At 59.6% G+C, this 90,531-nt stretch carries 85 protein-coding genes, 2 tRNA genes and 1 pseudogene (1 of these 88 cut by a window edge); 50 read left to right on the top strand and 38 right to left on the bottom strand.

Annotated elements, in window-relative coordinates; all coding sequences use genetic code 11:
- Window positions 1-138: 138 nt before the first annotated feature.
- Both ACVWZU_RS00925 and ACVWZU_RS00920 read left to right on the top strand, forming a co-directional pair.
- The gene (locus ACVWZU_RS00925) at window positions 139-1,323 is read left to right on the top strand and encodes an NAD(P)/FAD-dependent oxidoreductase (protein ID WP_457442872.1); all 1,185 of its coding nucleotides are present in this window, start codon (window positions 139-141) and stop codon (window positions 1,321-1,323) included.
- 97 nt (window positions 1,324-1,420) lie between these two features.
- Window positions 1,421-2,392 carry a GDP-L-fucose synthase family protein gene (locus ACVWZU_RS00920; protein WP_041436472.1) on the top strand — a complete coding sequence of 324 codons (972 nt, stop codon included), beginning with the start codon at window positions 1,421-1,423 and terminating at the stop codon, window positions 2,390-2,392.
- Here the strand turns inward: ACVWZU_RS00920 and ACVWZU_RS00915 are convergent.
- From ACVWZU_RS00915 to ACVWZU_RS00905, 3 genes are all read right to left on the bottom strand, one after another.
- Complete coding sequence (locus tag ACVWZU_RS00915) at window positions 2,389-3,126, bottom strand: DevA family ABC transporter ATP-binding protein (RefSeq protein WP_414383324.1); 738 nt, start codon at window positions 3,124-3,126, stop codon at window positions 2,389-2,391. The genes ACVWZU_RS00920 and ACVWZU_RS00915 overlap by 4 nt on opposite strands.
- A gap of 225 nt (window positions 3,127-3,351) precedes the next feature.
- Entirely contained in the window at window positions 3,352-4,536 is a 1,185-nt protein-coding gene (gene devC, locus ACVWZU_RS00910; protein ID WP_414342672.1) for an ABC transporter permease DevC, read from the bottom strand.
- 9 nt (window positions 4,537-4,545) lie between these two features.
- Entirely contained in the window at window positions 4,546-5,697 is a 1,152-nt protein-coding gene (locus ACVWZU_RS00905; protein ID WP_457442869.1) for an ABC exporter membrane fusion protein, read from the bottom strand.
- 295 nt (window positions 5,698-5,992) lie between these two features.
- Here ACVWZU_RS00905 and murC point away from each other — a divergent pair, with 295 nt between their 5' ends.
- The 5 genes from murC (at window position 5,993) to ACVWZU_RS00880 (ending at window position 11,225) form a co-directional block, all read left to right on the top strand.
- Window positions 5,993-7,468: a UDP-N-acetylmuramate--L-alanine ligase gene (gene murC, locus ACVWZU_RS00900; protein WP_457442867.1), complete on the top strand. Its 1,476-nt coding sequence runs from the start codon at window positions 5,993-5,995 to the stop codon at window positions 7,466-7,468.
- A gap of 29 nt (window positions 7,469-7,497) precedes the next feature.
- Window positions 7,498-8,484: a UDP-N-acetylmuramate dehydrogenase gene (gene murB, locus ACVWZU_RS00895; protein WP_457442865.1), complete on the top strand. Its 987-nt coding sequence runs from the start codon at window positions 7,498-7,500 to the stop codon at window positions 8,482-8,484.
- A gap of 119 nt (window positions 8,485-8,603) precedes the next feature.
- The gene (locus ACVWZU_RS00890) at window positions 8,604-8,870 is read left to right on the top strand and encodes a hypothetical protein (protein WP_457442863.1); all 267 of its coding nucleotides are present in this window, start codon (window positions 8,604-8,606) and stop codon (window positions 8,868-8,870) included.
- 294 nt (window positions 8,871-9,164) lie between these two features.
- A complete protein-coding gene (locus tag ACVWZU_RS00885) occupies window positions 9,165-10,358 on the top strand; it encodes an RNA-guided endonuclease InsQ/TnpB family protein (RefSeq protein WP_457442861.1) in 1,194 nt (397 codons plus the stop codon).
- 87 nt (window positions 10,359-10,445) lie between these two features.
- The gene (locus tag ACVWZU_RS00880) at window positions 10,446-11,225 is read left to right on the top strand and encodes a DUF3598 family protein (RefSeq protein WP_457442859.1); all 780 of its coding nucleotides are present in this window, start codon (window positions 10,446-10,448) and stop codon (window positions 11,223-11,225) included.
- Here the strand turns inward: ACVWZU_RS00880 and ACVWZU_RS00875 are convergent.
- Window positions 11,191-11,997, bottom strand: coding sequence for an alpha/beta hydrolase (locus tag ACVWZU_RS00875; RefSeq protein WP_457442857.1), 807 nt, complete (start codon window positions 11,995-11,997; stop codon window positions 11,191-11,193). The two genes, ACVWZU_RS00880 and ACVWZU_RS00875, sit on opposite strands and share 35 nt — an antisense overlap.
- Before the next feature lie 42 nt (window positions 11,998-12,039).
- Complete coding sequence (locus ACVWZU_RS00870; protein WP_457442855.1) at window positions 12,040-12,813, bottom strand: ZIP family metal transporter; 774 nt, start codon at window positions 12,811-12,813, stop codon at window positions 12,040-12,042.
- Between the two features lie 364 nt (window positions 12,814-13,177).
- On the opposite strand from ACVWZU_RS00870, the gene ACVWZU_RS00865 reads away from it, so the two are divergent.
- The gene (locus tag ACVWZU_RS00865) at window positions 13,178-14,164 is read left to right on the top strand and encodes a DUF7933 domain-containing protein (protein WP_457442853.1); all 987 of its coding nucleotides are present in this window, start codon (window positions 13,178-13,180) and stop codon (window positions 14,162-14,164) included.
- Here ACVWZU_RS00865 and ACVWZU_RS00860 read toward each other — a convergent pair.
- The 4 genes from ACVWZU_RS00860 to ACVWZU_RS00845 form a co-directional block, all read right to left on the bottom strand.
- The gene (locus ACVWZU_RS00860; protein ID WP_457442851.1) at window positions 14,161-15,168 is read right to left on the bottom strand and encodes an aspartate-semialdehyde dehydrogenase; all 1,008 of its coding nucleotides are present in this window, start codon (window positions 15,166-15,168) and stop codon (window positions 14,161-14,163) included. The genes ACVWZU_RS00865 and ACVWZU_RS00860 overlap by 4 nt on opposite strands.
- Window positions 15,147-16,328 carry a 3-dehydroquinate synthase gene (gene aroB, locus ACVWZU_RS00855; protein WP_457442849.1) on the bottom strand — a complete coding sequence of 394 codons (1,182 nt, stop codon included), beginning with the start codon at window positions 16,326-16,328 and terminating at the stop codon, window positions 15,147-15,149. Before aroB ends, ACVWZU_RS00860 begins: the two co-directional genes overlap by 22 nt.
- A gap of 101 nt (window positions 16,329-16,429) precedes the next feature.
- Window positions 16,430-18,532: a tetratricopeptide repeat protein gene (locus tag ACVWZU_RS00850; RefSeq protein ID WP_457442847.1), complete on the bottom strand. Its 2,103-nt coding sequence runs from the start codon at window positions 18,530-18,532 to the stop codon at window positions 16,430-16,432.
- 132 nt (window positions 18,533-18,664) lie between these two features.
- Entirely contained in the window at window positions 18,665-19,858 is a 1,194-nt protein-coding gene (locus ACVWZU_RS00845; RefSeq protein WP_457442879.1) for an RNA-guided endonuclease InsQ/TnpB family protein, read from the bottom strand.
- A gap of 147 nt (window positions 19,859-20,005) precedes the next feature.
- Here ACVWZU_RS00845 and ACVWZU_RS00840 point away from each other — a divergent pair, with 147 nt between their 5' ends.
- The 4 genes from ACVWZU_RS00840 (at window position 20,006) to ACVWZU_RS00825 (ending at window position 24,187) form a co-directional block, all read left to right on the top strand.
- Entirely contained in the window at window positions 20,006-21,559 is a 1,554-nt protein-coding gene (locus ACVWZU_RS00840; protein ID WP_457442845.1) for a hypothetical protein, read from the top strand.
- Window positions 21,559-21,981, top strand: a complete 423-nt coding sequence (locus ACVWZU_RS00835; protein ID WP_457440910.1) for a thioesterase family protein — start codon at window positions 21,559-21,561, stop codon at window positions 21,979-21,981. Before ACVWZU_RS00840 ends, ACVWZU_RS00835 begins: the two co-directional genes overlap by 1 nt.
- Window positions 21,960-22,568, top strand: a complete 609-nt coding sequence (locus ACVWZU_RS00830; RefSeq protein ID WP_457402607.1) for a hypothetical protein — start codon at window positions 21,960-21,962, stop codon at window positions 22,566-22,568. Before ACVWZU_RS00835 ends, ACVWZU_RS00830 begins: the two co-directional genes overlap by 22 nt.
- A 383-nt stretch (window positions 22,569-22,951) precedes the next feature.
- Window positions 22,952-24,187: an RNA-guided endonuclease InsQ/TnpB family protein gene (locus ACVWZU_RS00825; RefSeq protein WP_457402606.1), complete on the top strand. Its 1,236-nt coding sequence runs from the start codon at window positions 22,952-22,954 to the stop codon at window positions 24,185-24,187.
- 60 nt (window positions 24,188-24,247) lie between these two features.
- Here ACVWZU_RS00825 and ACVWZU_RS00820 read toward each other — a convergent pair whose 3' ends face one another.
- On the bottom strand, window positions 24,248-25,309 hold the full coding sequence (locus ACVWZU_RS00820; RefSeq protein WP_457402604.1) for a carboxypeptidase-like regulatory domain-containing protein: 1,062 nt from the start codon (window positions 25,307-25,309) through the stop codon (window positions 24,248-24,250).
- Window positions 25,310-25,397: 88 nt separating this feature from the next.
- The gene (locus ACVWZU_RS00815; RefSeq protein WP_457442844.1) at window positions 25,398-27,386 is read right to left on the bottom strand and encodes a carboxypeptidase regulatory-like domain-containing protein; all 1,989 of its coding nucleotides are present in this window, start codon (window positions 27,384-27,386) and stop codon (window positions 25,398-25,400) included.
- A 457-nt stretch (window positions 27,387-27,843) separates the two neighbouring features.
- Here ACVWZU_RS00815 and rpmJ point away from each other — a divergent pair, with 457 nt between their 5' ends.
- From rpmJ to ACVWZU_RS00740, 15 genes are all read left to right on the top strand, one after another.
- Window positions 27,844-27,960, top strand: coding sequence for a 50S ribosomal protein L36 (gene rpmJ, locus ACVWZU_RS00810; RefSeq protein WP_011433187.1), 117 nt, complete (start codon window positions 27,844-27,846; stop codon window positions 27,958-27,960).
- A 223-nt stretch (window positions 27,961-28,183) separates the two neighbouring features.
- Window positions 28,184-28,567: a 30S ribosomal protein S13 gene (rpsM, locus tag ACVWZU_RS00805; RefSeq protein WP_011433188.1), complete on the top strand. Its 384-nt coding sequence runs from the start codon at window positions 28,184-28,186 to the stop codon at window positions 28,565-28,567.
- 84 nt (window positions 28,568-28,651) lie between these two features.
- Complete coding sequence (gene rpsK / locus ACVWZU_RS00800) at window positions 28,652-29,038, top strand: 30S ribosomal protein S11 (protein WP_011433189.1); 387 nt, start codon at window positions 28,652-28,654, stop codon at window positions 29,036-29,038.
- Between the two features lie 150 nt (window positions 29,039-29,188).
- Window positions 29,189-30,196 (top strand): DNA-directed RNA polymerase subunit alpha, encoded by a 1,008-nt coding sequence (locus ACVWZU_RS00795; RefSeq protein ID WP_457442877.1) that lies wholly within the window; start codon window positions 29,189-29,191, stop codon window positions 30,194-30,196.
- 95 nt (window positions 30,197-30,291) lie between these two features.
- Complete coding sequence (gene rplQ, locus ACVWZU_RS00790; protein ID WP_011433191.1) at window positions 30,292-30,642, top strand: 50S ribosomal protein L17; 351 nt, start codon at window positions 30,292-30,294, stop codon at window positions 30,640-30,642.
- Between the two features lie 13 nt (window positions 30,643-30,655).
- Complete coding sequence (gene truA, locus ACVWZU_RS00785; protein WP_414331177.1) at window positions 30,656-31,513, top strand: tRNA pseudouridine(38-40) synthase TruA; 858 nt, start codon at window positions 30,656-30,658, stop codon at window positions 31,511-31,513.
- A 45-nt stretch (window positions 31,514-31,558) separates the two neighbouring features.
- Window positions 31,559-32,014 (top strand): 50S ribosomal protein L13, encoded by a 456-nt coding sequence (gene rplM / locus ACVWZU_RS00780; protein ID WP_011433193.1) that lies wholly within the window; start codon window positions 31,559-31,561, stop codon window positions 32,012-32,014.
- Window positions 32,011-32,421, top strand: a complete 411-nt coding sequence (gene rpsI / locus ACVWZU_RS00775) for a 30S ribosomal protein S9 (protein WP_011433194.1) — start codon at window positions 32,011-32,013, stop codon at window positions 32,419-32,421. The genes rplM and rpsI overlap by 4 nt, the downstream gene beginning before the upstream one ends.
- A gap of 76 nt (window positions 32,422-32,497) precedes the next feature.
- The gene (gene rpmE, locus ACVWZU_RS00770; protein WP_011433195.1) at window positions 32,498-32,722 is read left to right on the top strand and encodes a 50S ribosomal protein L31; all 225 of its coding nucleotides are present in this window, start codon (window positions 32,498-32,500) and stop codon (window positions 32,720-32,722) included.
- A gap of 54 nt (window positions 32,723-32,776) precedes the next feature.
- The gene (gene prfA, locus ACVWZU_RS00765; RefSeq protein ID WP_011433196.1) at window positions 32,777-33,859 is read left to right on the top strand and encodes a peptide chain release factor 1; all 1,083 of its coding nucleotides are present in this window, start codon (window positions 32,777-32,779) and stop codon (window positions 33,857-33,859) included.
- A gap of 102 nt (window positions 33,860-33,961) precedes the next feature.
- Window positions 33,962-36,595: a bifunctional aconitate hydratase 2/2-methylisocitrate dehydratase gene (acnB, locus tag ACVWZU_RS00760; RefSeq protein ID WP_457441769.1), complete on the top strand. Its 2,634-nt coding sequence runs from the start codon at window positions 33,962-33,964 to the stop codon at window positions 36,593-36,595.
- A gap of 84 nt (window positions 36,596-36,679) precedes the next feature.
- Window positions 36,680-36,991 carry a PepSY domain-containing protein gene (locus ACVWZU_RS00755; RefSeq protein ID WP_457441767.1) on the top strand — a complete coding sequence of 104 codons (312 nt, stop codon included), beginning with the start codon at window positions 36,680-36,682 and terminating at the stop codon, window positions 36,989-36,991.
- Window positions 36,992-37,169: 178 nt separating this feature from the next.
- Window positions 37,170-37,610 carry an Hsp20/alpha crystallin family protein gene (locus ACVWZU_RS00750; protein ID WP_414351140.1) on the top strand — a complete coding sequence of 147 codons (441 nt, stop codon included), beginning with the start codon at window positions 37,170-37,172 and terminating at the stop codon, window positions 37,608-37,610.
- Between the two features lie 279 nt (window positions 37,611-37,889).
- The gene (locus tag ACVWZU_RS00745) at window positions 37,890-39,011 is read left to right on the top strand and encodes an ABC transporter ATP-binding protein (protein WP_457442842.1); all 1,122 of its coding nucleotides are present in this window, start codon (window positions 37,890-37,892) and stop codon (window positions 39,009-39,011) included.
- A gap of 52 nt (window positions 39,012-39,063) precedes the next feature.
- On the top strand, window positions 39,064-40,335 hold the full coding sequence (locus ACVWZU_RS00740; protein ID WP_457442840.1) for a class I SAM-dependent methyltransferase: 1,272 nt from the start codon (window positions 39,064-39,066) through the stop codon (window positions 40,333-40,335).
- A 54-nt stretch (window positions 40,336-40,389) separates the two neighbouring features.
- On the opposite strand, the gene ACVWZU_RS00735 is transcribed toward ACVWZU_RS00740, so the two are convergent.
- On the bottom strand, window positions 40,390-41,271 hold the full coding sequence (locus tag ACVWZU_RS00735; RefSeq protein WP_457442838.1) for a hypothetical protein: 882 nt from the start codon (window positions 41,269-41,271) through the stop codon (window positions 40,390-40,392).
- Between the two features lie 31 nt (window positions 41,272-41,302).
- Window positions 41,303-41,899 (bottom strand): hypothetical protein, encoded by a 597-nt coding sequence (locus ACVWZU_RS00730; protein ID WP_414351149.1) that lies wholly within the window; start codon window positions 41,897-41,899, stop codon window positions 41,303-41,305.
- A gap of 136 nt (window positions 41,900-42,035) precedes the next feature.
- Between ACVWZU_RS00730 and ACVWZU_RS00725 the strand changes: the two genes are divergently transcribed.
- Genes ACVWZU_RS00725 through ACVWZU_RS00715 form a run of 3 tightly spaced genes read left to right on the top strand, consistent with a single transcriptional unit; the run spans window position 42,036 to window position 45,659 of the window.
- A complete protein-coding gene (locus tag ACVWZU_RS00725) occupies window positions 42,036-43,550 on the top strand; it encodes an FkbM family methyltransferase (RefSeq protein WP_457442836.1) in 1,515 nt (504 codons plus the stop codon).
- A 21-nt stretch (window positions 43,551-43,571) separates the two neighbouring features.
- Complete coding sequence (locus tag ACVWZU_RS00720) at window positions 43,572-44,441, top strand: FkbM family methyltransferase (RefSeq protein ID WP_457442834.1); 870 nt, start codon at window positions 43,572-43,574, stop codon at window positions 44,439-44,441.
- A gap of 21 nt (window positions 44,442-44,462) precedes the next feature.
- Window positions 44,463-45,659 (top strand): hypothetical protein, encoded by a 1,197-nt coding sequence (locus ACVWZU_RS00715; protein WP_457442832.1) that lies wholly within the window; start codon window positions 44,463-44,465, stop codon window positions 45,657-45,659.
- Here ACVWZU_RS00715 and ACVWZU_RS00710 read toward each other — a convergent pair.
- Together ACVWZU_RS00710 and ACVWZU_RS00705 are read right to left on the bottom strand one after the other, a co-directional pair.
- A complete protein-coding gene (locus ACVWZU_RS00710; RefSeq protein WP_457442830.1) occupies window positions 45,646-48,465 on the bottom strand; it encodes a tetratricopeptide repeat protein in 2,820 nt (939 codons plus the stop codon). The genes ACVWZU_RS00715 and ACVWZU_RS00710 overlap by 14 nt on opposite strands.
- 116 nt (window positions 48,466-48,581) lie before the next feature.
- Entirely contained in the window at window positions 48,582-50,021 is a 1,440-nt protein-coding gene (locus tag ACVWZU_RS00705; RefSeq protein ID WP_457442828.1) for a hypothetical protein, read from the bottom strand.
- Window positions 50,022-50,475: 454 nt separating this feature from the next.
- Between ACVWZU_RS00705 and ACVWZU_RS00700 the strand changes: the two genes are divergently transcribed.
- The 10 genes from ACVWZU_RS00700 to gatA all read left to right on the top strand — a co-directional run bounded on the left by ACVWZU_RS00700 (window position 50,476) and on the right by gatA (window position 56,881).
- The gene (locus ACVWZU_RS00700; RefSeq protein WP_011433206.1) at window positions 50,476-50,775 is read left to right on the top strand and encodes a ferredoxin; all 300 of its coding nucleotides are present in this window, start codon (window positions 50,476-50,478) and stop codon (window positions 50,773-50,775) included.
- A gap of 199 nt (window positions 50,776-50,974) precedes the next feature.
- Complete coding sequence (locus tag ACVWZU_RS00695) at window positions 50,975-51,568, top strand: IS607 family transposase (RefSeq protein WP_457441741.1); 594 nt, start codon at window positions 50,975-50,977, stop codon at window positions 51,566-51,568.
- Window positions 51,456-52,655 carry an RNA-guided endonuclease InsQ/TnpB family protein gene (locus ACVWZU_RS00690; RefSeq protein WP_457440227.1) on the top strand — a complete coding sequence of 400 codons (1,200 nt, stop codon included), beginning with the start codon at window positions 51,456-51,458 and terminating at the stop codon, window positions 52,653-52,655. The genes ACVWZU_RS00695 and ACVWZU_RS00690 overlap by 113 nt, the downstream gene beginning before the upstream one ends.
- A gap of 55 nt (window positions 52,656-52,710) precedes the next feature.
- Window positions 52,711-53,091 carry a hypothetical protein gene (locus tag ACVWZU_RS00685; protein WP_457440225.1) on the top strand — a complete coding sequence of 127 codons (381 nt, stop codon included), beginning with the start codon at window positions 52,711-52,713 and terminating at the stop codon, window positions 53,089-53,091.
- Window positions 53,092-53,188: 97 nt separating this feature from the next.
- A complete protein-coding gene (locus tag ACVWZU_RS00680) occupies window positions 53,189-53,506 on the top strand; it encodes a hypothetical protein (protein ID WP_011433208.1) in 318 nt (105 codons plus the stop codon).
- Between the two features lie 59 nt (window positions 53,507-53,565).
- On the top strand, window positions 53,566-54,252 hold the full coding sequence (locus ACVWZU_RS00675; protein ID WP_457442826.1) for a Uma2 family endonuclease: 687 nt from the start codon (window positions 53,566-53,568) through the stop codon (window positions 54,250-54,252).
- A tRNA-Ala gene (locus ACVWZU_RS00670) sits at window positions 54,243-54,315 on the top strand. Before ACVWZU_RS00675 ends, ACVWZU_RS00670 begins: the two co-directional genes overlap by 10 nt.
- Window positions 54,316-54,417: 102 nt before the next feature.
- Window positions 54,418-54,777: a hypothetical protein gene (locus ACVWZU_RS00665; protein WP_414508500.1), complete on the top strand. Its 360-nt coding sequence runs from the start codon at window positions 54,418-54,420 to the stop codon at window positions 54,775-54,777.
- Window positions 54,778-54,885: 108 nt separating this feature from the next.
- A complete protein-coding gene (locus ACVWZU_RS00660; RefSeq protein WP_414342514.1) occupies window positions 54,886-55,182 on the top strand; it encodes a hypothetical protein in 297 nt (98 codons plus the stop codon).
- 166 nt (window positions 55,183-55,348) lie between these two features.
- Entirely contained in the window at window positions 55,349-56,881 is a 1,533-nt protein-coding gene (gene gatA, locus ACVWZU_RS00655; protein WP_457442824.1) for an Asp-tRNA(Asn)/Glu-tRNA(Gln) amidotransferase subunit GatA, read from the top strand.
- 17 nt (window positions 56,882-56,898) lie between these two features.
- Here gatA and psb28 read toward each other — a convergent pair whose 3' ends face one another.
- The 4 genes from psb28 to gyrA all read right to left on the bottom strand — a co-directional run bounded on the left by psb28 (window position 56,899) and on the right by gyrA (window position 61,579).
- A complete protein-coding gene (gene psb28 / locus ACVWZU_RS00650) occupies window positions 56,899-57,213 on the bottom strand; it encodes a photosystem II reaction center protein Psb28 (RefSeq protein WP_457442822.1) in 315 nt (104 codons plus the stop codon).
- Window positions 57,214-57,244: 31 nt separating this feature from the next.
- On the bottom strand, window positions 57,245-58,420 hold the full coding sequence (locus tag ACVWZU_RS00645) for a glycerate kinase family protein (protein ID WP_457442820.1): 1,176 nt from the start codon (window positions 58,418-58,420) through the stop codon (window positions 57,245-57,247).
- 78 nt (window positions 58,421-58,498) lie between these two features.
- Entirely contained in the window at window positions 58,499-58,864 is a 366-nt protein-coding gene (locus ACVWZU_RS00640; protein WP_457394414.1) for a DUF760 domain-containing protein, read from the bottom strand.
- Between the two features lie 186 nt (window positions 58,865-59,050).
- Entirely contained in the window at window positions 59,051-61,579 is a 2,529-nt protein-coding gene (gene gyrA, locus ACVWZU_RS00635; protein ID WP_457442818.1) for a DNA gyrase subunit A, read from the bottom strand.
- A 409-nt stretch (window positions 61,580-61,988) separates the two neighbouring features.
- On the opposite strand from gyrA, the gene ACVWZU_RS00630 reads away from it, so the two are divergent.
- The 3 genes from ACVWZU_RS00630 to ACVWZU_RS00620 all read left to right on the top strand — a co-directional run bounded on the left by ACVWZU_RS00630 (window position 61,989) and on the right by ACVWZU_RS00620 (window position 64,961).
- On the top strand, window positions 61,989-62,255 hold the full coding sequence (locus ACVWZU_RS00630; RefSeq protein WP_255344550.1) for a hypothetical protein: 267 nt from the start codon (window positions 61,989-61,991) through the stop codon (window positions 62,253-62,255).
- Between the two features lie 90 nt (window positions 62,256-62,345).
- On the top strand, window positions 62,346-64,052 hold the full coding sequence (locus tag ACVWZU_RS00625) for a SulP family inorganic anion transporter (protein ID WP_457442817.1): 1,707 nt from the start codon (window positions 62,346-62,348) through the stop codon (window positions 64,050-64,052).
- Between the two features lie 69 nt (window positions 64,053-64,121).
- Window positions 64,122-64,961 (top strand): DUF6671 family protein, encoded by an 840-nt coding sequence (locus ACVWZU_RS00620; RefSeq protein WP_011433219.1) that lies wholly within the window; start codon window positions 64,122-64,124, stop codon window positions 64,959-64,961.
- A 258-nt stretch (window positions 64,962-65,219) separates the two neighbouring features.
- Here ACVWZU_RS00620 and ACVWZU_RS00615 read toward each other — a convergent pair whose 3' ends face one another.
- The 6 genes from ACVWZU_RS00615 to groES all read right to left on the bottom strand — a co-directional run bounded on the left by ACVWZU_RS00615 (window position 65,220) and on the right by groES (window position 71,653).
- On the bottom strand, window positions 65,220-66,794 hold the full coding sequence (locus ACVWZU_RS00615; RefSeq protein WP_457442814.1) for an iron uptake porin: 1,575 nt from the start codon (window positions 66,792-66,794) through the stop codon (window positions 65,220-65,222).
- Between the two features lie 299 nt (window positions 66,795-67,093).
- Window positions 67,094-67,165, bottom strand: a tRNA-Val gene (locus ACVWZU_RS00610).
- A 41-nt stretch (window positions 67,166-67,206) separates the two neighbouring features.
- A complete protein-coding gene (locus ACVWZU_RS00605; RefSeq protein WP_457442812.1) occupies window positions 67,207-68,370 on the bottom strand; it encodes a GuaB3 family IMP dehydrogenase-related protein in 1,164 nt (387 codons plus the stop codon).
- Between the two features lie 115 nt (window positions 68,371-68,485).
- Window positions 68,486-69,280 (bottom strand): DUF429 domain-containing protein, encoded by a 795-nt coding sequence (locus ACVWZU_RS00600; RefSeq protein ID WP_457442810.1) that lies wholly within the window; start codon window positions 69,278-69,280, stop codon window positions 68,486-68,488.
- Between the two features lie 336 nt (window positions 69,281-69,616).
- Complete coding sequence (gene groL / locus ACVWZU_RS00595; protein WP_011433224.1) at window positions 69,617-71,251, bottom strand: chaperonin GroEL; 1,635 nt, start codon at window positions 71,249-71,251, stop codon at window positions 69,617-69,619.
- A gap of 90 nt (window positions 71,252-71,341) precedes the next feature.
- Window positions 71,342-71,653 carry a co-chaperone GroES gene (gene groES / locus ACVWZU_RS00590; RefSeq protein WP_011433225.1) on the bottom strand — a complete coding sequence of 104 codons (312 nt, stop codon included), beginning with the start codon at window positions 71,651-71,653 and terminating at the stop codon, window positions 71,342-71,344.
- Between the two features lie 244 nt (window positions 71,654-71,897).
- Between groES and ACVWZU_RS00585 the strand changes: the two genes are divergently transcribed.
- Window positions 71,898-72,710, top strand: coding sequence for a PhzF family phenazine biosynthesis protein (locus ACVWZU_RS00585; protein ID WP_457442875.1), 813 nt, complete (start codon window positions 71,898-71,900; stop codon window positions 72,708-72,710).
- A 161-nt stretch (window positions 72,711-72,871) separates the two neighbouring features.
- Here the strand turns inward: ACVWZU_RS00585 and ACVWZU_RS00580 are convergent, their stop codons facing one another.
- Together ACVWZU_RS00580 and ACVWZU_RS00575 are read right to left on the bottom strand one after the other, a co-directional pair.
- Entirely contained in the window at window positions 72,872-73,855 is a 984-nt protein-coding gene (locus ACVWZU_RS00580; protein WP_414423627.1) for an apocytochrome f, read from the bottom strand.
- A gap of 122 nt (window positions 73,856-73,977) precedes the next feature.
- On the bottom strand, window positions 73,978-74,496 hold the full coding sequence (locus ACVWZU_RS00575; protein ID WP_011433228.1) for a cytochrome b6-f complex iron-sulfur subunit: 519 nt from the start codon (window positions 74,494-74,496) through the stop codon (window positions 73,978-73,980).
- Window positions 74,497-74,679: 183 nt separating this feature from the next.
- Between ACVWZU_RS00575 and ACVWZU_RS00570 the strand changes: the two genes are divergently transcribed.
- A complete protein-coding gene (locus tag ACVWZU_RS00570) occupies window positions 74,680-74,997 on the top strand; it encodes a DUF3067 family protein (protein ID WP_457442807.1) in 318 nt (105 codons plus the stop codon).
- Window positions 74,998-75,120: 123 nt separating this feature from the next.
- On the opposite strand, the gene ACVWZU_RS00565 is transcribed toward ACVWZU_RS00570, so the two are convergent.
- The 4 genes from ACVWZU_RS00565 to ACVWZU_RS00550 all read right to left on the bottom strand — a co-directional run bounded on the left by ACVWZU_RS00565 (window position 75,121) and on the right by ACVWZU_RS00550 (window position 79,508).
- The gene (locus tag ACVWZU_RS00565; RefSeq protein WP_457442806.1) at window positions 75,121-76,461 is read right to left on the bottom strand and encodes a hypothetical protein; all 1,341 of its coding nucleotides are present in this window, start codon (window positions 76,459-76,461) and stop codon (window positions 75,121-75,123) included.
- A 437-nt stretch (window positions 76,462-76,898) separates the two neighbouring features.
- A complete protein-coding gene (locus tag ACVWZU_RS00560) occupies window positions 76,899-77,423 on the bottom strand; it encodes a hypothetical protein (RefSeq protein WP_414389191.1) in 525 nt (174 codons plus the stop codon).
- A 98-nt stretch (window positions 77,424-77,521) separates the two neighbouring features.
- The gene (locus ACVWZU_RS00555; protein ID WP_414356093.1) at window positions 77,522-78,076 is read right to left on the bottom strand and encodes a phycobiliprotein lyase; all 555 of its coding nucleotides are present in this window, start codon (window positions 78,074-78,076) and stop codon (window positions 77,522-77,524) included.
- Window positions 78,077-78,230: 154 nt separating this feature from the next.
- On the bottom strand, window positions 78,231-79,508 hold the full coding sequence (locus ACVWZU_RS00550) for a S41 family peptidase (protein WP_457442803.1): 1,278 nt from the start codon (window positions 79,506-79,508) through the stop codon (window positions 78,231-78,233).
- 188 nt (window positions 79,509-79,696) lie between these two features.
- On the opposite strand from ACVWZU_RS00550, the gene petB reads away from it, so the two are divergent.
- The 4 genes and pseudogenes from petB to ACVWZU_RS00530 form a co-directional block, all read left to right on the top strand.
- Window positions 79,697-80,344 (top strand): cytochrome b6, encoded by a 648-nt coding sequence (petB, locus tag ACVWZU_RS00545; RefSeq protein ID WP_041436518.1) that lies wholly within the window; start codon window positions 79,697-79,699, stop codon window positions 80,342-80,344.
- Window positions 80,345-80,442: 98 nt separating this feature from the next.
- Complete coding sequence (gene petD / locus ACVWZU_RS00540; RefSeq protein ID WP_457442801.1) at window positions 80,443-80,955, top strand: cytochrome b6-f complex subunit IV; 513 nt, start codon at window positions 80,443-80,445, stop codon at window positions 80,953-80,955.
- A 207-nt stretch (window positions 80,956-81,162) separates the two neighbouring features.
- Window positions 81,163-82,278 carry a 3-isopropylmalate dehydrogenase gene (leuB, locus tag ACVWZU_RS00535; protein WP_457441739.1) on the top strand — a complete coding sequence of 372 codons (1,116 nt, stop codon included), beginning with the start codon at window positions 81,163-81,165 and terminating at the stop codon, window positions 82,276-82,278.
- Window positions 82,279-82,412: 134 nt separating this feature from the next.
- Window positions 82,413-82,596, top strand: a pseudogene (locus tag ACVWZU_RS00530) (hypothetical protein); the annotation flags it as partial.
- A 42-nt stretch (window positions 82,597-82,638) separates the two neighbouring features.
- Here ACVWZU_RS00530 and dusB read toward each other — a convergent pair.
- From dusB to ACVWZU_RS00505, 5 genes are all read right to left on the bottom strand, one after another.
- The gene (gene dusB / locus ACVWZU_RS00525) at window positions 82,639-83,724 is read right to left on the bottom strand and encodes a tRNA dihydrouridine synthase DusB (RefSeq protein WP_414375158.1); all 1,086 of its coding nucleotides are present in this window, start codon (window positions 83,722-83,724) and stop codon (window positions 82,639-82,641) included.
- A gap of 16 nt (window positions 83,725-83,740) precedes the next feature.
- Window positions 83,741-83,956, bottom strand: a complete 216-nt coding sequence (gene rpsR / locus ACVWZU_RS00520; protein ID WP_011433239.1) for a 30S ribosomal protein S18 — start codon at window positions 83,954-83,956, stop codon at window positions 83,741-83,743.
- 29 nt (window positions 83,957-83,985) lie between these two features.
- Window positions 83,986-84,180 carry a 50S ribosomal protein L33 gene (gene rpmG, locus ACVWZU_RS00515; RefSeq protein ID WP_457387255.1) on the bottom strand — a complete coding sequence of 65 codons (195 nt, stop codon included), beginning with the start codon at window positions 84,178-84,180 and terminating at the stop codon, window positions 83,986-83,988.
- A 91-nt stretch (window positions 84,181-84,271) separates the two neighbouring features.
- The gene (locus ACVWZU_RS00510) at window positions 84,272-85,135 is read right to left on the bottom strand and encodes an RDD family protein (protein WP_457442799.1); all 864 of its coding nucleotides are present in this window, start codon (window positions 85,133-85,135) and stop codon (window positions 84,272-84,274) included.
- A 29-nt stretch (window positions 85,136-85,164) separates the two neighbouring features.
- Window positions 85,165-86,151 carry a ribonuclease Z gene (locus ACVWZU_RS00505; protein WP_011433242.1) on the bottom strand — a complete coding sequence of 329 codons (987 nt, stop codon included), beginning with the start codon at window positions 86,149-86,151 and terminating at the stop codon, window positions 85,165-85,167.
- A 110-nt stretch (window positions 86,152-86,261) separates the two neighbouring features.
- Here ACVWZU_RS00505 and ACVWZU_RS00500 point away from each other — a divergent pair, with 110 nt between their 5' ends.
- A complete protein-coding gene (locus ACVWZU_RS00500; protein WP_457385211.1) occupies window positions 86,262-86,618 on the top strand; it encodes a HesB/IscA family protein in 357 nt (118 codons plus the stop codon).
- A 35-nt stretch (window positions 86,619-86,653) separates the two neighbouring features.
- Here ACVWZU_RS00500 and ACVWZU_RS00495 read toward each other — a convergent pair whose 3' ends face one another.
- Together ACVWZU_RS00495 and ACVWZU_RS00490 are read right to left on the bottom strand one after the other, a co-directional pair.
- Window positions 86,654-87,886 carry a hybrid sensor histidine kinase/response regulator gene (locus ACVWZU_RS00495; RefSeq protein ID WP_457442797.1) on the bottom strand — a complete coding sequence of 411 codons (1,233 nt, stop codon included), beginning with the start codon at window positions 87,884-87,886 and terminating at the stop codon, window positions 86,654-86,656.
- Between the two features lie 313 nt (window positions 87,887-88,199).
- On the bottom strand, window positions 88,200-90,531 hold the 3' portion of the coding sequence (locus ACVWZU_RS00490; protein ID WP_457442795.1) for a PAS domain S-box protein. 1,991 nt of this gene lie beyond the right edge of the window; only the last 2,332 of its 4,323 coding nucleotides appear in the window; the start codon falls outside the window, past its right edge — the gene reads right to left on this strand; the stop codon is at window positions 88,200-88,202.

The raw sequence follows: 90,531 nt of genomic DNA, 5'->3' as shown, positions 1-90,531 counted from the left end.
GTCAGGACTTGGGTCATGGTTCTATCGTAACTTCCGCATTCCTCCCGACACTGACCCTACGGGTACAGTGCGGGGCTCCTGCGATTTCTAGCTGAGCCTCTTTGCCGCAAGATGAGGTTCAGGGCAAAGAGGGAAGTGATGGCCAACTACGACTGGATTCTGATCGGCGGTGGGATTACCGGGGCAGCCCTAAGCTATGAACTGGCCCGCCAGGGGGGATCCGTTCTGCTGATGGAGAAAGATGGAGTGCTGAACGGAGCAACCCGCTACAGCTACGGGGGCTTGGCCCATTGGGCGGGCAAAACGCCGCTGCTCAAAGCTCTGGGGGAAGAAGGGATCCAACGCTACCGCACCCTGTCAGAAGAGCTGGAGGCAGATATTCAATTTCGCGAGCTGGATCTGCTCATGCCCATTGCCCCCGGCTACGATGCAGAGGCCGTTGAGGCGGATCTGGCCGACTGTCGCATCCCACCCCGGCGGATTTCGGTGGCGGCAGCCTGCGAGCTGGAGCCGCTGCTGGATCCGGCCGCTCTGGAAGTAGTCCTCTGGGCTCGGCATGGCCACATCAACCCCTTGTTGACGGCGCTGGCCTTTCAAACAGCCTTGCAACGATTGGGGGGATCCCTCTTGATCGCAACAGCAACGGCCCTGCGGCGGCAGGGAGCGCGCATCACGGGCGTAGAGTCCGGAGCCGACTGCTACGGAGCAGGCCAGGTGGTGGTGTGCGCCGGCGGCTGGACACGGGCTCTGTTGCGCCAAGCGGGAATCCGGGTGCCCATCTACTACACCCATGCCGAATCCCTGGAGCTGGAGCCCTCGGATTTGCAATTGAAAGCGTTGGTGATGAGCGTGCCCGTGCAACGCTTGGAACTGGAACGACAAGCCGCCCATCCCGATCGGGATCCCCTTTGGGACGAGCCAGGGCACGAGCTTTGCCCGCCGATTCTGGATGCCGGGATCCTGCAATTTGTAGATGGCAGCATTCGCATGGGCCAGATCAGCCGGGTATTGACGGATCCCCATGCCGAGGTGGATGCAGCCGCCAGCGAAGCCCAGATCCGGGCACAAGCCGGTCGCTACCTGCCCAAGTTGGCCCACCTGCCCGGACGGTGGTATCACTGCTTGGTGGCCTTCAGCGCTGATCACCAGCCTCTGGTGGGATCCCTGCCCGGTTGTGAAGGCTTGCAACTGTTTTCCGGCTTCAGCAACCCCCTGCCCATCGTGCCCGCTTTGGCCCGTCGCTTCGCCCAACAAGCCTATGGACAAGCGGATGAATGGATCCCTGCTCTGTCGCCGGCGCGGTTTGCCCAGGTTTTGAGTTGATGCCTTGCCTATTCTCGATGACCATCGCCAACAAGTCTGGAATACGGCTATCCCGTCTGCAGCATAATGAAAGCCGGAAGTTCTCTGCGTCGGATCTATGCCCAACAGCTTGCCCAGCTCCGTCGATCTCAGCCAGAAGCGCATTTTGCTCACAGGGGGCAGCGGCTTTTTGGGCAAACATGTGCTGCAACAGTTGCAGGTGCTGGGGGTAAAGCCGGAGCAGGTGCGCATCCCGCGCTCCCGCACCCAGGATCTGCGCCGTTGGGAAGTCTGCCAAGAGGTGGTGCAAGGGCAAGATATCGTCATCCATTTGGCCGCCCACGTGGGTGGCATCGGCCTCAACCAAGCCAAGCCGGCAGAACTCTTCTACGACAACCTCATCATGGGATCCCAGCTCATCCACGCCGCCTACCTGGCCGGGGTGGAGAAGTTTGTCTGCGTGGGCACCATCTGCGCCTATCCCAAGTTCACCCCCGTTCCCTTCAAGGAAGAGGATCTCTGGAACGGCTACCCAGAGGAGACCAACGCCCCCTACGGCATCGCCAAGAAAGCCCTGCTGGTGCAGCTGCAGGCCTACCGGCAGCAGTACGGCTTCAACGGCATCTACCTCCTGCCGGTGAACCTCTACGGCCCCATGGACAACTTCGACCCCGAAAGCTCCCACGTCATCCCAGCCTTGATCCGCAAAGTGCACGAAGCGCAGCAACGGGGCCAAAACTACGTCGAAGTGTGGGGGGATGGCAGCCCCACCCGCGAGTTTTTCTACGCTGAAGATGCGGCCCGCGGCATTGTCATGGCCACCCAGCTTTACGACGGGGCGGATCCCTTGAACCTGGGCACCGGTGAAGAGATCTCCATCCGGGATCTGATTGCCCTCATCTGCGAGCTGATGGAGTTCCGGGGAGAGATCCGCTGGCAAACGGACAAGCCCAATGGCCAACCCCGCCGCTGTCTGGATGTCTCCAAAGCCCGAGAGAGGATGGGTTTTGTGGCCAAAGTCGGCCTGCGAGAAGGTCTGCAGCGCACCATCGACTGGTACCGCCGCCACGCCTGCTCTGGGCAAAGCTAGGCAACCCCTTGGCTCTCCAGCCGGCCATCCTCCATGTGCAGCACCCGATCCGCGATGTCCAGGATGCGGTTGTCGTGGGTCACCATGAGGATGGTGCAGCCCTGCTCCCGCGCCAGCTTCTCCATCAGGGTCACCACCTCGCGGCCCGACTTACTATCTAGGGCTGCCGTGGGCTCGTCCGCCAGCACCAGCTTGGGATGGCTAACCAAGGCGCGGGCAATGGCCACCCGCTGCTTTTGTCCGCCGGAAAGCTGTTCCGGGTAGTAGTGGACGCGATCCCCCAGGCCCACCGCCGCCAGCATTGCTTCCGCTCGCTGCTGGGCTTCCTGAGGAGAGAGGCCGTTGTGCAGCTCCAGGGCCATGCGCACGTTTTGGGCTGCCGTCAGGGATCGCAGCAGGTTATGGGCCTGGAAAATGTACCCGACCTGGCGGCGGATTTGAATGAGAGTACTGGGCTGAGCTCCCCGCAGCTCCTGTCCCAACACCCGCAAGCTGCCCTCCTGCACCGAGCGCAAGGCCCCCAGCAGCGTCAGCAGGGTGGTTTTGCCGGAGCCGGAAGGGCCAGTCAGCAGCACGATCTCCCCTGGCTGCAGGGCAAAGCTAATGTCGAAGAGAATCTGCTTGCGCAGGGATCCCTCGCCGAAATAGTGGTTTACACCTTCGGCTTTTACCACTGGCTCAACGGCATTCTGGGCAGAAGCAAGGGCAGCTTGATCGAGAAGAGGAGTCAGCATAGGAAACTCAAAATCTCAAAACTTTGCGTTGACAACTCATTGACCACTTAGGCCGTCATTTGGAGCGTTGAGATGAGACCATTTAGAAACCTTTGGCCGGAGAGCGTTGATGAGGATCCCAGAAGTTTTTAGACAGCCTAGCTCAAACCCTTCACCATCCATCCGATCCCCTTTGGCAGACTATTGACTTACCAACGCCCCGGCGCCCTGCCCACAGCCAAAACTCTAGAAAATGTCGGCAGGATCGGCTGCCCGCAGCCGTCGCACGGCAATCGCTCCTGAGATGAAACACATGCTCACCGCCAGCCCCAGCACCAGCACTGCCCGGTTGAAGGTCATGGCAATAGGCAGCAACGTGGCATTGGCCGTCAAATCGTAGAGCAGAACCGACAGGGCAAAGGCAGGAATGTACCCCAAGCCGGCCAGCAGGATCGCCTCTTGAAATACCACCCCCAGCAGGTAGGTATCGGTGTAGCCCATGGCCTTGAGGGTGGCATATTCTGCCAGGTGATCCGACACATCGGTGTAGAGAATTTGATAGACAATCACAATGCCGACAATAAAGCCCATGCCCACCCCCAGGCCGAAAATAAAGCCGATGGCTGTGCCCTCTTCCCAGTAGGTTTGCTCCATATCGATAAACTCCGCCCGTGAGAGCACCCGCACATCTTCCGGCAGCAAAGCCCGCATCTGCCGCACCAAGGGATCCGGATCCACACCCGGCTGGAGTTGCACCACGCCGATATCCACCAGGCCGCGCCCCCGCTGCGGAAAAATGCGCAGGAAATTGAGATCGCTGGTGAGGATGGTGCCGTCGGCTCCAAAGGTGGCCCCCATCTCGAACAGGCCCCCCACCTGGACGCGGCGGTTTCCCACCTCAGTAACCACCTCTCGCCCGGACTCAAACCACTCTGGGATGGGGCCAAACTCGCTGCGGGAGCGGCGGTCAAACAGCACCACGTCCGCCTTTTTGATCTCTTCCAGCTTGTCCGGCGTCAGTTCCGGCAAGTCCAACAGATCAGCCGAGGGATCCACTCCCACCACAAAAATGCTGCGGGTACGGCGGGTCTCTGGGTTTTTCCAGAGGGCAAAGCCCACATAGACAGGCGAGATGGCCCGCACCCCCTCAAAGCCCAAAGCCTGATAGAGTCGCCGCTGGGAGAAGGTGTTCATGGCAATCAGGGCGTTGGACTGAGGGCTGACCAGGAAGATCTCTCCCTTCAGGGCCACGTGGAAGCGGATGGCACTTTCCAGCAGGCTGTCTTGGAAGCCCAACTGCATGAACATCAAGATGCAAGCAAAGGCAATGCCCGCCAGGGCCACCAGCAGGCGGATCTTCTCCCGCGTCAACTGCAGCCAGGCCAACGGGATCCGATGGGCGATAAAAGCCACACTGAACAGGCTGTACATGGGCTGAGCCTACCCCTCGACATCGATGGCCACATTCACCTGCAGGTTGGTCAGGCCAGCCACGCGGGCGCTGCTCTCCGGATCCAGGCGGATATACACTTCCACCACGCGGGCATCCACATCGGCAGCAGGATCGGTGTTGAGCACATCTTTCTTGCCAATTTGCAGGCCAACCCGTTCCACCTGCCCCTGCAACGCTTCCGCCAGCGCGCGGTTGCTGATGGTTGCTCGTTGCCCTGGCCGAACCCGCAAGATGTCTGTTTCGTAGACCTCGGCCACCACCATCATTTGGTCAGTGTTGCCCAGCTCGAGAATGCCCTCGCCGGCGGGGATGACCTCTCCAGGGCGGGTGTGGATCTTGAGCACCTGTCCAGCACGGGGAGCGCGGATGAGGGTGCGCTCTAGGCGAGCTTCTGCCAGTTCCAGATTGCGGGCCAGGGATCCCAGTTGGACTTGGGCTTGGGCCAGACTCAGTCCCGCCTCGGCAGCTTGGACTTGGGCTTGGGCATTGAGCAGATCCCGCTCACGGGCCAGGCGCAGTTGGCTCAGGGTGGCTTCGGCAGCCCGCAAGTCCTCCTGTCGTTGCCGCACCAGCAGCCGGCGTTGATCCAGCTCTTGTTGCGAGATTGCTCCTTCCTGCCAGAGCTCCTGAAAGCGGGCCAGATTGGCCTCGGCATCGGCCAGCTCTGCCCGGATACGCTCCACCACCGCTTCCTGGGAGCGGATTTGCATCTGTTGCGGCTCATCCAGACGGCTGAGGCGGGTGCGTGCCTCTTGGATTTGGGCCTGACTGAAACGGGTCTCGGCCTGCAACCGGGCGCGGGCCTCTTGAAGTTGGGCGGCAGCGTACTCTCGCTCCGCCAACCGCTCGGCGTAGCTTTCCAAGCGGGCCAGCACTTGGCCTGCCACCACGCGATCCCCCTCGGCCACCAGCAGCTCTCCCAGCCGTTCTCCGGGGGAACCGGCAATGCGCAGCACTTCCCCCTCCGGCTCCAGGCGACCCAAAGCACCAACTTGCGGAGGCAGCCGCATTTCCACCGTTGCCTCTGCACTTCCCGATACCGACTGTGTGGCTCCCTGTTGGCTCAATCCCAGCCATGCCAGACCGGCACAACCAAGCAGCCCGACTCCTGCCAGCGACCAAAGCTCTCGTGGGTTCATGGCCTTTTACCCGCTGTAGCTTTGCAGACGACAAACGCCGCCTCTTTTTCTTAAATAAGTGTAAAGTTTTTGGGATGAAAATGTCCAGCTGTATTCTGTGTTGCTTGTGCTCACCGTATTTTCACCCCCTGTGGGTTCCCCAAGGTGCCGGAAGATCATTGGCAGCCGGTGAGGCGCGGCCTACCTAACCCTGGGGATTCCTGATATGATGTGGCCTGTTTGAACCTGTTTGTAGTCAGCAGAACGCAGTCCTTTTTTTGGAGTGTGGCGGTTTTAGGAGTGGGGTGGAGTTGCGATGGTGGAAACAGTTGGAGGAGGGGATCCCATCCCGCCGTTGCCGGTTCGGTCTCAGCCTCCGCCCCTGCATTTGGATCCCCTAGATCCCTTGCTTTCCACCTATCACTTTGTGGGCATTGGTGGAGTGGGGATGTCGGCCCTGGCCTATATCCTGGCTAAACAAGGGTTTCGCGTTTCGGGATCCGACATTGTCGCCAATGGCCGTACCCGCCGCCTGGAAGCTTTGGGGGTGCGCTTCTTTCAGGGCCACAGCTTGGAGGGGTTGGTCGGGGATCCCCAGGTGGTCTATTCCAGCGCCATTCGCCCCACCAATCCGGAATTGGCCGCTGCCCTGGGCAAGGGATTGACGGTTTGGCATCGGGCGGACTTGTTGGCGGCTCTGTTTAACCATCGCTCCGGCATTGGGGTGGCCGGCACCCACGGCAAAACCACCACCAGCAGCATGATCGGCTATGTGTTGCTCTCGGCGGGCTGGGATCCCACCTTGATTATCGGCGGGGAAGTGGATGCCTGGGATGGCAATGCCCGTCTGGGCCAGGGGGAGTATTGGGTGGCCGAGGTGGATGAGTCGGATGGATCCCTGGTGCGGCTCTATCCCAAGATTGGGGTGATCACCAACATTGAGCTGGATCACCCCGATCACTACGCCGATTTGGGGCAGGTGATCCGGGCTTTTCAACAGTATGGGCAGCAAAGCCAAACCCTGGTGGCCTGTCTGGACTGTCCCAACGTGGCGGCTCACCTGAGGGTGGATGTGGGCTACAGCCTGACCGGTCATCCCCAAGCCCAGTACCAAGCTCGCCAAATCCTCTACACTGCCAGTTTCACCTGCGCCGAGATTTGGGAAAGGGGATCCCTCCTCGGACAGCTTCGCCTACAGGTGTTGGGATCCCACAACCTCAGCAATGCCCTGGCGGCGGTTGCCGTTGGGCGACAGTTGGGCTTGGAGTTTGCGGTGATTGCCTCAGCTTTGGCGCAATTTCGGGGGGCGCATCGCCGCTTTGAGCACAAGGGGGAAGTGGGTGGAGTCACCTTTATCGACGACTATGCCCACCATCCCAGCGAGATTCGGGCCACTCTGCAGGCAGCCCGTCTGCAACAGCGGCGGGTGGTGGCCGTGTTTCAGCCCCATCGCCACAGCCGCTTGGCTGCCCTGTTCCAAGATTTTGCCCGCTGCTTTGGGGAGGCGGACGTGGTGGTGATCGTGCCTACGTATGGAGCGGGAGAGCCGGCGCCTGAGGGTTCCGACAGCTTGCGCTTGGCCGTGGCGGTGGCGGAGCACCATCCCCATGTGCGCTATGTGTCGTCTTTGCCGCAATTGCCGGAGGTGTTGCCGTCCGTCCTGCAGCCTGGAGATCTCGCCGTTTTTTTGGGCGCAGGGGACTTAAATCAGCAGATAATCGCTACGATGCGGGCATATGCGGCTCAGGTGAGGGAACAGCCTGGGCAAGCCAAAAATCCAAACTTCAGCTGAAAAGATAGCTGCTTCTGAGGTATTGAATCATGACGACGGCTCCGGTGGTGCCTCAGCGGGACGGTTCCTGTGAGTCTGAGGCGGCAAGTCTTACCGCTGAAGACAGGCTTCTCCCCCGCGGGCCGGCGGCTCTGCTATCTGGACGAATTCAATCGGGGATCCCGTTGGCTCCTCTGACCACCTTTCGCGTGGGCGGCAAAGCGGAGTGGTATTGTGAGCCCCGTAGCCACCTGGAGCTGCAGCAGTGTTTGGCTTGGGCGCGAGCAGAAGGGATCCCCACGACGCTGCTGGGGGCAGGTAGCAATCTGCTCATCAGCGATGCGGGGTTGAAGGGGCTGGTGATCGGTACCCGCCGTTTGCGGGGGATCCAACTGCTGGAAGGGGGGAGAATTTGGGCCGCTGCCGGAGAGCCTTTGGTCAATCTGTCGCGGGCCGCCGCCAAGCAAGGCTGGAGCGGTTTGGAGTGGGCCATCGGGATCCCGGGCACCCTGGGGGGAGCCGTGGTGATGAATGCGGGTGCCCACGGACGCGCCATGGCGGATGTGCTGGTGGAAGTGCAGATTTTGGACGAGGAACAAGAGCCCTGCCGCCTAGAACCTGCCGATCTGCAATTTGGCTATCGCCGCTCTCGCCTACAGGACTCCCCCTGGACGGTGACAGGGGCCACGTTGCAATTGATCCCAGACAGGGATCCGGCCCAGGTGCAGTGGGAAACCCAGCGCTACCTCAACCAACGCCTAAGCTCTCAGCCCTATCATTTGCCCAGTTGTGGCAGCGTCTTTCGCAACCCAGAGTCTCACCCTGCCGGCTGGCTAATCGAGCAGGTCGGCTTGAAGGGGTACCGCATCGGTGGGGCCCAAATTTCAGAGCGCCATGCCAACTTCATCCTCAATTGCCATCAGGCGAGTGCCAAGGACATTTACCGCTTGATTCGCTTGGCCCAGGAAAAGGTCTATCAACAATGGTCGGTGCTTTTGGAGCCGGAAGTGCGCATTCTGGGATCCTTTGAGGATTAGAAGAGCATCGGCTGGGCAATTTGGCCTGCTTTCTTTTGATGACTTTGATAATTTCGATGATTCTGCTCTTAAACTGTTCTTACCAGCTTAGATGCTCGTCGATTCTTTCCTATCGGCTTATGAGTCAAGATGAAGCCACCTTACGTCGTTTAATTCAACGGCTCAATCAGTCCCACACCACTGCGGAAGAACGCCGCTATTTGGTGGAGATCGGCAGCCTGGCTGCTTTGCTCACCCCAGAAGAGGCTGCCGCTTTGGCCCAAGATCCCAAGCAACTCACCGCCGAGCAGCACTATCGCATTTGGGACTGGGTGCATCGCTGGGAACGGGAGCACCGCCACGAAGATCTGGACTGGGATCCCTCCCTAGACCGACACAACGACTAGAACTCGAAAGAATCCCGTCCCGCTATCACGAACAAATCCCGGCCAGAGTCTAAGACAAAAGCCATCTCCAAGTCTCATTTTTGAACAGGATCCACACCCCCAAACCCACCAGAATCCAGGGCACCCAGTGTTCTGTCCGTTCCGTTAAAACCTTCGCCACTGCAGGCTGCATCGTCAGTTTTTGAGCCATTGCAAACCACAATCCCTTCATCAGCTAGAAATCGCAGGAGCCCCGCACTGTACCCGTAGGGTCGGTGTCGGGAGGAATGCGCTTTGATGAAGTGCAATGAACTTATGAGCCAAGTCCTGAACATATCCTGTAAGCTCAAGGTGTCCCCGTCGCAAGCCGCCAAATTGGACGCGACTTTGGAGGCTTTTGGCCAAGCCTTGAATTGGGTCAACCAGAACACGCCGGAGAAGATCGTCAACGCGGTCAAGCTGCAATCCCTTTGCTACTACGAGATTCGAGCCCGGTTTGGCTTGTCCAGTAACTTGGCTCAACAGGTGTGCAGACGGGTAGCGGGTTCCCGCAAAGTGGCTAAGCAGAAAAAGCGTCCCGTCAAGGAGTTTAAGAGCGGCTTTGTTACCTACGACGCTCGCATCTTTTCGTTCCGTCAAAAAGACTGGACGGTGTCGCTGACCACGGTTGAAGGGAGAGAACGCTTTGAGCTAGCCATTGGTAACTACCAGAGGGGAATGCTGGCTGGCTCTAACCCCAAATCGGCCACCCTAGTCCAGCGGAAGGATGGCTCCTACTACATCCAGATTTGCGTAGAGAAAAAACCACCCAAGCAACAAGATACCGACAAGGTGATCGGGGTGGATTTGGGAAGGATAGATATCGCTCATACCTCAGAGGGGAAGAACTGGAATGGACAGCAGTTAAACAAGGTACGAGACCACTACTCCCGGTTGAGGGCGGTACTCCAACGCAAAGCCAGTAAGGGCACACGCAGTTCGCGGCGCAGATGCAGAGAACTGTTGCAACGGCTGTCTGGCAAGGAGAGACGCTTTCAAGTGTGGGTCAATCATCGCATCTCCAAAGCTATTGTCTCTAGGGCAAAAGCTACCAACAGCGCTATCGCTCTGGAAGACCTGACAGGGATCCGGGAAAGGGTCAATCAACAGCCACGCAGCAAAACCGAACGGCGCAGGGCCAACAGTTGGGCGTTCTACCAGCTACGCCAGTTTCTGGAATACAAGGCGAGGGTTGCAGGGGTTTCTCTGATTCTTGTGCCGCCTGCCTACACGTCGCAGACCTGCCACCGGTGTTTGCACATTCATCCCGACCCTGCGCAATCCTACCGCAGTGGAAAGCAGTTCAAGTGTGGGCACTGTGGATGGGAAGGGGATGCGGACTGGAATGGGGCCAACATGATTGCCAAACTTGGGGCTGCCGTAAACCAGCCTAGAGGTCCGTGGTTGGCTTGCCAACTGCAGGGCTACCGAAAGCCCGCCCTGTACTGCGAAGTAGTCAGGGTCGGGTAGTTTACTAAAATGCCACCTCGGAGCTTCTTCCCCATAGGTCTTGCTCTCCAGCGTTACGTCCTCACAATCTTAGCTTCACATTGCTTCATGAAAACCCAAAAACAATGTCTGGCTCTCCACCTGGGAGTGTGGCACGGCCTCTTCTCCAACTATCGACCCACCGCCGGCGGCTGGGAGCTGGCGGGCCAAAAGCGCAGCCTCATTACCTTTGAGGCTTTGGAGTTGGGCGCGATCCGCCAAACCAACGCCTACTACCCCCTACAGGGATCCCCCACTCCCGAAAGCTCCCAGAGCTGGGTCTACCAGGATTTCTCGCCGGGATTGCGCTTTTTCCCCGATGGATCTTTTTCCAATGGGCGGCTGCAGCTGGCGCCGTTTAGTGATTTTGCCGTCGAGCAGGGCTTTCTCTGGGGGGATCGCAAGGCGCGGCTGGTGCAACAGTGGGATGCCCAAGGTCGTCTGGTAGAGGTAACCGCGATCCTGGAGCGGCGCGGCCAAGCTTTGGATCCCGTTGCAGACTGTGCACCCCTGAGCAGAGAGCGACTGAGAGCCTGCCTCCAGGGGAGATGGCGGGGGATCGCCCAGAGCTTTGCGGTTGCCGAGGGCCGGTTTGCCGAAACCGAGGTGGACTGCTCGGGGGCAGAGTGGTTGAGCAACTGGGATCCCTTGCCTGGGGGGCTGTGGATTGGCGGGCCGGATCCCTTGCCCATCCCTACCGCCCACCGGGATCGCAGCTTTTCGGTAAGCCTGAGCTGGTTTCCGCAGCCGGAAGACTGCCACTGTCTCTTGCGTTTGAGCCGAGACTACGATGCCCGCGGTGCTTGGCAAGGGGTTACGCTGATCCGGGCGCAGAGGGATCCCGTTTGAGAAAGGCGCAAACCTGGTCAAACACCGTTTCCCGCTCGCAGTCCAAAGTGAGGATGTGGTCGGAGTGCTCCAGCCAAGACAAGATCTTCTCCTCGGATCCCAGCTCTTGATAGAGCCACATTGCCTGGTCGGGGTCCACCACCATATCTTGGCGGGATTGCAGGATCAGGGTGGGAACCCGGATGCTGGCCACTTCCCCCTTGACCCGCTCGATGAGCTCGAGGGCGCTGCGCACTGCCGACAGATTGAAGCTGCGAAAATAGGCTACCTTTTCCGCCAAAGCGCGGACATCTCCGTCCCGAATGGGCAGATGGAAGCGGGGGACATCCTCCAACAACCACCCCAGGCTGTTCAGGTACTGCTCTGGGCGAAAAAGATAGTACCAGCGGTGGCGAATGGCGAAAAATGGCGCCAGCAGCACCAATTTGTAAACAGGATGGGCAAAAGCCAGGTGCAAAGCCAGCAGACAGCCGGTGGAAAAGCCCACCAAGGAAACGCGGGGATACTCCTGCTGCAAAGCCAGATAATGCTCCAAAGCCCGCCCGTACCACTCCGTCCAGCGGGAAGGGGGCATGTGGGCAGACCGGCGGTCGTGTAAGCGATGCGGAGCACTGTCATGGCCGGGATAGTTAAATCCCTGCACCGTCAGGCCAGCCGCCAACAGCCGCTCTGCCAGCCATTGCAACTCGTAAACACCGCCCCCCAATCCATGTAGCAGCAGACAGGCGTGTTCCCCTGCTCCTCGCCACAAAAAGGGTTCGTTACTCAACATAAAAAAATAAAACTCCGTTCCACTTCGCGACGGGATCCCTTGCTAGCCCAAGGTGATATCCAGCAACATCATCACCACAAACCCACTGATGACCCCAAAGGTGCCCTCCCGCTCCAACCCCTGCCGGTGCGACTCAGGGATGATCTCATCGGAAATGACAAACAACATCGCCCCCGCCGCAAAAGCCATGCCCCAGGGCAACAAGGGCTGCGCCAGAGAAACCACCGTTGCTCCCAGGATGCCGCCGATGGGCTCCACCAGCCCGGTCAGCAGGGCGATGCCAAAAGCGAACAGCCGCGAGTACCCCTGGCCCACCAGTGACAAAGCCACCACCAGCCCTTCTGGCATGTTCTGCAAGCCGATCCCCAACGCCAACGCCAACCCATCGCCGACTTGGCCGGTAGCGAAACCCACTCCCACCGCCAGTCCTTCCGGGAAATTGTGCAGGGCAATGGCAATGATGAACAGCCAAATCCGTTTCAAATGGGCGCGGTTCTCCCCTTCCACCCCTTTGAAAAAGTGCTCGTGGGGAAAAAAGCGGTGGGCACTCTCCAGGAAGATCGCCCCTAGCAGCAGGCCTGCCACCATCACCACAGCCGCCCCAAATGGGGAATACCCCAGCGCCATGGCTGCCTCGGTGCCCGGCACCACCAGCGAAAACGAGGTGGCCGCCAGCATCACCCCACCCCCAAATCCCAGCAGGATCCCTTGTACCCTTTCGGAGAGCGAGGGGAGAAACAGAGCGGGCAAGGCCCCTAACCCGGTTGCCAACCCGGCGATCAAGCTGGCCAGGGATCCCATCCCAATTGGATGCACAAGCCCCTCTCCACAAAGGCCGAATGCTTCTCAATTCTCCTCCCTTTCCAACGTTGTGTGAACATTGCTGGCTCGAGCGGCATAGGCGAGGTTCTGAAAGTTGGCTTGGAGCGCCAGATTTTGTGTTTATGAGCAAGGTACACAAGAGCAAGTCTGAAGGCTCTATTCCCCAGTTGGAGCTTGCCATCTGAGGCAAGGTTTATTCCCAACAGTGGTAGATTGCGTGGGCGCAGAAGCATCCTAAGCAGCAATTTGACCAGGCTATACTTTAGTAAGGCGGGTCGACAAAAACTAAAGAAAACTAAAGTCAAGTCTGATGATGAGGAGTGAAAAAGCGATGCAGAAAAAAGCAGTTACAAACCTTTTGGCTTTGAGTCTAGGGGCGGCCTGTCTGGGGCTGACCGGCTGCGGTGGCGGCGGAAGCGGTGGGACGATAGTGCCTACACCGACACCTACACCGACCCCAACTCCAACACCCACCCCAACCCCGACGCCCACCCCCACCCCAACCCCGACACCTACGCCCACACCGGGTGCCCCGACTTTTACCAAGGCATTTAGCCCCACCTCGGTAGCTGCTGGCCCCACTGCCAAAACAACCCTGACCTACACGATCACCAACACAGCCGCTCTGCCGCTGACGGGTCTAGCCTTTTCCGATCCCCTGCCTGCCGGCTTGATCGTTGCCACTCCCAACAACCTCAACAACGGCTGTGGCGGGACGCTGGCAGCTGCACCAGGAGCAACTTCCATCTTGCTGGTCAACGGCTCATTGGCAGCCAACGCTAGCTGCACCATCAGCCTGGATCTTCAGGTTACAGCCACGACAGCGGGATCCCTGACCAGCCCCGCGGTAACCCTGAGCAGCAACCAAGCGCCTAATGCCACCGCTGCGGCTATCAACCTAACGGTAACGGTGCCAGCTCCCACCTTTACCATGGCCTTTTCTCCCAACCCGCTTGGCCCAATCGGCCCAGCTCCCGTTACCGGGAATGGAACTCTGACGTTTACAATAACCAACAACGCAGCCATTCCATTGACGGGCTTGGCCTTTAACCACACCTTGCCGGGAGCGCCGTCTTCTGGTTTGCAAGTTGCCGCTGCGGGGATTTTTACACCTTCGTGCGGCTCCCCCACTCTCACAGCCTCGGTGGGTGGGAACACCATTCAATTCACCGGAGGACAAGTGGCTGTCGGCGCAACCTGCACAGTGACCATCCCTGTAAAAACAGCGGTAGCTTTGACACCAGCCGGTACCTATACTTACCCCAACTCCCCGGTGACGTTGAACAGCACTCAGGCTGCCCCTGTTACAGCGGGGCCAGTAACCTGGACAGTTGTAGTGAATTAGTCCTTCAAAAGCAGCTCGGCAATTTGAACGGCGTTGAGGGCTGCTCCTTTGCGGATCTGATCCCCGCACAGCCACAGCTCCAGGGCCTTGGGCTCGGAGATGTCCTGGCGGATGCGGCCCACCGCCACTTCATCCTTGCCGGCCACGTCGATGGGCATGGGAAAGCGGTTCTGCTGCCAATCTTCAATGAGCACCACCCCAGGGGCCTGGGCCAGGATTTGCCGGGCTTTTTCCACAGGGAAGGGCTGTTCAAACTCCAGGTTGAGGGCCTCGGCGTGGGTACGCAGCACCGGCACCCGCACACAGGTAGCTGTCAGCCGCAGGTTGGGGGATCCCATAATCTTGCGGGATTCGTTGACCATTTTCATCTCTTCCTGGCAGTAGCCGTTCTCTTGCAGGGGGCTGTTGTGGAGGAAGAGGTTGAAGGCAATGGGGTAAGGGAACACCTGGGGCTGCAACGGCTGCCCCTGGAGGTAGGCGCGGGTTTGCTCTTGCAGCTCCACCATGGCGCGGGCCCCGGCCCCACTGGCCGATTGATAGGTGGCGGCCACCACGCGGCGCAGGGGGATGTGGCGATGCAGGGGGTAGATGGCCACGCACATTAGGATGGTGGTGCAGTTGGGATTGGCAATGATCCCTTGGTGACGGAAGGCTTCCTGGGGGTTGACCTCCGGCACCACCAGCGGAACATTGGGATCCAGGCGAAAGGCGCTGGAGTTGTCAATCAGCACCGCCCCCGCCTCGACGATGGTTCTGGCCCAGGCTTTGGAAACACTTGCTCCGGCAGAGGCCAGCACCAGATCCAGGCCCCGGAAGGCCGCTTCTGAAACCGGCTCAACCGGGATCCGCTCCCCCTTGAAGGTTAGATAAGTGCCTGCAGAGCGGGGAGAGGCCAAAAGCTTTAGGTCGGCTACAGGAAAGTGGCGCTCTTCCAGCAGCATCAGCAGCTCTGCCCCTACTGCCCCTGTTGCTCCCAAAATGGCTACCCGTTGTTGCCGTGCCATGCTTTCTTGTCCTTAGGTTTTCCTAATTCTAGGGTTCCAGAGGTGGCTGTAATCGAGGCCAAAGCAGCCTGCACCTCTGCCAGCTCGACTTGATCGGTCAGCTCGGCCTGGCCGATGCGGCGGGGCAGAACGAAGCGAATCCGCCCCTGTTTGACTTTCTTGTCGGCCTGCATTGCCTGCAGCACTGCCTCCCAAGGGATCCCGGCCGGCCACTGGCTGGGCAATCCTGCTTTCTCGATCAGGCGTCGTTGCCGTTCGGCTTCAGCAGCGCTCCACCACCCCAGGCGGCGGGCGATCTCCCCGGCAGCTACCATGCCGATGGCGACAGCTTCTCCGTGTAGGTAGCGGCGGTAGCCGGTGGCAGCTTCTAGGGCATGGCCGAGGGTGTGGCCGTAGTTGAGGATGGCCCGCAGGCCCGCTTCTTTCTCGTCCTGCTGCACCACCCAGGCTTTGCACTCGGCACAGCGGCGCAGCAGGTAGTGCAGATCGTCAGGGGCAAAGTCGGTATAGCGGCTCAGTTGGGGTCGATCTTCCAAAAACTCAAATAGGTCGGCAGCCTGAATCACGCCGTATTTGATCACCTCTGCTAGGGCTGAGGTAAACTCCCGCTGGGGCAGAGTCTGCAATAGCGTTGGATCAATCCACACCAGGCGCGGCTGATAAAACGCCCCAATGAGGTTTTTCCCGCCAGGATGGTTGACGCCGGTCTTGCCACCGATGGCCGCATCCACCATCGCCAAAAGTGAGGTGGGCACCTGCACAAAAGGGATCCCGCGCAGCCAGGTGGCGGCAGCAAACCCCACCATGTCGCCAATGACCCCCCCTCCTAGCGCCACCAAGGTGGAGGAGCGCTCCAGGCCAAAGGCTAGGGCGGCGTCGTAGATCTTGGCCACCGAGCGCAGGGTTTTGTAGCGTTCGCCGGCAGGCAATAGGCACAGGTGGGCGGCAAACCCCGCTTGTTGCAGCCCCTGCAGCAACTTCTCGGCAAAGTGTTTGGCAATGCCGGGATGGCTCACCACCAGAGCCTTGCCGGAAAGCCCTCTAGCTCGCATTTGGGATCCCAGCTGGATGAGGCTGTGGCCAGGGGGGCCTTCGGCAGACTGGAGGAGAATATCGTAGGAGCTGTGGGGAAGCTTGACAGGGATCAGATAGGGATCCATGCGTGTCGGTCCTGGGGGGCGGGATCCAGTGTGGCATGTTCTGCTCCCGTCTGCCTGCTGCAGGCATTGTCCTTGGGAGTTTGAAAGCCCAGGGGATCCTGCTAGGGGTTGGGGTCAACCGGCTGCGGTTGGGGAGTGAGGGTTTCCAATTCCGGCAGAGCCATTCCCGCCGGGGAGGCCGAGTCTTCTTGGGCCAAATCCTGCAAAGCAGCTTGGGCCGGCTGAAATTGCGGATCCAGCTCCAGACAGCGCTGCAAGCTGGCTTGGGCGGCTGCTCGCTGGCCGGCCCGCAGTTGAATCAGCCCCAGGGTATGCCAAAAGGCGGGCCGCTGGGGATCCAGGTGCGTGGCCTGTTGGGCGTCTGCCAGGGCAGGTTCCAGCTTCCCCAATTTCAAGGCTTCCCAGGCGCGGTTGTTGAGGGCCACAGCATCTTCTGGGGTGAGCTGCAAAACCCGCGAGTAGGCTTGCACAGCTTGTTCGGGATCCCTCAGCTCGCCGTAGATCAACCCCAGGGCAAACCAGCCCCAGGGATCCCGTTCGTTGAGGCGGAGCATCTGCTGGCAGGCGGCACGGGCTTCTTCCAGCCGGCCCAGGCGCCGCAGGCCGGTGATCTGGCCAAACCAGCAGGCAGAACTGCCGGGACGCTGCTGCACCAAGCGCTGGAAATGCTGCAGGCTGGCCTCATATTGCCCCAGCTCCTGCTGAGCTACCGCCAAGGCATAGCGGGCTGGAAAGTGCTCCGGCTTGATCTTGAGGGCTTCCTCGAAGTGGATACAGGCTTCTTTCAGGTAGCCCAATTTCTGGAAGGCCACACCGCGGGCGTACCAGCTTTTGTAGTTGTCGGCATCGTAGCGCAGAGCGCGTTCTAGGGCCTTGCTGGCCAGCCGATACTGCCCCAAGCGCAGCAGGGCCACCCCCAAGTTGTGCAGGGTTATGGGATCCCGGCGGCGCAGCCGCAGCGAGCGCTTGTAACATTCAACAGCCGAGCGCAGCCGGTGGCAGTGGAAGAGGGCATTGCCTTGGTAACGCCAAACCCGCCCGCTTTTGGGGTTGAGCTTCAAGACCCGGGCAAAACTGGCCGCTGCCGAGCTGGGCCGCCGCAGCCGCCGCAGCACGATCCCACGGGCCAGCCAGGTGCGGGGCTGTTTGGGGTTGTAGCGCAGCGCCTTGTTCAGGCTGTTCAGGGCCAGCTTCGACCGCTTCAGTTGCAGCAGGCGGATGCCGCGATTGTGCCAGGCCAGAGCATCTTCCGGGTTGCTCTCCAGCACCTTGTCGTAGTTAACCACCGCCGACTTGTACTGCCCCAGGCGCCCCAGAATCAGGGCCAGGCGCAGCCGGGTTTCTTCGTCGTAGGGGTTGATGCTCAGGGATCCGTTGTAGCTGTCCACCGCCTCGCGGTAGCGGGCCAGCTGCACCAGCACATCCCCACGGCGGCTCCAAGCCAGGGCGAAGTTGGGATCCATGTTCAGAGCCCGGTCGTAGGCGGCCAGGGCTTCCGTCAGGTTGCCGCGGCGACGCCAGTCTTCCCCCCGCTCGAATTGGATGTCGGCACTGTTCCACTGAAACAGCCGCTGAATGAACTGCAAAATGGCGATCTGACGCGCTCCTTCTTCTGGCGTGGCGGAGGGGGTTTCGCCTGTGGCAATGCGCAGGATGGCCATCTGGATGGCCCGCAAAAAGGCCTGAAATCCCTGCACCTCTTCATCTTCCAGGGACTCTTTCCCCTCACGGCGGCGGTATTGCAGCCGGAACCGCTGCAGATCCCCGGGGGCAGGGAAGCTGGGATCCAAAAAGTGCATTAGCTCCAAGGCGCGGTACTCAAACAGCACCGGATCCTCTTCTGAGCCAGTAAAATCCAGCAGGGGCGCCTCTTCCAGGGGGCGGGGTAGCTCAGTGGGGGTGTGCAGCAGCGTCAGCAGGCGCTGGTTTTGTCGTGCCGGGGCATGGGGAAACCCGCTGTACAGCTCATCCCTTGGCCAGGGATCGGCAACCCACTCTGGAGAGGCCACCACTCCCACCCAACGGCATTGTTCGATGGCCAGTTGCAGCTCCAGCTTGCGGTTGTCCCCCGGCTGCAGCATCCAGCGGTCAAACCAGACTTTGAAACCCTCGCGATCCAGCCGCTCCGCCAGTTGACGCGCCCACCGGGCTTGCTCTCGGTGGTAGCGCAAGAAAAGGTCGAACTTGTAATGCTCTGAAGACATGAACGCCCGCTCGCTGCTCTTCTCCAGCTTATCTTTGCGTTATCGCCACGCGACGCTTTCACAAACGCAAACGCATTTGCTCCCCATCGGGTCTGGGGCAAGGAGCAAACGTAAACTACCCGACTCCGACCGCTAAGCGGTACGGAGCGGGCTTTCAGTAGCCCTGGGCCTGCTCTGCTCTACCAGAGAACAAAACAAGCCCGGACCTCTAGGCTGGTTTACGACAGCCCCCAAGAGCGCAATCACATTCGCACCATTCAAATCCGCATCCCCTTCCCATCCACAGTGCCCACACTTGAACGACTTACCACTGCGGTAGGATTGCGCAGGATCGGGATGGATGTGTAAACACTTGTGACAGGTCTGCGACGTGTAGGCAGGCGGCACAAGAATCAGAGAAACCCCTGCAGCCCTCGCCTTGTATTCCAGAAACTGACGTAGTTGGTAGAACGCCCAACTGTTGGCCCTGCGCCGCTCGGCTTTGCTGCGTGGCTGTTGATTGACCCTTTCCCGGATCCCTGTCAGGTCTTCCAGAGCAAGAGCGCTGTTGGTAGCTTTTGCCCTAGAGACAATAGCTTTGGAGATGCGATGATTGACCCACACTTGAAAGCGTCTCTCCTTGCCAGACAGCCGTTGCAACAGTTCTCTGCATCTGCGCCGCGAACTGCGGGTGCCCTTACTGGCTTTGCGTTGGAGTGCCGCCCTCAGCTTGGAGTAGTGGTCTCGGACTCTGTTCAACTGCTGTCCATTCCAGTTGTCCCCCTCTGACGTATGAGCAATATCCGTCCTTCCCAAATCCACCCCGATCACCTTGTCGGTATCTTGTTGCTTGGGTGGCTTTTTCTCTACGCAAATCTGGATGTAGTAGGAGCCGTCCTTCCGCTGGACTAGGGTGGCCGATTTGGGGTTAGAGCCAGCCAGCATTCCCCTCTGGTAGTTGCCAATGGCTAGTTCAAAGCGCTCTCGCCCTTCCACCGTGGTCAGCGACACCGACCAGTCTTTCTCGCGAAATGAGAAGATACGTGCATCGTAGGTAACGAACCTACGCTTGAACTCTTTAACCGGACGGTTGCGCTGTCTCGCCACTTTGCGAGCGCCTGCCACCCGTCTGCACACCTGTTGAGCCAAGTTACTGGACAAGCCGAACCGGGCTCGAATCTCGTAGTAGCAAAGGGATTGCAGTTTGACCGCGTTGACGATCTTCTCCGGCGTGTTCTGGTTGGCCCAGTTCAAGGCTTGGCCAAAAGCGTCCATCGTCGCGTCCAATTTGGCGGCTTGCGACTGGGACGCCTTGAGCTTACAGGAGACGGTCAGGACTTGGCTCATAAGTTCATTGTACTTCATCAAAGCGCATTCCTCCCGACACTGACCCTACGGGTACAGTGCGGGGCTCCTGCGATTTCTAGCTGAATGGCGATGATGACCGGACAGCGATAGGCGATAGTTGGTGCAGGGCTTGAAAGGAGGGAGCACGTGCTGGGTGGAGTTTTGGCGATTGCGGCTGCGATTGGCTTGGTGGTCTTGCTGTTGGAAGCAATTCGCTACCGCCGCTGGGGATCCGTTCGCCGCTGGCAACCGGCAGTGGGGCTGGGCTTGGTGGCCTTGGCGGCGCTGGGGTGCTGGCTGGGTCAGTTGCCGGATCTGATCCCCCTGGCTTTGTTGTTGGGGGGCCTGGTGGGGGTGGGTTTACTGGGGTTGAGTGGCTGCGGTCGGGCCGGGCAAGGGCTGGTGGTGCTGTTGCTCAGTTTGGCGGCCTGGCAAAGTCTGGCTATCGGCTCCCCCGGTCGCATCAGCGTTGCGGAGCAACATGGAATGCTCTTTCTGTGGGGCTGCGGCCTGGGGATGGGCTTGGTGGGGATCCCTTTGCTGGGGGTCTTGGCCGAAACAGAAGCTCTGTCCTTGCTGATGGCGCTGGGCCAGGGGTGGAGCGGCATTGCCGCCATAACCTGGGGATCTCGCCTGCTGGAGATGGGATCCCAGCCGGATCTCCCTTGGCAGGTGCTGTTGCCGGTGGGGCTGGCCGCCCTCAGCTTGGTGGCAGGCACTGTGCCGCTCTTGACCGCCTCAGAAGACTCCCCCGGGCTGCTGTCGGCAGTGGGGCATGGGGTGGGGTGGCTGGTGGCGCTGGCGCTGGCCTTGGCCTTGACCCGCAACGGCCTATACCAGGATCCCTTCTGGGCCTTGCTCTACGGGGTGGGGGTGCTGCTCTCGTGGGCCTTGCTTGCCTTGGAAAACCAGATGGGACAGGGGATCCCCGCGCTGGCAGGGGAACCTGCTCATGTCAGCGGGCCGGAGGCTTTAGCCGGTCGCGTCAGCGTTGCCGAGCAACAAGGACGGCTGCTCTGGCGGGCCTGTGTGGGCCTAACGCTGGTGGGGGGAGGAGCGCTGCTGGCGCTGCGATTGGGGGGATCCTACGGGGCGGCCCTCTTGGGGCTGGGATGTCTGGCTTTTCCCAGCCGTTGGGGGGCCATGGCCGCTTTGTTTTTGTCGGCCCGCCCTCTGCTGCAAAACCTGTTGCACCAGTTCAACCTGCAGGTTGCCGGGATCGACCTCACCCAACCCTATGTGTCGGCGGCGCTGTACCTAGGAATGGCGGCCATGGCGCTGGCGGCGCTCCTGCACTGGCTGTATGGGCCAGACAAACCCCTGCAGACGGGGATCGCTCTGACGCTGGCCAGCCTGGCTCTGCCGGTGGGGGTGGGCTACTTCATTCACGCTCAGCCGCAAGCGGCCTTCCTGTTGGGAGCCTTGACCACCGCCTTGATCCTGGCGGCGCTGCAGCCCATCCTCCTGCAGCAGGAGGGAAGAGGGGCGGAATCTCTGGGGATCCGAGGTTTGGGCCTGGCTGTGCTTGCCATTCTGGGATCCAACCTCAGCCGCGATTGGACGGTAACCGGCTTCCATGCCACCCGCTGGGAACGGGCGCTGGTGCTGGCCGGGGTGGTCGGGATCCTGGCGTTGATTCTCCTGCTCTGGCAAGGCTGGAGCCTGTGGCAATCCAGGAGAATGCGCGCCCCCGCCCGCTGATGAAACCTGTTCCCCTGGGCACCCTCGGCACCTGGCAAGGGATCCTCGGCCCAGAACAAACCGCTGCAGCCCTGGGCAACCCCGGTGTGAAGGTGATCGGATCCCCAGCTCTGTTGACGTTGATTGAGCGGTGCAGCCACACCACCTTGCAGCCCTTCTACGAGCCGGAGGAAGCGGCGGTCGGGATCCGCTTTGCCTTGGAACATCGGTCGGCAGCGGTGGCGGGGGATCCCTTGCAGATGCGGGTCGAAGTCGTGGCAGTGGAGGGAAGACGCATTCGGTTTCACGTGGAGATCACCCAGCAGGAGCGGCTGGTGATGCAGGGATCCTACACCTGCCTGGTGGTCGATTTGCCCCGTTTTCTGGCCCGCTATGGATTGACCGCGGAGGATCCCAGTCGGTGCTCAAGCTGTTCGCGTTAGCGGGACGGAGTCCTTTGGGATTGCTGCTGGCCGTCTTTGTGGGAACTCTCTTGTTCTGGCCTCAACAGCTCATTCTGCGCTACCGCAAACCCTGGCAGGGACCCCTCGCCTGGATCTGGAAATGGCACGGGTGGGGGGGGTGGACTGTGCGGGGCAGCCGCCGTGGTTGGGAATGGCGTTGGGGATCCCTGCGCCTTCGCGGCCGTTGGCCGGCGCAGCGGGGAGAACGTTGCTCCCCCAGAGATTGGCCCTACCTGTGGAAGCTGGGCAAGCAGCTCCACATCCAATCTTGGCAAGGAGGGGTGGAAATTGGCTTTGCCGATCCGGCTTTGACGGGGCAATGCTTGGGACTAATCGCCGCTCTACCCCCTCAGTTGGCTCAACACCTGCGCTTGACCTTCACCCGCATCGGCTGGTGCGGACAGGGATCCCTGGTGGTTCGGTTTCGCGGCTGGCAGGTGCTGGGGCCGGCCTTGAAACTGGGGTGGCTCGCCCTATCGCGCCATCGGAAGGGATCCCCAGCAAAAATAGCCCATGGGACAGCTGGCGTCAGGAGCAAAGCGCTGGGGGGGGAACTGCAGCGCTGACGCGGTCAGGCCGGCTGCAGCGCCGGGCAGCAATTCAACAGAGGCATGACCTACCCGCCTCCCCCTTCGCCCTGGCCGTTGGTAGGGGTGGGGGCAGGTGCTGCAGGGATAATCGGCGGCACAATGTACTGGCGCAGGCAGCGTCGCTGCAGACAACTGCAAAACCAGATCCAAGCTTTGCAAGCTCCTGTTGTGGCGGCTCCTCGCGCTCTTCTGGCTCTTTCGGCTCCTCCTCCCGCCCTTCATCGGGGGGCAGCTCTTCTCGCCACTCTTCGGGCGGCTCCTCCCGTCGTTGCTAGACGAACTCAGCTAGAAATCGCAGGAGCCCCGCACTGTACCCGTAGGGTCAGTGCCGGGAGGAATGCGGAAGTTATGATAGAACTATGACCCAAGTCCTGACCGTATCCTGCAAGCTCAAGGTGTCCCAGTCGCAAGCCGCCAAATTGGACGCGACTTTGGAGGCTTTTGGCCAAGCCTTGAACTGGGTCAACCAGAACACGCCGGAGAAAGTCGTCAACGCCGTTAAGCTTCAGTCTCTGTGCTACCGCGAAATCCGCGCCCGGTTCGACTTGTCCAGTAACTTGGCTCAGCAGGTCTGCAGACGGCTGGCCGGCGCCCGTAAAGTTGCCCAACAGAAAAACCGCCCCGTCAAAGCGTTCAAAGGGGGCTTCGCTACCTACGACGCTCGTATCTTTTCGTTCCGCGAGAAAGACTGGACGGTGTCGCTGACCACGGTGGAGGGTCGGGAGCGCTTTGAGCTGGCGGTTGGCCGCTACCAGAGAGAACGGCTGGCGGGCTCCAATCCCAAATCTGCCACTCTGGTCAAGCGTAAAGACGGCTCCTACTCTATTCAGATCTGTGTGGAAACGGAACCGTGCCCACCGCAACGCACGGGTAGAGTGCTGGGGGTGGACTTGGGAAGGACAGATATTGCCCATACGTCAGAGGGTGATAACTGGAATGGACAGCAGTTGAACCGAATCCGAGACCACTACTCCCGGTTGAGGGCGGTACTCCAACGCAAAGCCAGTAAGGGCACCCGCAGTTCGCGGCGCAGATGCAGAGAACTGTTGCAACGGCTGTCTGGCAAGGAGAGACGCTTTCAGTCGCGTCAGCGTTGCGTAGCAAAAACGTGGGTCAATCATCGCATCTCCAAAGCTATTGTCTCTAGGGCAAAAGCTACCAACAGCGCTATTGCTCTGGAAGACCTGACAGGGATCCGGGAAAGGGTCAATCAACAGCCACGCAGCAAAACCGAAAGGCGCAGGGCCAACAGTTGGGCGTTCTACCAACTACGTCAATTTCTGGAATACAAGGCGAGGGTTGCAGGGGTTTCTCTGATTCTTGTGCCGCCTGCTTACACGTCGCAGACCTGCCACCGGTGCTTGCACATTCATCCCGACCCTGCGCAATCCTATCGCAGTGGGAAGCAGTTTAAGTGTGGACACTGTGGATGGGAAGGGGATGCGGATTTGAATGGTGCGAATGTGATTGCGCTCTTGGGGGCTGCCGTAAACCAGCCTAGAGGTTCGGGCCTGTTTTGTTCTCTGGTAGGGCAGAGCAGGCTCAGGGCTACTGAAAGCCCGCTCCGTACCGCTTTAGCGGTCGGAGTCGGGTAGTTTACAGGACAATCCCTTTCACGACAACAGAAGAGATCCCGGAGCTGTTCTGCTTAAGACCTAGGGAGTCGGTGTGGCAGAGGGGATGCGCAGCTCCACAGCCGTATCCAGGCGAGAGCGTGGGGGTGGGGCTTCTCCCTGAGCCAGTTCTAGGTACTGGGCCAGCGGGTGATGCTCCTTCCAGCGGGATCCCACCTCAGCAGCCATCTGGGTGACTTGGATTTGATAAAGCTGGGCCAGCTCGGCAGCATTGAGGTTGCCCCGCTCCACCTGATCGCGACTGGCCTCGGCCAAGACATCCGCCACCAGGTTGCCTTGCTCATCAAACCGCCACAGTTCCAGGCGGCTGCGGGAACGCAGGCTCAACTCCGTTGGCGAAGCCGGTCGGGTGAGGACATCGACGCGGGCAATGACGATGGCTTCCAGGCCCAGGTAATCGAAAAATTGGCCTACTGCTTCGGGCTTGCGGCGATCCCACTCAAACAGTTCGTAGATGGGCCAGCCCACCTTCTGCAAAATGGGCTGAATGCGACGGTTGTCCAGAGGCACCACCTTCTCGCCGTTGGGGATCAAGCCCAGACGCACCGCCTCTATGGCCAGGCGCTGGCCCAACAGTTGGGTATGCTCCAACCCTCCCACCCCCAAAATGCCAAGGCGACGGCGGGGTTGAGGCCGAATCGGCACCTGCAAAACCACATCCACAGGGGTGGTCAGGCCCGCTTGCAGGAGGATCTCCTGCTCTGCCTTTTCATAGTCGGGGTGCCACACCGTCAACAGCCAACGCCCGGCTGGGGCTTGGTCTAGCTCAAAAGCGCCCCGCTCATCGGTTTGAATCGGCTGATTGGGGTTCTCCATGCCCTCCAACTGCACCTGTGCCCCCGCCACAGGTTGCCCCACGCTGTTGCTCACCTGCCCCACCAGCCGCGCCGTTCCCTGGGGCTGCCCTCTGTTTTGGGAGGGAAACAACGGCGTCAACCGCGGAATGGGGGTGGCCGGAGCCTGAGCCAGCGCTCCTGAAGCCAGTGCCAGCCAGCCGCAGAGGGCCAGACTGCCTGTTCGCGAGAGCGTTGCGTAGCGATAGCTAATCCTGTGCCGGAGAGGATGAAAGAAGAAAAAAGGCATGGCGAAGGTTGCACCCGGTAGTAGCAGTCGGTTCTATTCTGCTCCGCACCCCTGACGCGAACAGGGCAAGATCCTGCTGCAGGGATCCTCACCCAGAAAAGGGGTTGTTGGTTTGCCATTGTTGGACAAACACCGGCACCATGTTGCGCACCTGCAGCCGAAATAGGCCCGCTGCCGCATCTTCAAACATCGGATCCCCGCCCACATCATCCCGCCCATAGGCTTCGTAGTAGCGAGCCCGATCCCCAGGCCGATCCCTCTGCAAGTCCACCACCACCACCACCCCGCGGCTGCGCAACTGGTTGGGGGTGAAATTGGGAATTTCCACCGGCACCGTCGGGGCCACAAAGCGTAAGGCTGTATTCAGCAGAGAGTTGCCCTGGCGGTTGTAGTCCCGCGAGATCTGCATCTGGGTCAAAAGGATGTAGCGCAATCCCAGGGCATCCCCGATCACCTTCAGCTTGGCCAAATCGGAGGTGTAGCGCTCATCCCGATCCAACAAAGTCAGGCCCTGGGTGAGGGGCAGAAGCGGCTCAAACCAGGGATCCGGCCCCAGAGGCCCCTTCAAGAGCAGTACCGGTCGCTGGGGCTGCAACTCCTTCAGGGCCATGCTGAGGTGGCGGGCCAGCTCATCCGAGTAAACGGGTTCATCCGGCAAAAGGCCAATGCCCTCCGGCTGGCGGGTCGGTTCCCCTGGCGGCAGGCGAATATCCTGAGTGGAGACAAAGCCGGCCCGGACTTCCACCTGGGTGCTGGTCAGGGGAAAACCCGGCACCTCCACATCTACCAAATACAGGCCAGCCGGCAGTTCCGGCAGCACATAAGTGCCGTCGGCAGCAATGCGAACAGTTTGCTGGGGTTGGGTTGGCGTGGCGGCCAAGTGCAAAACCCCGGTCTGAACGGGTTGGCCGGCAATATCCAGCACCCGCCCGGTCACCACACCGCGGTTGCCTGGAGAGGGGACTCCCCCGTTCAGGACCTCTGTCCCGCCGTCGCCAACTTGAGCCTGAATATCCTGCAAACGGCGCAAGGCCGGGATCCCTGCTGCCACCACCCACAGATCCCGCTCCCCCAGCATCACCAGACCCGTCGGCTGTCCCTGCAGCCGCAGCGAGGCCACCAATCGCCCCGTCTGTAAATCCACCAGCTGCAGGCGGTCGCTATCGCGGGAGGTCACGTAAGCCCAACGTCCATCCGGGGAAAGGGCCAGCCGCGTCGGTCGCCAATCCAGGCCAACCCGCTGCAGGGCCTCGCCGCTGCGGCTCAGATCCAGCACTGTTAGATCTTGGCTGCCGGAGTTGAGCACCACCAAGCGTTGCCGTTCGGCATCCAAAGCCATCGCTTCCGGAGTATTGCCGCCGCGCCAACGGGCCAACAACTCCCCATTGTCTGGGTTGACCACCAGCAAACTGAGGGGATCCTCCCCGGCTAGGCCCACAAACAGGGATCCCCGCTGCGCATCATAGGCCAGCGCCAAGGGGGGGCCGGGCATCGGCAAATTGCGGGCTTGCGGCTGCTCTGAGGGGGCGCTTTGGCGTTTGTGCTCCGCACCGCTGCTGCGAAGGGGAGCAGCCATCACCGCCAAACTCTGGGCAGAGGGCAGGGAGGCAAAAACCCGCCCTGTGGCCGCATCCACGGCAATATCCAAAACTCCCGCCGGCAACCCATAAGCCTGAATCAGCTCCCCCGTCAGCAGATCGAGGGCCACCAGCCCAGGGGCATTGGGGCCAGAGGCATAGACCACCTGCCGCGCCTCATCCACCCGCACCACACTGGGGGCAAACCCCACCGCCACCTGCCACAGGGGATCCCCGCTGGCCCCATCCAGCAGGGTCACGGCCTGCTCCTCCAACAGCCCAACCGCAACCCAGCCCCGATCCGGTACCCCATCGATGCGATCGGCAGAGCTGCGCAAGGGCAAAAGCCAATCCCCCTCTGTCCTCAGGCCGTTCCCATCCCCAGAAAAGTTCCTCCCAGCAGAGGAGGAGCCTGCTGCCGGCAAAGGGATCCCTTGCCCCAACACAGGGGATCCCAGCCCCAGCACACCACTCAGCACAACCAGCCATTGCCACCGCATGGCCTTCTCCACCCCACAGTCGCGCCTACTTTGACTCAGGAGCATGCCTCTAACCCCCAAAACCCTGAACTTTGCTGAATTTACTGAGCTTTAAGCGGTTTGGCAAAAGTCATTGAGAGGGATATAGTAGACCAAGTTTCCCCCTGATCCTTGAGTCCACCGCAACGGTTGCCGGGAAGTGAAGGGGGAAAGCGCTCGGGGGGTATTCCTCAGGGCTTTGCGGGATACCGCCTTCCTGTTTGGACTCCGTCCCGCTGACGCGAACAGAGATAGGCAGGATGCGATCGCTTCTTTCCTGAACCATGTTCAGGAGAGTTCAGCGTGAATGTATCAGATCCTCGCCCAACCAGTATAGCCAACCCGACTGTCCGCTCGCTGTCAGCAAACCCAAACACATTTTGACAGGTTGCCCAGACGAACATAGAATGGATATTCGCTGGTTTTGTCAGGATCAACCATGAAGGTGCGGCCTTCCGTCCGTCGGATCTGCGAAAAATGCCGGGTCATCCGCCGCCACGGTCGGGTGATGGTCATTTGTTCTTCCAACCCCAAGCACAAGCAGCGGCAGGGCTAGAGGGTCGATGGTGGGTGGGTTCAGCCTGCAACGGGAGACAGAGGCAAAGGCTTCCGACACAACCGAGCAAAACGTTGGCCAGATCTCTCGGCGAGCATGGATCCCAAGACCGGCATCTCTACAGCAACATTTCTCTGAATGAGGATCCCATCTCAGGCAGGCAACTCAATCCTTACTGGGCAAGTGTGTTCGAGTTGGTTTGATTTGAAAGGTACCCCTGACTATGGCACGGATTGCGGGAGTTGACATCCCCCGAGAAAAGCGAGTGGAGATTGCCCTCACCTACATTTACGGCATTGGGCTAACCCGCTCCCGCCAGATTTTGGCGAAGACCGGTATCAATCCGGATACTCGTACCCGCGACCTCACCGACGCTGAGGTGGCCGCCCTACGGACGGTGGTGGAGGGCGAATACCAGGTAGAAGGGGATCTGCGCCGCCAGGAGGCGATGAACATCAAGCGGCTGATCGACATCGGCACCTATCGAGGTCGTCGCCATCGCCTGGGTCTGCCCGTGCGTGGTCAGCGCACCCGCACCAACGCCCGCACCCGCAAGGGGGTCAGGAAAACGGTGGCCGGCAAGAAGAAAGCTCCTGCCAAGAAGTAGTCGCTCGGCTTTGCGCGGAAGGCAAAACTCTTCCACCATCCCGAATCCCAACCCCAAACAGTCGATTGCGAGGACACCTGGATCATGGCTCGGCAGCAACGGCGCGGACGTAAAGTCAAAAAGAACATCCCCAATGGGGTGGCCTACATTCAGTCCACCTTCAACAACACCATCGTCACCATCACGGATCCCAACGGCGATGTGGTGTCTTGGGCCTCGGCAGGTTCTACGGGCTTCAAAGGGGCCAAAAAGGGCACTCCCTTCGCCGCCCAAATGGCAGCAGAAAGTGCGGCGCGTCAAGCCATGGAGAACGGCATGCGCCAGATCGAAGTGATGGTGAGCGGGCCGGGAGCCGGTCGGGAAACCGCCATTCGCGCTCTACAGGCAACAGGCTTGGAAATTACCCTTATTCGAGATATCACCCCCATTCCCCACAACGGTTGCCGTCCCCCCAAGCGGCGGCGTGTCTGAAGGATCCCGCGTTGAGGGCTGGTCGAGCGTCTGTAGGGGGTTTTCTCCAGAGCTACGCCATGCCCCAGCGAAGGTCTGCCCAAGCGTGAGATGACCTCGAAGTTTCATCAGTTCTCCAAACGGATGTCGAGCCAGACGGACGGGGCCACCATGACGATTCAAACCAGCCGAACCCTCTCCCACTCTCTGGGCAGCAGAGCGAGCTCAAGCGCTGTTGCTTACCAGACCGAGTGTGTTGAATCTCATCGGGATGATAACGGCGTTCACTACGGCAAATTTGCTCTGGGGCCACTGGAGCGCGGCCAAGGGATCACGGTGGGCAACGCTTTGCGGCGGGTGTTGCTCTCCAATCTGGAGGGGACGGCGGTGACTGCTGTACGCATTGCCGGGGTGACCCACGAGTTTTCCACGGTGCCGGGGGTGCGGGAAGACGTGATGGAGATCCTTCTAAACATGAAGGAGCTGGTGCTGCGCTCCAGTTCCCCCGAGACTCAGGTGGGCCGTTTGGTGGCTCAGGGGCCAGGGGAAGTTACTGCTGAGAAGCTGCAATTGCCCAGCGATGTGGAGGTGATCAACCCCCGTCACCACATTGCCACCCTGGCGGAAGGGGCGATTTTGGAAATGGAGTTCATGATTGGCCGGGGACATGGCTACCGCGCCGTCGATTACTCCGACAGCAAAGCGATGGCGATTGATTTTCTGCAGATCGACTCTGTCTTCATGCCGGTGCGCAAGGTGAACTACGCTGTGGAAGCAGCTCGGGTGGGCCAATTCCTGGAAAAAGATCGGCTAGTATTGGAAATCTGGACCAACGGCAGCCTCACCCCGCAAGAGGCCCTCAGCCAAGCGGCCCGCATTTTGGTGGGCTTGTTCGCACCGCTGCAGGAGGTCAGCTTCGATGCTCCTGTGCCGCCCAAGCCAGAAGAGGACAACCAAAAAAACCAGATCCCCATCGAGGAGCTACAGCTCTCGGTACGGGCCTACAACTGTCTGAAGCGAGCTCAGATCAACACGGTGGCCGATCTGCTGCTCTATACCGAGGAAGATCTGCTGGAGATCAAAAACTTTGGCCAGAAGTCTGCCGAAGAGGTGGTGCAGGCTTTGAAAGCCCGCTTTGGTCTGACACTGCCCCGCACCCGCGAAAAAGGCAAGGCCTAGAGTTTAGGTTCCGTCTCAAGCATCTGCACCGCTAGCACAACCGCGTCAAAACGCAAGGATCCCCGAAGAGTGTAGGACACAAGACAGAGGTTACCATGCGCCACCGCCGTCGTACCCCCCACCTCAATAAGCCCGCCGACCAGCGCAAGGCCCTGATGCGGGCGCTGACCACGGCTCTGCTGCGGGAAGGGCGGATCACCACCACCAAAGCCCGCGCCAAAGCCATTCGGGCCACCACCGAGAAGATGATCACCCTGGCCAAAGAGGGATCCCTGGCGGCGCGGCGACAGGCGCTGGCCTACATCTACGACAAGGAGCTGGTGCGCTCCCTGTTTGAGCAGGCTCCTGAGCGCTACCGGGATCGGCCCGGTGGCTATACCCGCATCTTGCGCACCGTGCATCGGCGGGGGGATGGAGCAGAAATGGCGGTCATCGAGCTGGTGTAGCGGAAAGGGATCCATGCCGTACCGTCGCATTGCCCTGAGAATTCAGTACCTCGGCAGCAGGTTCTATGGCTGGCAGCGCCAGGCAGCCCGCCGTACCGTGCAAGGGGTACTGGAGGAGGCGATTGCGTCGCGGGCGGGGCATCCGGTAACCCTCTATGGGGCCGGTCGCACCGATACGGGGGTTCATGCTGCAGGCCAGGTGGCCCACTTCGACACCACCTCCGGCATCCCTGCGGCGGAGTGGTCGAGGGTGCTGAACGACTGTCTGCCGGAAGATGTGGTAGTGCTGGCTTCTGCTCAAGTGCCTGACTCCTGGCACGCCCGCTTTTCGGCTCGCTGGCGCCGCTACCGCTACCTGATCCTGAACCGGGAGCGACCGGATGTGTTCTGGCGCCTCTTTAGCTGGCAAGTGCGTTGGCCTCTGCAGGTGGAGCCGATGGCGGAAGCCCTGAATTCCCTGCTGGGGGAGCACAGCTTGGAAGCCTTCCGGCGGCGGGGATCGGATCGGCCCCACTCGCGGGTACAGGTGCAGGAGGTGCTCTGCCAGCGGCTGGGGGACTTGATCAGCATCGAGGTGCAGGCCAGCGGCTTCCTCTACCGGATGATGCGGCTCTTGGTGGGATCCCTAGAGGTGGTGGGCCGGGGCCAGCTCAGCCCGGCACAGTTTGTCCACCTGTGGCAACACAACGACTGGAGCCAGATGCGCACCCGCTACAGCGCTCCTCCGCAAGGGCTGTGCCTGACGGATGTGGGCTATGCTGCGGATCCCTTCGGTCAACAGTTCGCCCACTCGCCGCCCTTTTGGGCCTTGCCCACAGAGCCTCCCTCCGCCCTCCGGTCGCCGGCTGCGTTGGCCCATTCCTGCGGTTGATCTGGGCGATCTCCAAGCTTGTCCTGATATGTTTCCTTGACTGCCATGAACAAAACTCCCCTTCCCAACCCCGAGACTCTGGCGCCCCGCTGGTATCTGGTGGATGCTGCCAATCAGCGCCTGGGCCGCTTGGCCGCCGCTGTGGCCACCCTCTTGCGGGGTAAGCACAAACCGGACTTCACCCCTCACCTGGATACGGGGGACTATGTAATTGTGATCAACGCTGAGAAAGTGGTGGTCACCGGCAAAAAGCGCACCCAAAAGCTCTACCGCCGCCACTCCGGCCGTCCCGGCGGCATGAAAGTGGAAACCTTTGCCCAACTGCAGGCGCGGCTGCCGGAGCGGGTGGTGGAAAAAGCGGTCAAGGGAATGTTGCCCCACACCCGTTTGGGCCGGCGGCAATTCACCAAGCTGAAGGTTTATGTCGGGCCAAACCACCCTCATGAGGCCCAGCAACCCCAGGTTTATCCCCTCAACACGATCCCAGGAGCCAAAGCATGACTCAAGCGAGCAGCCAACGAGCCGTTTATTGGGGAACCGGACGCCGCAAAACCGCCGTTGCCCGCGTGCGTTTGGTGCCCGGCACGGGCAAAATCATCATCAACGACAGGCCGGGAGACCAGTATCTGCAGTATCAAGAAGCCCTGCTGGCCAGTGTGAAGGGGCCGCTGGAGATCCTTGGTCTGGAAAACTCCTACGATATCCTAGTGCGAGCCCATGGCGGCGGTGTTCACGGCCAGGCGGATGCGATCAAGCTGGGGGTGGCGCGCGCCCTCTGCGAGGTGGATCCGGCCAATCGCGGCCCTTTGAAAGTAGAGGGTTATCTGAAACGGGATCCGCGCGCCGTGGAGCGGAAGAAATACGGCCTGCGCAAGGCCCGCAAGGCTCCCCAGTACTCGAAGCGCTAGGGATCCCTGCCGTTGTTTTTAGAGGAAGATGTTGATAGACAAGGGTATAGAAACAGGCCCAGAGGAGGAAAGGGTTATGCCCAAGAAAGGATTGCACCCGCAGTGGTATCCAGAAGCCAAAGTCATCTGCAACGGCGAAGTGGTGATGACGGTGGGATCCACCAAGCCGGAGCTCAAGGTGGATGTTTGGTCGGGCAACCATCCCTTTTTCACCGGCAGCCAGAAGATCATCGACAGCGAAGGCCGGGTGGAGAAGTTCATGCGCAAATACGGCATGAGCGGTGGCAAAAAGGCCAAGTAGAGGTTCCCCCCTCCGGGTGTGGGCAATACTTGGATTCCTGGGTATTGCGAGTCTATGGCTTCTGCTCAACTGATCGACCAGCTTAAGAATGTCGAAGCCACCTTTCAGGAGCTGACGGTGCGCTTGGCCGATCCGGACGTGGCCACGGATCCAGCTGAGCTGCAGCGGATTGCCAAGGCCCGCTCCTCCTTGGAGGCCACCGTCCAGGCTTTTCACGACTGGCAAAAGCTGAATCGCGATCTGCAACAGACGGAAGAACTTTTGCGGGAATCGGCCTCCGACCCGGAGCTGGAGGCGATGGCAAGAGCGGAACTTGAGCAACTGCGGGCCCGCCAAGAACAACTGGAGGAAAAGCTCACCCTGCTGCTGCTGCCCCGGGATCCCAACGACGACAAGAACATTATGTTGGAGATTCGCGCCGGCACCGGTGGGGAGGAGGCGGCGCTGTGGGCGGCGGATCTGGCCCGCATGTACACCCGCTACGCCGAAAAGCTGGGCTGGTCGGTGCGTCTGGCGAGCCTCTCGGAAGGAGAGCTGGGGGGCTACAAAGAGGCGATCCTGGAGATTCAAGGGGATCAGGTGTACAGCAAGCTCAAGTTTGAAGCTGGCGTGCATCGGGTGCAGCGGGTGCCCGTCACCGAAGCGCAAGGCCGTGTCCACACCTCGACGGCCACGGTGGCGGTGATGCCAGAGGTGGACGAGGTGGAGGTGGTCATCGACCCGAAAGACATCGAAATCAAAACGGCACGTTCTGGGGGGGCAGGCGGCCAAAACGTGAACAAGGTGGAGACGGCGGTGGATCTTCTCCACAAGCCCACCGGGATCCGGGTGTTTTGTACCGAGGAGCGTTCCCAACTGCAGAACCGCCAGCGGGCCATGCAGATTTTGCGGGCCAAACTCTACGAGATGAAGCTGCAGGAGCAACAGGCCTCCATTAGCTCTGCTCGGCGCATGCAGGTGGGAACGGGATCCCGCTCGGAAAAAATTCGCACCTACAACTACAAGGACAACCGCGTTACCGACCACCGCCTTAACCAGAATTTCCCTCTGCAGCCCATCTTGGATGGGGAGCTGGACGACTTGATCCAGGCTTGTATTGGCCTTTACCAAAAAGAGCTGTTGGCGGAGCTATCCTAGGCCAAACTGAGTTACCGCCAGCGAATGGGATCCCTTCTCGAGGACCTTTCCTCTGCCGAGCTAGCGGTAGAATAAATACCCACGTCGAGTGCCTAAACCCCCATGCTGGCCGAATACCGCCAACACGCCGCTGCCCGCGAGGCCCAAGGGATCCCGCCGCTGCCCTTAAACGCTGCCCAGACCAGCCAGGTGTGCGAGCTGCTGAAGGCCCCGCCTGCTGGCGAAGAAGCCTTTTTGTTGCACCTCTTAACAGAGCGCATCCCGCCGGGGGTCGATGAAGCCGCCTATGTGAAAGCGGGCTTTTTGGCCGCTGTGGCCAAGGAGGAGGTTGAATCCCCGTTGATCACTCCCCTGCGGGCGGTGGAGCTCTTGGGCACCATGCTGGGGGGCTACAACGTCCAGGTTTTGCTGGATCTGTTGCGGGATCCCCGGAGTGAGATTGCAGCGGCAGCAGCCCGCGCCCTCAGCCACACCCTGCTGGTTTTCGATGCCTTTCACGACGTGCTGGAGCTGAGCCAGTCCGGCAATGCCTATGCCCAACAGGTGATCGAGTCCTGGGCCAAGGGCGAATGGTTTACCGCCAAAGCTCCCCTGGCCGCAGCCATCACCGTGACGGTGTTCAAGGTTGCCGGCGAGATCAACACCGATGACCTTTCCCCCGCCGCCCACGCCACCACCCGCCCGGATATCCCCCTCCACGCCCAAGCCATGCTGGAGTCCCGCGCTCCAGGATCCCTGGTCACCATTGCCGAGCTGAAGCGCCGCGGCCATCCCGTTGCCTTTGTGGGGGATGTGGTGGGCACCGGCTCCTCCCGCAAATCCGCCCTCAACTCGCTGCTCTGGCACATCGGCCACGACATTCCCCATGTGCCCAACAAGCGGGCTGGGGGGGTGATCCTGGGGGGCACCATTGCGCCCATCTTCTTCAACACCGCCGAAGATGCCGGGGCCTTGCCCATCCAGTGCGATGTCTCCCGCCTGGAAACCGGCATGGTGGTTACCATTTGCCCCTACGAAGGCGTGATCCGCTCTGAGGCCGGCCAGGTTCTCTCCACCTTTTCCCTGCGGCCCGTGACCCTCCCCGACGAAGTGCGGGCGGGGGGACGTATTCCCCTGTTGATTGGCCGTGCCCTCACCGACAAAACCCGCCAAGCCTTGGGTTTGCCTCCCTCGACCTTGTTTATCCGCCCCACTCCACCGGCAGACACCGGCAAAGGCTATACCCTAGCGCAAAAAATCGTGGGCAAAGCCTGTGGGCTGCCAGGCGTGCGCCCAGGCACCAGTTGTGAGCCCCTCATTACCACGGTGGGATCCCAGGACACCACCGGCCCCATGACCCGCGATGAGCTGAAGGAGCTGGCCTGTCTGGGCTTCAACGCCGACCTAGTGCTGCAGAGCTTCTGCCACACCGCCGCCTATCCCAAGCCGGTGGACATCCAGATCCACAAAGAGCTGCCCGACTTTTTCGCTTCCCGCGGGGGCGTTGTCCTGCGTCCCGGCGATGGCATTATCCACTCCTGGCTCAACCGCATGCTCCTGCCGGATACCGTCGGCACCGGGGGCGACTCCCACACCCGCTTCCCCTTGGGGATCTCCTTCCCGGCGGGATCCGGTCTGGTGGCCTTTGCCGCCGCCATGGGGGTGATGCCCTTGGACATGCCGGAATCGGTGCTGGTGCGCTTTAAGGGGGAACTGCAGCCGGGGATCACCCTGCGGGACATTGTCCATGCCATCCCCTACGTGGCCATTCAGAGGGGGCTGCTCACCGTTGAGAAAAAAGGCAAGAAAAACGTCTTTGCCGGGCGCATCATGGAGATCGAGGGCCTGCCGCATCTGAAGGTGGAGCAAGCTTTTGAGTTTACCGATGCCTCGGCAGAGCGCAACTGTGCCGGCTGTACCATCCAGCTGAGCCTCGAGACGGTCTCAGAATATCTGCGCTCCAACGTGGTGCTGCTGAAAAACATGATTGCCCGCGGCTACCAGGATGCGAGAACCTTGCTGCGGCGCATCGCCAAAATGGAAGCATGGCTGGCCAACCCCAGCCTGATGGAAGCGGATCCCGACGCCGAATACGCCGAAGTCATTGAAATCGACCTCAGCACCATCACCGAACCGATTGTCTGTGCCCCCAACGATCCCGACAAGGTGATGACCCTGAGCGAAGTCCACGCTCAACACGCTGCGGGCAACCCCGATACGCCCCTCAAAATCGACGAGGTGTTCATCGGCTCCTGCATGACCAACATCGGCCACTACCGCGCCGCCGCCAAAGTTCTGGAAGGCCAAGGGCGGGCCAAGGTGCGCCAATTTTGGATCTGTCCGCCCACCCGCATGGATGAAGCGCAACTGCGCTCGGAAGGCGTGTACGGCACCTTTGCTGCCGCAGGGGCCAGAACGGAAATGCCGGGATGCAGCCTATGTATGGGCAACCAAGCCCGTGTGGAAGATGGGGCCACCGTCATGTCCACCTCCACCCGCAACTTCAACAACCGCATGGGCAAAGACGCGCGGGTTTATCTGGGATCCGCCGAGCTGGCCGCCGCCTGCGCCCTTTTGGGCCGGATCCCCACCCCTGAGGAATACCAAGAGATCGTCTCCAGCAAAATCCAACCCTTTGCCGGCGAGCTGTATCGCTACCTCAACTTCCACGAGATCCCCGGCTTTGAGGACGAAGGGCGGGTCATCCCCCCCGAGCAAATGCCCAAGATCGAGGATTTGCTCGGGATCCGTTCTTGAGCAGGGTGGAGTAGGATTCCAAATCTGCCCTGGGTCGCCCTGATACCATGGCAGGGATCGCCCCATTGCCCTGGAGAAAGCTCAATGGCCCTGAATCCAAAGAGGATCCGCCGCATCCACCGCACCCTTGCCCCCATCCTGGCCTTGCCTTTGGTGGTAACGGTGCTAACGGGATCCCTCTATCAAATTGCCCGCCTCAACCAAAACTTCGACTACTACTGGCTGATCCAAATCCACAAAGGGCAGTGGGGCCCCCTTGATTTGCAGGCGGTTTATCCATTCTTAAACGGACTGGGGCTGTTGGTGATGATAGCTACCGGCCTCAGTATGTGGTTACCCACAAAACCCCATCGCCGCCCCAAACATACGGAGTCCCAGAGGGTTTTGGATGGATAAACCTGTAGGGTAAACACCTAAGAAACATTCCAGAAAACCCTACATTTCCCGGAACGGATTTGAATACACTAGAAGCATAGAGGTTTTGCTTATACCTCTAAAGTTGAGCCCCGAAAGCTAAGCTAAAAACTCGAACTGGAAGTCAAAAAAGCAAAGTAATAGAGGAGGAGGATGCTCTATGGCTCTTGTCCGCTGGGATCCATTTCGGGAAATTGACGAAATTCAACGGGAAATGAACCGGATGTTCGACCGGCTGATCCCTCGCACCACCGAGGCCGACGGCTTCGCCTTCATGCCGGCAGTGGAGATGCACGATGATCCCGAAACCATTACCCTGAAGCTGGAGCTGCCCGGCTTGAACCCCAACGACTTGGATATCCAAGTCACAGCCGAAGCGGTCTCCATCACCGGGGAACGGCGATTTGAGAAGCGCTCTGAAGACAAAGGGGTAACCCGGACTGAATTCCGTTACGGGCGCTTCCAACGGGTGATCCCGCTGCCGAACCGGATCAAACACGATCAGGTGAAAGCCGAATACAAAGATGGGATCCTCACCCTCACCTTGCCGAAGGCAGACTCTGAAAAAGCCCAAGTGGTCAAAGTGAGCGTTGTCTCCTGATGGCCTAGAGGTTAGGCAACTTCCTAATAGGGAAAAAGGATCCCATAGAGGTAGGCGATGAGCCTACCTTTTTTTACATTTCGGTTCAAGATTCCATGGCTTCCCAGCTCCCCTCTCCTTCTGGGAAAGGGGCCGGGGCAAGGGCAGGGGCAACGACCATAAACTGGCTTCGCTGCAGGGATCCCCAGCCTTCCCTAGCGAACTCAACTCAACTCGATTTGACTTTTGCCCGCCGCTTTGGATAGGGTTTGAGTGCGCAACGGAGCCAAGGTTGAGAGCATGGCCAGCGTTACCTACGAACACGTTACCAAGCGCTACAGAGACACCACCGCCGTCCATGACCTGAACATCACCGTCGAAGACGGGGAATTTCTCGTCTTTGTCGGCCCCTCCGGCTGCGGCAAAACCACCTCCCTGCGCATGTTGGCCGGGTTGGAAGAAGTGAGCGCCGGATCCATCTACATCGGCGACCGGGTGGTGAACGATGTCCCCCCCAAGGATCGGGATATCGCCATGGTCTTCCAATCCTACGCCCTCTACCCCCACATGACCGTGGCCGAAAATATGGCCTTTGGCCTCAAGCTGCGCGGCCTGCCACGGGCGGAGATCGAAAGCCGGGTTAGAGGGGTGGCCAAGCGCCTTGGGATCGAGCACCTTCTCAACCGCAAGCCCAAGGAACTTTCGGGTGGGCAACGGCAGCGGGTTGCCGTCGGGCGGGCCATCGTGCGCAATCCGGCGGTGTTTTTGATGGATGAGCCCCTCTCCAACTTGGATGCCAAGCTGCGGGTACAGGCGCGGGCCGAGATTAGCAAGTTGCACATGCAACTGGGCACCACCTTTATCTACGTTACCCACGACCAGGTGGAGGCCATGACCATGGGCAACCGCATCGCCGTCATGAAGGATGGCCGCCTGCAGCAGGTGGATACCCCCCACACCCTCTACACCCGCCCGGCCAACCTGTTTGTGGCCGGGTTCATCGGCAGCCCCGCCATGAATTTCTTCCAGGCCAAGCTGCGGGAGCAGGAGGGCACCCTCTGGATCGATACCGGCGCCTTCCGCGTGGCCATCCCGCCCCACCAGGCAGAGCCCTATTGGCAATACGTCGGCAAGTCGGTCATCTTCGGCATCCGCCCGGAAAACATCCACGATCCCCACTACCAACCCCCAGGGATCCAACCTGCCCCGGTGCGGGCTAAGGTCTCGGTAACGGAGCTGGTGGGCCATGAAGTAATCCTCTATCTCAGCACCAGCGACCGAGAAGGGATCCTGGCCGAGCAGGAGTTTATTGCCCGCGTGGATCCCCGTACCCAGCTGCGCGTCAACCAGTGGGCGGAAGTGATCTTCGACATGGATCGCTTCCACCTGTTCGATCCCGAAACCGAGCAGCGCCTAGGTTAAACCCTGGAATCGCTTTAGAATCCTAATCAGTCCTACAGAGGCAGGGATCCCTATGCCGGAGCAATCGACGTCCCGCTTGGTTCAGGCGCAGTTTGACGAATTTCCCTACCCGAATGTCCCGATTGAGCAGACGGTTACGGATAACTTCGCGCTTTTTGCCAACAGCCTCACCACCGCTTACTATCGCCGCAACCGCAAGGTGGTCAAACCCGAGGGCAAAGTGATGCTCAACGCCGGCTGTGGCTCCGGCTGGGAGACCCTCGTGCTGGCCACGGCCAATCCAGGAGCTTCTTTTGTCGGGGTGGACATCTCGGCAGAATCCCTGAAAATGGCCCGGCAGCGCTTCGAGTTCCACCAGATCAAAGAGGCGCGTTTCGAGGTGATGGACATCACCGACCTGCAAGCCTTGGGGGAGCAGTTCGATTTCATCGCCTGCAACGACGTGCTCTACCTACTGGACGATCCGGTGGCAGGGCTGAAAGGCATGCGCCAAGTCCTCAAACCGGACGGCATCATCCGCACCAATGTCCACAGCCTTTACCAGCGCCAGTTTATTTTCAACATGCAGGATGCCATGGAGCTGCTGGGGGTGATGGATGAGCCGGCTGCCAAAGCCGTTCCCATCCTCAGGGAGCTGATGGATGCCCTCCACGAGGGCAGCTTCGTCAAAAGCCACTGGCAGGGGGATGCCATCAAAACCACCAATGGGATCCTGGCCAACTTCCTGCTGCGCAGCGACAAAGGCTTTACCGTGCCTCAGGTCTTTGAGATGCTCCGCCAAGCCGGGCTGGAGTTCATCAGCATGGTCAATTGGCAGCAGTGGAAGCTGGAGCGGGTCCTCACCAAGCCCGTTCCCTACGCTCTGCGCCAAATCAAAAAGCTCAACCAAGAGGAGCTGCTGCACTTTATCGAGTTAATCTTTCCCAACCTGACCCGCCTGATCGACTTCTGGTGTGGCCACCCCACCGGGGCGACTTCTCCTCAACCCTTCAGCAGCGAGGAATGGAGAAATGGCTTGGTACAGGCGCATCCTCTGCTGCTGAGGCTCAACGCCAAGGCTGCCTTTGAGAATGCCATCCGCGACAATGGCCCGGTCAACATCAACGGCTGGCCCGGCTCCGAGGGCAACATCACCATCGATCCCTTCTCGGTGCGCTGGTTGATCGATGTTTTTGGAGAAGAGCCTGTTCCTGTACAGGCCCTGGCGGCCAAGGCGCTAGATCTCATGGATTGGACCCCCGAAGAGGCCTTTAACCAAGTGGTGGCCAATCTCAAGTTCCTGGAAGAGCGGCTGGTGGTGCTGTTGCACTCGCCGCTGCGTTGAGTTCAAGAACCTACCCCCCTCTCCCCCTGGGAGAGGGGCCGGGGGTGTTTGCGTTTAGCGACGCGGAGCGCTTGGGCTGGGAGAGGGGCTGGGGGTGAGGGTCTGCAGCACCCTGATTTGCTCGGCCCGAATGGCTGCCGGGATCCCCCCTTCCGCATCGACGTTGACGGCGAACCGAACGGTGCCTTCCATTTCCACCACATCTCCCGGGAGCAGATCCAGCCAACTGGCAGAGCGGCCAAGGCGAGTCACTTGCACCTCCTCAGCGGGAACCACCGAGACCCACGTGCCCGCGTAGCGATCCAAGCTGGGGCTGACTTTTTCCAAGTTGACCCCAATCCAGCCCTCCTTGCGGTTGAGCAGCCGCACCGTCCCAGTTAGTTGGAAAGGCTGTGCTTCTTCCGCTAACTTGATTGGCTCGTAGAGAACCTCTGTATTTAAAGGCTGCAGCCGAGCCAACTCCACCCGCCACCCTTGAGCCTGGCGATAGAGGGTAACCTCCATAACTGCGCGCAGCCGACCCTCCGGCAAAGGCTCGTAGAAGCCCAACTGAGAGCGAAAAGGGCGAAAACGGGGATCCTCCCGATCCGGCTCTGTTAAAAATCGTTGCAGCTCCTCGGCAGTGAACTGGAAACGCAAAGTCGGCACCACCGCTTCTGGCTTCAGGATTGCCTCCACCCGGAAAATGGCCGTATTGCCCACCGCTTGAATGGGGGTGAGGGTAAACTCCTCCGCTGAGGGCCACGATTGATCCAAGGCCCCCGGAGGGATCCCTTTTAGCAGCCGCGGAGTGAGCAGGGCTTCTGCGGTGGCAAAATCGCGGGCATTGGCCGCCTGGACAAACTCCCGCAGCGTTTCTTCAGCCGTTTTGGCCTGCCAACAGCCCCCCAGAGGCAGCAAAGCCAGCACCAGGAAAAACCATGCTCTCACATCCACACCCTCCCCAATCTCCCTGCAGGTAACAGTCCTAGGGGTTCTCGGTTGGAGATGCAGAATTTTCACCGGGATCCGCTGCTTCTGTCTCTTCTGGGTTTTCCGACTGGGATCCCGAAGCAGCAGGTGGCTTATCCGGCTGCCACACTTCAATTCGCCAGCCGCGATCTTGCTGGTAGAGGGTGATCTTGACGCGGGAGGTTACCGTCTCTCCCTCCAGGCGCATCCCCACCAACTGAGGGGCCAACTGCTGATAGGTGGGATCCGCCAGATCCGGCTGGGTCAAATACTTGCGCAACGTCAAGGGATCCAGCCCCAGGCGCTGGGCCGCATCCTCCAGCGAGTCGGTGCCCTCCACCCAGACATAGGCCGTCTTCCCGGTCACCTCTTGGTTGCGCACCTGCACGTTCTCCCCCACCGTGCCCCAAATCGAAGGCAGGGATCCCGGCCGGAGGGCATTGCTGAAGCGCTCCGTCAGGTAGCTGTCTGCCGTGCCCCAGTCCCCCTTCTCGGTGGCTGCGATAAACGTTTTCACCACCTGGTCAGGAGCTTGCACAGGAGCTGCCTGGGTACAGGCGATCCCTCCTGCCAAGGCGGCAGCAGCAATCCAGACGGGGAAACGGCGTACCATGAACATCCCTCAACCACAAGCGGCATCGCTCTCCTAGGTTACCAAACTTTTTCCGCCTTCTCTTCTGCCTGTTCAGAAGACCCAGTGCAGCTCCGGCAAGGTGGTAGGATAATTCAGCAGCTTAGTTAGCGAAGCCATGGGGATCCCCACCACTGCCGATGAATGTAACGAGCTGGGCATCTCTCACTGCTTGAAGGCCCAGCAAGCCAAAACCTCGCGGGAGCGACGTGCGGCTTGGGCCATGGCTCTGGCGGCCTGGCGGCAGGGTTTGGATCTCGATCCCAACCATCTCCCCTCCCAGTTCAATCGCCTCCATGCCCTTTTGGCCTTGGGAAGCGGCTACACGGCCCTCCAAGAGGGAAAAGAGCTGCTCTCCCGGCTTTTGACCCAGCGTTACCTAGAAGATCCCAGCTTGGGCCTAACTGGATCCCAGCCCAAGCTCGCTTGGGATCCCCCTCGTCTGGCTTCTGCTAGCAAAAAGGCCCGCCGCTCTTCTAAGGCCGCTTCTGCTTCCCGCCTTGGCCCCCGCGAGCGCTACCTCCACACTCTAGCCCGTTGGCTAGCCCACCACAGCGGAGTCGTTTACCGACCGGAGCCATTGCCCTACTGGCGGCTGGCTGCAGCCATTGACCCAGAGGATCTAGAGGCGCAAATGGTGGTTGCCATGAATGCGGCGGCCCAAGCGCAGCCGGAAGGGCCTTTTTTGCTGCAGAAAATAGCGGATCACTTCCCTGGCCAAAAAGATCGGGCCATGCAAGTGCTGCAACTGGTTCTAGATCGCTACATTCCGCGGCAGGATCCCTCCAAGGCGGAGTCGGATTCAGCAGAGCAAGAGTTAGAAACGCCTCCTAACGGAGATCCAGCCTCGGAGGCGGTGGCCAGTATGGAAATTTGGACTCAGTATGAGGGGTACAAGCTAAGGCTGGAGCCAGACCTTAAGAGCATTGCAACCTTTGTCCTCCTGGCTCAAGATCGCTGGTTTGAAAGTGAAATCGAGCTGTGTCGGCAAATCCTCAAGCCGGGCATGAACGCCATTGACGTGGGGGCCAACGTTGGGGTTTACACCTTTCTCTTTGCCCGCTGTGTGGGCGAGTCTGGAAAAGTCTATGCCATTGAACCTACGCCGGGATGTGTGCAGTGCTTGCAGGCAACTGTTGCCCAGAACAAGCTCGATCAAACTGTGCAGGTTGTCGAAGCAGCCGCAGGCGAAGAGTCTCGCGAGGTTTATCTAGTTTGCGAAGGGGCCAGCGCTGTCAACCGCATCGTCACGGATCCCATGTCGGTTGTAGAAGAAACCAAGCCGGTGCAGCAAATCACCTTGGACGAGTTGTGGATCTCAGAGGGCAGCCCCGACATTGATTTGCTCAAAGTCGATGTGGAAGGGGCAGAAGTTCCCGTTTTGAAGGGGGGGAGAAAGCTGATCGAGACCTGTACCCCGCTGATCCTGTTTGAAAACCGACATGTCGACCAGTTTTCAGGTTTGGAGTCGGCGAAGCTTCTTGCCGAATTGGGTTATCTCATTTATGTCTATAACCCAGTGATCCAAGATCTCAGCATTGTTCAGGACTCTGTCCGACCGCCAACTGCGTTAAACTTGGTTGCTGTGCATCCCCGTCGCTTTTCTCTTGTCAGCAAAGCCGGTCTAATCTAGCCGTTTCTGTGGAGTAGAACAATGCCTTTCCCGATTAGCGAGATCCTCGGCAAAGACATGCCTTTTATCCGAATTGCAGACGTGGGGGCGATGTTTCTCGTCGGCGATAACTTCGACAAGCTGGTTCAGGAAGGGCATGCCCAGTTGATAGGATTTGAGCCCCAAAAAGAAGAATGCGAAAAGCTCAACGCCAGAGCCCTAGCCGAGGCTCCTCGCGCCGACAAAGTGAAGCGGCAGTACTTTCCCTACTTCATTGGGGATGGATCCCGTCGCAAGTTTTATTTCACCAATACCGGCTACACCTCCTCTCTTTACGAGCCCGATCAGGAGCTGGCCCAGCATTTTGAGAACTTGGCGGAAGTTTGTCGGGTAACTCGGGTTGAGGAAGTCCAGACTACTCGGCTAGATGACATTCTAGAACTGGGCGAAGTGGACTTTCTGAAGATGGATGTTCAGGGAGCTGAGCTGGATGTTATCCGGGGCGCTAGAAAAACTCTACAGAGTGTTACTGTTATCCAAACAGAAGTCGAGTACATACCCCTCTACAAAAACCAGCCTCTTTTTAGCGATGTGGATATTGCCCTTAGGGAAGAGGGCTTTCTTCTGCATGGCATGGCCAGCAACATTGGCGCCTGCCTCAAGCCCTTTTCAGCCAGAACCTATCGCCCTTACACCCAAGTGTTGTGGTGCGACTATGTTTACGTCAAAAACTTTATGCACCTGGATCGGCTTTCCTCGCGCCAGCGGCTGGCAATGGCGGTAGTTTTGCATGAGGTTTACTTGTCCTACGATCTGGTAGCTTTCATCCTGGGCGTCCATGACCAAATTGCCCAAACCCGCTACAAAGACTTCTACCTGGCCAGGATGTTTGCCGCTCTCAATGTCTCTTAAATTGCTCAGACGAGGTGGGGGATGATCGTCATCGACGGGGTTATCTGGCAGTCGGAAGGGTTTTCTCGCTCTCCACTTTTGGATCAGTCCTACCTGTGGCTGAGCCTCATTGAAGAGTGGGTCAAGGCCAAGAAGGCAACGAAGTTTGTGGTGCTCACCCGCGGGCAAACTTGGTTGCCACCGGGAACTTTTTTTTCCGAGATCCCTCGCTTTGCCTTTGCGGAAGCGGATGAAGATCGCGCCGGCCTGCAGAGCGCCTGCGACCAGCTCAAGGCCAGGCTGTTTCTCTCCACCGGCTACACCACCCCCATCTCCACCCCTTCCATCGCCTTCATCTACGACCTAGAAGCAGAGGCTGGCAGCCAGTTTCATCCAGAATACATCGAGAAGAAAAACGCCATCTTGGCTGCTTCCCACTACGTTTTCTTCTCCGATGAAGTGCTTGCTGGCTTCCGAACCCACTACCCCGGGATCCCTCCCGAGCAGATGTCGCTAGTCTACCCGGCCATTGAAGGCTGGGCCAAGCCGGCTGCTCCCGATGCCATGGCCGAGTTTCGCCGCAAGTTTCAGTTGACTCGCCCTTTTTTCTTGGCCGTCTTGCCCGAACAGCTGGCTGATTACCGTGGCATCCAGGCTGTCAGCCAAGCTTGGGAGATCCTGCAGGGCCAAAAGCTCTCCCGCACCGAGCTGGTCTTTGCCTTTCCCAGTCCTCTGGAGGTGGATCCCGTCAAAGCGCAACTGCCCCAACGAGAAGGCCTTCGCTACCTCAGCCTGAGCAATCCCGAGCTTGCCTGCGCCTATTCCTCGGCTCTGGCGCTGGTTTTCCACTCCACCTTTCGGCCCAGCAGCCCCCTTGAGGCGATGGCCTGCGGCTGCCCCGTGGTGCATTACCGGGATGAGCAGCCAAATGCCTCCGGCTCGGAGTCGGCAACTGCCTCTGGAGAGAAAAAAGATAAGGATCCCTTGCAGAACTCGACAGCCCTGCTCTGCCAAGGCTCTCTTCAAGAGCTGGTTGACGCCTTGCAGCGCATTCAAAGCTACCCGGTACGCTCTCCTCTGATTGCCAAGGGGCTGGAACGGGCCAAGGAGCTGAGCTGGTCAACAGTGGCCGCCAAGCTGTGGGAGATCTTTGACCGGGTTGCCCCCCCTGGTGAGACTTCCCGCGAATCCCAGGAATCACCAGGATCAGCCGCTGGCGGCAAACTTACTGGCCGCTGACCACCAAGTTTTTCCACATCTGCCGATAGGCCCGCTCCAAAGCGCGAGCATGGCTTTGTGGATCCCGCAGGGGCGATTTCTCCATCATGTCTCGCAGGTTGTGGCGCAGATGCCGCAGCCGCTCCAGATCACTGGCCAAGTTCACGGCAATTTCCACGTATTCTTCCGGCGTTTGGGCCACCAGCTCCGGCAGCCCCACGTTGGTGAGGATGGAGACCCCCACCCGGCAGACATGAGCGTTGCCTGCCAAGACCACCACTGGCGCACCGCCCCAGAGGGTTTCGCAGGTGGTGGTGGTGCCGTTGTAGGGGAAAGGATCCAGGCCGATATCAATCTCACTGTAGATCTGGAGATGCTCTGGAATGCTGCGGCGATCTCCCACCAGATGCACCCGCTGCCGATCCACCCCGTGCCGCTCAAAGTGCCCCCAGAAGATCTCGCAGACGCTGCTGTCGGTGTAGCGCATGTTTTTGAGCAGGATGCGGGCGTTAGGGAGCCGCTTGAGGATCTCTGCCCACACGGCCACCACGTTGGGGGTAATTTTGGTGGGGTTGTTGCAGCAGCCAAAGGTAATGTAGCCGGCAGACAGAGCCGGTAGCTCGGAAACCGGCGGAAAGATATCCACAGGGTTGTAGCAGAGAAAGCTTTTGGGCAGGCGCATCAACTTTTCTGTGTGGTACCTTTCCGTCATGCCCGGCGGGTCGGCGTAGGCATCGGTGATGCGGTAGTCCACCAAGGTCAGGCCGGTGGTGTTGGGGTAGCCCAGATAGGTGGCCTGGATGGGGGCAGGTTTGAGGGCCAGCACGCCCAAGCGGTTGTAGGCCGTATGGCCGGCCAGATCCACCAGAATGTCGATCTTGTCCTCGTGGATGAGGTCGGCCACCTCCACATCGGAGCGGATCTTGTGGATATCTCGCCAGCCGTCAGCCTTTTCCTTCATCCGCTCGGTCACAATGTCCGAATACGGCCCGTTGGAATAGCAGTAGATCTGGAAGCGCTCGTGGTTGTGGTGGTTATAGACATGCTCAAAAAACATGCTCACGGAGTGCAGCTTAAAGTCTCCGGAGATGTAGCCGATGCGCAGAGGCCGCTTCAGATCCCGATCCCGGTGGTAGGGCCGCCGCAGATGGGCCACCGAGGCTTGGGTGGCATCCCCCCACTTCTTGTGCTCCCGCAGGGTCTCTTCGGGATCGAAATCGGGGGCGTAGTGCAGGCCCATGAGGATGTTGCCGTGGAAAGCGATCACCCCCGGAGCCAGCTTGGCCGACTTGCGGTAGGCTTTGATGGCCTCCTCGTGGCGGCATTGCTGGAGGAAGGTGCCTGCCAACCCTGCATAGGTGGAAGGATCCTCGGGGTTGATCTCCAGGGCGCGCTGGAAAGATTCCAGTGCCTCGGTTAGGCGGTTCAGCTCTTTGTAAACGGATCCCAGGGCCCGGTGAACATCCAGGAAGTCCGGCTTGAGGCGGGCCGCTTCCTGCAAAACCGGCAGGGCCTCTTCGTTGCGGTGCTGGCTTTGCAACAACAGCCCCAAGTTGCAGTAGGCTTCTCCCAACTCCGGGTCGTGCACCAGCGCCTGCCGATATTGGATCTCTTCTTTTTCCGGCTCGTTCAAATGCCGATAGGCCAGGCCCAGGTTGTTGTAGGCCAGGGCAAAATCGGGCTTGTGCTCCAGGGCCGCTTCCAGCAAGGGGATGGCCTCCTTAAACCGCAGTTGATCCAATAGCAGGCAGCCGGCCTCGAAGTAGGCCTCGGCCAGGTTGGGCCGCACGCCCAGAGCGCGGCTGAGGTGGGCCATGCTGTCTAGCAGTCCATTGGAGAACACCTTGCGCAGCTTGCGATCTGACAGAAGGTTGGCCAAGCCGCGATGGGCCTCGGCGTAGTCTGGCTGCAGGCCAAGGGCCACATGGTAGTAGTCCAACGCCCGTTGCGGCTGCTTCAGCTTGCGATAGGCTGTGGCCAGGTTGAAGTAAACCCGCGGGCGATCCGGCTGCAGCGCCAAAGCCGCCCGATAGGCTTCGATGGCCGCCTCCGGCTGTCCCTGCTCCAGCAGGGCGGTGCCCAGGTTGATGTGAGCTTCCACCAAGTGCCCATCCAGCTCCAGCGCCTGGCGGAAAGCAGCAATAGCTTCCTCCCAGTTCCCTTGCTCTGCCAAGGTCAAGCCCAAGCCATTGTGCAAGGCCGCTTGCTGCGGATCCTGCTCCAGGAGCTGCCGATAGAGCTCAGCGGAGCGCTCCAACTGCCCCGCCTCGCGGCAGAGCTCGGCCAGTTCTTGCGCCCGCTCTGGGGTAAACTCTAGCGCCAGCGCCTGCTCCAGATGCTCAATGGCCGTTGCCAGCCGCCCTTTTTGCCGCTCAATGTGGGCCAAATCTGTCAAAATCTGAGGATCTTGGGGCTGCAGGGCCAGGGCCCGCCGGTAATACTCCTCGGCTTGGTCATACTGGCCCAGCTGGAAGTGGCAGAGGCCCAGGTTGAAGAGGGCCTGCAGGTAATCGGGCTGCAGCGCCACCGCTTGGCTGTAGCATTCGATAGCTGCTTCCCGCTTGCCCAGCGCTTGATATACAGCGCCCAAGTTGCTGTGAAAAGCTGCCTGCTCTGGCCGCAGCTGCGTGGCTTTGGCCATGTGGGCCGCGGCTTCCTCAAGGCGGCCCGTCTGGTAGCAGAGGATGCCCAGAAAATGCAGAGCCTCCGGTTGGTCGGGCTGGAGAGCCAACACCTGCCGGTAGGCCGCCTCCGCCTGCTGCAGCTCCCCTGCCTGGTGGTGGCGGATGGCCACTTCCAAAGTAGCTATCAGCGCATCGGGTGTCACTTGGTCTGGATCCCTGGGTTTCACGACTCCTGATTCTATACCTAATCTGGGTTGCGCGAGAAAAAAGCGGGCCCGCCTGCACAGGCCCGCCAGCTGCTGAGGCAGCAGAGCGCCAATTAGCGCGGGACAGTGAAGGTGATGTCCAGCCGTGGCCCGCGAGCGGTGGTGATAGGGCCAGCACCCGTACCCGTGGCCGGCTCTTTGTCGAACTCGGCGCGGCAGGTGCCCGTAGCCCCCTGGCTAATCTCGAAACCAGCCGCATTGGCCGGCGTGCCTGCCACCGTGCCGCTGGAGGTAAAGCTGGCAGTGAAGGTGGCCGTGTAGGAGAAAGTTTGGTTGGGGGCGAATAGAGTCAGGTTGACCGGGCCAGTGAGCTGACTGCCAAAGGCACTGAAGCTTGCGGAGACGCTAGCTGGATTAGAAACCGTCGGACCGGCAAATGTGAAGTTACCACCAACAAGGCCACCTATCTGTAGGGTACTCTGCGTAATGGTAGTCTGACCAGTGGGTAGGAAAGCAGTAAAGGTGCTTCCTGCAGCACTGAAGCTTACCGTAACTGGGTTGGTGGCCAGGAGGGTAATCGTGAGCGTGGCTGGGGAGGTGGATGCAACTGAATAGATGTTTGCACTGGCACTTGCACCTACCGTAAGGGACCCAGTGAACCCTATTTGCACAGGAGCAACCGCGTTAAATACAGGTGCTCCAGAAGCACTTGCAGAAGTTGTGGTGCTAAAGGAAGCAGTTATGGTGGCGAATACTGACGTGGCCTGGTTGTTCCACACCTCCTTGGCGCACTGCAGCCGCACCTGGTAGAAGCGCGGGCCTGGCGCCGACACCGCCCGCTGCACCCCAGGCCCCACATCCGCCAGCCGCGGCCCCGCCGACGCATCGTTCCCCAGCACGTTGCCCGTAAAGCTCAAAGCCACAAAGCCAGAAGTCGCCGGCGCAAAGAAGTCGCTGGACACCACGTTGTCAACCGCGCCCAGCCGCACTTCTTGGAACACCACACTGTTGGCCGGCAGGTTGTGCGGTGTCGGATCCAGGAAGAAGAAGCCCCGCCCCCGGTCGCCAGTAATACCAGGAATGGTGGTCGAGTCGTTGGAGGGCAACTGCACCAGCGTCAACTGCGCCCCCTGCACAATCGCGTTGCGGGGAATGGCGTCGGGAATGGGGAAGGAAAGCACCGCCCGGAAGTCAGAGTAGGTGGCCAGCGGCAGGTTCTCGGCTGTGCCGGAGCGGCGGATGCCAAAGCCAACGGGAATGACAATGGGGTTGGAGAAGACTAGTCCCCCCGGAGTGAGAGCGGCCAGTTGGGTGGGCAGAGCGCTGATGGGCGGAGCCGTGGTGGGAGTGGGAGCAGGAACAGGGGTTGGAGGTGGTGGCGGCGGAGCTGGGGGAGCCGGTGGGGGTGGTGGGGGTGGGGGCGGCACGGGTGTGACGGTGCCGGTGCTGCTTTCACCGCAACCGGTGAGCAGCAGGGGCAGCAGCACCACTGTGGAAGCCAGAGACAGAGACCCGAGTGACTTCAGGAGCCACTTGTGCATTGTTCCGTTCATTGTTCTCCTCTTAACCAAAAAAGTAGGGTTCGGCTGAACACTTCCCTTAACTTACCCGATCAACTCGCCCAGGGCAAGCCAGGCCGTAGGAAAGAGCCAATCGAGGAAAGACGCACACGCGCTTGGATAAGCGGCTCGTCTGTTTACTCTGCTTATCATACAAGCCCATTAGCCCGCTTTGGCAAGTACTGCCGATTTTTTCTGGACAAGATCAAAGGTGACGTGGGTCACAGACACCGGGCAGGGTCCCGGGAAGGAGTCGGGTGGCGGCTTCTGGGAGCAAAGCAGGTGGAGCCACCGGAAGAGCAGTCAGAATCCTTGCCCGGCATGGCTTTTGCGGATCCACCTGGAAAAAACCGGAAGATTTGCCTATTTCCTCACAAAAGGATGCTTGATCCGGGGCAGAAGGGTGGCAGGATGAGGAGTGGATGTTTTTTCTGGAGACCCAACCAGGATGGCTACCTACAAGGTCACTCTGATCAACGAGGAGCAAGGCTTAAACGTCACCATCGATGTGCCGGATGACGAATACATTTTGGACGTGGCGGAAGAGCAAGGGATCGAGCTGCCCTATTCCTGCCGCGCCGGTGCCTGTTCGACCTGTGCCGGCAAGCTGGTGAGCGGCACGGTGGATCAAAGCGATCAGTCCTTCCTGGATGATGATCAGATCGAGCAGGGCTATGTGCTGACCTGTGTGGCTTACCCTACTTCCGACTGCACCATCATCACCCACCAAGAAGAAGCCCTTTACTGATCGAGCTTGAATTTCCGTCCTCAACCCCAGCCCCTCTTCCAAAGAGAGAGGGGTTTTTGTTTTGGGTGGCCCAAGGGGGTGTTCGAGCGCTCCGCGCTGCTGAGGCCCTCACCCAGAGGGAGAGGAGCATGACTCTAGTCAATGATACGCTGGACTATACTGAAAATAATGTACAGTATGTTCAGTATGGCTGCTTGGTATGGCTAGGTATGTGAAACCGAGAGAAGCGGCGGATTACTTTGGGGTGTGTCTCCACACTTTGAGGCGATGGGAACAGAAGGGCTGGATCAATGCAATACGTACACCATCCGGTAGGGCGAGAAGGTATGACCTCGACAGCTACATCAAAGCGCCCAGAAAGGCCAAGCGAGTCGTTTTGTATGCCCGAGTCAGCAGTCGAGGGCAGAAGTCAGACTTGGAGCGACAGATTGCAAGACTGGTTAACCTCTATCCTGGAGCCGAAGTGGTCGGAGAGGTTGGCGGCGGTCTCAACTTCAAAAGACCAAAGTTCCTTGCCTTATTGGAACGAGTTCGTGCGGGAGATGTCGGAACAATTGTGGTCGCTCACCGGGATCGACTCTGCCGGTTTGGATTTGAGTTCGTTGAGTGGTACTGCCGCCAATACGGGTGCGAAATCTTGGTTCTCGATGACGATCACTTTTCTCCCCAACAGGAACTGGTTGAGGATATCCTCGCCATCCTGCACTGCTTCAGCAGTCGGCTCTACGGACTCAGGAAGTATCGGGCTGCAATCGAGAAAGATACGGATTTATCCGGAGCCAGCGCTGGCTAAGGCTTGGAAGCATTGGCAAGCGGCATGCCGGTACTGCTACAACCAAGCGATTGCCTATCAGCGTCAGCATGGCGCTCCAAGAACGGCCAGAAAGTTGCGGGATATCATCCTGCGTTCCGCCCTACCCCAGTGGGTTAAGGACGCCCCCTGCCACATCAAACAGAACGCGGTCGTCGAGGCGTGGTTAGCGTTTCACCGGAGTAAGGACGCGAGGTTTCGCAGTGTGCGGGACAGGTCGCATACGCTGCAATTCAACGCCGGCAACTTTCGCAATGGGACGTGGTATCCGAAACTCACCCGAGGCCTGACATTCCGTGCGTCCGAGGAGATACCCAGAGAATGGGCACGCGGAACTGAGCTAATGCGGGTGAAAGACAGATGGTATGCCATCTTTCCTGGGCCCGTGAACGAGCAGTGTTCGTTAGCGAAGGGGGTGATTGCGCTTGACCCTGGAGTAAGAAGCTTCTTCACAGGGTTTGATGGAGCAGGTTTTGTAGATATCGCCAAGGGGGACTTTGGTAGAATCACTCGGCTGTGCTACCACCTAGACGACCTGCAATCCAGGCTGAGCAAAGCGCCGAGGCTCAAGCGTAGGCGAATGCGGCAGGCGGCGTTTCGCTTGCGGGAGAGAATCAGAAACTTGGTGGCCGAGTGCCATCGCAAGGTAGCGGCGTTCCTAACGGATAACTACCGATTGATATTCCTCCCCACTTTCGAGTCAACCCAGATGGTTGCCAAGGCAGGGAGGAAGTTTGGTAGCAAGACGGCGAGGGCGATGCTCACCTGGGCGCACTATCGGTTCAAGCAGTTCCTGAAGTTTCAAGCCCAAAAGAAAAACGTGGTTGTCGTGGAAGTATCGGAAGCGTACACCAGCAAAACCTGTACCAAGTGCGGGCACATCCATACTAAGTTGGGTGGCGCAAAAGTGTTCACATGCCCAAAGTGCAACCATAGGCTACCACGAGATTGGCAAGGCGCTCTGGGCGTCATGCTCAGAGCTTTGCGGGATACCGCCTTTCTGTTCGGAAATGGACAGAATGCTATCGCTTCACCGTTGAGCAGTAATGGTCAGCAGTGTTCAGCGTAAATGTATCAGAATTGGCAGTGGTAGGATTTCCTTATTCTGTAGTGCTTCAGCAACCATGACCCCTGAGCAAGAGCAGTGGCTGATTCAAGCCATCCAGGAGCTACAAGCCTCCCAGAGAGAATTGCAAGCCTCCCAGAGAGAATTGCAAGCCTCCCAAAGAGAATTGCAGGCCGCTCAGCAGGAGCTGCGCCTTGTCCAACAAAACCAGCAGGTTTTGATTCAAGAGCTGCGGGAAGGACAGGCGATGCTGGCCCAGTTTTTTCGCGAGTCAATGGATCGGTTTGATGAGCGCACCCGGGCTATTGAACGGCGCACCGAAGCTGTGGAGCGCCGCACCGAAGCTTTGGAACGGCGCACTGACGAGATGGCCCGAGAGATGCGGGAGATGCGGCAGGAGATTCGGGATCTGCGCCGCGATTTTCTGGAACGGCGTTAGCTTCCATCCAACCCTGGCCCAAGCGCTCACAGCCCCTTTCCCAGGGAGAAATGCAGGGTGATAGGATTTTTTTATTCTTCTGTAACCCTCGCCGACCATGACCCCTGAGCAAGAGCAGTGGCTGATTCGCGCCATCCAAGAGTTGCAAGCTGCCCAGCAGGAGCTGCGTCTTGTCCAACAAAACCAGCAGGTTTTGATTCAAGAGCTGCGGGAAGGGCAGGCGATGCTGGCCCAGTTTTTTCGCGAGTCAATGGATCGGTTTGATGAGCGCACCCGGGCTATTGAACGGCGCACGGAAGCTGTGGAACGGCGCACAGAAGCACTGGAACGGCGCACCGACCAGATGGCGGAAGAGATGAGGGAGATCCGGCAGGAGATTCGGGATCTGCGCCGCGATTTTTTGGAACGGCGTTGACTGCCAACAGACCGAGCGCTCACAGCCCTGCTCCCAGAGGAAGAGAGGGGTTGTGCGAGATGACAAGGCTAGTATGGCAGCAAAGAGACTTTTGGCCGAGACGGTTTATGGCTTTGGCAATGGGATCCGTTTCTGCACCATCAAGAGCTCGCCTGAGTTTGGCGGAATACCTTGCTTATTCGGATGGCAGTGATACCCGCTATGAGCTGGTGGCAGGGGAGTTGGTGCCCATGGCTCTTCCGACTGGGCGGCATGTGCAGATTCAAAAGTTTCTCAGCTGGGTTTTTGAGGCAGAGATTGCGCGGCAGAAGTTGCCCTGGACGGTGATACAGGGAGGTCTGGGGATCCAGTCGCCGCGGGGCAATCGGTGGGCTACGGTGCGGATCCCGGATGTGGTGGTGCTGCCTTTGGAACAGTGGCAGGAGATGGGATCCCGGGAGGCGTTGATCCGCCTAGAGGAGCCGCCGCTGCTGCTGGTGGTGGAGGTGGTGAGTGAGTTGAGCCGGGCAGCAGACTACCGGGCCAAGCAAGCAGAGTATTGCGTTTTGGGGATCGGCGAGTATTGGGTTGTGGATCCCTTGGAGGAGAAGGTGAGCCTGCTGCTGCTTCATGAAGGCTGGTACGATGTGCTGGAGCTGAAGGGATCCGATCCGGTATCCTCAAAGGTCTTTCCCAAGCTGGAGTTGCAGGCGGGGGAGATCTTGGCTGCGGATTCGGGTTATTCTGGTAAAGCTACGGGGAGTTAGCTCAGTTGGTAGAGCGCTGCGATCGCACCGCAGAGGTCAGGGATTCGAGTTCCCTACTCTCCATTGAGGTTTTGGATTTGGATCCCTTGCCCCCGATCCCTCTCCCAGGAGGAGAGAAGAGTTAGTGGTGGTAGGATTTCCTTATTCTGTAGTGTTTCAGTAACCATGACGCCCGAGCAAGAACAGTGGCTGATTCAAGCCATCCAAGAGTTGCAAGCCTCCCAAAGAGAGTTGCAAGCCTCCCAAAGAGAGCTGCAAGCCTCCCAAAAAGAATTGCAAGCTGCCCAGCAGGAGCTGCGCCTTGTCCAGCAGAACCAGCAGGTTTTGATTCAAGAGCTGCGGGAGGGACAGGCGATGCTGGCGCAGTTCTTTCGCGAGTCAATGGATCGGTTTGACGAGCGTACTCGGGCCATCGAACGCCGCACAGAAGCACTGGAACGGCGCACTGACGAGATGGCCCGAGAGATGCGGGAGATGCGGCAAGAGATTCGGGATCTGCGCCGCGATTTTTTGGAACGGCGGTAACTTGGGCCCAAGCGCTCTGCGTTGCTAATGTAACCATCCCCGGATCCTTACTCCCAGGGGGAGATCTAGGGTGGTAGGATTTCCTTATTCCGTAGTGCTTCAGTAAGCATGACACCTGAGCAAGAGCAGTGGCTGATTCGGGCCGTCCAGGAGTTGCAAGCTGCCCAGCAGAACCAGCAGGTTTTGATCCAAGAGCTGCGGGAAGGGCAGGCGATGCTGGCACAGTTTTTCCGGGAGGCGCTGGATCGCTTTGACGAGCGCACCCGAGCCATTGAACGGCGCACGGAAGCTGTGGAGCGCCGCACCGAAGCTTTGGAACGGCGCACTGACGAGATGGCCCAAGAGATGCGGGAGATGCGGCAGGAGATTCGGGATCTGCGCCGCGATTTTTTGGAACGGCGGTAACTTGGGCCCAAGCGCTCTGCATTGCCGACGCCCTCACCCCCAGCCCCTCTCTCTCAGGGAGAGGGGAAATTGGCGGGATTTTGGGTAGGAAGGGATCCCACCTAGATTAATCTAGAGGAACTTTGTCTGGCCTCACTGGCATTTGCCCTTCCCCACGAGTTTGCCTATGTCTGTCATCCGTGCCCTCCACAGGCAGTTGGTAACCAAAGAGCGCTCGGCGGAGGAGATCGCCCGCGAATACCTGGAGCGTCTCACCCAACTGGAGCCGCAGCTCAAGAGCTTTATTACTGTAACCGAGGAACTGGCTCTGCAACAGGCCAAGGCGGTGGACGCCCGCATTCGGGCCGGGGAGGCGATCGGCCCTTTGGCCGGGATCCCGTTAGCTGTCAAAGACAACCTCTGCACCCAAGGGATCCGCACCACCTGCGCTTCCTGGATGCTGGAGGGGTTCATTCCCCCCTATGAATCAACGGTGACAGCGCGGCTGGCGGCTGCGGGCATGGTGACGGTGGGCAAGACCAACCTAGACGAGTTTGCCATGGGCAGCTCCACGGAAAACTCCGCCTTTCAGCGCACCGCCAATCCCTGGGATCTGACGCGGGTGCCAGGGGGATCCTCTGGGGGATCGGCGGCGGCGGTGGCTGCCGACCAAGCGGTGGTGGCCCTGGGCTCAGATACGGGGGGATCCATCCGCCAACCGGCAGCTTTTTGTGGGGTGGTGGGCCTCAAGCCCACCTATGGGCTGGTGTCCCGCTACGGGCTGGTGGCTTTTGCCTCGTCTTTGGATCAGGTGGGGCCGTTTGGGCGCACGGTGGAGGATGTGGCCCTGCTGCTGCAGGGGATCGCCGGCCATGACCCGATGGACTCCACCAGCCTGAAGGTGGATATCCCGGACTATAGCCAGGCTCTGATCCCGGACATCAAGGGGTTCAAAATCGGGGTGATCCGCGACTTGCTGGGGGAAGGATGTGGGGAGGAGACCCGCGCTGCCGTGCAAGCGGCCATTCAACATCTGCAGGAACTGGGGGCCGAGATCCTGGAGATCGACTGCCCCAGTTTTCGCTACGGCCTGGCCACCTACTACATCATCGCCCCTTCGGAAGCCTCTGCCAACTTGGCCCGCTACGACGGGGTGAAATACGGCCTGCGGGAACCTGCCGACTCGCTGCTGGCCATGTATGGCAAGACCCGCGCCCACGGCTTTGGGCCAGAAGTCAAGCGGCGCATCATGATCGGCACCTATGCCCTCTCCTCGGGGTACTACGACGCCTACTACCTCAAGGCTCAGAAGGTGCGCACCCTCATCAAGCAGGACTTCCTCAAGGCCTTCGAGAAGGTGGATGTGCTGGTCAGCCCCACCACCCCCACCCCAGCTTTCAAGCTCGGCGAGCGGGAGGATCCCCTCAGCATGTACCTCTGCGACCTGATGACGATCCCGGTGAACCTGGCGGGTTTGCCGGGGCTGAGCCTGCCCTGCGGGTTTGCCGATGGGCTGCCCATTGGCCTGCAAATTGTGGGCAATGCCCTACAGGAGAGCAAGATGCTGCGGGTGGCCTATGCCTATGAGCAAAGCACCGACTGGCACAAGCGACGGCCCCCGCTAGGGCAGCCCTCAGTTGAAGAGGGCCAGGGATCCGATCCCGGCCAACCTCAAGCCAAGCGCAGATCCGGCAAAAGGAGCAAAAAATCCAAAAGCTGAGGCGGGAAGGGCGGCAACTAGGCCATGCCCATCTGGTTGGCCGCTGAAAAGCGTTCCATAAAGCGCAGGAAGCGATCCCACTCTGCCTCGGTTTCCATGTCGTAGGTCACTTCCAGGGCTTTGAATTCCCCGTTCAGGAACTTGGCCCTGATGTTGCGGGTGGTCAGCTCCCCTTCCTCATCGATCATCCGCATGCCGAGGATGTTTTGCGTATCGGATTTTAGATCCTCGAAGCGGAAAATCGCGGATCCCCGGTTGCCGGTCTTGGATTTCAGCACTCGTACCTGGGTGGGCACCTCTGGAATGCCGGGGGAGAACTCGATACTGGCCATGATGTCCTACGAAACACGATGATTTAAGCCATTATAACCGGCCAATCCCCGCATCCTGCTCCAGAAAATCTCTCAGCTCCTGGGCCGTCATCTGCTCCAGGTGATGGCCGGCCTGCCGTTGGGCTTCTGCCACATCGGGGATCCGGTCGCACAGGGCGCCAACCCGAAGGGGAAGAGGCTGGGCTGCCAACCCAGCGCGCGCTGCCGGAGTCACCTGGCCACAGAGGATGAGCAGGGGTTTTTGGGCTTGGATAGCCTGCTCCAGCACGGCCCCCACCACCTTTCCCATCGTGCTTTGTTCGTCGAGGCAGCCCTCTCCGGTGACGACCAGATGGCAGCGGCGGATGCGCTCCGGCAGGGCCAATTGCCGCGCCAAGAGCTGGATCCCGGACTCCAGAGTGGCCTCCAAAAAAGCCACCAGACCTGCTCCTAAGCCGCCTGCGGCTCCGGCCCCCGGGATCCCGGCCACGGCCTGGCCCAAATCTCGCTCCACCACTTGAGCCCACTGCTGCAGCGCCTGCTCCAACTGCTGCACCTGGGAAGGGGTGGCGCCCTTCTGGGGGGCAAAGACGGCGGCGGCTCCCCACGGGCCGGTGAGGGGATTCTGCACATCGCACAGGCCGCGGACCCGTTTCCCCTGCCAAACAGGCTGTTCGGGGGGCTCGATGCGCGCCAGCCGGGCCAGCTCCGCCCCACCCCAGCCGATGGGATCCCCAGCTCCATCCAACAGGCGATAGCCTAAGGCCTGCGCCATGCCCGCCCCTCCATCCACGGTGGCGGATCCCCCCAGACCTATCCAGATCTCGGCAATAGGCTCTCGGCAAACAGCCCGCAGCAGCTCCCCCAGGCCGTAGGTGGTGGTGCGGGTGGGATCCCGCCGCTCCGGTGGCACCAAGGTCAGGCCAGCCACCTGGGCCAGCTCCAACAGGGCCAGCTCTCCCGCCACCCCATATTCCGCCCACACGGGATCCCCCAGGGGGCCGGTGACCCACAGACCCTTTTTCTCTCCCCCCAGCGTCGGCAGCAATACCTCTAGGGTGCCCTCTCCCCCATCGGCCAAGGGGAGCCGCTCTACCTCGGCCTCCGGCAGCACCTGTTGGATCCCGCGGGCCATGCTCTCTGCCGCCGCCGTGGCTGTTAGGGATCCCTTAAAACTATCCGGGCAAACCAAAATCCGCCGGGGCGCACACTCGAATTCGGATCCCATCTTTCCCAGCCCGAACTCGATGGACTCAACGTCTGATCTGCAATAGCTCCCGGCGGAAAGCAGCTCAAACTCGGGCGGCTAAGAATGGTCGGCCTCCGGCTGAGAAGAAGAGTCGGAAGCGGGCGAGCTGCCCAAAGATTGCTCCAGGGCCAGACGCTGCTCCATGACCCGCAGGAAATAGCCGCCCATCATCGCGCCGGAGAGCATTTTGGCCAAGCTCTCGCGGTTGGTGATGATCTGAACCCCAAATTGATCGGAGGGCAAGCTCCCCACCAAGCTGCGGATGTTGTGGCCCAAGATCTCCAGCACTTCCGGAGAAGAATTGCGGGCAATATCCTGAAAGACGCTGGGATCCTGAGATTGCAGGTATTGCCAGAGCCGGTTGTCGGGGCTCGGAGTTTGCACTGCCTCAAAACCAGGGATGAAGTTCAACGGGCTCGCCATGGAGTAACCCAGCTCCACAAACACAGCAGGTGTAGCCCAAACTAGGGCGCTCGGCCTGATCCCACAGACCTTCGCCGTTCCCGCAATTTGGGCTATGTCAAAGCTAACACCCCATCTTCACCCCCCTCGGTACGGGATCCCACCCTTCTGCGGCGGCAAATGCCGTACCTAAGTAACGGCCGGGGATCAAGCACTGGCTTCTGAGGTCTCCTCCTCGGCAACCAAGGCAGCGGGTACCACTGTAACTCCCACAATGCTGTCTTCCGGATCCAGGCGCTGCACCAGCACCCCGGTCGCCTCGCGGGACTGGGTGGGAATGGCCTTGGCCAACTGGCGCATGACAATGCCCCTGGCGGTTACCAACAGGATCTCGTCTTCGGCATTGACGATGCGCAGGGCCGCCAGCTCGTCCGACGCCTGGCGGAACTTGGTGGCGATCACCCCCTTGCCGCCGCGGTTTTGCTGGCGGAAATGGTCGATGGCCGAGCGCTTGCCCCGCCCTTCTTTGGTGATCACCAGCACCCAAGGGTTAGCCAGCTTCTCCCCCTCTCGCTCGGCAGCCATCACCGATTCGGCAGAGATAATATCCATGCTGACGATGTCATCGCCGGCGTTGAGGGTAATGGCCCGCACGCCCCGGGTGGCCCGTCCCAGAGGGCGCAGTTGCTCGTCATCCGCCCGGAAGCGAATGGACATGCCTTGGCGGGTTGCCATCACCACATCGTCGCTGGAGCGGGCGCGGCGCACCCAGCGCAGTTCGTCGTTTTCTTCCAGAGAGATGGCAATCAGGCCGTTGGAGCGCACATTGGCAAAGGCGCTGAGGGCCGTTTTTTTGATGTAGCCGCCGCGGGTGAGCATCACCAGATATTCGTCGTCGCTGAACTGGCTCACCGGCACCATGGACGTAACCCGCTCTTCCCCGGTGATCGGCAGCAACTGAACGATGGCGCTGCCGCGGGCGGCGCGGCTCCCCTGGGGGATCTGGTGGGCGGGCAGGGTATAGACTACGCCCCGATTGGTGAAAAAGAGGATGGTGTCGTGGCTGCGACAGGCAAAAAACTGTTCGATGGCATCGTCTTCTTTGATGCGGGCGCCGGCTTTGCCGCGGGTGGCTCGCCCCTGCACCTGGAACTCCTCAAGGCCCATGCGCTTGATATAGCCCTGCTCGGTTAGAAAGATAACCGTCTCCCGATTTTCGATCAGATCATCCGTTCCCAGCTCCCCATCCTCCAAACAGAGGCGGGAACGGCGCGGGCTGGCAAAGCGGGCTTTGAGCTGCTGCAGCTCTTCGCTGATGATCTGCATCACCCGTTCTCGGCGGGCCAGAATATCCCGCAGGTCGGCAATTTGCCTCACCAAGTCTTCGTGCTCGGCCTGGATTTTTTCCGCTTCCAGGGCGGTGAGGCGGCGCAGCTGCATCTGCAGGATCCCGTCGGCTTGGGCTTCACTCAGGCCCAACACCGCCTGCAATTCCTCTCGGGCTGTGGCGGTATCGGCGGCTCCCCGAATGAGGGCAATCACCCGATCCAACTGCCCCAAAGCCAAGAGATAGCCCTGCAGCAGGTGATCCCGCTCTTCGGCTTTTTGCAGCTCGTAGCGGGTGCGCCGCTCGATCACCTCTTCCCGAAAATCCAGAAAAGCCTGCAGCGCGTCCCGCAGGGTCAGGGTGCGCGGCTCGCCGTTGAGGATGGCCAGCATGTTGACCCCGAAGTTGGCCTGCAGGGGGGTTTGCTTGTAGAGGTTGTTGAGCACCACCTGCGGCTGGGCATCCCGCTTTAGCTCGATCACCACCCGCATGCCGCTGCGGTCGCTCTCGTCGCGGATGTCGGCAATGCCTTCCAGCTTTTTCTCGTTGACCAGCTCGGCGATCTTCTCGATCATGGCTGCCTTGTTGGTTTGGTAGGGCAGCTCGGTGATGATGATGGCGTCCCGAACCGGTCGGCCCCGCTGCTCTATGGTTTCGACGGTGGCCACCCCCCTCAGGGTGATAGAGCCGCGCCCGGTGGTGTAGGCTTCGCGGATGCCCTCTTGGCCCATGATCAGCGCCCCGGTGGGGAAGTCAGGGGCGGGGATCCACTGCATCAACTCCAGGCTGGTCAGGTTGGGGTTGTGGATGAGGGCGATCAGGCCGTCCACCAATTCGCTCAAGTTGTGGGGCGGGATGTTGGTGGCCATGCCCACGGCAATGCCGGAAGAGCCGTTTAAGAGCAGTTGCGGGATCCGCGCCGGCAGCAGCAGGGGTTCTTGCTGGGATCCGTCGTAGTTGCCCACAAAATCGACGGTGTTGGCGTCGATATCCTGCAGCAGGGCTTCTTGGGCAAAGGCGGTCAGCCGACACTCGGTGTAGCGCATGGCTGCCGGCGGATCGTTGTCCACAGAGCCGAAGTTGCCATGCCCATCCACCAGCCGCTCCCGCATGGAGAAATCTTGAGCCATGCGCACCAGCGCATCATAGACGGCCTGATCCCCATGGGGATGGTATTTCCCGATCACATCCCCCACCACGCGGGCACACTTGCGGAAGGGGCGATCCGCCGTCAGGCCCAACTCGTGCATAGCGTAGAGAATGCGGCGGTGCACCGGCTTCAGGCCATCCCGCGCATCTGGCAAAGCCCTCCCGACGATCACGCTCATGGCGTATTCCAGGTAGGACTGCGACATCTCCCGCTGCAGGTCGGTGGAGATGATGCGCGCCGTCGATTCGTTGTCGCTCATGGGGTTGGGTTATCGTTGAGGGATCCCAGTCGGCCTTGGCGCAGTGGGTTCATGGAAGTTTATCGAGAAGCCAACCTTGGCCGTGGCAGAGTAAACTACTCGACCCTGACTGCTTCGCAGTACGGGGCGGGCTTTCGGTAGCCCTGCAGTTAGTAAACTAACCACGAGCCTCTGGGCTGGTTTACGGGCAGCCCCAATCGACCGTTACCAGTGCCCTAAACAGCCGTTTCTGGTGTCCGCAGAATTATTATAGCATTCCTCCCGACACTGACCCTACGGGTACAGTGCGGGGCTCCTGCGCTAGTAAGCTGAAGGTGATTGAATTGAGCAGAAAGCTTTTGTATTCCCAGTCTACCATTCGCCCTTTGTGAAGGCTGGCTGACTTCCAGTAGGAGAGGCTCGGTGGTTCATCGGCGGCCCTCTCTACAGCCTCATGGATCGAGATTTACAGGTGGGCCAAGCGGAGCTGATCATTACCCTGACCGGCATCGACGACACCTTTTCCCAAACCATCCATGCTCGCCACTCCTACTTGGCCGATGAGATTCTCTGGAACCACCGATTTGCCGATATTCTCCACCTGGACAGCAATGGGCATCGCTATGTGGACTACTCTCACTTTCACACAACTCTACCGGCTCAAGCCCCATGCCCTCGCTTGGAGGGGAATCCTTGAGGGAAACTATAGAAGAAAATCTATTCTCTAGCATGATCTCTATAGTAACGTTCAATGATAGGCTGCCCATAGCGTGGAGGGCTTTGGGGCATGCTGAGCCAAGCGAAAGAACAACAGTCCGGCGGCAAGAGATTTCTGGGTTGGCACCGACGTCTGAGCCTAGACAACTGGCGCGGGGATCTGTTCGGCGGGTTGACGACGGCGATTGTTTCCTTGCCGATGGCTTTGGCCTTTGGGGTGGCTTCGGGGGCAGGGCCGGTGGCGGGCTTGTACGGAGCAGTGTGTGTGGGCTTTTTTGCGGCTCTGTTTGGGGGTACGCCCACGCTTATCTCCGAACCCACCGGGCCGATGACTGTGATGATGACGGCGGTGGTTGCTAATGTTACAGCTCGTTACCCGGAGCAGGGGCTGGGGCCGGCCTTCACCGTGGTGATGCTGGGGGGCTTGTTTCAGGTGTTGTTTGGATCCCTGAAACTGGGTAAATACATCACCCTCATGCCCTACAGCGTTATTTCCGGCTTTATGTCCGGGATCGGCTGGATCATGATTTTGCTGCAGATCCCGCCGCTGCTGGGCCACGCCAGCCAGGGGGGAGTGATTGGGGCGGTGCAGAACCTGCCGACCTACTTGCTCAACCTCAAGATGCCAGAGCTGGGGCTGGGGCTGCTGACCCTTGCCATCCTTTTTGGCTATCCCAAGCCCTGGCGACGGGTGGTGCCGCCGCAGTTGGTGGCTTTGCTCGTGGGCACGCTGGCGGCCAGCTTGTTTATGGCCGATTGGGATTTGCGGCGCATTGGCCCCATCCCCACCGGTTTGCCGCAGTTGCAGTGGCCGCAGTTGCCCTTTGCTTCTCTAGCTAACCTGGTGCTGGATGGGGTGGTGCTGGGGATGCTGGGCTGCATCGATACCCTCTTGACGGCGGTGATTGCCGATAACCTCACCCGCACCCGCCACGACTCCGACCAAGAGCTAATCGGGCAAGGGATCGCTAACTTGGTGTCCGGCTTCATGGGAGGGCTGCCGGGAGCAGGGGCAACCATGGGCACGGTGGTCAATATCCAGTCGGGCGGACGTACCCCTCTAGCCGGCATTACCCGAGCGTTAATCCTGCTGATGGTGGTGCTGTTTGCCGCTCCCCTCACGCAAGGGATCCCAATGGCGGTGCTGGCAGGGATCGCCTTTAAGGTGGGGGTGGATATCCTCGACTGGAGCTTCCTCAAGCGGGCCCACCGCCTTTCCCTCAAAGGGGCAGCCATCATGTACGGGGTGATGTTCATGACGGTATTTGTGGATCTCATCGCTGCCGTGGGAGTGGGAGTGTTTGTGGCCAACTTGCTCACCATTCAACGCCTCAGCGAGATCCACTCCGAAGAGGTGAAAGCCATTACCGATGCCGATGATGCGGTGGATCTCACTCCCCGTGAGAGGGAATTGCTGCGCCAGGGATGCGGCCAGGTGTTGCTGTTTTACCTGAGCGGGCCGATGATCTTCGGGGTTTCCCAAGCCATTTCCCGCCAACATCAGGCGGTGGCCTCCTGCCAAGCGCTGGTGGTGGATCTATCAGATGTGCCGATGCTGGGAGTTTCGGCGACGCTATCCTTGGAAAATGCCATTCGCGAGGCCCTGGATCGGGGCAAACAGGTGTGGATTGTTGGGGCCAAGGGCCGGATCCGGCAGCGCCTGGAAAACCTACATTTGCCGCTGCCCCCAGAGCGGTTTGTGGACAGCCGTGAGGTGGCTTTGGCCGAGGCTGTTGCCCAGTTGGGCTTGCCGCTCGAGGCCAGTCCCCTGGTTTGAGTAACCCCAATTGGCCTGAGCCACAAAGCTGCGGGATCCGTTTGCCAGATCTAGGTTAAGTCTGAGTCTATGCAATGGAAGGGTCGGGTCGCCTACTTGGCAACCATGCATCGCAAAGAGCAGGTCATCGGCCCTCTCTTGGCCGAACATTTGGGGATCCAAGTCCAAGTAGCAACTTTTGACACCGACCAACTGGGCACCTTCTCGCGGGAGCGGCCCCGACCGGGGGATCCCATCCACACTCTGCGCCTGAAGATTGCAAGGGCTTTGCAGGATCATCCTGAAGCTCTGGGCTTGGCCAGCGAGGGGTCCTTTGGCCCCCACCCTCAGATCCCTTGGATCCCTTGGAATCAGGAGTGGGTCATGCTCAGGGTTTTTGAACCCGGCGCGGAGCCCTTGGAGCTGGTCGGCTATGCAGAGAGCACCCAAACCAATTTCAGCCATCGCTGGGTGCAGAGCTGGGCAGAAGCGCTGGACTTTGCCCAAAGGGCGGGTTTTCCCCAGCATGCCCTGATTGCCCTCGACCGGCCAGAAAAGCCTCAGGTCATCCACAAAGGAATCCAAGATGAAGAGACCCTGAAGCAGGTGGTGGGGGAGATGCTGACTCGGCAAGGGGGCCTTCATCTGGAAACCGACATGCGGGCCATGTGCAACCCAACCCGGCTCCAGGTTATCGCAGCCGCCACCCAAAACCTAATCGCCAAGGCCCAAAGCCTGTGCCCGGCCTGCGGCACTCCCGGCTACTGGCGGATCCGCTCGATCTCTGGACTGCCCTGCGGCCAGTGTGGCGCCCCCACCCCTGTAACCAAGGCGTGGGTATATGGCTGTGCCCGCTGTTCCCATACCCACACCGAGCCTGTGGCAGAGCCTTGGGCGGATCCCGCTCAGTGTGCTTTCTGTAATCCCTAGCCTTGTCTTGAGCCCGACCTCAGGCTCTCCAGAGCCGGCATTGTCATCCCCGCAGAGGAGTTGTAGTCGTTTCAGGTTAGGGTGAGACACCTGGGCTATAGAGAAAAAGCCCTTCGCTGTATGCACTCAACGTTTCAGACGTGGGTGCAGTGTCCTAGTCTGAATCGAAATGACCATAAAGGAAGGTTTGAACCAAAAAAGGGATCCACTGCAGTGGATCCCCTAACCAGCTATGAACCTGCAAAAGAGGTCAACTCATCAGAAGTTGAACACAGCCCGCAGAGCACCTACACCAATGGTTGGGTCGTTGTCCCCAGGTAGAGCACCATTGGGGTTGCTCACAAAGTAGGCCGCCGGGGTAAGGGTGAGGTACTCGTTCACCGGGAAGCTGTAGTAAACATCCACAATGAACGGGCGGGTATCCCAAACTCCTTCATTTTTGGTGGTCACAATTGGCTGGCCAAAAACCACACCCCCTTGAGCACCCTCAATGAACAGATCTGGGAAGGCGAAGCCAAACAGGAATCCGTTAAAATCTTCATCACCCGGATCGATGGTGCCAGCCGGTACCACATTGGGCAAGTTGTAATCCACATTGCCAGCCGTAAACCAGCCAGACAAGGTAATGCGAGGGCTAAGCTCCCAGTTGGCTGCGACTGTAAAGGCGTTTACCCGCGCAGAGACATCGGCCTGCGTTGCCGGTCCGCGGAAAAGGGGTGTACCGCTGGCCAGGAAGGTGGGGCCGTCATTTGCTTGCTGCAGATAGGTACTGGCAAACTGCAGGTAGATCTCCAGGTTTTCATTCGGCAGGAAGCCCAGCTCCACCACGTGGGCACTGTCGCTACCGGTTATACCGCTGTCGCCGAAGCCGTTGCCCAAGGCTTGAGCGTTCCTGGTGCTGTAGGCGTAGGCTAAACGAAACTGGTCGCTCAAACGGTAGCGAAAACCAAATAGGGTTCCGCTGGGCACATCTGCCGTAGATTTGGGAGGATCGGCAAAGTCCGACAGGGCATCAAAGGGCGTGCTGTACTGCAGAACGCTCCCCACTCCCGTACCCGTAATGCCCGTGTAGATAGTAGCAGCGCGGTCGAAAGCAGGGAATTGATAAACCAGCTGGGCCAGGGTGAAAGTGCCACCGCCACCACCGCCAAAGCCAAGGCCGGGATCCCCATCAAAGAACTCAGTCACAGCGTTGCGAGCTTGGAGACGAATGCGCAGGCGATCGCGACCCACAAAAGAGGCATCGAAGTTCAAGCGTACCCGATAGGGAAGAGTCATGTTGGCTTGGTTTTGCTCTGCTACTACCTTCCCATCAACAACTCTGTCTTCCGTGAGAGCGCTGCCTACAACAGCGGCGATGACTTGGGCATTCAACTTGGTAACCGGGTTGAAGACCTTCCCTTTTAAATCAGTAACATCGGCTTCCAGGGCATCCACCCGCCCGCGCAGGGCTGCCAGCTCAGCAGCAAATTCCTCTTGCAAGCGCTGCAGAGTGGCCAAGTCTTCCTTGGAGACTTTGTCGGCCAAACCGGCTGCAATCAACTCATTGATGCGATCCAAGCAGGCGTTCATACCGGCGGCAAACTCAAAGCGAGTCATAGCCCGGTTGCCGCGGAAGGTGCGGTCAGGGTAGCCGGCAATACAACCGTAGCGCTCCACCAAGGATTGCAGGGCTTGGAAGGCCCAGTCGGTGGGCTGCACATCCGAAAGCTCAGAGATGGAGGTGACCGGCCCGGTAGCTTGGGCATAAGCCACTCCAGGGGTCAAGACCGCCGCTGCGCCCAGAGTGCCGGCCAGCAGCGTTTTCCAGTAGTTCGCGTGTTTCGCGGGCATGTTTCTCTCCTTGTTCTTTTCCTCACACCTTTTTGACTGTAGGGATGTCCTCATAGAAGCGACAAACTGCCTACCTCAACAACGAGCCTGGCAATCGCGGACTCTGGGAAGACATGATACAGCCGAAGTCCACATCGTCTACCACTTTACACACTTTCTGCGCGAGACTCAATGCGAGACCCAACTGCGGTAGATGATCGAGGCTCGATATCCACTACTCTACCTCAGGGATCCGGCTCTGGCTAGCGGGTGTATCCCAAACCAAGACAGAGCTCTCAAGCTGCAAGCTCCGGTGGGGATGGGCGGTACCGGACTCGAACCAGTGACATCCTGCTTGTAAGGCAGGCGCTCTACCGCTGAGCTAACCGCCCCCGAGGGATCCCAGTCCACCGAGTTTAGCATTCCCAAAGGACTATTTCCCCATGCCCAGGCTTTGCGCCTTCTGGTACACCTTCCCCTCTGTGAGCAGGGAAGGGGCAATGCAGATCTCCACCTGCTGCATTTCTCGAAGATTGGCAGCCCCCAAGGTGGCCATGCTGGTGCGCAGAGCACCCCAGAGGTTGTGGGTGCCGTCGTCCAGGCGGGCGGGGCCGCGCAAGATTTCTTCCAAGGTGCCGGTGGATCCCACGCGGATGCGGGTGCCGCGGGGCAAGATGGGGCTGGGGGTGGCCATGCCCCAGTGAAAGCCGCGACCGGGGGCCTCATAGGCGCGGGCCAAGGGGGATCCGATCATCACTGCGTCCGCTCCACAGGCGATGGCCTTGCAAATATCGCCGCCGGTTACCAATCCGCCATCGGCAATGATGGGAACGTAGGCGCCGGTTTCCGCCAAAAACTGCTCCCGTGCAGCGGCACAGTCGGCAATCGCTGTAGCCTGTGGTACCCCCACCCCCAACACGCCTCGGGAAGTACAGGCAGCCCCCGGGCCGATCCCCACCAAGACGCCGGCAGCTCCGGCCTGCATCAGCTCCAAGGCAACATCGTAGGTAACGCAGTTGCCCACCACAACAGGAATGGGCATTGACCGGCAAAATCGGGCCAGATCCAGCAGTTCCATGCCTTCGGGAACCTTGTGGTGCACCGAAACCACCGTGGCCTGGACGAAAAACAGATCCCCCCCGGCTTCAGCCACCAGGGGGCCGTATTGGGCGGCGTGGGCGGGCACGCAGCTAGCGGCGGCAATGGCGCCGGAGGCTTTAATCTGGCGGATGCGTTCTTGGATTAGCTCTGGCTTCACCGGCTCGCTGTAGAGGCGCTGCATTAGGGGCACAAACTCGTCTTTGCCCACCGACGCAATCTGATCCAACACCTCATCGGGATCGGCGTAGCGGGTTTGGATCCCATCCAGGTTCAACACCCCGAAAGCTCCCAGCTCCGAGAGCAAAATGGCCATTCGCACATCCACCACGCCATCCATGGCGCTGGCGATGATGGGGATTTGCCGTTGGATCCCTCCCAGAGTGAAGTGGGTGTCCACCAGGCTGGGATCCAGCGTTCGCCTGCCCGGAGCCAGAGCGATCTCATCCAGCCCATAAGCTCGTCTCGCCTGCCGATTGCGGCCCAGTTGCACGTCCATTTTTCCCCTGTTCTGCGGATCCCTTGTTCTTATCATGCCGCCAAGGAGGGATCCAAGGCTAGCGAGAGTTTTGTTCTTCTGGTTGGGATTTCCACCTGCGATCCCGGAGCGGGTCTCAATCAGCCTCAGAGGTTCGAGGGGGCAAGGGCGTGAAAATGTGCCCTTCTTGCAGGTTGCCGAAACTGCGGCAGCGCTCGGATCCCCAACGGAACCCGTAGAGGGCGATGTAGGCACACATCAACGCATCCACCTGATCTTCGTAGTTTTTGAGTCGACGGCCCTTGAGGGATCCCACCTCCACTTGAAGCAGCTCCTCGTGGCCCTGGAGAGCCGGGTCAGCGGCAGCTAGAGAGCGCAGATGATGCTGGTAAAGCTGCCAGGCTTGTTGCCGTTCCGGCCAGGTGTGTCGGGGGCGAGCCTTGTATTTCAGGGTGCGGCTGAGGCCAAAGAGGCTGACCAAGGCGCTATGGGGGAAGACCTCGGTTACTTGGCGGGTAAGCTTTCCTCGCTCGATGTTGGCCTGCTCCCGAAAGCCATAACTGGCTAGGGCTTGCACCAGGGCTTCTCCTCTCACTTGGCCGTCCTTTGCCAGTAACCGGCGGTTGGCCGGGTGGGCCCCGGCTGCATAGGCGCGAAACACCTGGTTCAGTTCTGCCTCGGCCCGCCGTTGTCCTGTGAGGTTGGGAACCCGCAAGGGCGCATCCACCGCCACCAAGCAGGGATCCCCTCCCGCCTGAGCTTGAATATAGTCCAGGATCTCCTCATCCGTTTGGAGAATGCGGCTATCGACCAGATGGCCTGTCAAGTTCTGCCTGCCGGGATCCCCGAGCTGGACTCGCAGCGTGGCCAGACCGGAAGGGTTGCGGGGCGACCAAGCCAGATCCAGGCCAATGCAAATCAACTGAGCCACACCGCCTTCCCCTTTTCCTCAAGTTCGACAGATCAAAGCCATTTCCAAGAGCCAGTTTGAGGCAGTTCCCGATTGCATGGCTCCGGCACCCTCACCCCCAGCCCCTCTCCCAAAGGTAGAGGGGGATCAACGTCACAGACAGTTGCGCTGCTGTTGCATGGGTATTGGGAATGATCCCGCCAGCTCGCCTGTCTTGATAAAAAATAAAAATCCATAAAAAAGGGATCCCACCAGGGGATCCCGAAAGATTCATCCAAGATGCCTGGCCAGGAAGCGAAGTGCCCATGGGCTCTTCGGTGAGCCTCAGGGATCCGCCTCCCTGTGGCAATCAACAGATCAGTAGTCGTAGTCACTCATGCCGCTGCCGCTGCTTGCCGGCGTGTTGGTTTTGGGCTCGGGCTTGTCCACCACGATCGCTTCGGTGGTCAGCACCATCCCCGCAATGGAAGCAGCGTTTTGCAGGGCAGAACGGGTAACCTTGGCCGGGTCTACAATGCCCGCCTCGAACATATCCACGAAGGCGTCGTTCTGAGCATCGTAGCCGGTGTTGAAGGGCTTATCTTTCACCCGCTCCAGCACAATGGAGCCGTTTTGGCCGGCGTTCTCAGCAATGCGGCGCAGCGGAGCGCCCAGAGCGCGGGCGACCAGGTTGGCCCCCACCAGTTCATCGCCGGACAGGTTGGCTTGCGCCCACTCGGTTACCACTGGGATCAGGTGTGCCAAGGTGGTACCGCCGCCGGGAACGATCCCTTCTTCTACCGCCGCTTTGGTGGCGTTGATGGCATCTTCCAGGCGCAACTTGCGGTCTTTCATCTCGGTTTCAGTGGCCGCGCCCACTTTGATCACTGCCACACCGCCGGAGAGCTTGGCCAGGCGCTCTTGCAGTTTTTCTTTGTCGTAGGTGGAGTCGGTTTCCTCAATTTGACGGCGAATTTGCTCGCAACGAGCTTTCACGGCCGCTTCGTTGCCTTCCGCCACGATGGTGGTATTGTCTTTGGTTACCGTGACGCGACGGGCAGTGCCGAAGGAATCGAGGCGAGCGTTCTCCAGCTTCAGGCCGCGCTCTTCGCTGATTACCTCACCGCCGGTCAGGATGGCAATGTCTTCCAACATAGCCTTGCGGCGATCCCCGAAGCCAGGCGCTTTCACCGCCACCACGCTCAGCACACCCCGCAGCTTGTTCACCACCAGGGTAGCCAGCGCTTCTTTCTCGATGTCTTCGGCGATGATCAGCAGAGGACGACCGGCGCGGGCCACCTGCTCCAGAACCGGTACCAGGTCTTGCACCAGGGTGATCTTCTTATCGGTGATGAGGATGTAGGGGTTTTCCAGAACCGCTTCCATCCGCTCGGTGTCGGTGACGAAGTAAGGGGAGATGTAGCCCTTGTCGAAGCGCATCCCTTCCGTCACTTCCAGCTCGGTGGTCATGGACTTGCCTTCTTCCAGGGAGATCACCCCTTCGCGGCCCACCTTGTCCATGGCCTCGGCAATCATACGGCCCACTTCTTCATCGTTACCGGCGGAAATGGCCGCCACCTGGGCAATGGCTTTGGAATCTTCGACCGGGCGGGCATGTTCGGCGATTTTGTCTACCAAAAACTTCACCGCCTTGTCGATCCCCCGCTTTAGGGCAATCGGGTTGGCGCCGGCAGCCACGTTTTTCAGACCTTCTTTCACCATGGCGTGAGCCAAGACCGTGGCCGTGGTGGTGCCATCCCCAGCCGTGTCATTGGTCTTGGAAGCCGCCTGCCGGATCAAGGAAACGCCGGTGTTCTCAATGTGGTCTTCCAGCTCGATTTCTTTGGCAATGGTTACCCCATCGTTGATGATTTGGGGAGCGCCAAACTTCTTCTCCAGCACGACGTTGCGCCCTTTGGGACCCAGGGTAACGGCTACGGCTTCTGCCAAAATATCCATGCCGTGCTCTAGAGCGCGGCGGGCTTCTTCACTGAAGATGATTGATTTGGCCATAGTCAACCTCTCCGATGCAAATGCAGGTAAGGGTGAAACAGAGTCTCAAGGATTCAATCGTTCGTTGAACTGCTGCTGAATCACTGACCATTACTGAACAATGGCGAGAATGTCCCGCTCGGCCAACAGCACATATTCATCGCTGCCCAGCTTGACTTCGGTTCCGGCATACTTGGAGTAGAGCACTTTGTCGCCGGCTTTCAGTTCCATCGGGATCAGCTTGCCCTCGTCGTTGCGCTTGCCAGGGCCAACAGCAACCACTTCCCCCACCTGGGGCTTTTCCTTGGCAGTGTCCGGCAAGAAGATCCCACCTGCGGTTTTCTCGTCCTGCTGAGCGATTTTGACCAGCACGCGGTCGCCCAGCGGCTTCAGGGTAGAGACGTTAAGAGCTACTGCAGCCATGACAAATGTCCTCCGTGATCCTAAAGCACGAAGCTGAAGTTTTCATTTCCATTAGCTCCACTTCCCCGAAGGGAAGCGACTTAGCACTCTCGACTTACGAGTGCTAGTTTATCAGCCAACTTTCTGGCCTGACAATAGCCTTTGTCGGTGGGATCCCGCTTTTGGCGGGTACGGTCGGGGTGCGGATCCCCCTACTTTGGGGTCTGCTGTGGGATCATGACCTGAGTTGGGCTTGGTTGAGAAGGTGTGGATCCCGTTGTTTCAGGTGGATGCGTTTACGGCAGTGCCTTTTGCAGGTAACCCCGCGGCGGTGTGTTTGCTGCCTCAGGAGCTGCCGCAGGCACTGATGCAGGCCATTGCCGCAGAGAACAATTTGTCGGAGACGGCTTTTTTACTTCCCCAGGGATCCCAGGGCGAGGTTCCCCACTATGGGCTGCGCTGGTTTACGCCGACGACGGAGGTGGATCTCTGTGGCCACGCCACCTTGGCTGGTGCCCATGTGCTGTTCACCGAGGTGCATCCTGAGGCGGAGAGGGTAGCCTTTTCCACCCGCAGTGGCCTGTTGCAGGTGCGGCGGCAAGGGGATCGCCTGGCCATGGATTTTCCTGCTCAAACTCCGGAACCTTGGCCAGAAGCCAAGGAGCAGGTGGCAGCGGCTTTAGGGATCCCACCCGTGGAGCTATACCGGGGGGACATGGGGGTAGCGGTGCTGGCTTCGGCGGGACAGGTGCAGCAGGTGCAACCGGATCTGGCCCAGGTTCAAGCACTCCCCGTTCCGGGGTTGATCGTCACAGCCTCTGGGGCGGCTCTGGGGAATGGGCCGGATTTTGTCTGCCGCGTTTTTGCCCCTCGGCTGGGGATCCCGGAAGATCCAGTGACGGGATCCGCCCAGTGTCTTTTGATGCCCTATTGGGCCAAACGCCTGGGCCGACTTGATTTGAAGGCTCACCAGCTCTCGGCCCGCGGGGGCGAGCTGTGGTGCCGAGATCGAGGCTCACGGGTGGAGATTGCTGGGCAAGCGGTGCTGGTGATCAGAGGAGAGCTGAGGCTGCCTTAGAACCGTTGTCGACTAGGGTGCTAGCGGCAGGGAACAAGGCCTCCGGCCCGCTAGGGCGAGCAGTTGAAATAGATGGTAATAAAAACCACGACTGCTATCAGCCCTACAGAACAAAAAACACCTCGGATACCTCCGAGGTGCAGGCCAGGAAAGAGCTTGAGCTAGCCAAGGATTTCGGCGGCTTGAATGAGCTCCACCTGCTTTTTCTTGAGCACCAATAAGAGCTGGGCAATCGTAACGGCTGCCAGGAAAGCCACCAGCCATTTCACCCGCTCCGGGCTTTGCAGCACCAGATCCCGCTCCACCTGGCCAAAGCCGCCCACATTGGGATTGTTGGTGACGGGATCCCCTTCTTTGACGCTGTCGCCAACGGCAACCACCAGTTCCGGCCCAGGCGGCACCACCAGGTTTTGGATCCCGCTTTCGGTCTCGAAGCTGAGAACTCTCGTGCCCGGCAGCTCGTATTCCGGGGGCACCAGGCTGGCCAATTCAGCCGGCAGATCGCTGATATCGGAGTTGAGGGTGGCGATGTTGACTAGACGCCCGGTGGCCGGAGCGCGGAAGACGTTGTTGTTGCTGAGGCTGCCGTCGGGGTTGAGCTGACCGCGACCTCGGTTGGCCCCGATGTAAACGCGATACTTCATGAAGGCCACCGAGGGATCCTCTTTCGGGTCAGGGGCCACCACCGGGAAGACGATTTCTTGATGCTGCTCGCCCGGCAAAGGCCCGACCAAGAGGATATTGGGCTTCGCGTCGCTGTAGGGGGTGATGTAGGTCTCGGCGGTTTCCTGCCGTTGTTCCTCGGTCATCTCGGCTTCGGTGGCTAAACGGAAGCCCTCCGGCAAGACCACCACCGCGCCCACATTCAACCCACCCTTGCTGCCGTCTGCCAGCACCTGCTGCTTGCTCAGGTCATAAGGGATCCCAACTTTGATGGTGAACACCTGGCCGGGGGTGACGGCCTGGGGCACCTCGGCGCGAGTGGGCATGGCGTTCAGGTGGCAGTTGGCACAGACAATTTTTCCAGTCGCCTCGCGGGGGTTGTCGTAGGCCATCTGGGCATAGTAGGGGTAGGCTGCCGCCGGACGTGCCCCCATCCCCAGCAACAGCAGCAGCCCACAGAAGGCCAAGCAGATTCGCTTCATAACTCTCAGCTCAGAATGAATTTCCATCACAGGTTTAGGACACAGTCTTGGAACAGCCATCTCGACAATTTGCCCCAAATCGTTCGGCAAAAGCCGGCACAGCCAGCGGGATCCCTTGCCCTTTAGGTTTCCCGGAAATCGGGGCCTTGCCAAGGGCTGAAGCGGACGTTGTCGCCATCCACAGTGGCGCTCACCAGCTCCAGCGAGCGGGGAGCCGGTCCCCGGATCACCTTGCCATTGGCCGCATACTGGGATCCGTGGCAAGGGCACTTAAACAAGTTTTCCCCCACATTCCAGGGCACCACGCAACCGAGGTGGGTACAAACCGCGTTGAGGCCATAGTTGGCCACCGCCCCGTTGTCGATCACGATGTAGGTGGGATCCCCTTTCAAACCTTGGGCCAGCACCCGGTCCGTGGCAGCATGGGTGGCCAACAGTTCACTGACGCTGATGGGCTTGCCGAGAGCGTCCTGAGCTATGAGGCCCTCACCCCCTCCACCGGCAGAGGGCGGGATAAAGTACTTCACCACCGGGTAGAGGGCGCCCACCACCACGACTCCCACAGAGCCGCTGAGCAGGGCATTGAGAAGAACCCGCCGGCTCATGGGGGGCGCTTCAAAGTTGCTAACCGCTTCCGTCATAATGGCAAATGCAGACCTGAGAAGTTTTAACGTTCGTTGACAAGCGACATCATCCTAACCGACCCCTCTGGCCAATATCGTTAAGAAATGTAACACTGTAAGAGGCCGTGGCCTTCCTTCCCAAGGTGAGCGGCCCACCCAGCGCGATTGGAGCCAGATCCAAGCCAGCCTCAGACAAGTCTGATGAAGGGATCCGACTTTCAAGCTTTGTTGCGCGAGAAGTGGGGCTATTCCTACGACGTGCAGCTGCGGCGTATCCAGCAGAAGGTGGTGTTGCTGGTGATGTGGCGCTACCTGGAGCAGCCCTCCTTTCCCTTGAGCGAGGCGGAGTATCTGGCCCACTTGGAGAACGTGCTGGCCCATTTGCAGGCTTGGGGGGTGTGGGAATCGGTGCGCCGGGAGATCGAGTCCACCCGTCAGAGACCCCGTATGGGCAAAGCGGTGGCCATTCCTCTGGATTTGCAGAAGGTGGGGGAGCGGGTCTCGGAGTGGTTGCTGTGAGTTCTCCTGGGGAGAAAGAAGTCCAAGCAAACCCAAGCACCGGATTCTCCGGCTGGGCAAGAAACTCGAATGGGTCTCAGCTCAAACGGCAGACCGGGAGTTTGCCCAACGGCCATGACCTCTCTAGAGGGGACGCGGCTGGCGCACTTGTTCGGTTTCGGGGCGATCCTGCTGAGCTTTGGATTCCAAAAGCTGGCGGAACACCGGATCGTCCAGACGGTAGTCCCGCTGCTCGATCAAATCCCGGTCGGTTGAGTAAATGGTGTCCGACTCTGGCACAACTTCTTGACGGCGGAAGCGGCGGGCAAAGTTGAGTTTGCGCAGCAGCGCCTCTGTGGGATGCTGCAGATGCTCTCGCCAAAGCTGCCGGACACGATTGCGACGCTCCACTCCCTGGTTGCGGATTTGCAAGGTCAACCACCGAACGGCGGGCACCGCCAAAAACAGCGTGCCGTAGAGGAAGAGGAAGCCGATCAACGGGTAGATGAAGGCCAAAAAAGCATTGCTGCCGGCTGCCGCTGCCACCTCCTCCCGTGCCCCATAGAGAATGGCAGCCAGAAAGAAATTGAGAACTCCCAAGCCTCCTGCCAGGGTCAGTTGACCAGGCGTGGCCCGGCTGAACACCCAAGGTTTCTCCTGCAACACCTCAGGGATCCCCTTGGGCTTGCGCTCTGAGGCGGCCACCTGCAGTTCCGGAAAGCGGTAGACAATGTCCCCGTCCTCGCTGACCTCCGGCTGACCGTCGAACTTGAGCAAAATGGGCAGCATGTAATCTTCGTATTCCAAGGCCGGGGATCCCGGCTCCACATCCAGATAGGGCAACACCTGTTCCGCTGCGATCACCCCCCCATTGGCACGAATCAGTTGGCCAATGAGGGCATAGCGCTCCTCCTCCAGGTTGGCATTGGGATCCCCGTCCCCAAAGAGGAAGCTGTACACCGCTTCCAGGAAGTTCAGCTCGGATTTTTGCGGCTGGTGGGGGCGCGTCCGACCGGAGTAGCTGCCATAGTAGGGATAGGGATCCCAGAAGGGGTTGCCGATCCAAAGGTTGGGGAAGTAATAAAACCCTATCCCCCGCGATCGGCTGCGATTGTCCTGCTCGCGGCTACTGGCCATCTGCAAGGCAATCAACGCTAGGACAATCAAGACAATCGACACCACCAGCAGGATGCCAAAGGAGATGCGCAACCCATAGAGGAAGCCCCTCCACAACCGGCGACGCAGGGCTGCTAGCCGATCCTGCTGCTCCTTGCGCTTGAGAATGCTGCGAAAATCCGGCGGGAAAACATAGGTAATCTCCCCCTGCCGGGAAACCTGGAGATGCCCCTCCGCCTTTTGGGCCAAATTCAGCAGCTCTTGTTTGGCCTCGTGTAGAGCCAAGCCCGTGCTGGATGCAATATCTCCCAGCGTGACCCGCAGGCCCAACTGCTCCACTGCATCCATCACCAATGTTTGTGTAGCCACTCTTAACCTCCGCTTTCTGCCCCAATTGCCGAGGAGCCTGTCGGGATCCCTGGACGCAGATCCGCTCCCCTGAGCTAGACCTAGCGTCTCCTCTATTCCCAGTATCTGATACATTCACGCTGAACTCTCCTGAACATGGTTCAGGAAAGAAGCGATCGCATCCTGCCTATCTCTGTTCGCGTCAGCGGGACGGAGTCCAAACAGGAAGGCGGTATCCCGCAAAGCCCTGAGGAATACCCCCCGAGCGCTTTCCCCCTTCACTTCCCGGCAACCGTTGCGGTGGACTCAAGGATCAGGGGGAAACTTGGTCTACTATATCCCTCTCAATGACTTTTGCCAAACCGCCTAAAGCTCAGTAAATTCAGCAAAGTTCAGGGTTTTGGGGGTTAGAGGCATGCTCCCCACTAACCCAGCAGCGGCGAGGGTTATACCCCCCTCTAGGGCAGCCAAGCCATCACGGCCAGCAGGGTCGAGAGGATCCCGATCAACACCCAGATGAGGGGCTTAGTGTCCAGCGGGGGATCCGCTGCCCGGCGGCTGAGGGGATCCCCAGAAGGAGCGCCAGATCTTGGGGAAGGGCCTTTGCGTTGGGAGCGCCCATAGGCCAAGCGGTACTCTGGGGGATCAGCTTCCTCCAGCCGGCTGAGATCGGGAATTTCGCTCAACCACTCCGCTGGACGCCGCAGACGAGGGGCTTGCCAGATGCCCAAGACATAGCGAGCCTGCTGGGCAACTTCTGGATCTGGGTTGCGCAGCAAGGTTTGGGCCAACAGGATGGCCTCCTGCGTTTCGCCAAGGGCTTCTTGGGCCAGGGCCTGCCAGAGCCGTAGCTTACCCGACTGCGGATAGCGGCTTTGGGCCTGCTTAACCTCCTCTAGCGCCTGCCGGTATTGTCCTCGCTCGAACCTCAACTGGATCAGAGCCAAGTGCTGAGACAATCTCAGGTCTTTGGGAAGCGTCATGCTCAGGATCCGCAGGTTAGCTAGACCGCCGGGAAGCCCCGTCCTCTCTCGCTTTAGCGGCGCGGAGCGCTTTGCATCAGCATGAGTGCGGGAGTAGGTCACGTCAGCTTCTGTTCTACCCCAAACCCCACCAGCAACAGCTCCTGCAAAGGCTGACCCTGAGGGGGACGTTGGTAGGTAAGGATCTGCCGCAGGCGCAGGCGCGGATTCAGTAGAGTGATGGTATCTACAGCAACCACACGAGTGTAGGTGGTGGTCATCACCAGTTGCAGGGATCCGGGATCAAACCGGAAAGTCGCCACCATCGGGCGATCTTCCTCATAGGCCCGATCCCGCAGGTAGTCTCCCTGCAGCCCCAGGGGGGTTTCCTGCCGAGGGACAAACAGCATGTTCAGCTCTTGCCCGGCCTCCTCACCCTTTTCGGAAACCGTCTCAAAAGCCAAGTGAAAGCCCAGAAAACCATCCACGTTGTGGTTGGGGTAGTTGTTGTCGGCGAGCACCTTGTGCTTGAGCTCAGGGGTGAGGGTGCGAATGGTGAACTCGGTGCGGGAGCGCTCCACCTCGCCACGGTCTAGGTAATGGTAGGTGCGCTCTGTGCGCCAAGCTCCAATGCAGCAGTTGAAAAAGTGGTGAAATTGCTGGATGGCGTTCATGCGGGCGGGAGCGGACAGAGTCAGAAACCGGCGCTGGAGCCGAGAAGTGGCCCAGAAAACCCTGCCTCTGATCCTAAAACGAATTGAAAACAAACAGGAATCCAAATCCTAATGCCAACGATTGAGATCTGGGCCTGGAGCGGGATCTCCTCCCTCACCCGCTTTTGGCCACCGGGATCCCTTGGGTCTGCCCCAACAACTCCAAGGCTCGCTGCAGCTGGATGTCCTCCGGCCCGGCCAAGGTTTCTGCCGTCAGGGGAATGGATCCCTCCGCCACCACCACATCGGGCTGGATCCCCTGGCGATGAATGTCGTGGCCGCTGGGGGTGAGGTACTTGGCCGTGGTCACCGCCAGCCCCGATCCATCCGCCAGCTCCAGCAGGGATTGAATCAGACCCTTGCCAAAGGTGCGCGTTCCCACCAGTTGGGCTCGCCCACTATCCTGAAGTGCCCCGGCCAACACTTCACTGGCACTGGCGCTGCCCTGATTTACCAAGACCACCAGCGGCGCCTCTGTGAGCACCTCGCCGGTGGCGGGAATGCTGTCTTGAATGCCGTGGCGATCCGTCACCAGCACAATGTCACCCTTGGGGATCCAGAAGCGGGCGATCTCAATGGCCGCCTGCAAGAGTCCCCCCGGATTGTTGCGCAAATCGAGAATGTAGCCCCGCACCCCTTGAGCTTCTGCGGCCCGAATGGCTTGGCGGACTTGAGCGGCAGCATTGCCGTTGAACTGGCTGAGGCGAATGTAGGCCACCGATCCCTGAGGCAGCTCAAAAAAACGGGTGCGCACGGGGTTGATGGTGATCGATTGGCGTACCAGCTCCACCTCCCAAATGCGATCCTGCCGCCTCAGCTTCAAAGTAACCGGCGTGCCGCTGCGCCCCCGCATCCGCTCGGCCACTTCGTCCAGGCTCAGCCCCGCCACCGGCACCCGATCCACCGCCAAAATCTCATCCTGGGGTTGGATCCCGGCCTGCTCGGCAGGAGTGCCTTCCATGGGGGCAATCACCCGCACAGCGCCTTGCTCGTCGATAGCAATCTGCAAGCCGACACCACTCAGCTCGCCGGCTGTAGAGGTCTGCAGGCTGAGGTAGTGCTCTCTGTCCAGAAAGCGGGTAAAGGGATCCCCCAGAGTGGCCAACATCTCCTCGATGGCCTGGTAAGTCTGCTTGCGCTCCTTCAGGGGCCGGGAGAGAAACCGTTGCCGCACCTGCCACCAGTTTTGCCCGTTAAACCCCGGATCCACATAGGCCCGATCCACATAGGCCCAAGCCTGCGCCAGCAGTTGCTGCTCTTCTCCCCAGCGGCTGGCCTGCCCTGGACAGGCGCCAATGCCCAAACTCGCCCAGAGCAAACACCCAAGCAAGACAAGGCGGATCCCCCACCCTCTCCAGCGGATCCCTGTGTATCTCGGCTTCTGCACAACCATCGATCCCAAAAAACATTAAGAAACATGAACAAAACGCAATATCGAAAACTTGCCTGGCCTCCTGGGATCGAGATCTTCGTCCCCAAGCTGAGCCCGACGCCAGGATGGTGTTAAAAGATTGTGTTACATTGCTGAGTGGGGTGGGCATGCCCCGCCCTCGAGATCCAATTTCAAGAATTGCAGGCATTATGAGCAAAGTTTACGACTGGTTGGACGAGCGGCTGGAGATTACGCCTTTCGTCGACGACGCAACGGGAAAATTCATTCCGCCTCACGTTAACATCTTCTACTGCCTCGGCGGGGTGACGCTGGTGTGCTTCTTAATTCAGTTTGCCACCGGCTTCGCCATGACGTTTTACTATCGTCCGACGGTGGCCGAGGCTTTTGAGTCGGTGAACTACATCATGACCCAGGTGAACTTCGGCTGGCTGCTGCGCTCCATCCACCGTTGGAGTGCCTCCATGATGGTGCTGATGATGATCCTACACACCTTCCGGGTTTACCTGACGGGGGGATTCAAGAAGCCCCGCGAGCTGACCTGGGTAACCGGTGTAATCTTGGCGGTGCTGACCGTCTCCTTTGGCGTTACCGGCTACTCCCTGCCCTGGGATCAGGTGGGCTACTGGGCGGTCAAGATCGTCTCCGGTGTGCCCAGTGCCATTCCGGTGGTGGGCGACTTGTTGGTGCAACTGATCCGGGGTGGCGAAGCAGTGGGTCAAGCTACCCTGACTCGCTTCTACAGCTTGCACACTTTCGTGCTACCCTGGCTGACCGCAGTCTTTATGACCATGCACTTTTTGATGATCCGCCGCCAAGGCATTTCTGGGCCTTTGTGAGCAAGGTTTGACTCCCAGACGCCTTTGACTTTCCTGGTAACTGGGATCTTTACCTGCCACTTTTTCAGAACTTTTGCCCCTAGATAAGGAGAACTCTCATGGCTGTCTCAAAACAGGTGATAGCGACCGAGGCCATTACCCGCAAGGTTGACCTAGACAATCCCAAAGTTGTAGCCAAGCTGAAGAAAAACATGGGCCACATGACCTATGGCGAGCCCGCTTGGCCCAACGACTTGCTCTTTATGTTTCCGGTGGTGATCCTGGGCACTATTGGAGTGATCGTTGGCCTGTCAGTCATGGATCCGGCAGGTGTAGGGGAGCCGGCGGATCCCTTTGCTACGCCTCTGGAAATTCTGCCGGAATGGTATCTCTACCCCGCCTTCCACATCCTGCGGATTGCTCCCAACAAGCTGTTGGGAATTGCTCTGATGTCTGCCATTCCTGTGGGTCTCTTGTTTGTGCCCTTCATCGAAAACGTCAACAAGTTCCAAAACCCCTTGCGCCGCCCAGTGGCGACAACGGTGTTCCTGATCGGCACCTTGGTCACCCTCTACCTGGGCATAGGTGCCACCTTGCCCTTGGATAAGTGGGTCAGCTTGGGCTTGTTCTAAAAGAACATCTGGGACTCCCGCTTGATGGGTTGATCGTCATCATCACCATCAGAATCACCATCAGAGTGCAGCAGGTTGGTGGCCAGGCTGCACTTTGTTATTTGGAGAGCTTTTTAGAGGAGTTGTCTGCAAACCTGTGTGCCAAGGGATGGGCAAGTCCGCCGAAATGGTAGTATCTCTACGCCCTCATCTTCAGCTTGACCGCTCATGAGCACTTCTTCTTCAACTGCTCGAACCTATCGGATCACAGCCCTTGCCGGAGATGGCATCGGCCCCGAAATCATGCGGGTGGGACGAGCCGTTTTGGATGCAGTTGCCCGGCAGATGGGATTTGCTCTCCAGTGGCAAGAGGGCCTGATCGGCGGGGCTGCCTACGACCAGACCGGGGATCCCTTGCCGGCAGAAACCCTGAAAATGGCTCAAGAGAGCGATGCCGTTTATCTGGCTGCTGTCGGCGACTTCAAGTATGACGCTCTGCCTCCTGAGAAACGCCCGGAGCGGGCCTTGTTGGGCTTGAGGGCGGGGCTGGGGCTGTTTGCCAACTTGCGCCCGGTAAAAGTCTTCCCTCAACTGGTGGGGGCTTCCTCCCTGAAGCCAGAGGTGATCTCGGGGATCGACCTGGTGGTGGTGCGAGAGCTGACGGGGGGCATCTACTTCGGCCAGCCCAAGGGAATCTTCACGGATGCCCAGGGATCCCGGCGTGGCGTGAACACCATGGTCTACAGCGAAGCTGAGGTGGATCGGATTGCCCGAGTTGCCTTTGAGCTGGCCCGCAAACGCCGGCGCAAGCTCTGCTCGGTGGACAAAGCCAACGTTCTCGAGGTGTCGCAACTGTGGCGGGAGCGGGTCAATGTCATTGCGGCTGAGTACCCGGAGGTGGAACTTTCCCACCTGTACATCGACAATGCCGCCATGCAGTTGGTGCGCTGGCCCAAGCAGTTCGACGTCATCCTCACGGGCAATCTCTTCGGCGATATCCTCTCCGATGAAGCGGCCATGCTGACCGGCTCTATTGGTATGCTGCCCTCTGCCTCTCTGGGATCCTCTGGCCCCGGCCTATACGAGCCGGTACATGGGTCGGCTCCCGACATTGCCGGACAAGACAAAGCCAACCCCATTGCCCAGGTGCTCTCCGGCGCCCTGATGCTCCGCTACTCCCTGGATCAGCCGCAAGCTGCCGACCGCATCGAACAGACGGTAGAAGCCGTTTTGGCGCAAGGGTACCGCACCCCAGACCTCTACTCTGAGGGAATGACTTTAGTGGGTTGCCAGGAAATGGGAGAAAAGTTGGTGTCAGCCCTGTCCCAGCAGCAGGCGCAATAGCCTTTTTCGGGGCCACAGGCTACAGCCAAGGCAGACGTGCGGCGATTTCCAAGCAATTTCCAATTGTGGGGATCCTTAGAGCATGACTCTAGTCAATAATAAGCTCAACTATACTGAAAATAATGTATAATATGTTCAGTACGGATTACTACCAGTTGATCTTTCTGTTTACTTTCGAGTCTGCCAACATGGTAGCCAAAGCAAAGCAGAAAATTGGTAGTAAGACGACACGGAAACTGCGCTTTGGGTACTCTACTCAAAGCTTTGCGGGATACCGCCATTCTGGTTGGAAACAAACAGAATGCTATCGCTGCATAGTTGAACAGTGATGTTCAGCAGTGTTCAGCGTAAATGTATCAGCTACGCCCAACCGGCTTCAGGGAGAAGGTCGACCTCCTCGGTGGTTTTAATGGCCTCTTCCGGTCGAGGTGTGGCTTCTTGGCAGCGCTCCATGGCTTGAAGAAGCAGGGCTTCCCCTTCCTGCACCGTCTCAATGCGACAGAGGAGAGCACGGAATTGAGAGGCTCCGGCAAAGTCTTTGATGTACCAAGTCATGTGCTTGCGGGCCTGACGGATGCCACGTTCTCCCTTGTACTCCCAGAGACCGCGCAGATGCTCTAAGGCCATTTGAATCCGCTCCAGGGGAGTGGGGGCCGGTCTTTCTTGACCGGTTTTCAGGAAGTGATCGATTTCCCCCACCAGAAAGGGATAGCCCATGGTGCCGCGGGAGCACATCACCCCATCGGCGCCGGTTTCTTCCAAACACTTCACCGCTGCGGCTGTCGAGAAAATGTCCCCATTGGCGATGACGGGAATGCGCAGGTGCTGTTTGACGCGGCGGATCCAGTCCCAGCGGGCTTTGCCGTTGAAGCCTTGGGCGCGTGTCCGGGCATGCAGGGTGAGCAGTTGCGCCCCTGCCTCCTGCAGACGGTGGGCAAAATCCAAAATGTTGATCTCCTGATCTGACCAGCCCAGGCGCGTTTTCACGGTTACGGGCACCTCCACTGCGTTGGCCACCGCCTCCACAATTCGCGCTGCCGTGTCGGGATCGCGGAGCAGAGAAGAGCCACCGCCGTTTTTGGTAATCTTGTTCACCGGGCAGCCCATGTTGATGTCCACCAAGGTCGCCCCTTCGTCCACCGCCATGCGGGCCGCTTCCGCCAGAAAGTCGGGCCGACAATCAAACAGTTGGATGCCAATAGGCTGCTCCCCCTCGCCGACCTCCATGATGCGGGGCAACTGGCGGGCATAGTGCAAGCCGGTCGCACTGACCATTTCCGTGTAGACCAAGCTGTGGGGGGCAAAACGGCGTACCAGCCCTCGAAAGACCTGGTCGGTTACCCCTGACAGTGGCGCCTGAAAGACGCGACTCAAAACCTTCACCCCACCGATATTGAGGGGCTGGGACAAGCGGGCTTGGAGTTCCGGCGAAAGCTGCAGGCCCATCGGGATCTGGAGAAGGCTATCCCTCTTTGTTGACAAAGTAAAGAAGACCCATGATGCGCGCTCGTTTGATCGCGGCGGTGAGCTCCCGCTGTTGTTTGGCAGTCAGGCCGGTGATGCGGCGGGGCAAGATCTTGCCACGCTCGGTAACAAATTTCTTGAGCAGCTCCACATCGGTGTACCTAATGGGTTCTCCCGGCTTGATGGGAGACAGGCGGCGGCGAGCGTAAACCATAGGTCAGGAGAACGGCGAAACGGCTTGAACTACTTGATCTCTTTGTGGATGGTGTGGCGGTTGCAGTGGGGGCAGAATTTCTTCAGCTCTAAGCGGGCTGTTGTGTTGCGGCGGTTTTTGGTGGTGGTGTAGCGGTTCACGCCTGGAGAGCGCTTGTTGACGTTGGTGCGGCACTCCGTACACTCCAGAGTAATGATGATGCGGGCACCCTTTGCTTTGGCCATGACGGATCCCAAGACGAAGGTAAACGGCAATGAGGAAACTGCAATCCCAGATCCTGAGGCTGGAGATGGGGGTTTACCTCGATAAGCGCGATCACCAATTATCTAACTTTTCCTTGACGGAATCAACCCAAGTTTTCACTTGCTTGCCCGTTTGTTGCCGTAGGCTACGGGCGTTGCGATCCACATCTTTGCTCAGGCGCTGCAACTGCTTGGACAGATCCCGCACGGTGTCATTGCGCTGGGCTTGGCGCAGCAGGTCGCGAGCAGCCGATTTGACGTCGTCAGCAGCGTCCCCCTCTAGGATGTCCTGCAAAAACTGCAGGACTTTTTCATCCAGGTGATAGCCCCGCTCCGCTTCCACGACCAGGGTGCGTCCAGCCCGGTCGTGAATGGTTTGGCGTTTTTCCTTGTCGAAGACGGCAAACAGCCCATCCGCAGCCAGAGGCACCAGCAGGGCCTCTGTAAGCACAAAGAGGGAGAGCACTCCCTCTCGAGCCAGAGAGCGAACCAGGTGCGGCGAGGCTTCGGTTTCGGGATCCAGGGTTTTGATGTTCAGCAGCCATTTGCCGAGGCTTTGGCCCTCAGGGCGGGATTGGAAATAGCCGCGGTTCACCAGCCAGGTGGCGAAGAAGGCGAGATAGCCGGTCATGTCCACGGCGCCTGCATTGGCCCCTACCAGAGCAGCCAAGCCTTGGGCTAGGTAGGAGATCCCCAGCCCCAGCCCAAAGTCGAGGGCAAAAGCCCCTATCCGTTTACTCCAGGGAGCCAATTTTGGCAGGGGTTCTCCCTCAGCAGCCGTTTGCGGGGCTGGCCGCTCGGCTTGAACCGGGGGCAGAGAAGTGGCAGGGGGCAAAGCGCTGAAGGTTCGCCACTCGCCAGCACTTTGATCCAGTTGTTCGGTTTTGGGCCGCTCTGGAAATGGGGGACGTTCGGGGTAGGGTCTGGGATCCGTCATTGCCGGTTGAGACAGTCAGTTCTACCATTCTAGCGAGGCAAGCCCACACCCACCGGCAGAGGGGACGGGCTGCGACGGGGGATCTCGTAGGTCAGCCGATCGCGGGCCAGCAGGGTATTGGGAAAAATGGCCTGAGCTTCTGCCAGCAGGTCTTCCAAGGTAATGGGGGCCTCTGGGGTGTAGCGGGGGCTGAAGTGGGTGAGGATCAAAGCTTGGGCCTTGGCTTCGGCGGCCACTTGGGCGGCCATGGCGGCGGTGGAATGCTTAGAGCGGCGGGCCAGCTCCAAGTCAGCCTGAGCGTAGGTAGCCTCGTGGATGACCAGATCCGCAGCCCGGGAGAGATCAACAGCATTGCGGCAGAAAATCGTGTCGGTGCAGTAGGAGAATTTGCGGCCCGGAATGGGATCCCCGACATAATCCCGTCCGTGAAAGCAGCGGCCCTGCCAGATGATGGATTGGCCGGCCTTGAGCTGCCCATACAGAGGGCCAAAGGGGATCCCATCGGCTTGGGCTTTGGCCACATTGAAGCTGCCTGGCCGATCCTGTTCCACCACGCGGTAGCCGAAGGCGGGCACCCGGTGATCCAGGGGTGCGCAGAAGACGGAGTATTCCGGCTCTTGCAGGATGAGACCGGTTTCGACGGTGTGAACGCGGAAGCCGTAGGGGATGCGCGTCTCGCTGTAGCGCAACACGGCCTTCAGGTACTCTTCCAGGCCCGGCGGGCCGTAGATATCGATGTGCTCAGGGGTGCTGCCCAAGCCACAGGAGGCCAACAGCCCCGGCAGGCCGTAGATGTGATCCCCATGCATGTGGGTGATAAAAATGCGGCGCAACTGGCTGGGGCGCAGCTCATCTAGGCGCAGCAACTGGTGTTGGGTGCCCTCGCCGCAATCGAACAGCCACCATTCCGACCGCTGGGGAAACTGCACCGCCACCCCAGAGACGTTGCGCTGGCGGGTGGGCATGCCGGAGCTGGTGCCCAAAAAGGTGATCCGAATGGCATTGGGATCTGTCACAGGGGCAAGACCTCAAGGATTGGGATCCCTAGCTTACCAACTGCTCCCGCTGGCCGAGAAAAAACCCTTGATAGGATGGGGAGTAGAACGTACCCTTGAGCCTTCTCGTCATGATCACCCTGACCGATAGCGCCATCCAAGAGTTGAAGCGCCTGCGCAGCAAGTACGAAAAAGAGGGATCCCAGCCCATCCTGCGTCTGGGGGTCAAGCCGAGCGGCTGCTCTGGCCTCTCTTATGTGATGAACTTCGAGTCTCAGGCCAACCCTGACGATCATACCTTCGACTTTGGGGATATCCAGGTGGCAGTGGATCCCTTGAGCATGACCTTGATCAGCGGCACCACCGTCGACTTTTCCGAGGATCTGCTGGGCGGTGGCTTCCGCTTCAAGAACCCCAACGCAGTCGCCAGTTGTGGGTGTGGCACCTCCTTTGCCACTGCCGAGACCGCTGCTGTCGTTGGTCACTAAAGTCTCAATCGCTGCCTCCCACCCGCCTTTGGGCGTCAACGGTTGGAGGGCTCTAGGCTGGGCAGCCAAAGGACAAACCAAGTCCATCCCTTCTGGCTGGTGACCCGGATTTGGCCCTGCAGATACTCCACCCACTGCTTCACCAAGGCCAGTCCAAGGCCGCTGCCCGGTTGCGCCCAAGGATCCTCAGAAGGCACCCGGTAAAAGCGCTCGAAAAGGTGGGGCAGGTGGTCAGGCTCGATTTGGGCGGTGTTGCCAATCCTTAGCTCAACCCCACCGGGAAAGGCTTGCACCTCCAAGCGGAGGGTTCCGCCCGGCTGGGTGAACTTACAGGCATTTTCCAGCAGTTCCTTCAGGATCAGGGTTAGCCGCTGCGGGTAGCTGTAGAGCACTGCCGGGAATGAGGTCAGCTCCGCCATCTCCAGCTTCAGTTGCCGAGCCTGAGCCCGTTCTCGCACCCCATTGAGTAGGCTTGTGCAAAGGCTGTGGAGATCGATGGCGGCAGCCGCAGAGCTCAACTCTTTGGCTTCTAGGCTCTGCAGATCCAGCAATCTGTTGATTAGCTCGATTTCAGCTTGACATTCTTCCAGGGCAATGCGGTGGTATTGGCGCTGCTTCTCGTCTAGAGGGGAGCGGCCCAATAGCTCCAGGGCCAGCTTGATCTTGGTGAGGGGAGTGCGCAGCTCGTGGGAAACGCTGGCCAGAAAGCTATCCTTAAGGCGGCTGAGCTGCTGCAAGTCCTGTACCTGGCAGGCCAACTGGGCGGTACGTTCCTGCACTTTGGCTTCTAGGGCTTGGTTAAGTTCCCGCAGGTGGCGTTGGGCTTGGCTGGCCTGGATCAGGTGACGGATACGCCGCTTCAAAACCGCCCAACGAATGGGCTTGGAAATGTAATCGCTGGCCCCGGCAGCAAAGGCTTCATCCACGCAGGACTCATCTTCCAGCGCCGTGACGATGAGAATGGGCAGATCCGAGTTTTGAGCATGGAGGCGGCGACAGCACTCAAACCCATCCACATCCGGCATGACCGCATCCAGCAAGACCATATCCACTGAGTGTTGGGCGGCTAGCTGCAAGCAAGCCTCGCCGCTGCTGGCTTCTAGAACTTGGTAGCCTTCTCGCTCAAGGGCGTAGCGAACCAAGAGTCGCTGGCTGGGCTCATCTTCCGCGATCAACAACAACGGCTTCTTTTCAGGAGAGGGGGATCCCGCCTGGGCCTCAGGAACCGCCGGCGAGCTGGCCGGAGGGTGGGGATTGGGCCTCAGCATAGGCATCGAGAGGAGAGCATGACTCTAGTCAATAATAAGCTCAACTATACTGAAAATAATGTATAATATGTTCAGTACGGATTACTACCAGTTGATCTTTCTGTTTACTTTCGAGTCTGCCAACATGGTAGCCAAAGCAAAGCAGAAAATTGGTAGTAAGACGACACGGAAACTGCGCTTTGGGTATTCTACTCAAAGCTTTGCGGGATACCGCCATTCTGTTTGGAAACAAACAGAATGCTATCGCTGCATAGTTGAACAGTGATGTTCAGCAGTGTTCAGCGTAAATGTATCAGGGAGAAAAGCTCTGCACTCAGAGACTGAGGATAACTTGCCGATATGCCACCTCTAGCTTCTGCACGGCTTGCTCTATAGTATCCCATTTTACAGAACTGGCTGGCTCGGCATGAACCAGCTTTTCCAACTGCTGACACAGCTCAGCCAGACGTTTGGCGCCCAGGGTGCTGCTGCTGCCCTTGAGGCGGTGGGCCAACCGAGCAATGGCTTGGGGATCCCGCTGCTCTAGGGCCTGCCGCAGGGATCCCAATAGAGCTTCGCTGTCTTGCCGGTAGGTTTGGATCATCTCCTGCCAGGCTTCTGGAGAGCTGAAGACTGCCCGCATCTGGGCGAGGGTAACGGGGTCGAGGGGCGGATCCTCTTCTTGGCTGGCCGGGATGGGAAGGGGAAGGGATCCCTGAAGAACCCGGACTAGGGCGGCCGGCTCCAAGGGTTTGGTGAGGTAGCCATCTACCCCAGCAGCTTGGGCAGCAGCACGGCCTTCCGAAAACACATTGGCCGTGAGGACAACAATGCGAGGCTGGCGCTCAGGGGGCAGCTCAGCACGGATGCGACGGGTGGCCGCAAGACCATCCAGCTCCGGCATTTGCATATCCATCAACACCAGATCGTAGGGTCGCAGGCGCAGAGCTTGGACGGCTTCCAGACCGTTGCCGACTATGTCGGGCCGGTAGCCCAATCGCTCCAGCATGAGGCGAATCACCTTCTGGTTAACCGGGTTATCCTCTGCCACCAGGATCTGAAGCGGGTAGCGGCTGGCCAGGGTCGCGTCCCAAATGGAGGGAGGAGCGGCGGGAGAGGAAGATAAGGAGGAAGGAGCTTTTTCTCCCACAAGCCCCAGCAGCAGCTTCCGCAGTTGGGAGGCTTTGACCGGCTTGGCCAAAGTGGGAAGAGGGTCTGCTGTGGAGATGAAGTTGCGCCCCGTCAGCACTATGGGCAACAGGTGGGGTTGCGCTTTCCGCAGGTTAGCCGCCAAGGTTAGGCCATCCTGGCCTGGCAGAGTGGCATCCAGCAGGGCTAGGTCAAAAGAATGGGTTCTAGCTGCAGCCTGGGCTTCTGCCGCCAAGGCGCAACAGGTTACCTCCATGCCCCAAGCGCTCAGCAGTCGGGATAGCAACTGCCGTTGACTGGCGTTGTCTTCCACCAGCAAAACCCGCTTGCCGGCCAAGCTGGGATCCGGCGCAGCTGTTGCCGATGGCTCCTGGTCTAACCTCTTCAGGGGAATGCGAAAGCGAAAAGTGGATCCCTGGCCCGGCTGACTTTCCACCCCGATTGCTCCCCCCATGAGCTGGCAGAGACGCTGGCTGATGGCCAAGCCCAGACCGGTGCCCCCAAACTGGCGGCTGATGGAGCTATCCACCTGGCTGAAGGGCTTGAAGAGGCGATCCAATTTTTCGGGGGGAATGCCAATGCCGGTATCTTGCACCTGAACGCTTACCCACTGCTTTTCGGGATCCCTCTCCCCGGCCTCGACGGTCACCACCACCTCTCCCTGGGGGGTGAACTTGATGGCGTTGCTGAGCAGATTGGCCAGGATTTGGCGCAGCCGGTTGGGATCCCCTATCAAGGTTGGCGGCAGGCTGGGATCCACCCAAGCCACCAGTTCCAGATCCTTGCTCTGGGCTTGGGCGGCCATCAAATCCAGCAGCTCTTCCACCAACTGCGGCAAGGAAAAGGGTATTTCCTCCAGTTCCAGTTTTTGGGACTCGATCTTGGAGAAATCGAGGATGTCGTTGATTAGGTTCAGCAGCACCTCGCCTCCATAGCGGATGGTCTGTACCCAATCCTGCTGCTGCGGATCCAAGGAGGTGTCCAGGAGTAGACTGGTCATCCCCAAAATGGCGTTGATGGGGGTGCGGATCTCGTGGCTGATGGTGGCCAGGAACTCGCTCTTGGCCCGGCTGGCGGCTTCGGCAGCTTCCTTAGCTGCTTTCATCTGCTCTTCTGCCAGCTTGGCTAGGGTGATATCCCGCCCGGCGGCGTAGATCAGGGATCCGGCCAAAAAGGCTCGCCACTCGATGAAACGATAGCTGCCGTCCTGGGTGCGGTAGCGGTTGACGAAGTGATCCAGCCGTTTCTCTTCGACAAGCTGCTGCATGGCGGCCTGTGTGGCGGGGACATCTTCCGGGTGAACCCACTCCAAAAAGGGTCGGCTCTGCAGCTCCTGCAGAGAATAGCCCAGCGTAGTCTCCCAGGCGCGGTTGAGACGGCGAAAGTACCCTTGGGCATCGGCAATGCAGAGCAAATCCAGAGCCACCGAGAAAAACTGCTCCAGCTCCGCTTCTGCCGACTTGCGGGCAGTGATGTCCACCGCGGTAAACACCCAACACGGGATCCCGCGCAAGACA

This window comes from Thermostichus sp. MS-CIW-26 (genome assembly GCF_054059115.1).
Note: the sequence above shows the minus strand (reverse complement) of the source record. Positions and strands in the feature narration are given on the sequence as shown.

What these genes read in the sequence shown, in the direction of transcription:
- ACVWZU_RS00695 (WP_457441741.1), top strand. Translation starts at nt 50,975, where the DNA reads ATGGCTAGGTATGTGAAACCGAGAGAAGCGGCGGATTACTTTGGGGTG.
- ACVWZU_RS00665 (WP_414508500.1), top strand. Translation starts at nt 54,418, where the DNA reads ATGACGCCCGAGCAAGAACAGTGGCTGATTCAAGCCATCCAAGAGTTG.
- ACVWZU_RS00685 (WP_457440225.1), top strand. Translation starts at nt 52,711, where the DNA reads ATGACCCCTGAGCAAGAGCAGTGGCTGATTCAAGCCATCCAGGAGCTA.
- gatA (WP_457442824.1), top strand. Translation starts at nt 55,349, where the DNA reads ATGTCTGTCATCCGTGCCCTCCACAGGCAGTTGGTAACCAAAGAGCGC.
- ACVWZU_RS00885 (WP_457442861.1), top strand. Translation starts at nt 9,165, where the DNA reads ATGAGCCAAGTCCTGAACATATCCTGTAAGCTCAAGGTGTCCCCGTCG.
- leuB (WP_457441739.1), top strand. Translation starts at nt 81,163, where the DNA reads ATGAGCACTTCTTCTTCAACTGCTCGAACCTATCGGATCACAGCCCTT.
- devC (WP_414342672.1), bottom strand. Translation starts at nt 4,536, where the DNA reads ATGTACAGCCTGTTCAGTGTGGCTTTTATCGCCCATCGGATCCCGTTG.
- aroB (WP_457442849.1), bottom strand. Translation starts at nt 16,328, where the DNA reads ATGGATCCCTATCTGATCCCTGTCAAGCTTCCCCACAGCTCCTACGAT.
- rplM (WP_011433193.1), top strand. Translation starts at nt 31,559, where the DNA reads ATGAACAAAACTCCCCTTCCCAACCCCGAGACTCTGGCGCCCCGCTGG.
- ACVWZU_RS00640 (WP_457394414.1), bottom strand. Translation starts at nt 58,864, where the DNA reads ATGGCGAGCCCGTTGAACTTCATCCCTGGTTTTGAGGCAGTGCAAACT.
- ACVWZU_RS00625 (WP_457442817.1), top strand. Translation starts at nt 62,346, where the DNA reads ATGCTGAGCCAAGCGAAAGAACAACAGTCCGGCGGCAAGAGATTTCTG.
- murB (WP_457442865.1), top strand. Translation starts at nt 7,498, where the DNA reads ATGACGACGGCTCCGGTGGTGCCTCAGCGGGACGGTTCCTGTGAGTCT.
- ACVWZU_RS00820 (WP_457402604.1), bottom strand. Translation starts at nt 25,309, where the DNA reads ATGCCTTTTTTCTTCTTTCATCCTCTCCGGCACAGGATTAGCTATCGC.
- ACVWZU_RS00890 (WP_457442863.1), top strand. Translation starts at nt 8,604, where the DNA reads ATGAGTCAAGATGAAGCCACCTTACGTCGTTTAATTCAACGGCTCAAT.
- ACVWZU_RS00835 (WP_457440910.1), top strand. Translation starts at nt 21,559, where the DNA reads ATGAAACCTGTTCCCCTGGGCACCCTCGGCACCTGGCAAGGGATCCTC.
- gyrA (WP_457442818.1), bottom strand. Translation starts at nt 61,579, where the DNA reads ATGAGCGACAACGAATCGACGGCGCGCATCATCTCCACCGACCTGCAG.
- ACVWZU_RS00555 (WP_414356093.1), bottom strand. Translation starts at nt 78,076, where the DNA reads ATGAACGCCATCCAGCAATTTCACCACTTTTTCAACTGCTGCATTGGA.
- ACVWZU_RS00850 (WP_457442847.1), bottom strand. Translation starts at nt 18,532, where the DNA reads ATGTCTTCAGAGCATTACAAGTTCGACCTTTTCTTGCGCTACCACCGA.
- rpsK (WP_011433189.1), top strand. Translation starts at nt 28,652, where the DNA reads ATGGCTCGGCAGCAACGGCGCGGACGTAAAGTCAAAAAGAACATCCCC.
- rpsR (WP_011433239.1), bottom strand. Translation starts at nt 83,956, where the DNA reads ATGGTTTACGCTCGCCGCCGCCTGTCTCCCATCAAGCCGGGAGAACCC.
- ACVWZU_RS00680 (WP_011433208.1), top strand. Translation starts at nt 53,189, where the DNA reads ATGACCCCTGAGCAAGAGCAGTGGCTGATTCGCGCCATCCAAGAGTTG.
- groES (WP_011433225.1), bottom strand. Translation starts at nt 71,653, where the DNA reads ATGGCTGCAGTAGCTCTTAACGTCTCTACCCTGAAGCCGCTGGGCGAC.
- rplQ (WP_011433191.1), top strand. Translation starts at nt 30,292, where the DNA reads ATGCGCCACCGCCGTCGTACCCCCCACCTCAATAAGCCCGCCGACCAG.
- ACVWZU_RS00720 (WP_457442834.1), top strand. Translation starts at nt 43,572, where the DNA reads ATGCCTTTCCCGATTAGCGAGATCCTCGGCAAAGACATGCCTTTTATC.
- ACVWZU_RS00675 (WP_457442826.1), top strand. Translation starts at nt 53,566, where the DNA reads ATGACAAGGCTAGTATGGCAGCAAAGAGACTTTTGGCCGAGACGGTTT.
- ACVWZU_RS00860 (WP_457442851.1), bottom strand. Translation starts at nt 15,168, where the DNA reads ATGGCACGGCAACAACGGGTAGCCATTTTGGGAGCAACAGGGGCAGTA.
- ACVWZU_RS00700 (WP_011433206.1), top strand. Translation starts at nt 50,476, where the DNA reads ATGGCTACCTACAAGGTCACTCTGATCAACGAGGAGCAAGGCTTAAAC.
- ACVWZU_RS00705 (WP_457442828.1), bottom strand. Translation starts at nt 50,021, where the DNA reads ATGAACGGAACAATGCACAAGTGGCTCCTGAAGTCACTCGGGTCTCTG.
- ACVWZU_RS00925 (WP_457442872.1), top strand. Translation starts at nt 139, where the DNA reads ATGGCCAACTACGACTGGATTCTGATCGGCGGTGGGATTACCGGGGCA.
- ACVWZU_RS00905 (WP_457442869.1), bottom strand. Translation starts at nt 5,697, where the DNA reads ATGAACCCACGAGAGCTTTGGTCGCTGGCAGGAGTCGGGCTGCTTGGT.
- ACVWZU_RS00570 (WP_457442807.1), top strand. Translation starts at nt 74,680, where the DNA reads ATGAAGGGATCCGACTTTCAAGCTTTGTTGCGCGAGAAGTGGGGCTAT.
- ACVWZU_RS00740 (WP_457442840.1), top strand. Translation starts at nt 39,064, where the DNA reads ATGCCGGAGCAATCGACGTCCCGCTTGGTTCAGGCGCAGTTTGACGAA.
- ACVWZU_RS00495 (WP_457442797.1), bottom strand. Translation starts at nt 87,886, where the DNA reads ATGCTGAGGCCCAATCCCCACCCTCCGGCCAGCTCGCCGGCGGTTCCT.
- acnB (WP_457441769.1), top strand. Translation starts at nt 33,962, where the DNA reads ATGCTGGCCGAATACCGCCAACACGCCGCTGCCCGCGAGGCCCAAGGG.
- psb28 (WP_457442822.1), bottom strand. Translation starts at nt 57,213, where the DNA reads ATGGCCAGTATCGAGTTCTCCCCCGGCATTCCAGAGGTGCCCACCCAG.
- ACVWZU_RS00745 (WP_457442842.1), top strand. Translation starts at nt 37,890, where the DNA reads ATGGCCAGCGTTACCTACGAACACGTTACCAAGCGCTACAGAGACACC.
- ACVWZU_RS00845 (WP_457442879.1), bottom strand. Translation starts at nt 19,858, where the DNA reads ATGAGCCAAGTCCTGACCGTCTCCTGTAAGCTCAAGGCGTCCCAGTCG.
- rpmJ (WP_011433187.1), top strand. Translation starts at nt 27,844, where the DNA reads ATGAAGGTGCGGCCTTCCGTCCGTCGGATCTGCGAAAAATGCCGGGTC.
- ACVWZU_RS00880 (WP_457442859.1), top strand. Translation starts at nt 10,446, where the DNA reads ATGAAAACCCAAAAACAATGTCTGGCTCTCCACCTGGGAGTGTGGCAC.
- prfA (WP_011433196.1), top strand. Translation starts at nt 32,777, where the DNA reads ATGGCTTCTGCTCAACTGATCGACCAGCTTAAGAATGTCGAAGCCACC.
- ACVWZU_RS00575 (WP_011433228.1), bottom strand. Translation starts at nt 74,496, where the DNA reads ATGACGGAAGCGGTTAGCAACTTTGAAGCGCCCCCCATGAGCCGGCGG.
- ACVWZU_RS00660 (WP_414342514.1), top strand. Translation starts at nt 54,886, where the DNA reads ATGACACCTGAGCAAGAGCAGTGGCTGATTCGGGCCGTCCAGGAGTTG.
- ACVWZU_RS00825 (WP_457402606.1), top strand. Translation starts at nt 22,952, where the DNA reads ATGACCCAAGTCCTGACCGTATCCTGCAAGCTCAAGGTGTCCCAGTCG.
- rpmE (WP_011433195.1), top strand. Translation starts at nt 32,498, where the DNA reads ATGCCCAAGAAAGGATTGCACCCGCAGTGGTATCCAGAAGCCAAAGTC.
- ACVWZU_RS00550 (WP_457442803.1), bottom strand. Translation starts at nt 79,508, where the DNA reads ATGGTTGTGCAGAAGCCGAGATACACAGGGATCCGCTGGAGAGGGTGG.
- ACVWZU_RS00730 (WP_414351149.1), bottom strand. Translation starts at nt 41,899, where the DNA reads ATGGTACGCCGTTTCCCCGTCTGGATTGCTGCTGCCGCCTTGGCAGGA.
- petD (WP_457442801.1), top strand. Translation starts at nt 80,443, where the DNA reads ATGGCTGTCTCAAAACAGGTGATAGCGACCGAGGCCATTACCCGCAAG.
- ACVWZU_RS00500 (WP_457385211.1), top strand. Translation starts at nt 86,262, where the DNA reads ATGATCACCCTGACCGATAGCGCCATCCAAGAGTTGAAGCGCCTGCGC.
- ACVWZU_RS00715 (WP_457442832.1), top strand. Translation starts at nt 44,463, where the DNA reads ATGATCGTCATCGACGGGGTTATCTGGCAGTCGGAAGGGTTTTCTCGC.
- ACVWZU_RS00560 (WP_414389191.1), bottom strand. Translation starts at nt 77,423, where the DNA reads ATGACGCTTCCCAAAGACCTGAGATTGTCTCAGCACTTGGCTCTGATC.
- ACVWZU_RS00645 (WP_457442820.1), bottom strand. Translation starts at nt 58,420, where the DNA reads ATGGGATCCGAATTCGAGTGTGCGCCCCGGCGGATTTTGGTTTGCCCG.
- rpmG (WP_457387255.1), bottom strand. Translation starts at nt 84,180, where the DNA reads ATGGCCAAAGCAAAGGGTGCCCGCATCATCATTACTCTGGAGTGTACG.
- ACVWZU_RS00920 (WP_041436472.1), top strand. Translation starts at nt 1,421, where the DNA reads ATGCCCAACAGCTTGCCCAGCTCCGTCGATCTCAGCCAGAAGCGCATT.
- petB (WP_041436518.1), top strand. Translation starts at nt 79,697, where the DNA reads ATGAGCAAAGTTTACGACTGGTTGGACGAGCGGCTGGAGATTACGCCT.
- ACVWZU_RS00510 (WP_457442799.1), bottom strand. Translation starts at nt 85,135, where the DNA reads ATGACGGATCCCAGACCCTACCCCGAACGTCCCCCATTTCCAGAGCGG.
- ACVWZU_RS00815 (WP_457442844.1), bottom strand. Translation starts at nt 27,386, where the DNA reads ATGCGGTGGCAATGGCTGGTTGTGCTGAGTGGTGTGCTGGGGCTGGGA.
- ACVWZU_RS00580 (WP_414423627.1), bottom strand. Translation starts at nt 73,855, where the DNA reads ATGAAGCGAATCTGCTTGGCCTTCTGTGGGCTGCTGCTGTTGCTGGGG.
- ACVWZU_RS00915 (WP_414383324.1), bottom strand. Translation starts at nt 3,126, where the DNA reads ATGCTGACTCCTCTTCTCGATCAAGCTGCCCTTGCTTCTGCCCAGAAT.
- ACVWZU_RS00755 (WP_457441767.1), top strand. Translation starts at nt 36,680, where the DNA reads ATGGCCCTGAATCCAAAGAGGATCCGCCGCATCCACCGCACCCTTGCC.
- ACVWZU_RS00750 (WP_414351140.1), top strand. Translation starts at nt 37,170, where the DNA reads ATGGCTCTTGTCCGCTGGGATCCATTTCGGGAAATTGACGAAATTCAA.
- groL (WP_011433224.1), bottom strand. Translation starts at nt 71,251, where the DNA reads ATGGCCAAATCAATCATCTTCAGTGAAGAAGCCCGCCGCGCTCTAGAG.
- ACVWZU_RS00605 (WP_457442812.1), bottom strand. Translation starts at nt 68,370, where the DNA reads ATGGACGTGCAACTGGGCCGCAATCGGCAGGCGAGACGAGCTTATGGG.
- ACVWZU_RS00725 (WP_457442836.1), top strand. Translation starts at nt 42,036, where the DNA reads ATGGGGATCCCCACCACTGCCGATGAATGTAACGAGCTGGGCATCTCT.
- rpsM (WP_011433188.1), top strand. Translation starts at nt 28,184, where the DNA reads ATGGCACGGATTGCGGGAGTTGACATCCCCCGAGAAAAGCGAGTGGAG.
- ACVWZU_RS00620 (WP_011433219.1), top strand. Translation starts at nt 64,122, where the DNA reads ATGCAATGGAAGGGTCGGGTCGCCTACTTGGCAACCATGCATCGCAAA.
- dusB (WP_414375158.1), bottom strand. Translation starts at nt 83,724, where the DNA reads ATGGGCCTGCAGCTTTCGCCGGAACTCCAAGCCCGCTTGTCCCAGCCC.
- ACVWZU_RS00875 (WP_457442857.1), bottom strand. Translation starts at nt 11,997, where the DNA reads ATGTTGAGTAACGAACCCTTTTTGTGGCGAGGAGCAGGGGAACACGCC.
- ACVWZU_RS00615 (WP_457442814.1), bottom strand. Translation starts at nt 66,794, where the DNA reads ATGCCCGCGAAACACGCGAACTACTGGAAAACGCTGCTGGCCGGCACT.
- ACVWZU_RS00795 (WP_457442877.1), top strand. Translation starts at nt 29,189, where the DNA reads ATGACGATTCAAACCAGCCGAACCCTCTCCCACTCTCTGGGCAGCAGA.
- murC (WP_457442867.1), top strand. Translation starts at nt 5,993, where the DNA reads ATGGTGGAAACAGTTGGAGGAGGGGATCCCATCCCGCCGTTGCCGGTT.
- rpsI (WP_011433194.1), top strand. Translation starts at nt 32,011, where the DNA reads ATGACTCAAGCGAGCAGCCAACGAGCCGTTTATTGGGGAACCGGACGC.
- truA (WP_414331177.1), top strand. Translation starts at nt 30,656, where the DNA reads ATGCCGTACCGTCGCATTGCCCTGAGAATTCAGTACCTCGGCAGCAGG.